Source organism: Winogradskyella litorisediminis (assembly GCF_042675765.1).
Taxonomy (GTDB): Bacteria; Bacteroidota; Bacteroidia; order Flavobacteriales; family Flavobacteriaceae; genus Winogradskyella; species Winogradskyella litorisediminis.
Genome location: NZ_JBHTJL010000011.1, coordinates 115343 through 211388, shown reverse-complemented (window position 1 = coordinate 211388; position 96046 = coordinate 115343). Strand labels below are relative to the sequence as shown.

The 96046-nt window shown below is 33.2% G+C and carries 92 protein-coding genes and 4 tRNA genes (1 of these 96 only partly in view); 49 read left to right on the top strand and 47 right to left on the bottom strand.

The window, feature by feature from the left end:
- The first annotated feature begins 602 nt into the window (after positions 1 to 602).
- From thrS to rplT, 4 genes are all read left to right on the top strand, one after another.
- Complete coding sequence (gene thrS, locus ACFQ1Q_RS10070) at positions 603 to 2543, top strand: threonine--tRNA ligase (protein WP_386130744.1); 1941 nt, start codon at positions 603 to 605, stop codon at positions 2541 to 2543.
- A gap of 44 nt (positions 2544 to 2587) precedes the next feature.
- Positions 2588 to 3142 carry a translation initiation factor IF-3 gene (gene infC, locus ACFQ1Q_RS10065; protein ID WP_386130754.1) on the top strand — a complete coding sequence of 185 codons (555 nt, stop codon included), beginning with the start codon at positions 2588 to 2590 and terminating at the stop codon, positions 3140 to 3142.
- A gap of 56 nt (positions 3143 to 3198) precedes the next feature.
- Positions 3199 to 3396 (top strand): 50S ribosomal protein L35, encoded by a 198-nt coding sequence (gene rpmI / locus ACFQ1Q_RS10060; protein WP_019388182.1) that lies wholly within the window; start codon positions 3199 to 3201, stop codon positions 3394 to 3396.
- Positions 3397 to 3498: 102 nt separating this feature from the next.
- Positions 3499 to 3843, top strand: coding sequence for a 50S ribosomal protein L20 (gene rplT / locus ACFQ1Q_RS10055; RefSeq protein ID WP_386130742.1), 345 nt, complete (start codon positions 3499 to 3501; stop codon positions 3841 to 3843).
- A gap of 68 nt (positions 3844 to 3911) precedes the next feature.
- On the opposite strand, the gene ACFQ1Q_RS10050 is transcribed toward rplT, so the two are convergent.
- The 8 genes from ACFQ1Q_RS10050 to tgt all read right to left on the bottom strand — a co-directional run bounded on the left by ACFQ1Q_RS10050 (position 3912) and on the right by tgt (position 13418).
- Positions 3912 to 4976 (bottom strand): adenylate/guanylate cyclase domain-containing protein, encoded by a 1065-nt coding sequence (locus tag ACFQ1Q_RS10050; RefSeq protein WP_386130740.1) that lies wholly within the window; start codon positions 4974 to 4976, stop codon positions 3912 to 3914.
- A gap of 9 nt (positions 4977 to 4985) precedes the next feature.
- Entirely contained in the window at positions 4986 to 6170 is a 1185-nt protein-coding gene (locus tag ACFQ1Q_RS10045; protein ID WP_386130752.1) for an asparagine synthetase B, read from the bottom strand.
- A 154-nt stretch (positions 6171 to 6324) separates the two neighbouring features.
- Positions 6325 to 7365 carry an AI-2E family transporter gene (locus ACFQ1Q_RS10040; protein WP_386130738.1) on the bottom strand — a complete coding sequence of 347 codons (1041 nt, stop codon included), beginning with the start codon at positions 7363 to 7365 and terminating at the stop codon, positions 6325 to 6327.
- Between the two features lie 67 nt (positions 7366 to 7432).
- Positions 7433 to 8965: a replicative DNA helicase gene (gene dnaB, locus ACFQ1Q_RS10035; protein ID WP_386130735.1), complete on the bottom strand. Its 1533-nt coding sequence runs from the start codon at positions 8963 to 8965 to the stop codon at positions 7433 to 7435.
- A 255-nt stretch (positions 8966 to 9220) separates the two neighbouring features.
- Positions 9221 to 10174, bottom strand: coding sequence for an acetyl-CoA carboxylase carboxyltransferase subunit alpha (locus tag ACFQ1Q_RS10030; RefSeq protein WP_386130732.1), 954 nt, complete (start codon positions 10172 to 10174; stop codon positions 9221 to 9223).
- A gap of 141 nt (positions 10175 to 10315) precedes the next feature.
- Positions 10316 to 11218 carry a DMT family transporter gene (locus ACFQ1Q_RS10025; RefSeq protein WP_386130730.1) on the bottom strand — a complete coding sequence of 301 codons (903 nt, stop codon included), beginning with the start codon at positions 11216 to 11218 and terminating at the stop codon, positions 10316 to 10318.
- Complete coding sequence (locus ACFQ1Q_RS10020; protein ID WP_386130728.1) at positions 11205 to 12284, bottom strand: LptF/LptG family permease; 1080 nt, start codon at positions 12282 to 12284, stop codon at positions 11205 to 11207. The genes ACFQ1Q_RS10025 and ACFQ1Q_RS10020 overlap by 14 nt, the downstream gene beginning before the upstream one ends.
- 3 nt (positions 12285 to 12287) lie before the next feature.
- Positions 12288 to 13418, bottom strand: coding sequence for a tRNA guanosine(34) transglycosylase Tgt (gene tgt / locus ACFQ1Q_RS10015; protein ID WP_386130726.1), 1131 nt, complete (start codon positions 13416 to 13418; stop codon positions 12288 to 12290).
- Between the two features lie 169 nt (positions 13419 to 13587).
- On the opposite strand from tgt, the gene ACFQ1Q_RS10010 reads away from it, so the two are divergent.
- From ACFQ1Q_RS10010 to ACFQ1Q_RS10000, 3 genes are read left to right on the top strand one after another with little or no spacing between them, the layout of a single operon-like run.
- Positions 13588 to 14433 (top strand): transketolase, encoded by an 846-nt coding sequence (locus ACFQ1Q_RS10010; protein WP_386130724.1) that lies wholly within the window; start codon positions 13588 to 13590, stop codon positions 14431 to 14433.
- A 35-nt stretch (positions 14434 to 14468) separates the two neighbouring features.
- The gene (locus tag ACFQ1Q_RS10005; protein ID WP_386130721.1) at positions 14469 to 15422 is read left to right on the top strand and encodes a transketolase family protein; all 954 of its coding nucleotides are present in this window, start codon (positions 14469 to 14471) and stop codon (positions 15420 to 15422) included.
- A gap of 53 nt (positions 15423 to 15475) precedes the next feature.
- Entirely contained in the window at positions 15476 to 16114 is a 639-nt protein-coding gene (locus tag ACFQ1Q_RS10000; protein ID WP_386130718.1) for a porin family protein, read from the top strand.
- A 60-nt stretch (positions 16115 to 16174) separates the two neighbouring features.
- Here ACFQ1Q_RS10000 and ACFQ1Q_RS09995 read toward each other — a convergent pair whose 3' ends face one another.
- Positions 16175 to 17206 (bottom strand): FKBP-type peptidyl-prolyl cis-trans isomerase, encoded by a 1032-nt coding sequence (locus ACFQ1Q_RS09995; protein ID WP_386130716.1) that lies wholly within the window; start codon positions 17204 to 17206, stop codon positions 16175 to 16177.
- 126 nt (positions 17207 to 17332) lie between these two features.
- Here ACFQ1Q_RS09995 and ACFQ1Q_RS09990 point away from each other — a divergent pair, with 126 nt between their 5' ends.
- Positions 17333 to 17704: an RNA-binding S4 domain-containing protein gene (locus ACFQ1Q_RS09990; RefSeq protein ID WP_386130713.1), complete on the top strand. Its 372-nt coding sequence runs from the start codon at positions 17333 to 17335 to the stop codon at positions 17702 to 17704.
- Between the two features lie 39 nt (positions 17705 to 17743).
- Entirely contained in the window at positions 17744 to 18247 is a 504-nt protein-coding gene (locus tag ACFQ1Q_RS09985; RefSeq protein ID WP_386130711.1) for a phosphoribosyltransferase family protein, read from the top strand.
- On the opposite strand, the gene ACFQ1Q_RS09980 is transcribed toward ACFQ1Q_RS09985, so the two are convergent.
- On the bottom strand, positions 18239 to 18760 hold the full coding sequence (locus tag ACFQ1Q_RS09980; RefSeq protein WP_386130708.1) for a shikimate kinase: 522 nt from the start codon (positions 18758 to 18760) through the stop codon (positions 18239 to 18241). The genes ACFQ1Q_RS09985 and ACFQ1Q_RS09980 overlap by 9 nt on opposite strands.
- Before the next feature lie 130 nt (positions 18761 to 18890).
- Here ACFQ1Q_RS09980 and ACFQ1Q_RS09975 point away from each other — a divergent pair.
- The 6 genes from ACFQ1Q_RS09975 (at position 18891) to ACFQ1Q_RS09950 (ending at position 22890) form a co-directional block, all read left to right on the top strand.
- A tRNA-Lys gene (locus tag ACFQ1Q_RS09975) sits at positions 18891 to 18963 on the top strand.
- A gap of 59 nt (positions 18964 to 19022) precedes the next feature.
- A tRNA-Leu gene (locus tag ACFQ1Q_RS09970) sits at positions 19023 to 19106 on the top strand.
- A gap of 104 nt (positions 19107 to 19210) precedes the next feature.
- The gene (locus tag ACFQ1Q_RS09965) at positions 19211 to 20110 is read left to right on the top strand and encodes a MerR family transcriptional regulator (RefSeq protein WP_386130706.1); all 900 of its coding nucleotides are present in this window, start codon (positions 19211 to 19213) and stop codon (positions 20108 to 20110) included.
- 1 nt (position 20111) lies between these two features.
- Positions 20112 to 21566, top strand: coding sequence for a phytoene desaturase family protein (locus tag ACFQ1Q_RS09960; RefSeq protein WP_386130704.1), 1455 nt, complete (start codon positions 20112 to 20114; stop codon positions 21564 to 21566).
- 24 nt (positions 21567 to 21590) lie between these two features.
- A complete protein-coding gene (locus tag ACFQ1Q_RS09955) occupies positions 21591 to 22430 on the top strand; it encodes a phytoene/squalene synthase family protein (protein ID WP_386130703.1) in 840 nt (279 codons plus the stop codon).
- 13 nt (positions 22431 to 22443) lie between these two features.
- Positions 22444 to 22890, top strand: coding sequence for a sterol desaturase family protein (locus ACFQ1Q_RS09950; RefSeq protein WP_386130701.1), 447 nt, complete (start codon positions 22444 to 22446; stop codon positions 22888 to 22890).
- Positions 22891 to 22894: 4 nt separating this feature from the next.
- Here ACFQ1Q_RS09950 and ACFQ1Q_RS09945 read toward each other — a convergent pair whose 3' ends face one another.
- The 5 genes from ACFQ1Q_RS09945 to ACFQ1Q_RS09925 form a co-directional block, all read right to left on the bottom strand.
- On the bottom strand, positions 22895 to 23452 hold the full coding sequence (locus tag ACFQ1Q_RS09945) for a TlpA family protein disulfide reductase (RefSeq protein ID WP_386130699.1): 558 nt from the start codon (positions 23450 to 23452) through the stop codon (positions 22895 to 22897).
- A gap of 72 nt (positions 23453 to 23524) precedes the next feature.
- Positions 23525 to 24259, bottom strand: a complete 735-nt coding sequence (locus ACFQ1Q_RS09940; RefSeq protein WP_386130696.1) for a hypothetical protein — start codon at positions 24257 to 24259, stop codon at positions 23525 to 23527.
- Positions 24260 to 24339: 80 nt separating this feature from the next.
- Positions 24340 to 25011: a Crp/Fnr family transcriptional regulator gene (locus ACFQ1Q_RS09935; protein WP_386130694.1), complete on the bottom strand. Its 672-nt coding sequence runs from the start codon at positions 25009 to 25011 to the stop codon at positions 24340 to 24342.
- 106 nt (positions 25012 to 25117) lie between these two features.
- Positions 25118 to 26635 carry an OmpP1/FadL family transporter gene (locus ACFQ1Q_RS09930; protein WP_386130691.1) on the bottom strand — a complete coding sequence of 506 codons (1518 nt, stop codon included), beginning with the start codon at positions 26633 to 26635 and terminating at the stop codon, positions 25118 to 25120.
- A gap of 30 nt (positions 26636 to 26665) precedes the next feature.
- Entirely contained in the window at positions 26666 to 27733 is a 1068-nt protein-coding gene (locus ACFQ1Q_RS09925) for a hypothetical protein (RefSeq protein WP_386130688.1), read from the bottom strand.
- Positions 27734 to 27834: 101 nt separating this feature from the next.
- Between ACFQ1Q_RS09925 and proS the strand changes: the two genes are divergently transcribed.
- The 3 genes from proS to rpsT all read left to right on the top strand — a co-directional run bounded on the left by proS (position 27835) and on the right by rpsT (position 29804).
- A complete protein-coding gene (proS, locus tag ACFQ1Q_RS09920; RefSeq protein ID WP_386130685.1) occupies positions 27835 to 29313 on the top strand; it encodes a proline--tRNA ligase in 1479 nt (492 codons plus the stop codon).
- Between the two features lie 142 nt (positions 29314 to 29455).
- A tRNA-Glu gene (locus ACFQ1Q_RS09915) sits at positions 29456 to 29527 on the top strand.
- Between the two features lie 25 nt (positions 29528 to 29552).
- Positions 29553 to 29804 carry a 30S ribosomal protein S20 gene (gene rpsT / locus ACFQ1Q_RS09910; protein ID WP_386130682.1) on the top strand — a complete coding sequence of 84 codons (252 nt, stop codon included), beginning with the start codon at positions 29553 to 29555 and terminating at the stop codon, positions 29802 to 29804.
- A 142-nt stretch (positions 29805 to 29946) separates the two neighbouring features.
- On the opposite strand, the gene ACFQ1Q_RS09905 is transcribed toward rpsT, so the two are convergent.
- From ACFQ1Q_RS09905 to ACFQ1Q_RS09880, 6 genes are all read right to left on the bottom strand, one after another.
- Positions 29947 to 32214: an aconitate hydratase gene (locus tag ACFQ1Q_RS09905; RefSeq protein WP_386130680.1), complete on the bottom strand. Its 2268-nt coding sequence runs from the start codon at positions 32212 to 32214 to the stop codon at positions 29947 to 29949.
- A 215-nt stretch (positions 32215 to 32429) separates the two neighbouring features.
- Positions 32430 to 33524, bottom strand: coding sequence for an acyltransferase family protein (locus ACFQ1Q_RS09900; RefSeq protein WP_386130678.1), 1095 nt, complete (start codon positions 33522 to 33524; stop codon positions 32430 to 32432).
- Positions 33525 to 33554: 30 nt separating this feature from the next.
- A complete protein-coding gene (locus ACFQ1Q_RS09895; protein ID WP_386130675.1) occupies positions 33555 to 34508 on the bottom strand; it encodes an AAA family ATPase in 954 nt (317 codons plus the stop codon).
- A 3-nt stretch (positions 34509 to 34511) separates the two neighbouring features.
- The gene (locus ACFQ1Q_RS09890; protein WP_386130672.1) at positions 34512 to 35936 is read right to left on the bottom strand and encodes a peptidylprolyl isomerase; all 1425 of its coding nucleotides are present in this window, start codon (positions 35934 to 35936) and stop codon (positions 34512 to 34514) included.
- A complete protein-coding gene (locus ACFQ1Q_RS09885) occupies positions 35920 to 36774 on the bottom strand; it encodes a peptidyl-prolyl cis-trans isomerase (RefSeq protein ID WP_386130670.1) in 855 nt (284 codons plus the stop codon). The genes ACFQ1Q_RS09890 and ACFQ1Q_RS09885 overlap by 17 nt, the downstream gene beginning before the upstream one ends.
- Before the next feature lie 6 nt (positions 36775 to 36780).
- Positions 36781 to 38718 carry a peptidylprolyl isomerase gene (locus ACFQ1Q_RS09880; protein WP_386130667.1) on the bottom strand — a complete coding sequence of 646 codons (1938 nt, stop codon included), beginning with the start codon at positions 38716 to 38718 and terminating at the stop codon, positions 36781 to 36783.
- 170 nt (positions 38719 to 38888) lie between these two features.
- On the opposite strand from ACFQ1Q_RS09880, the gene ACFQ1Q_RS09875 reads away from it, so the two are divergent.
- Positions 38889 to 39125, top strand: coding sequence for a hypothetical protein (locus ACFQ1Q_RS09875; protein WP_386130664.1), 237 nt, complete (start codon positions 38889 to 38891; stop codon positions 39123 to 39125).
- Positions 39126 to 39146: 21 nt separating this feature from the next.
- Here the strand turns inward: ACFQ1Q_RS09875 and ACFQ1Q_RS09870 are convergent, their stop codons facing one another.
- From ACFQ1Q_RS09870 to crtD, 3 genes are read right to left on the bottom strand one after another with little or no spacing between them, the layout of a single operon-like run.
- Positions 39147 to 40283 carry a lycopene cyclase family protein gene (locus ACFQ1Q_RS09870; RefSeq protein WP_386130661.1) on the bottom strand — a complete coding sequence of 379 codons (1137 nt, stop codon included), beginning with the start codon at positions 40281 to 40283 and terminating at the stop codon, positions 39147 to 39149.
- A gap of 1 nt (position 40284) precedes the next feature.
- Positions 40285 to 40920, bottom strand: a complete 636-nt coding sequence (locus ACFQ1Q_RS09865; protein WP_386130659.1) for a carotenoid biosynthesis protein — start codon at positions 40918 to 40920, stop codon at positions 40285 to 40287.
- A complete protein-coding gene (gene crtD / locus ACFQ1Q_RS09860; protein WP_386130657.1) occupies positions 40920 to 42395 on the bottom strand; it encodes a 1-hydroxycarotenoid 3,4-desaturase CrtD in 1476 nt (491 codons plus the stop codon). The genes ACFQ1Q_RS09865 and crtD overlap by 1 nt, the downstream gene beginning before the upstream one ends.
- A gap of 220 nt (positions 42396 to 42615) precedes the next feature.
- Here crtD and ACFQ1Q_RS09855 point away from each other — a divergent pair, with 220 nt between their 5' ends.
- Positions 42616 to 43023: a DUF4288 domain-containing protein gene (locus ACFQ1Q_RS09855; RefSeq protein ID WP_386130655.1), complete on the top strand. Its 408-nt coding sequence runs from the start codon at positions 42616 to 42618 to the stop codon at positions 43021 to 43023.
- 197 nt (positions 43024 to 43220) lie between these two features.
- On the opposite strand, the gene guaB is transcribed toward ACFQ1Q_RS09855, so the two are convergent.
- Both guaB and ACFQ1Q_RS09845 read right to left on the bottom strand, forming a co-directional pair.
- Complete coding sequence (guaB, locus tag ACFQ1Q_RS09850; RefSeq protein WP_386130652.1) at positions 43221 to 44690, bottom strand: IMP dehydrogenase; 1470 nt, start codon at positions 44688 to 44690, stop codon at positions 43221 to 43223.
- A gap of 49 nt (positions 44691 to 44739) precedes the next feature.
- Positions 44740 to 45135, bottom strand: coding sequence for a 2-dehydro-3-deoxyphosphooctonate aldolase (locus ACFQ1Q_RS09845; protein ID WP_386130649.1), 396 nt, complete (start codon positions 45133 to 45135; stop codon positions 44740 to 44742).
- A 228-nt stretch (positions 45136 to 45363) separates the two neighbouring features.
- On the opposite strand from ACFQ1Q_RS09845, the gene ACFQ1Q_RS09840 reads away from it, so the two are divergent.
- Entirely contained in the window at positions 45364 to 47595 is a 2232-nt protein-coding gene (locus tag ACFQ1Q_RS09840) for a TonB-dependent receptor family protein (protein WP_386130646.1), read from the top strand.
- A 52-nt stretch (positions 47596 to 47647) separates the two neighbouring features.
- Here the strand turns inward: ACFQ1Q_RS09840 and ACFQ1Q_RS09835 are convergent, their stop codons facing one another.
- The 3 genes from ACFQ1Q_RS09835 to ACFQ1Q_RS09825 all read right to left on the bottom strand — a co-directional run bounded on the left by ACFQ1Q_RS09835 (position 47648) and on the right by ACFQ1Q_RS09825 (position 50236).
- A complete protein-coding gene (locus ACFQ1Q_RS09835) occupies positions 47648 to 48511 on the bottom strand; it encodes a hydroxymethylglutaryl-CoA lyase (protein ID WP_386130643.1) in 864 nt (287 codons plus the stop codon).
- Between the two features lie 68 nt (positions 48512 to 48579).
- Positions 48580 to 49197: a LysE family translocator gene (locus tag ACFQ1Q_RS09830; protein ID WP_386130640.1), complete on the bottom strand. Its 618-nt coding sequence runs from the start codon at positions 49195 to 49197 to the stop codon at positions 48580 to 48582.
- A gap of 4 nt (positions 49198 to 49201) precedes the next feature.
- The gene (locus ACFQ1Q_RS09825; protein ID WP_386130638.1) at positions 49202 to 50236 is read right to left on the bottom strand and encodes a quinone-dependent dihydroorotate dehydrogenase; all 1035 of its coding nucleotides are present in this window, start codon (positions 50234 to 50236) and stop codon (positions 49202 to 49204) included.
- 111 nt (positions 50237 to 50347) lie between these two features.
- Between ACFQ1Q_RS09825 and pepT the strand changes: the two genes are divergently transcribed.
- The 3 genes from pepT (at position 50348) to ACFQ1Q_RS09810 (ending at position 53993) form a co-directional block, all read left to right on the top strand.
- Positions 50348 to 51592, top strand: coding sequence for a peptidase T (pepT, locus tag ACFQ1Q_RS09820; protein WP_386130636.1), 1245 nt, complete (start codon positions 50348 to 50350; stop codon positions 51590 to 51592).
- A 111-nt stretch (positions 51593 to 51703) separates the two neighbouring features.
- Positions 51704 to 53263: an ORC-CDC6 family AAA ATPase gene (locus ACFQ1Q_RS09815; RefSeq protein ID WP_386130634.1), complete on the top strand. Its 1560-nt coding sequence runs from the start codon at positions 51704 to 51706 to the stop codon at positions 53261 to 53263.
- Between the two features lie 130 nt (positions 53264 to 53393).
- Positions 53394 to 53993, top strand: a complete 600-nt coding sequence (locus ACFQ1Q_RS09810; protein WP_386130631.1) for a YdeI/OmpD-associated family protein — start codon at positions 53394 to 53396, stop codon at positions 53991 to 53993.
- 2 nt (positions 53994 to 53995) lie between these two features.
- Here the strand turns inward: ACFQ1Q_RS09810 and ACFQ1Q_RS09805 are convergent, their stop codons facing one another.
- The 5 genes from ACFQ1Q_RS09805 to ACFQ1Q_RS09785 form a co-directional block, all read right to left on the bottom strand.
- On the bottom strand, positions 53996 to 55003 hold the full coding sequence (locus ACFQ1Q_RS09805) for a mechanosensitive ion channel family protein (RefSeq protein WP_386130628.1): 1008 nt from the start codon (positions 55001 to 55003) through the stop codon (positions 53996 to 53998).
- 80 nt (positions 55004 to 55083) lie between these two features.
- Positions 55084 to 55377, bottom strand: coding sequence for a preprotein translocase subunit YajC (gene yajC, locus ACFQ1Q_RS09800; RefSeq protein ID WP_386130625.1), 294 nt, complete (start codon positions 55375 to 55377; stop codon positions 55084 to 55086).
- Between the two features lie 9 nt (positions 55378 to 55386).
- Complete coding sequence (locus ACFQ1Q_RS09795; protein ID WP_386130622.1) at positions 55387 to 55944, bottom strand: DUF1573 domain-containing protein; 558 nt, start codon at positions 55942 to 55944, stop codon at positions 55387 to 55389.
- 127 nt (positions 55945 to 56071) lie between these two features.
- Positions 56072 to 56983, bottom strand: a complete 912-nt coding sequence (nusB, locus tag ACFQ1Q_RS09790; RefSeq protein ID WP_386130619.1) for a transcription antitermination factor NusB — start codon at positions 56981 to 56983, stop codon at positions 56072 to 56074.
- Positions 56984 to 57104: 121 nt separating this feature from the next.
- Positions 57105 to 58208, bottom strand: a complete 1104-nt coding sequence (locus ACFQ1Q_RS09785) for a Glu/Leu/Phe/Val family dehydrogenase (RefSeq protein ID WP_386130616.1) — start codon at positions 58206 to 58208, stop codon at positions 57105 to 57107.
- 133 nt (positions 58209 to 58341) lie between these two features.
- On the opposite strand from ACFQ1Q_RS09785, the gene ACFQ1Q_RS09780 reads away from it, so the two are divergent.
- From ACFQ1Q_RS09780 to ACFQ1Q_RS09770, 3 genes are all read left to right on the top strand, one after another.
- Positions 58342 to 60096 carry an ABC transporter ATP-binding protein gene (locus ACFQ1Q_RS09780; RefSeq protein ID WP_386130614.1) on the top strand — a complete coding sequence of 585 codons (1755 nt, stop codon included), beginning with the start codon at positions 58342 to 58344 and terminating at the stop codon, positions 60094 to 60096.
- A 68-nt stretch (positions 60097 to 60164) separates the two neighbouring features.
- Positions 60165 to 60554, top strand: a complete 390-nt coding sequence (locus ACFQ1Q_RS09775; protein WP_386130611.1) for a PUR family DNA/RNA-binding protein — start codon at positions 60165 to 60167, stop codon at positions 60552 to 60554.
- Positions 60555 to 60646: 92 nt separating this feature from the next.
- On the top strand, positions 60647 to 63151 hold the full coding sequence (locus ACFQ1Q_RS09770; RefSeq protein ID WP_386130608.1) for a M14 family zinc carboxypeptidase: 2505 nt from the start codon (positions 60647 to 60649) through the stop codon (positions 63149 to 63151).
- 67 nt (positions 63152 to 63218) lie between these two features.
- Here ACFQ1Q_RS09770 and ACFQ1Q_RS09765 read toward each other — a convergent pair whose 3' ends face one another.
- Positions 63219 to 63554: a tRNA-binding protein gene (locus ACFQ1Q_RS09765; protein ID WP_386130605.1), complete on the bottom strand. Its 336-nt coding sequence runs from the start codon at positions 63552 to 63554 to the stop codon at positions 63219 to 63221.
- Positions 63555 to 63621: 67 nt separating this feature from the next.
- Here ACFQ1Q_RS09765 and ACFQ1Q_RS09760 point away from each other — a divergent pair, with 67 nt between their 5' ends.
- Positions 63622 to 64179: a thioredoxin family protein gene (locus ACFQ1Q_RS09760; protein WP_386130749.1), complete on the top strand. Its 558-nt coding sequence runs from the start codon at positions 63622 to 63624 to the stop codon at positions 64177 to 64179.
- A gap of 54 nt (positions 64180 to 64233) precedes the next feature.
- On the opposite strand, the gene ACFQ1Q_RS09755 is transcribed toward ACFQ1Q_RS09760, so the two are convergent.
- The gene (locus ACFQ1Q_RS09755) at positions 64234 to 66384 is read right to left on the bottom strand and encodes a TonB-dependent receptor (RefSeq protein WP_386130602.1); all 2151 of its coding nucleotides are present in this window, start codon (positions 66382 to 66384) and stop codon (positions 64234 to 64236) included.
- Positions 66385 to 66741: 357 nt separating this feature from the next.
- On the opposite strand from ACFQ1Q_RS09755, the gene ACFQ1Q_RS09750 reads away from it, so the two are divergent.
- Positions 66742 to 67236, top strand: coding sequence for an RNA polymerase sigma factor (locus ACFQ1Q_RS09750; protein WP_386130599.1), 495 nt, complete (start codon positions 66742 to 66744; stop codon positions 67234 to 67236).
- Between the two features lie 4 nt (positions 67237 to 67240).
- Positions 67241 to 67873, top strand: a complete 633-nt coding sequence (locus tag ACFQ1Q_RS09745; protein ID WP_386130596.1) for a hypothetical protein — start codon at positions 67241 to 67243, stop codon at positions 67871 to 67873.
- A gap of 94 nt (positions 67874 to 67967) precedes the next feature.
- Here the strand turns inward: ACFQ1Q_RS09745 and ACFQ1Q_RS09740 are convergent, their stop codons facing one another.
- Positions 67968 to 68768, bottom strand: coding sequence for a lysophospholipid acyltransferase family protein (locus tag ACFQ1Q_RS09740; RefSeq protein ID WP_386130593.1), 801 nt, complete (start codon positions 68766 to 68768; stop codon positions 67968 to 67970).
- Positions 68769 to 68814: 46 nt separating this feature from the next.
- Positions 68815 to 69456 (bottom strand): NUDIX hydrolase, encoded by a 642-nt coding sequence (locus ACFQ1Q_RS09735; RefSeq protein ID WP_386130590.1) that lies wholly within the window; start codon positions 69454 to 69456, stop codon positions 68815 to 68817.
- A gap of 2 nt (positions 69457 to 69458) precedes the next feature.
- Here ACFQ1Q_RS09735 and ACFQ1Q_RS09730 point away from each other — a divergent pair, with 2 nt between their 5' ends.
- The 3 genes from ACFQ1Q_RS09730 to ACFQ1Q_RS09720 all read left to right on the top strand — a co-directional run bounded on the left by ACFQ1Q_RS09730 (position 69459) and on the right by ACFQ1Q_RS09720 (position 72981).
- On the top strand, positions 69459 to 70154 hold the full coding sequence (locus ACFQ1Q_RS09730) for a peptidylprolyl isomerase (RefSeq protein WP_386130587.1): 696 nt from the start codon (positions 69459 to 69461) through the stop codon (positions 70152 to 70154).
- Positions 70155 to 70212: 58 nt separating this feature from the next.
- Positions 70213 to 72354 carry a M3 family metallopeptidase gene (locus ACFQ1Q_RS09725; RefSeq protein ID WP_386130584.1) on the top strand — a complete coding sequence of 714 codons (2142 nt, stop codon included), beginning with the start codon at positions 70213 to 70215 and terminating at the stop codon, positions 72352 to 72354.
- Between the two features lie 75 nt (positions 72355 to 72429).
- A complete protein-coding gene (locus ACFQ1Q_RS09720; protein WP_386130581.1) occupies positions 72430 to 72981 on the top strand; it encodes an ASCH domain-containing protein in 552 nt (183 codons plus the stop codon).
- On the opposite strand, the gene ACFQ1Q_RS09715 is transcribed toward ACFQ1Q_RS09720, so the two are convergent.
- The 3 genes from ACFQ1Q_RS09715 to ACFQ1Q_RS09705 all read right to left on the bottom strand — a co-directional run bounded on the left by ACFQ1Q_RS09715 (position 72978) and on the right by ACFQ1Q_RS09705 (position 75834).
- Positions 72978 to 74378 (bottom strand): ArnT family glycosyltransferase, encoded by a 1401-nt coding sequence (locus ACFQ1Q_RS09715; RefSeq protein ID WP_386130578.1) that lies wholly within the window; start codon positions 74376 to 74378, stop codon positions 72978 to 72980. The two genes, ACFQ1Q_RS09720 and ACFQ1Q_RS09715, sit on opposite strands and share 4 nt — an antisense overlap.
- A complete protein-coding gene (locus ACFQ1Q_RS09710; RefSeq protein WP_386130576.1) occupies positions 74375 to 74995 on the bottom strand; it encodes a trimeric intracellular cation channel family protein in 621 nt (206 codons plus the stop codon). The genes ACFQ1Q_RS09715 and ACFQ1Q_RS09710 overlap by 4 nt, the downstream gene beginning before the upstream one ends.
- Before the next feature lie 122 nt (positions 74996 to 75117).
- A complete protein-coding gene (locus tag ACFQ1Q_RS09705; RefSeq protein WP_386130573.1) occupies positions 75118 to 75834 on the bottom strand; it encodes an RDD family protein in 717 nt (238 codons plus the stop codon).
- A gap of 35 nt (positions 75835 to 75869) precedes the next feature.
- Here ACFQ1Q_RS09705 and ACFQ1Q_RS09700 point away from each other — a divergent pair, with 35 nt between their 5' ends.
- From ACFQ1Q_RS09700 to ACFQ1Q_RS09670, 7 genes are all read left to right on the top strand, one after another.
- Positions 75870 to 76874, top strand: coding sequence for a stage II sporulation protein M (locus ACFQ1Q_RS09700; RefSeq protein WP_386130570.1), 1005 nt, complete (start codon positions 75870 to 75872; stop codon positions 76872 to 76874).
- Between the two features lie 3 nt (positions 76875 to 76877).
- On the top strand, positions 76878 to 77747 hold the full coding sequence (locus ACFQ1Q_RS09695) for a hypothetical protein (protein WP_386130568.1): 870 nt from the start codon (positions 76878 to 76880) through the stop codon (positions 77745 to 77747).
- The gene (locus tag ACFQ1Q_RS09690; RefSeq protein WP_386130565.1) at positions 77748 to 78479 is read left to right on the top strand and encodes a DUF4129 domain-containing protein; all 732 of its coding nucleotides are present in this window, start codon (positions 77748 to 77750) and stop codon (positions 78477 to 78479) included.
- A complete protein-coding gene (locus ACFQ1Q_RS09685; RefSeq protein ID WP_386130563.1) occupies positions 78472 to 79692 on the top strand; it encodes a DUF4350 domain-containing protein in 1221 nt (406 codons plus the stop codon). The genes ACFQ1Q_RS09690 and ACFQ1Q_RS09685 overlap by 8 nt, the downstream gene beginning before the upstream one ends.
- A complete protein-coding gene (locus ACFQ1Q_RS09680; protein WP_386130560.1) occupies positions 79674 to 80693 on the top strand; it encodes an AAA family ATPase in 1020 nt (339 codons plus the stop codon). Before ACFQ1Q_RS09685 ends, ACFQ1Q_RS09680 begins: the two co-directional genes overlap by 19 nt.
- A 135-nt stretch (positions 80694 to 80828) precedes the next feature.
- Positions 80829 to 82160, top strand: coding sequence for a DUF58 domain-containing protein (locus tag ACFQ1Q_RS09675; protein WP_386130557.1), 1332 nt, complete (start codon positions 80829 to 80831; stop codon positions 82158 to 82160).
- A gap of 188 nt (positions 82161 to 82348) precedes the next feature.
- Positions 82349 to 82762, top strand: a complete 414-nt coding sequence (locus ACFQ1Q_RS09670) for a DUF2141 domain-containing protein (RefSeq protein ID WP_386130555.1) — start codon at positions 82349 to 82351, stop codon at positions 82760 to 82762.
- 66 nt (positions 82763 to 82828) lie between these two features.
- On the opposite strand, the gene ACFQ1Q_RS09665 is transcribed toward ACFQ1Q_RS09670, so the two are convergent.
- Positions 82829 to 83308 (bottom strand): Dps family protein, encoded by a 480-nt coding sequence (locus tag ACFQ1Q_RS09665; protein ID WP_386130552.1) that lies wholly within the window; start codon positions 83306 to 83308, stop codon positions 82829 to 82831.
- Positions 83309 to 83407: 99 nt separating this feature from the next.
- Between ACFQ1Q_RS09665 and ACFQ1Q_RS09660 the strand changes: the two genes are divergently transcribed.
- The gene (locus tag ACFQ1Q_RS09660) at positions 83408 to 84349 is read left to right on the top strand and encodes a LysR substrate-binding domain-containing protein (protein ID WP_386130550.1); all 942 of its coding nucleotides are present in this window, start codon (positions 83408 to 83410) and stop codon (positions 84347 to 84349) included.
- A 43-nt stretch (positions 84350 to 84392) separates the two neighbouring features.
- On the opposite strand, the gene ACFQ1Q_RS09655 is transcribed toward ACFQ1Q_RS09660, so the two are convergent.
- The 3 genes from ACFQ1Q_RS09655 to ACFQ1Q_RS09645 all read right to left on the bottom strand — a co-directional run bounded on the left by ACFQ1Q_RS09655 (position 84393) and on the right by ACFQ1Q_RS09645 (position 86162).
- The gene (locus tag ACFQ1Q_RS09655) at positions 84393 to 84590 is read right to left on the bottom strand and encodes a hypothetical protein (protein WP_386130548.1); all 198 of its coding nucleotides are present in this window, start codon (positions 84588 to 84590) and stop codon (positions 84393 to 84395) included.
- A 136-nt stretch (positions 84591 to 84726) separates the two neighbouring features.
- Complete coding sequence (locus ACFQ1Q_RS09650; RefSeq protein ID WP_386130545.1) at positions 84727 to 85527, bottom strand: TIGR00266 family protein; 801 nt, start codon at positions 85525 to 85527, stop codon at positions 84727 to 84729.
- A 173-nt stretch (positions 85528 to 85700) separates the two neighbouring features.
- Positions 85701 to 86162, bottom strand: coding sequence for a DUF4442 domain-containing protein (locus tag ACFQ1Q_RS09645; RefSeq protein WP_386130543.1), 462 nt, complete (start codon positions 86160 to 86162; stop codon positions 85701 to 85703).
- Positions 86163 to 86331: 169 nt separating this feature from the next.
- On the opposite strand from ACFQ1Q_RS09645, the gene ACFQ1Q_RS09640 reads away from it, so the two are divergent.
- From ACFQ1Q_RS09640 to ACFQ1Q_RS09620, 5 genes are all read left to right on the top strand, one after another.
- The gene (locus tag ACFQ1Q_RS09640; RefSeq protein ID WP_386130541.1) at positions 86332 to 86778 is read left to right on the top strand and encodes a DUF4870 domain-containing protein; all 447 of its coding nucleotides are present in this window, start codon (positions 86332 to 86334) and stop codon (positions 86776 to 86778) included.
- A 114-nt stretch (positions 86779 to 86892) separates the two neighbouring features.
- The gene (locus ACFQ1Q_RS09635; RefSeq protein ID WP_386130539.1) at positions 86893 to 87237 is read left to right on the top strand and encodes a PadR family transcriptional regulator; all 345 of its coding nucleotides are present in this window, start codon (positions 86893 to 86895) and stop codon (positions 87235 to 87237) included.
- On the top strand, positions 87230 to 89092 hold the full coding sequence (locus tag ACFQ1Q_RS09630; protein WP_386130536.1) for a PspC domain-containing protein: 1863 nt from the start codon (positions 87230 to 87232) through the stop codon (positions 89090 to 89092). The genes ACFQ1Q_RS09635 and ACFQ1Q_RS09630 overlap by 8 nt, the downstream gene beginning before the upstream one ends.
- Positions 89093 to 89232: 140 nt before the next feature.
- Positions 89233 to 89967 carry a head GIN domain-containing protein gene (locus tag ACFQ1Q_RS09625; RefSeq protein ID WP_386130533.1) on the top strand — a complete coding sequence of 245 codons (735 nt, stop codon included), beginning with the start codon at positions 89233 to 89235 and terminating at the stop codon, positions 89965 to 89967.
- A 170-nt stretch (positions 89968 to 90137) separates the two neighbouring features.
- Positions 90138 to 90980, top strand: coding sequence for a GIN domain-containing protein (locus ACFQ1Q_RS09620; RefSeq protein WP_386130530.1), 843 nt, complete (start codon positions 90138 to 90140; stop codon positions 90978 to 90980).
- A gap of 63 nt (positions 90981 to 91043) precedes the next feature.
- On the opposite strand, the gene trxB is transcribed toward ACFQ1Q_RS09620, so the two are convergent.
- Positions 91044 to 92027, bottom strand: a complete 984-nt coding sequence (trxB, locus tag ACFQ1Q_RS09615) for a thioredoxin-disulfide reductase (protein WP_386130528.1) — start codon at positions 92025 to 92027, stop codon at positions 91044 to 91046.
- A gap of 163 nt (positions 92028 to 92190) precedes the next feature.
- On the opposite strand from trxB, the gene ACFQ1Q_RS09610 reads away from it, so the two are divergent.
- Complete coding sequence (locus tag ACFQ1Q_RS09610; protein ID WP_386130526.1) at positions 92191 to 92670, top strand: hypothetical protein; 480 nt, start codon at positions 92191 to 92193, stop codon at positions 92668 to 92670.
- Between the two features lie 54 nt (positions 92671 to 92724).
- Here the strand turns inward: ACFQ1Q_RS09610 and ACFQ1Q_RS09605 are convergent.
- Positions 92725 to 92799, bottom strand: a tRNA-Pro gene (locus ACFQ1Q_RS09605).
- A gap of 240 nt (positions 92800 to 93039) precedes the next feature.
- On the opposite strand from ACFQ1Q_RS09605, the gene ACFQ1Q_RS09600 reads away from it, so the two are divergent.
- Entirely contained in the window at positions 93040 to 95349 is a 2310-nt protein-coding gene (locus ACFQ1Q_RS09600) for a TonB-dependent receptor domain-containing protein (protein WP_386130523.1), read from the top strand.
- 38 nt (positions 95350 to 95387) lie between these two features.
- Positions 95388 to 96046, top strand: the 5' portion of a protein-coding gene (locus ACFQ1Q_RS09595; RefSeq protein WP_386130521.1) for a PQQ-dependent sugar dehydrogenase. The gene runs 526 nt beyond the window's last position; 659 of the gene's 1185 nt are visible here — the first part of the coding sequence; it begins with the start codon at positions 95388 to 95390; its stop codon lies beyond the right edge, outside the window.

Genomic DNA, 96046 nt, shown 5'->3' with positions numbered 1-96046 from the left:
GAACGTATTTTTAAGTTCTCTTAAGGCGTTTATCTCTTAAGCGGGTGCAAATATAAAACCCTTTTTTATTTCTGCAAAATAAAATCAAATTTATTTTTTGATTTTATTTTAAACCACTATTTAAAGACCTTTTTAGAACACCTCGAAAATCGCATTTCATCGTTTCGAGGGTGCAAATATAAAACCCTTTTTTAATCCCACAACTACTTTCTTAAAATTATTTTGAAATTATTTAACAACACTTGTTACAACACTTATTAATAGCTATTTACATAATCAAAAAAAATAGAAATAATCACCCAAAATAACCCTATCCATACCTTAATGTATATGTTCCTGATTAAGTTTTTGCTATTAAACTCTACTCGCCTGAACTTTATTTTATCAAAAGTAAATAAAAACTAAACCCGCGTTATGGATTGAAGTGAATAGCTCACAAAAAGACTGCCAGCACTTTTGGCAGTGTTGAAAGGACTTAAAATGAAAAGCCCAATTCCTAGAAAGACGCTATTAAAGAATATTGAGCAGTTATTACTAACTACGCTTTGCCAGTTTCTGATATACCCATATATTTGTCAGTTATTAAAAACTTATAATATAAAATGATACAAATTACTTTACCAGACGGTTCGGTTCGTTCTTTTGATAAAGGCGTGACACCTCATGAAGTGGCTGTAAATATCAGCGAAGGTTTTGCCCGCAACGTTATTTCTGCAAAATTCAATGATGCAGTTGTTGAAACCACCACTCCACTGACCACTGATGGTAGTCTTATTTTATATACATGGAAAGACGATGATGGTAAAAAAGCGTTTTGGCATTCTTCAGCACACGTACTTGCTCAAGCTTTAGAAGAACTATACCCTAATGTAAAACTTTGGGTTGGCCCAGCAATTGAAAACGGATTTTACTACGATGTAGATTTAGGAGAAGGCACAATTTCTGAAAAAGATTTTAAAAATATAGAAAATAAGATGCTCGAAATTGCCCGTGGAAAGCATGATTTTAAGATGCGTTCAGTTTCGAAATCTGAGGCCTTAGAAATGTATAAGGATAAAAATGAGTATAAAGTTGATTTAATTGAAAATCTTGAAGATGGCACTATAAGCTTTTGCGACCATTCAACTTTTACAGATTTATGCCGAGGCGGACATATACCAAACACAGGTATCATTAAAGCTGTAAAAATACTTAGTGTAGCTGGTGCATATTATAAAGGAGACGAAAACGAAAAACAATTAACTCGAGTTTATGGTATTTCTTTTCCAAAACAAAAAGAACTTACTGAGTATCTTCAATTGTTAGAAGAAGCTAAAAAGCGTGATCATAGAAAATTAGGTAAAGAACTTGAGTTATTTACTTTTTCTAGAAAAGTTGGCCAAGGACTTCCATTATGGTTACCAAAAGGGGCTGCCCTTCGCGAGCGTCTTGAAAATTTCCTTAAAGCCGCACAAAAAAAAGCTGGCTATGAAATGGTTGTAACACCACATATTGGTCAAAAAGAACTATATGAAACTTCTGGCCATTATGCTAAATACGGAGAGGATAGTTTTCAACCGATTACAACTCCTAATGAAGGAGAAGAGTTTTTATTAAAACCCATGAATTGCCCTCACCATTGCGAAATATATAACACAAGACCTTTTTCATATAAAGAATTACCAAAGCGATATGCCGAATTTGGTACTGTCTACAGATATGAACAAAGTGGAGAACTTCATGGCTTAACTCGAGTAAGAGGTTTTACGCAGGATGATGCACATATTTTCTGCACTCCAGACCAATTAGATAGAGAGTTCAAAGAAGTTATAGATTTAGTACTCTATGTTTTTGGCTCTTTAGGTTTTGAAAACTTTACAGCTCAAGTTTCAATAAGAGACCCAAAGACTCCTGAAAAATACATTGGAAGTCTTGAAAATTGGGATAAAGCTGAAAATGCTATTCTTAATGCCGCAAAAGATAAAGGTCTTAATTATATTGTTGAAGAAGGTGAAGCTGCATTCTACGGCCCTAAGCTAGATTTTATGGTAAAGGATGCTTTAGGAAGAAAATGGCAACTTGGTACTATACAAGTAGACTATAATCTACCTGAACGTTTTGACCTAACATATAAAGGTAGTGATAACGAATCACACAGACCAGTTATGATTCATCGCGCTCCATTTGGAAGTATGGAACGATTTGTAGCAATATTATTAGAGCACACGGGTGGAAATTTCCCGCTTTGGCTCATGCCAGAACAAGCTATTATATTATCTGTCAGCGAGAAATATGAGAAATACGCTAAAAAAGTTTTAAATTTGCTAGAAAATGACGAAATTCGCGCCCTTGTTGACAACAGAAATGAAACCGTAGGTAAGAAAATTCGGGAAGCAGAAATGCAAAAATACCCGTTCATGATTATTTTAGGTGAGCAAGAAGAAAAAGATAATACAATAACCGTAAGGGCTCACGGAGGTGAAGACCTTGGCACAATAAGTGTAGAAGCATTTATAGAAATTATAAAAAAACAAGTAAATCAAAGTCTTAAGACTTTTAAATAATTAGAGTTTAACCACATCCCGAAAGGGTATAAAATTTTTTAGCCATAGCAATACGTAGAAGAAGAAATTACAGCAGACGTGTAGTCCAAGAGGACAAGCACAGAATTAACGGAAAAATTAGAACCGAAGAAGTAAGACTTGTTGGTGATAATGTAGAAATTGGTGTTTACCCAACAAAAAAAGCTTTAGCCATCGCAGATGAACAAGGTTTAGATTTAGTAGAAATATCACCTAATGCTAATCCGCCTGTCTGTAAAGTTATGGACTATAAGAAGTTTCTTTACGAACAAAAGAAACGTGAAAAAGCGCTAAAGTCTAAAGCCACTAAAGTCATAGTTAAAGAAATTAGGTTTGGACCTCAAACTGATGATCATGATTATGAGTTTAAGAAAAAACATGCTGAGAAATTTCTTAAAGATGGTGCAAAGTTAAAAGCTTTTGTATTTTTTAAAGGAAGATCTATTGTATTTAAAGAACAAGGGCAAATCTTGTTATTAAGATTAGCTCAAGATTTGGAAGAATACGGAAAAGTAGAGCAAATGCCTAAATTAGAAGGAAAACGAATGATTATGTTCATTTCCCCAAAAAAGACAAAATAACATCTATTTTATAGATATTTGAAAATAAGCGAAACGTAAATTAAAACTAGGAGAAAATGCCTAAAATGAAAACTAAATCGAGTGCTAAGAAACGTTTCAAACTAACTGGCACTGGTAAAATTAAAAGAAAGCATGCTTTTAAGAGTCATATATTGACAAAAAAATCTAAAAAGCGTAAGCTTGCGTTAACCCATGACACATTAGTGCACAAGGCTGACGAAGACAACATTAAGACAATGTTACGTTTAAAGTAATAAAGTTTTAATCGGTTAAAATTATATTATAAACCCTGGAGTTAGGCAAAATTATTTAGCAAGTACCTTTACGGTCGCCTACTACAAAAAACAATTAGAAAAATGCCAAGATCAGTAAATTCAGTTGCAAAAAGAGCTAGAAGAAAAAAAGTTCTTAAGCAAGCAAAAGGATACTGGGGAAGACGTAAAAACGTCTGGACAGTAGCAAAAAATGCGGTAGATAAAGCGATGCAATATTCGTATAGAGACCGCAGAAACAAAAAAAGAACATTTCGTGCGTTATGGATTATGCGTATTAATGCAGGTGCAAGACAACATGGAATGAGTTATTCAAAATTTATGGGAGGTTTAAAAGCTAATAATATTCAATTGAATCGTAAGGTTCTTGCGGATTTAGCTATGAATCATCCAGAAGCTTTTGAAGCTATAATTAACAAAGTTAAATAAGGCTTTTAGCCAAATTAATAACAACATTTCGCTTAGAAAAGTCCACTCATTTGAGTGGGCTTTTTGTTTTAAATAGCATAAATTTTTAATCGTTCTTCTTTACCTCTAAGCTCAATGTCTTCAGACATTAATTCATAGTGAGACTCCGAGATATTCAATTTATTTAAAACAGATTCTGAAACAAGCAAATTTCTATTAAACCCATTACATAAATTTTGTATTCGAGAAGCAGTGTTAATAACGTCTCCATGAAATGCCAATTCTTTTTTAGTATTGCCTACCTCTACAACGGTGAGTTTACCAAAATGAATTCCTGCCTTAAAAATTGGCTCAAAATCATATTTTTTTTGATAGTATTTTTTCTTTTTTGCTAATTTCTTTTCAAACGCATTAAATAATAAAATACAATTATTGTTTTTAAATCCATTTTTTATATTCCAAAATACTACAGCCTCATCACCGACATATTGATAAACCTTTGCATCATACTTATTTAATACTCTATCTAAATCGGTAAAACAATCTTGAATAAACTTACTATAATTAAGATGACCTAATTTTTCAGCAATGGCCGTAGAGTCTTTTAAATCTAAAAACATTAGCACATGTTCCTCTTCTTTAGGGCGCTTATATTTTCCTATAAGAATCGATAGAAAATTTCCCTGTCCAAATCTATCGATAGCTATTCTTATAAGCTGAAAAACTGTAGATGCAACTATAAAAAAGATGATTGCATTCCAGAAAAAACCATTTGTCTGCCACCAATTGCCTTCGTTTGGTAAATCAATGTCACCCTGTTGCTCAATCAATAAAAAAGATTTGCTTAACAGAAAAACCATCAAAATAAAATACAGACTAGATTTTAATAAAATCGTTAAACCAAGTGCTAAATGATTTGTGACTTTTTCGGCAACGATTTCTATGACTGCATACAAAACACCTGTTGTAATTCCTAAAACTATGGCAACTTCATAAAATGCATCTGTAGGGAAAATAAAGGTTTCATCAGAATAAAAAATCATTTCTTGCTCAAGTCCATTATATCGTATTGCCATAAATAGTAAAAAAGCAAGTACCCAATACAAAATAGCACCGAAGAAAAGCCTTAAAAATGAAATCATTACAGAACTCATATTTAGCAATTAGGTTTTTTGCTTTTTCTTTTTTGCAGCAGGAAAAAGTACGTTATTGAGTATCAAACGATAACCTGGAGATGTTGGGTGTAAATCTAATTCTGTTCGCGGGTCACCAACTTTGTGCGTATAATCTTCTGGGTCATGACCGCCATAAAATGTAAAAAAACCTTTTCCTTTTATACCATGAATATACTTAGCTTCGCCATTGGTTTTATTTTCGCCCATAACAAGTACATTAGATTTTATTTGTTCTCGTGTAAAAGAGGTGGTTTGCCCCATGAATCCTTTAACAAGTGCAGTATGATTCTGAGTTAGCATTGTTGGTATTGGATCCCATTTTGCAGAATATTCCATTAAAGAAAAATAGTCGGTTTCTTTTGGTATTCTTCTTTTGCGGGTCATATCAATAGATGAAAACTCATATGTATTTGGATTTCTTTCCAATATAAAATCTTTAAAGGCAAAAGTATTTTTGTAGTCTATCTTGTTTTGATAGCCAGCATCGCTTCCATCACCATCAAACATAGGCTCACAAATATCAACACCTTCTGCTGAAAGAGCTATATCAAAACTATCTGTTGCTGAACACATAGCAAACATAAATCCACCACCAGCAACATAATTTCTAATTTTAAGCGCCACATCTAATTTTGCCTCGGACACTTTATTATAGCCTAATTTTTTAGCTAATTCTTCAGCGTTTCGCTTTTCTTCAATGTACCAAGCTGCAGTTCTGTATGAACGGTAAAATTTACCGTATTGCCCTGTAAAATCTTCATGATGCAAATGCAACCAATCATATAAAAGAAGTTCATCTTTAAGTACTTCTTCGTCGTAGATAGTCTCATAAGGGATTTCAGCATATGTCAATACCATGGTTACAGCATCATCCCAAGGTTGTTTACCGTAAGGTGTATAAACAGCAATTTTAGGTGCTTTCTCAAGAACTACAGCTTCTTGATTAACTGAAGGACTAGCAATTTCGTTTAAAATTTGCTCGGCTTGACCGTCAGACAGAACTTCAAACGAAACGCCTCTTATTTGACATTCGCGCCGTAAAATTTCTGCATTTGGAACCAAAAAAGAACCTCCGCGGTAATTTAATAACCATTTTACTTTAAGATTTCGTTCTAAAGTCCAAAAGGTCACACCATAAGCTTTAAGATGATTTTCTTGAGTTTCTGCATCCATCGGTATTAAAATATAAGATGCATTGGCAAAAATGCCATAAAAAATCAAGGTAATTAATAGAATATATCTTTTCAATGTTATCAATTTTATTGAAAGATAACTAAAAATACATACATAAAATTGCCTTTATTATTCTTTTAAGAAATGGTTTTAATTACAAATCTGTAAGACTAGATTGTTTACCTGACAGTAAGCTTGCTATGACTTGTGTGCTATTAAATTGTTCGAAAATGATTTTTAAGAATACTGTAATAGGAATTGCCATAATTAATCCTGGAATACCCCACAAAAATCCCCAAAACATTAACATAACTAAAACCGAAATTACGTTTATTGAAAATGATTTCCCCATAAATATTGGCTCCAAAATACTACCGTAAAGTACTTGAGTACCTGTTATCGACAATACAAAAAATAGTAATGTACTAGAAGTATCTAATTCAACAAAAGCAAAAATAGAAAGTAATATTACAGTTACAAATGAACCTACCATTTGTACAAAATTTATTAAAAAGGCAAACAAACCCCAAAAAATAGGGAAACTTACATCAAAGAAATAACAAGCAAATCCTGTAAATACACCAGTTAAAAAACTGACTAAAAACTTTACCTTAATAAATTTAATAAGGTCCTTTTCTATTTTCATAAAAGCTTTAACAGAAGTAAACTTTAGTTTTAAAATAGTACTGTTAAGCAAAGTGTGTACGTTTATCGATTCTGCTAACCAAAGCACCACAAAGAAAACAATCATTAAAATAGTTGTCAAAAAACGTCTAATAAAATCAATTGTAGACCCTAAATTATCACCTTGAAAAAAGTTTGAAAGGATATTTTTATCGTCACTAAATTCCATTCCAAAATTTTCGGACATGTATATTTTAAGATTTTCGATTTTTGGTTCTGCTTTTTGGAGAAACTCTGCATTACTTGCTAAAATCTCTTTACTAGACAACTTTACAAGCTCTACTCCTACTTTTAAACCAATCCCCACAAGAAGTAAAACAATAATAATACTAACAAATTTTGGCACATTACGTCTGGATAACCATCTCATTAATGGTAAAAACAATAATGCAATAAACATAGAGGCTATAAGCGGAATAAATATAAACGACAAAATTTTAAGCAAATAAAATACTACAGGCACTGCAATAATGAGCAATAAAATGTTTGTAGTTCGTCTTTCGTTAAGCATAATTGGTTATAAATTTGGGATGTTTTAGGGTTTTAAAAAATTATATAAACTTTCAAAGCCTTTTGTTTTAAAAAGGCACACCATCATCATCTGGAGCATCAAAAGCATCACTTGCCGACGGAAAATGGTCTTGCTTAAATGTGTCATCATTGGCAGCCGCGTTCATTTTTGAATGAAATTCTCCGAATGGCGTATCAAAATCATCCAAATTATCAAACTTACCTAAATGACCAATAAACTTTAAACGAATATTTTCTAAACCACCATTTCTGTGTTTAGCCACAATAAATTCACCTTGGCCTTCGGTTGGTGATCGTTCTTCATCATCCCATTCGTCAATTTTATAGTATTCTGGTCTATAGATAAAAGACACAATGTCCGCATCTTGCTCAATTGCACCAGACTCACGTAAATCTGATAATAATGGGCGTTTGCTTCCTCCACGGGTTTCTACCGCACGGGACAACTGTGATAACGCAATTACAGGAACGCTTAATTCTTTAGCTAATGCTTTTAAATTTCGAGAAATCATCGAAATTTCTTGCTCTCGATTACCTCCTTTTTGGCTACCGCCAGCAGTCATTAATTGCAAGTAATCAATCATAATGACTTTGATACCATATTGTGAAGCTAAACGTCTAGCTTTTGCTCTTAAATCAAAAATTGACAAAGACGGTGTATCGTCAATAAATAAAGGTGCTTGCTCTAAAGTTTTAACCTTAACATTAAGCTGTTCCCATTCGTGTTTTTCTAATTTTCCTGTTCTAAGTTTTTCTGAAGATAAACCAGTTTCACTAGAAATTAATCTAGTAATTAATTGTACAGATGACATCTCTAAGGAGAAAAACGCTACAGGTTGATTAAAATCTACAGCGATATTTCGGGCCATAGTTAATGTTAAAGCCGTTTTTCCCATACCTGGACGTGCAGCAACGATAATTAAATCTGAAGGCTGCCAGCCAGATGTTAATTTATCTAATTTATCAAAACCCGTCGGAATACCACTTAAGCCTTCTTTATTAGAAATTTCTTCAATTTTCTTTTTAGCTTGAATTACCAAACTTTGGGCAGTTTCAGTAGATTTTTTAACATTACCCTGAGTAACTTCGTAAAGTTTTGCTTCAGCAGTATCTAATAAATCGAAAACATCGTTACCCTCATCATAAGCTTGCTCAATAATTTCGTTCGAAATTTTTATTAAACTTCTTTGTATATATTTTTGAAGAATAATTCGAGCATGAAACTCAATATGTGCGGAAGATGAAACCCGTTGGGTTAAAGAAATAAGATAAAAATCGCCACCTACTAAATCTAACTTTCCGTCTTTACGTAATTGTGCCGAAACTGTTAATAAGTCAACAGGCTCACTATTTTCAAAAAGTTTGAAAATAGATTCAAATATGTATCTATTTGCTTCTTTATAAAATGCATCAGGACTTAAAATATCTATAACCTCATCTACACCTTTTTTGTCAATCATCATTGCACCTAAAACCACTTCCTCTAAGTCTAATGCTTGTGGAGGTATTTTGCCTTTTTCCAAGCTAATTAGGGCGCTTTTGTCGACTTTGTAGCCTTGAACGGGATTAGGTTGTTTCATTTAAATTATTTGATTTTATGCAATTTTGTGTAATTTCTCTTGATGCTTTTTTTAAATTTTAAAGTAAAAATTACTTCAAATTTTACGGGCTTACGAAAGTAAATAAATCGATTAGAAAATAGCTTTTTAAAGATAGGCAATCTTCAACAGTTGATTAACAATTGAAATGTTAATAACTGAAGTTATTTGTTAATAGAGATAAAAAAACTGAAGTTCAAAACTTCAGTTTTTTCAAAATTCTATGTTTTAAAGGGGTTACGATTTATAAACTCCCATATTATCGTATTTATCCATACGCTGTTTTACTAATTCTTTTGGTGATAAGTTTTTAAGCTCATCATACGTTTTAACAATCGCATTTTTTACTGCCAAAAACGCCTTTGTTCTATCTTTATGTGCGCCACCAAGAGGTTCTTTAATGATTTGGTCCACGAGTTTCATTCGTTTCATATCCTTTGCCGTTAACTTTAAAGCTTCGGCGGCTTGTTCTTTATATTCCCAACTACGCCATAAAATGGAAGAACAAGATTCTGGAGAAATTACAGAATACCAAGTATTTTCTAACATCATCACTCTATCACCTACACCAATACCTAATGCACCACCAGAAGCGCCTTCTCCAATTATAATGGTAATAATTGGGACTTTTAATCGTGTCATTTCTAAAATGTTACGTGCAATTGCTTCACCTTGACCACGTTCTTCAGCTTCTAATCCAGGATATGCACCAGGTGTATCTACTAACGTTACAACAGGAATACCAAATTTTTCAGCCGATTTCATCAATCGAAGTGCTTTACGATAACCTTCAGGGTTAGACATCCCAAAGTTTCTATATTGTCTTGTTTTGGTGTTATAGCCTTTTTGCTGACCAATAAACATGTAAGTTTGGTCACCAATCTTGCCTAAACCGCCAATCATCGCTTTATCATCTTTTACATTTCTATCACCGTGTAATTCTAAAAAAGAATCACCACAAAGTGCATTGATATGGTCTAATGTATAAGGTCTATCTGGATGTCTAGACAACTGAACGCGTTGCCAAGCTGTTAGATTTTTGTAAATATCTTTTTTTGTATCTGCTAATTTTTTTTCGATTTGTTTGCAAGTTTCTGTAACATCAACGTCACTCTCATCACCAATAACCTTACACTTTAATAGCTGGTCTTCTAATTCTTTTATAGGCAATTCAAATTCTAAATATTCCATATAAGATAAAAATTAGTTTAAATTTAGTTAGTTGACAAACCTACATATTCTGACCCAAATTTTATAATAATTAAGGGATAAATTAAAATTTGTTAACTATGCAAAAATATAAATAACTCCGTTTTTTTTCACCATTATTACTTATAAAACTGTTTTTTGTAGTTTCTTTTTGCGTCTATGCTTAAGGATGGCGTCTAGTAAAACAGCACTTACAACGATTATGGCACCGTAATAAAATTGGGGTGACATCTCTTCTTTATCAGGAAAAAAATATAACGCTAATAAAATACCATAAACAGGTTCTAAATTATAGCTTAAAATGACTGTAAATGGCGAAATATATTTCATAACTTCAACCGCAGCTATAAAAGCGTATGCAGTACATACCGAAGCTAAAATTCCTATGTACAACCAATCTGAATTTGAGAGTTGAAAAAATTCAGCGTTAAAACCTTTATAGAATACGGCAATACATATACTTATACAGACAACACCGCTTATAAATTCATATAATGATATTACACTTGCCTTATGCTTTAAAATAAGTGTTCCGTTGATGACAGCAAAAAGTGTTGAAAATAATGCTGAAGCTAAACCCAATAAAATTCCATTAATGTATTTTAACTCACCTTGAGTTATAAGAAAAACACCAATAATGACTATAAATCCAAATAAAATTTCGAACCAAAGTATTTTTCGTTTAAAAAACAATGGCTCTATAAGAGACGCAAAAAAAGCACCCGATGAAAACATTGCTAGAGTTATTGATACATTTGATTGATTAATAGCCTCGAAAAACGTAATCCAATGTGCTGCAATAATAGCGCCTGCGATACTTAATTTTAAAGCAAGTGCTCTATTTATCTTAAGTGATTTATTAGTCGCTTTTATATAAATAAACATTAATATTGCAGCAATTAGCATTCTAAACCACACTAGTTTAAACGCGCCGACAGTGATTAATTCGCCTAAAATTGCAGTAAAACCCGCAATGAATACTAAAAAGTGTAAATGTAAATAATGCTTAAGATTAGCGTTTGGCATTTTGCAAAAGATATAAAGCTAAAATACCAAAAACCAAATTTGGGAACCAGACAGCAACCATTGGAGAAAAATCTGATTGTGCCGCTAAAACTCCAAATATTTTATCGAAAAACACGTAAATCATGGCTACTGTTATACCAATAGCTAAGTTTACGCCCATGCCGCCACGTCGTTTTTTTGAAGATACAGCAACCGCAATAATAGTTAATATAAAAACGGAAGCAGGTAAACTCCATTTTTTTAATTTAACTACCTCATATCTTCCTATATTCGGTGCACCACGACTTTTTTCTTTGTCAATAAAATCAACCAACTCACCATAAGATTTTGTTTCGGCTATGTAATTAACAGGTGTTAAGTCGTCAACATCAAATGTAAATTCTACATTCATACTTCGTTTTTCTTCTACTGTAACATTACCTAGACTATCATATACTCTTTTATAATAGCCATTCAATTTATAAATAGAATCTTCTTCTATATATTGAATACTATTTGCAAAAATTTTATACTCTAATTTATTGTCTTTTAAGTGTTCTAGAGTAAAATTTTGACCACGTTTGCTCTTTGGGTCAAAAGAACTTACGTATATATAATCATTGTCAGTAATACGCCGAAATACGTTTTTAGTATCTTGTAAATCTCTACTACTACTTAAATATTTATACCTAAATTCATTATAACCTGTACTAGCCCAAGGCGCAAGATACATTCCTAAAAAAAGAGCCATAATAGCAACAAGTGTTGCACCTATTATATAAGGTCTTAAAAATCGACCAAAAGAAACTCCCGAACTTAAAAAAGCAACGATTTCTGTATTATTTGCCAATTTTGAAGTGAAAAAAATTACCGATAGAAATAAAAATAGCGGAAATAGTAGATTAGCAAAATAGATGGTGAAGTTAAGCAAGTACAAAGCTACTTCATCAAAAGGAACATCGTTACTTATAATTTTACCAATTTTTTCTGCAAGGTGAACCATAATGGCAATTGGTATAAACAACAATAGCATCATCAAAAATGTAAACAAATAGCGTTTAAGTATGTACCAATCTAATATCTTCATAAATTACAAACGCTTGTCCATTTGTTTTACCATTTTATCTTTCCATGCTCTAAAATCTCCAGCAATAATATGTTTTCTTGCCTCTCTTACTAACCATAAATAGAATCCTAAATTATGTATTGTGGCTATTTGTTTTCCTAACAATTCATTTACTGAAAATAAATGTTTTAGGTAGGCTTTACTATATTCGGTATCTACAAAGGTGATTGCCATTTCGTCTATAGGAGAAAAATCCTCTGCCCATTTCGCATTTTTGATGTTAATTGTACCATGCGCTGTAAATAACATACCATTACGTGCATTACGAGTTGGCATTACGCAATCGAACATATCTACACCTAACGCAATATTTTCTAAAATATTGATTGGTGTACCAACGCCCATTAAATATCTTGGTTTGTCTTCTGGTAAAATTTCACAAACCACATCGGTCATGGCATACATTTCTTCAGCTGGCTCACCTACAGATAATCCGCCAATAGCGTTTCCGTCTGCACCGGCATTAGCAATATATTCGGCAGATTGTTTACGTAAATCTTTATAAGTACTTCCTTGAACTATTGGAAAAAAAGTCTGCGCATAATCGTAGGTAAATGGTGTTTTCTCTAAATGATTAATACACCTGTCTAACCAACGGTGCGTCATGTGCATTGAGCGTTTTGCATAATTGTAATCACAAGGATATGGTGTACATTCATCAAAAGCCATGATAATGTCTGCACCAATTGAACGTTGAATTTCCATCACATTCTCAGGCGTAAACATATGCATGCTTCCATCTATATGAGACTTAAATTTAACACCTTCTTCTTTTATTTTTCTATTTGCAGAAAGCGAATAAACTTGATAACCACCAGAATCTGTAAGAATATTTCTATCCCAATTCATAAATTTATGAAGTCCACCAGCTTGTTCTAAAATTTTAGTTTGAGGCCTTAAATACAAATGGTAAGTGTTACCTAATATAATATCTGGATTGATATCATTTTTTAATTCGCGCTGATGTACACCCTTTACACTAGCAACAGTACCAACAGGCATAAAAATTGGAGTTTCAATTTTTCCGTGGTCAGTTGTTATTTCTCCTGCTCTAGCTTTACTTCCAGCGTCTGTGGCAATCTTTTTAAAATCCATGAAATTATTGTGAAAGGGCAAATATAATTAACTCTTAAGCATATGCTCTTAATAAAATTTAAAATTGTTAGCAAATCCATCAAATCGTTAATAAATGAACCTATTCTTACTTTGTGACGGTTAATATAACTACTATTTTTGATGCACTAAATTCAAGCAAAAACACAACATGCCAAACATTAAAGAATTACAAGATTTAACCACACAAGTACGACGAGATATTCTTCGTATGGTACACAAAGTAAATTCGGGTCATCCAGGAGGTTCTCTTGGTTGTGCAGAATTTTTTGTGGCGCTTTATCAAGACATTTTAGAAAGAAAAGATACTTTTGAAATGGACGGAATTGGAGAAGACTTATTCTTCTTATCTAACGGACATATTTCTCCAGTTTATTATAGTGTTTTGGCACGTTCTGGATATTTTTCGGTGGACGAATTAAATACTTTTAGGTTGATAAACTCTAGATTGCAAGGTCACCCAACAACTCATGAAGGTTTAGAAGGCATTCGTATTGCATCTGGTTCGTTAGGTCAAGGAATGTCTGTTGCTATTGGCGCAGCTGAAGCAAAGAAATTAAATGGCGATTCACATTTAATTTATAGTCTTCATGGTGATGGCGAATTACAAGAAGGGCAAAACTGGGAAGCAATCATGTACGCATCAGCAAAAAAAGTAGATAATCTCATCTCTACAATAGATTTAAACGGAAAACAAATTGATGGTGAAACTGATGAAGTTTTGCCAATGGGAAGTTTAAAAGTAAAATTTGAAGCTTTCGGATGGATTGTCATTACGATAAAAGAAGGAAATAATATTGATGCTATTTTAAAAGGAATGGCTGAAGCAAGATCTCAAACAGGAAAAGGGCAACCTGTTTGTGTGCTTTTAGAGACCGAAATGGGTAATGGTGTAGATTTTATGATGCATACGCATGCTTGGCATGGCAAAGCACCAAATGACGAACAACTCGAAGTTGCTTTAGCTCAAAACCCTGAAACTTTAGGAGATTATTAATTTTTTGAAAACTTTCCACTTAAGTGGACATTATTATGAAAACATACGAAAATACAGGAAATAAAGATACACGTTCAGGATTTGGTGACGGTTTAACCGAGCTTGGTAAGACTAATGAGAATGTTGTCGCATTATGCGCAGACCTTATCGGTTCATTAAAAATGGATGAATTTAAAGCCAACCATCCAGAGCGCTTCTTTCAAGTTGGTATTGCTGAGGCGAATATGATTGGTATTGCGGCTGGCTTAACTATCGGAGGAAAAATTCCTTTTACTGGAACATTCGCAAACTTTTCTACAGGTCGTGTTTATGACCAAATACGTCAAAGTGTTGCTTATTCTGGTAAGAATGTTAAAATTTGTGCATCTCATGCTGGTATCACACTTGGTGAAGATGGCGCAACGCATCAAATTCTAGAAGACATAGGTCTCATGAAAATGTTGCCTGGTATGACGGTTATTAATACTTGCGATTATAACCAAACCAAAGCTGCTACTTTAGCTATTGCAGATTATGAAGGTCCAGTATACTTACGTTTTGGAAGACCAAAAGTGGCAAATTTCACTCCAGAAAATCAAACTTTTGAAATTGGTAAAGCCTTACAACTTACAGAAGGTTCTGACGTTACTATTGTAGCAACGGGGCATTTGGTTTGGGAAGCTTTAGAAGCTGCAAAAACATTACATGCTGAAGGAATTTCTGCAGAAGTGATAAATATTCATACTATTAAACCTTTAGACGATGACGCTATATTGAAATCAGTATCCAAAACCGGCTGTGTTGTTACGGCTGAAGAGCACAACTATCTTGGAGGTTTAGGTGAAAGTGTTTCAAGAGTTTTAGCAAAAAACAATCCTACACCTCAAGAGTTTGTAGCGACTGATGATACATTCGGCGAATCTGGAACTCCAGCACAGTTAATGGACAAATATGGTTTGAATGCAAAAGCCATAGTTGAAGCCTCAAAAAAAGTCATCAAAAGAAAATAAGTTGAGTTTGGCAGCGTTTTTGTTACTGTAAGTAAAATCAAAAACGAATAATTATGAAAATTTTAAAAAAATTTCACGAACACATTAATGTTCGTAAAAATGCCGTGAGTAAAAATTTATTTTTTACTGCATTATTAATTGCAGGATTTTCTACTATAGCTTTTGCTCAAACAGGCAGTGGCTTTGGAATTAAAGGTGGACTAAACTACGGTGGTAGTGGTGACTATTTTGAATCTATTGGAAACAATTTTGAAAATCCAGACCAAAATCTTGGTTATCATTTGGGTGTTTTCGGTAAAATTGGTGACAAAATTTTTCTGCGTCCAGAATTGGTTTATACTAAATTAAAAAGTGAATATGATTCTGGAAATTTTGAATTAACAAAACTTGATGCTCCTATATTAATTGGTATAAAAGTTCTAGGACCAGTTAACGTATTTGCAGGTCCGTCATTTCAGTATATTTTAGATACAGAATTTGATAACTTAACAATAGACCAAGTCGAAGACGACTTTAGCGTTGGATTAAATTTTGGTATTGGTCTAAGCTTAAATGACTTAGGGATTGAATTACGTTATGAGCGTGGTTTTAGTGATAATGAAGCTACATTCATAAATAATAACATTACTACTGGCGACCGTTTAGATACTAGACCAGAACAGCTAATATTAAGTTTGTCCTATAAGTTATAGTTAAAATCATATCAATAAAAAAACCGCTAAATTTCTTTAGCGGTTTTTTTACTATTTTTTCTAGCTTTGAGTTGAATAATCTATGGAAATATTTTCATCCAAATAATCCATGATACCATTTGCATCTGAGTCTACAATAGTACCTGTAATTATTGTAATGACTCCATCTTGTGTAGTTCTGTTTAATTCAAATTCATTGGCAGCCAGCACTGGTTCTGTTTCTCCTAAGTTTGTATCTACAGTATATTCAGTTCTTTCAAGTTCATTAATTGTAGCTACTCCATCGCCATCATCATCGGGGTCTACGTAATTTACAATGAGATCCTCATCCGTATCTTCATCAAAGGTATTAAGATTGTTGTTTAAATCTTCTAAAAAAGAAGGGATGCCGTCACTATCGTGATCATTTATTTGAGTTTGCAAAAGAGAAAACTTGAAAATTAAATTTGAATAAGATGGGATTCCGTTTAATTGTCTAGAAAAATACGCTAGACCAGATGGAATAAACATCACGCCTAATCCAAAATTATTGTACTCCACATTTGCACCAGTAGAAAACGAAGCCGCAGCATTAAATTCTGGATAAATAATTTGCCAAGCCCTTATTACGCCTGTATTAACTCCAAACCCTACTAGGTCAAAATCTGCAGGAGTTACAGCACTGTCAAATAAAGAATTATCAGTTACCAATCTACCCTCATATTCAACTCTTACTTTATCTGTAAACTTTGGAGATTCTTCACCTCCGCCTTGATTAAGTTTTAGTATAAAATAAGTATAATCGGTATTCTCAAAATTTGTAGTTCTAGTTATTAAATTTTCATCTCCAAATAACAAGGCATAACCTTCTTCTGGTGTACCATCAAAAGTTTTTAAAATAATATCGCTTGGATTTGGATTTGCCAACATTGCTAATTGAGACTTATTGTAGTAATGAGTCTGTAAATATTCAATCAGAATATCATTGTCAGAAACTTGCTGTTCTGTTCTGTCCCTATCTGGTACAGGAATAAAATCAGGATCATCGGGCGAGCATGCCATTATAACAATTGAAAAAAGTAGAATTGTTGCGAGAAATGTTCTTATTTTCATAAAAATTTTTAATACGTATTTGTTCATCTAACAAATAGGGTTCAATATTGCTTTATTTTTTGCTGCAAGATACAATAATATAATACTTTTGCACAAATGGATTAACGCTGTTTTTAGTTAAATTATATGCGAATAGATAAGTTTTTATGGTGTGTGCGATATCACAAAACTAGAAATCAAGCTTCTGTTGCTTGCAAAAAAGGACAGGTTAAGGTTAATGATGCATCTGTAAAACCGAGTCGCGAAGTTTATATTGGTGATACAATAGTCATTAGGAAAAATCAAATTAATTACAAAATTAAAGTTAACGATATCCCTCCAAATCGTGTTGGTGCAAAATTAGTTGATATCTATAGAACAGATTTAACGCCAAAATCTGAATTTGAAGCTCAGGAATTGCTCAAATATAGTAAGGATTATTATAGAAAAAAAGGAACTGGAAGACCAACAAAAAAAGACAGACGCTCTATTGAAAATTTTAAAGACGAAGAAGAATAAATATTGACTTATATTTATTACAAATTTAACTTTCAGAATATGGATTCAGAAAAAAATATAATACTTAATCACCAAGAAATTCAACATAAAATAAAGCGAATTGCGTATCAAGTATATGAAAGCAATATTGATGAAACAGAATTAATAATTGCTGGTATTGATAAAAACGGATATTTGTTAGCAAGAAAGCTTAAAGCAAATTTGGATAGTATTTCAGATATAGAAAGTAAACTTTGCAAAGTTTTTATAGACAAAAAAGACCCTTTAAAGGGGATTTCAACTTCTATGTCATCATCTGAATACAAAAACAAATCTATCGTTTTGGTCGACGACGTATTAAATTCTGGAAGTACTTTAATCTACGGTGTAAAGCATTTTCTTAATGTGCCACTTAAAAAATTTAAAACCGCAGTGTTGGTTAATCGAAATCATAAGAAATTTCCAGTAAAGGCTGATTTTAAAGGCATATCCCTTTCTACATCATTAAAAGAACATATTAATGTTAACTTAAGTAAACAACCTTACGAAGCTTATTTAGACTAGCTTTAGAACAATTTTTTCTACAATCTCTGAAACAGATTTTTGGTCCGTTGAAATTGTATAGTTAGCTTTTGAATAAAAAGGTGAACGCTCAAATAGATGTTTTCCAAGATATTCTGCAAACTCTTCTTTAGAATTTAAGTGACTTATAAGTGGTCGCTTATCTTTTTCATTTTTTAAATTTGAAATTAATTGTGGTATGGAAGCCTTTAAATAAAAAGACTTACTGATTTTAGAATTTAAAATCAAATCAATATTATTTCCGTAACACGGTGTACCACCACCAAGAGCTAAGACTTTATTGCCCTTTGATTCTAGTATTTCTTTTAAGTAAGTCGCTTCTTTTTTTCTAAAATATATTTCACCTTTATTATTAAATATTTCTTTTACACTGTATTGCTCCTTTGATTCTATGTAATCATCTAAATCTAGAAAATCAAATCTTAAAATTTTTGATAATTGACGACCAATTGTCGATTTTCCACACCCCATGTAACCCATTAAAACTATAATCATAAAAGCTTATAAATTGATTGTTAAACACCTAGATAATGAGTAAACAAAAAAACAAAAAAATATATAAAAAAAGCATTGTTTTATTAATTAAACATTTTATATTTGCACCCTCGTTAGAGAAAAACATTATGACTTGGTAGCTCAGTTGGTAGAGCATCTCCCTTTTAAGGAGAGGGTCCTGGGTTCGAGCCCCAGCCAAGTCACTAGAAAAAGTTAAGCATTTGCTTAACTTTTCTTATTTTTAAGTACTTCATTATAAAACGCGCACGTGGCGGAATTGGTAGACGCGCCAGCTTGAGGGGTTGGTGGACATTAGTCCGTGGAAGTTCGAGTCTTCTCGTGCGCACTTTCTTTTAATTTTTTTTATATTTTTCAAAGTGTTATTTTTTGTTAAATAGCTATGATTATAACCATAAAAAGCTATTTTTGTTTAACAATTTTTATCATAAGATGAACAATTTAAAAAATAAGTTTAGTATCAAAGACCTTGAAAACCTTACAGGCATTAAGGCACATACCATTAGAATATGGGAAAAACGATACAACCTTCTTTCTCCCAAAAGAACAGAAACTAATATTAGGTATTATGATTTGGCGAGTTTTCAAAAGCTGCTTAACGTTAGTTACCTAAACAATAATGGTTACAAAATTTCTAAAATAGCAAAATTAGCACCAAAAGAAATACCTGTTTTAGTTAGAGATATTGCATTACAATCAAACATAGAAAGTCACGCTGTTAATTCATTTAAATTAGCGATGCTCAATTTTGATCAAGCGCTTTTTTATAACACTTATGAAACTCTGCTTAAAGATATTTCGTTTGAAGATATTTTTTACGATATTTTTATACCACTTCTAACAGAAATCGGACTCCTCTGGCAAACACATACCATTACGCCTGCTCATGAGCATTTTTTAACGACACTTATAAGACAAAAAATACTTATAAATACTGAATTTGCTCAAGCAGAAAACACTGCAAATTCTAAAAAAACTTTTGTATTGTATTTGCCAGATAATGAAATACACGAATTAGGTTTAATGTTTTTAAATTACCAAATCGTATCTCATAATTACCACTGTATTTTCTTAGGTCAAAGTGTACCACAAGAAAGTTTAGCAGATATATTACACTATTATGAAGATTTAATTTTTGTATCGTATTTTACAATTAAACCTCTTAAAGAGGATATAGAAAAATATTTTAAAGATTTTGATAAGAATATTCTTCAAAAATCAAATGCTGAGTTTTGGGTCTTAGGTAAAATGCTTGAGTATGTCGACTTAGAAAATCTTCCGAAAAAAATAAAATCTTTTACATCAATTAAAGCAGTAGTAGATACGTTATAATATGAAAAAAGTATCGATTATAGGTTCTGGCTTTTCGTCATTATCTGCAGCATGTTATTTAGCAAAATACGGATTTGATGTTTCGGTTTTTGAAAAAAATGATACTATAGGTGGTCGTGCAAGGCAATTAAAAAAAGACGGTTTCACTTTTGATATCGGTCCAAGCTGGTATTGGATGCCAGATATTTTTGAGAAATTCTTTAGTGATTTTAACAAATCAACAAAAGATTTTTACGAATTAGATAAGTTAAGCCCTGCTTACAAAATTTTCTTTTCTGACGATGTAATCACCATTGGTGATTCTATGAATAAAATCTGTGAAGAATTTGAACGAATAGAACCTGGCAGTTCTAAACCCTTACGTAAGTTTATAGCAAAAGCGCAAGAAAATTATGATATCGCCATTAATAAAATTGTTTTAAAACCTGGCCTTTCACCGCTTGAATTAGTTACAAAAGATACAATTACGCGTGTAGATCAATTTTTTAAGACCATAAGTAGTGAGGTTAGAAAAAAATTTAAAAATCCAAAACTTATATCTACTTTAGAGTTCCCTGTTTTATTTCTTGGTGCAAAACCCAACAATACACCTTCATTTTATAGTTTCATGAATTTTGCCGATTTTGGATTAGGAACTTGGCATCCAAAAGGCGGTATGTATGAGGTAATTAAAGCTATGGAAAGTTTAGCAACAAGCCTTGGTGTTAAAATTCATAAAAACTTCGCTGTTGACAAAATTAACGTAGAAAACGGAAAAGTCGTAAGTATCTCTTCAGAAGAGAAAACTATTAATTCCGATTTTGTTTTAAGTGGAGCTGATTATGCGCATTCTGAGACTTTATTAGATAAAAACTACAGGCAATACAGCGAAAAATATTGGGACAGCAAAACATTTGCTCCATCTTCACTTTTATTTTATGTAGGTTTTGACAAAAAACTAGAAAATGTAGAGCATCACAACCTCTTTTTTGATACTGATTTTGAGGCGCACGCTGAAGATATTTACGACCAACCTAAATGGCCACAAAACCCTTTATTTTATGTAAATTTTCCTTCAAAAACGGATAAAACAATGGCACCCGCTAATTGTGAAACTGGTTTCTTTTTAATTCCTATTGCTCCAGACTTAGAGGACAATGAAAAAGTTAGAGCGCGCTATTTTGATATAATTATTAATCGATTTGAGAAAATAACCTCGCAACAAGTAACAAATAATATTATCTTTAAAGAGTCTTTTTGTGTTAAGGATTTTAAAGAAGCTTATAATTCTTACAAAGGAAATGCTTACGGTATGGCTAATACCTTGTCACAGACTGCGTTTTTAAGACCTAATCTTAAAAGTAAAAAAGTGAAGAATCTTTACTTTACAGGTCAATTGACAGTACCAGGTCCAGGAGTACCACCAGCATTAATTTCAGGGAAATTAGTAGCTGACCTAATTAACAAACACAAATAGACCTAATAATTAAAAAAAATAAACATGAAATCAATATTTGATAGCGTATCAAAAGAATGTAGTAAGTTGGTAACTACCTCTTACAGCACTTCTTTTTCACTGGCTACCAAAATGCTTGCAGAAAGCATAAGACAAGACATATACAATATATATGGTTTTGTAAGATTCGCTGATGAAATTGTTGATACATTTCATGATTACGATAAACCTGCACTGTTCGAAAAATTTTCTCAAGATTTGGATGACGCTTTAACCATGAAAATTAGCTTAAATCCTATTTTAAATTCTTTTCAAGAAACTTACCATAAATGTAATATAGAAAAACATATGGTTGATGCTTTTATGAAAAGCATGAAGCAGGATTTACACAAGCAAGACTATCTTACAAACAAAGAATACAAAGATTACATTTACGGTTCAGCAGATGTTGTAGGTTTAATGTGCCTTAAGGTTTTTGTTAAAGGTGATAATAAAAAATACGAAGAGCTTAAAGATTCTGCTATGAGCTTAGGTTCTGCTTTTCAAAAAGTAAACTTCTTAAGAGATTTAAAAGCCGATTTTGAAGATTTAAGCAGAACGTATTTCCCTAATACGGACCTCAACCATTTAGACGAAAAGTCAAAACAAATTATCATCTCTGATATCGAAGAGGATTTTAAGAAAGGTTTAGTTGGAATTAAAAAATTACCTTTAGAAGCAAGATTTGGAGTTTTTATGGCGTACCGTTATTACAGTAAGCTCTTAGATAAACTCAAAAAAACACCAGCTTTAGAAATTAAATCAACCAGAATACGCGTTAACGACTACAAAAAAGTTGAACTTTTAACTAGAAGTTACGTCAAATATCAATTAAATTTACTTTAAAATATTAGGTAGAATGCAAGTATTTCTTTGGATTGTTATTTTTTTAGCGACTTTTCTTATAATGGAATTTAATGCATGGTTTACCCATAAGTATATTATGCATGGTTTTTTATGGAGTTTACATAAAGATCACCATCATAAAGACCACGATAGCTGGTTTGAGCGTAATGATGTGTTTTTTATTTTTTATGCTGTAGTAAGTATGTCTTGTTTTTATTTGTGGAGTGTAGAAGGCTTGTGGTTTACGTTGCCGATAGGCTTCGGGATTATGGCTTACGGACTAGCTTATTTTGTAGTCCACGATATATTTATTCACCAAAGATTTAAATGGTTACGTAACATTGACAATAAGTATGCAAGAGGCGTAAGACGAGCTCACAAAATACACCATAAACATTTAGGAAAGGATAAAGGCGAAAATTTCGGGATGCTTTTTGTCCCAAAAAAATATTTTAAATAAAAAATTATTTTAAAAGTTCATCTATCTGTTTTTGAACATCTTCTGAAAACCAATCCGCAGCACCAGATTTGTCAATAATAATCTCTCCGTTTTTATCAATTAAAACTGTTCTAGGTATTGATGTTGTCATCAATTCACTTGGGGGTTTTGACATTATTTGATATACAGGAAAGGTGTATTTTTTATTCTCTTTAAAGTTTGAAATCTTCTCGTCTAAAGCGTCTGCAGTAACAAAAATAAAATCTACCCTTTTTTCATATTTGTTATACAATTTTTGAAGACTTGCCATTTCAGCTATACAGGGTGGACACCATGTTGCCCAAAAATTTATCAGTATAACTTTGCCTTTAAATTGATTAAAATTTGTGATTTCTTCTGTTTCGGTTTTAAGCTTCCAAGAATAATCATTAAGTATAATTCTATCCTTTTTATCTATTACATTAACCGGGTTAACCAAAGCAATTCCCTTATGTAATAAAACTTGAATTGACTTTCGTGTTTGTGGAATAATTAATAGTACAACGACAATTATAAATAGAACATTTCTTTTATTCAATTTCATTTTAGCAAAAAATTAAAGCGTAATTTCTTTAACGAAACTACGCTTAATTAATAATTAATTGCAAAAAAGTAATTAATTTCTGTTTACAGTAATAGAATTAGATAAATGAAACGTTCCTGTAAGGTCATTGGCATTGGTTACCGTTGCTATATTTGTATCATTTTCATATCTCAAATACCAAATTAAACAAACACCGCCTCCAGCACCATCAAAATTTACTCCTTCAACAGCACTCAGAGTTGGAGGTGTTCCTAAAATAAAACCTGTATCGTCGGTAATTACCCAAGTAAAATTTGTTCCTATTCTATTATCTGGATTTTCAAAAGAAATGCCACTTACCATATCTGGTGTTCCATCAACATTAAAATTAAAAGGGCCACCAATAATTGTGTCTGCATTTGGACCACGCTCTACCCGAATTGAATTGGATAAATCAAACGTACCTGTTAAATCTGCTGCATTTGTTGCCGAGTCAATGTTAGTATCGTTTTCGTAACGTAAATACCAAATTAAGCATACGCCACGACCAGCACCTTCAAAATTCACACCTTCTAAAGCATCTAAAGTAGGTGGTGTGCCCAATATGTTTAAATCTAAATCTGTGATAACAAAAGTTCTGTTTGTACCAACTGCTGATGGGTCTGTTGATATACCAGAGACTGTATCTGCTTGTCCGTCTACAGTAAAGGAAAATGGGCCACCTGTTAAAATACCTGCGTTTGGTACAATAGCAACTGCATCATCATCGCTACAAGAAGTTACCATTAATACTATGGCTAACATTCCTAAAATCATTTTTTTAATCATTGTCTTATTTTTTTAGTTCATATAATTTGATAAATCAAAATTATATGAACCGCATAAGACAAAATGTTAGCTAGCTAACACTAAGCAGATTTTTTTAAAAAACGTATTTCTTTTCTATTAAAATTTATGATTTTTTGCTCTTTTAAATCATTCATTAAGGTATTTAAAGTAGGTCTAGAGATACCAATTAAAGATGCAATATCCTTTTGGGTATATGGATGAATTACAACATGGTCTCCTGTTTTTTCACAATCGTAACCATAGTCTTGGCATAGTTCTTCTAAAAACTCTAAAAGACGAGATTTTGAATCTTTAAACAATAACAATTGAAGTCGACGCTCAAGCTTTTTATATTTAATGCCTATGAATTTGTAAATTTTAAAACTGAAAGATTGATTATCTCTCATTAAGTCATGCATTGTATTAATACCTACAGGACAAATGGACGTATTATTATCTATAGATTGAGCAAATTCATCACGTGTGTTTTCTCCAAAAATAGCCTTTTCTCCAAAAATCTCTCCTCGCCTTAATATGGCTTTTATAATCTCAGAACCATCTTCATTATAGTATCCAATCTTTACTTTTCCTTTTTCGATTAGGTATATTTTATTTGCGGCGTCCTTTTCAAAATAGATATAATCACTCTTTTTATAGGCGTCAAAACTATGCTTGTTTTTATAAGTTTTTAATTTATGTGGACATAACAAACCAAAAAGATTAACGTCCTCAAAAAGCCAAATAGAATTCATAACAGTAGGTATTTAATATAACTCCCTAGTCGAACTATTTGACATTAACTTACAAAAAACCTCTAGCATTTTACTAGAGGTTTTTATTTAATATTTATTAAGAGAATTAAATTCCAAATGTAAACGTCACTACAAAATCAGTAAATTTTGAATCTACTTGAGCGCTTGTAAACGAAGGAGCTTCTGAGTATAATAAATTAGACTGCTCTCTTTGGCTCTGAGAAAAAGCAGCGTCCACAGAAAAACTACCTACTTTATATCCTAAACCTAATGAATATCCTGTCAAGTCTCCCATAATATTTTCATTTTTATAAGGACTTTCTTGAAATCTATATCCGACTCTAAAGCTTAATTTGTTGTATCTGTATTCGCCTCCTATTCTATATGTATTTGAAACACCTAATAAATTCGAAATTTCATTATTTTGAAAAGCAAAAAACGGATCTCCACTAGGTTTAAAAGTTGTTTGAGAAAAATCTTTTCTAGAATAATCAAAACTGAACAAGCCCTTATCCGAAAATACATAAGCTAAACTACCCGTAATTTTACCTGGTGTCCGCAATCTATATTCAGGGAAAATATTAATAACATTAGGGTTAATTATAATTGGTTCATTAAAACCATCTACAGTAGTCTGTAAATATTGAGTAGTCTCATCTGTAATTCTGTACCAAGTTGGCGTGTCGTAAGTAAAACCAACTCTAAATTCATTTGTTAATTTATAAATACCTCCAAACTGAAACGAAACACCTGCTCCAGTAGTTCGTAGAGTGTTGTCAAAACCAACAGCTGTCACTGTAGAACCAGCATTTGAATTACTTTCATCAAAAACGGTAATACGTTCGTAATTTAAAAAGTGTGCATTGATATTAAAACCAACATTTAATCGATTATCATATTCTCCCGAAAAATTAAAAGCCATTTTTCCATTGTAGCCAGTCGATTGTAACGTGTAAGTTTGATTATAATTACCACCAATAATATTACTTTCGTATTGTGTATTATCATCAGTATCATTTAAAGGTTCAATTATAAATGACTCATATCCCAAAAAAGCTTGTTGATTAGCATAACCAAAAACAGAACCAATATCAGAATAGGCTTCGTTAAGACTTTCTCCAGGTAAAGCAGAAATTTCATCTAATCTAAGACCTTGAGCAAAATCTAAAAAATATTCTGCAATTGATGTGTTTGGGCTTATACCTCTGGCTGTGAAATTCTCATCGAAATTTCCTGTCCTATCGTAAGCAACTCCTAGAGCAAATTTATTCCATTTAGAATTAGGAGAATTAGATTCGTAAACAAAAACGCCACCACCTTGAGAAAAGTTAACTTGATTTTCATCAGAGTCTAAAGCGTTTCCAAAATATGATGTGGTATTAGAATTACCAGAAAACCCTGCAGTAAATGAAGCCTTACTACTATTAAAAACTGATGAGCTTGCCGGATTTATATTTACCGCAGACAAATCGCCTCCTAGAGCGCCAAACGCTTCGCCCATTGCTTTAAATCTAGCTGTACCACTGATTTCGTCGTTGGCAATTCTTACAGCATCTGTAACATTTTGAGCATATAAATTTACCATAGCAAAAATTGCCATGAATGTTATTAAAATCTTTTTCATAACTTTTTTAACTAAAAAAATAAAATTGAATTACCCTCGTCTTCCTCCACCTCTACTTGATGAGCTAGAACGCCCTGATGAACGTGAGCTTGAGCTTGACGACCTTACACCACCTGAAGATCTTGAAGAACCTCTACTTGTACCAACATTTCCTCTAGAGCTACCTCTCGAAGGTCGTGTTGTTGTACCTCTTGATGGACGTGTTGTATTACCTCTAGATGGACGAGTGGTCGTTCCTCTAGATGGGCGTGTTGTTGTACCTCTAGACGGACGAGTGGTCGTTCCTCTAGATGGACGTGTTGTTGTACCTCTGGACGGACGTGTTGTTGTACCAGAGAAGGAGCGTCTTCTTGACGTACCGTCATTATTTCTAATAATACCTGATGGTCTTCTAGAAAATGATGATGAATTCCTTCGGGATAAAGATGTTCTATTTGCTGACGCTAAAGACCTACTATTAATTCCTCTTCTACCGCGGTAAAAAGCATAATCATTATGGCCATAATAGCGACCTCCATATCTACCCCAAAAAAGAGCATTTCCGCCCCAACCGAAGCCGTTATAGTACCAACCAGGATAAGCAGCACCCCAACCAAAACCAAATCCTCCGCCCCATGTATTCCATCGGTTCCAACCCCAATTATTCCATCCCCAGTTGTTCCAACCATAGCCAAAGCCACCATTCCATAACCATGGGTCAGCAAATCCCCAACCCCAATTATTCCAACCAGTGTTGTAATAATTTATAACAACTCTGTCATTTACTTGTCCCCAGCCACCATAATCTTCGATAATTTCTACTTCTTGTTCGTTTGAATTTCCACTTGTATAAGAATCGATATCTGTAAAAACTTCTCCAGACTCTTCTAATGCAAGACGAGCGTCTTCCGCTTGCTCTGCAAAATAGTTCGCATAGTAGTTATCGCTAGTTCTATTGGTAGCCGCTTGTTCAACATCAACTACAACTTCATCAGAGCTGTAAATTCCGTCATTGTCATATCCAACGTATTGATAAGCGCCACAAGACGAAAGGAGTAAAAATGAACCAAACGCCATAATTGGAGCCTTAATTTTTTTGAGTGTAGAAGTAAATCGCATATCTATTATGATTTAATTGTTGAACAATACAAAAATAGTTAGTTTTGTCCAACTATTTTTTCTTTTAACAAAGACACAACATTTGTGCCAAATAACAGATAATGAGCAAAAATCTTACAAAAAGGTCCGAAGATTACTCCAAATGGTATAACGAATTGGTTGTAAAAGCTGATTTAGCTGAAAATTCAGCCGTTAGAGGTTGTATGGTTATTAAACCATACGGATATGCAATTTGGGAAAAAATGCAAGCAGAATTAGACAGGATGTTTAAGGCTACAGGTCATCAAAACGCTTATTTTCCTCTTTTTGTACCCAAAAGCTTATTTGAAGCTGAAGAAAAAAATGCTGAAGGTTTCGCTAAAGAATGTGCCGTTGTAACGCATTACAGATTGCAGAATGATCCAGATAACGAAGGAAAACTAAGAGTAGACCCTGAAGCAAAATTAGAAGAAGAGCTTGTCGTAAGACCCACTAGTGAAGCTATTATATGGAATACCTATAAAGGATGGATTCAAAGTTATAGGGATTTACCAATACTAATTAACCAGTGGGCGAATGTTGTACGATGGGAAATGCGTACACGTCTATTTTTAAGAACTGCAGAATTTTTATGGCAAGAAGGTCATACAGCTCATGCCACCGAAGCCGAAGCAATTGCAGAAACAGAACAGATGAATAGAGTTTATGCAGAATTTGCTGAAAACTTTATGGCTATTCCTGTGATTAAAGGTGTAAAAACTGAGAGCGAAAGATTTGCAGGCGCTATAGATACACATTGTATTGAAGCTTTAATGCAAGATGGAAAAGCTTTACAAGCAGGAACGTCTCATTTTTTAGGACAAAATTTCGCAAAAGCTTTTGATGTTAAATTTACAAACAAAGAAGGAAAACAAGATTTTGTTTGGGCGACATCTTGGGGTGTTTCCACCAGATTAATGGGTGCATTAATAATGACACACAGTGATGACAAAGGTCTTGTATTACCTCCAAACTTGGCGCCATTTCAAGTGGTTATCGTTCCTATTTTTAAAAACGATGAACAATTTGAAGCTATAAACCAGGTGGTTGATAATCTAAGAACATCCTTAGAAGCTAAAAACATTAGCGTCAAATTTGACAACAGAGATACCTTTAGACCTGGAGCTAAATTTGCTCAGCATGAATTACAAGGTGTACCATTAAGAATTGCCATTGGTCCAAAAGATTTAGAAAACGGAACTGTGGAATTAGCTAGAAGAGATACTCTAACCAAAGAAGTGGTATCAATTGAAGGTATTGAAGACAAGATTTCTGAATTATTAAAAACCATTCAGAAAGATTTATTTCAAAAAGCACTTTCATTCAGAGAAGACCATATTACTGAAGTTGACACTTTTGAAGATTTTAAAACTATTCTCGAAACTAAAACAGGATTTATTTCTGCACATTGGGATGGCTCAGCAGAAACAGAAAATAAAATAAAAGAGCTAACAAAAGCAACCATTAGATGTATACCTTATAATAGTAAAAAAGAGGAAGGACAGTGTGTTTATACTGGTAAACCATCTAAGCAACGTGTACTTTTTGCAAAGGCATATTAATTTTTTTTAAAAAAAATTAATTAAGTGTTGCAACATTTAAAAATAGTTGTATTTTTGCATCCGCAATGGAAACATTGTTGTTCATTTAAATTTTAAATTAATTATAAACTAGAAAAATCTAGTATGTAATTTAAGTATAAATGGCCCGTTCGTCTATCGGCTAGGACGCCAGGTTTTCATCCTGGTAAGAGGGGTTCGATTCCCCTACGGGCTACAATTTTTTAATATAACTAAGAAACATGGCAAATCATAAGTCAGCCTTAAAAAGAATTAGAAGCAACGAGAAGAGAAGAGTACTTAACAAGTATCAACACAAAACGACTCGTAACGCTATCAAAAGATTACGCGAATTAACAGATGCTAAAGAAGCTCAAGCTTTATTACCATCAGTTAATAGTATGATTGATAAGCTAGCTAAGAAAAATGTTATTCACTCTAATAAAGCTGGTAACCTAAAATCTAATTTAGCTAAGCACGTTGCAACATTATAATTAGTTAGTACTTTACAACATTTAAAAGCCTTTCAAATTTGAAAGGCTTTTTTATTTGAATTCTAAAAGGTTGACTATATAATTTTTATAAAAAAAAGGCTTTGATATAATCAAAGCCTTTTTTTAAATAATGTAGTTAGCTTTAAGCGTTTTGCTTTTTAATTAAATTAAGGGCGGAACCTTCATTGTACCATTCAATCTGTGCTTGATTATATGTGTGGTTTAAAGAAATAATATCTTTACTACCATCAGAGTGCACAACTTCAACATTAAGCTGTTTATCTGGAGCAAACTCATTTAAATCTAAAAAGTTAAAAGTATCATCTTCCTGAATTAAATCATAATCTGCTTCATTTACAAACGTTAATCCTAGCATACCTTGTTTTTTAAGATTTGTTTCGTGGATACGTGCAAATGATTTTACTATAACTGCAGCTACACCTAAATGACGAGGTTGCATTGCCGCGTGTTCTCTTGATGAACCTTCACCATAATTGTGATCTCCAACAACTACTGACAAAATACCCGCTTTTTTGTATTCACGTTGTGTATCTGGGACACCTGCATAATCTCCAGTCAATTGATTTTTAACAAAGTTTGTTTTCTTGTTAAATGCGTTCACAGCACCAATAAGCGTATTGTTTGCAATGTTATCTAAATGGCCTCTAAAACGTAACCAAGGACCAGCCATAGAAATATGATCTGTTGTACATTTACCATATGCTTTAATTAGTAGTTTTGCACCTTTAATAGAATTTCCAATCGGAGTAAAGGGCTCAAGTAATTCTAAACGTTCTGAATCTGGATTAACGTTAATTATAACACCGCTTCCATCTTCAACTGGTTCTAAGTAACCATTATCTTTAACTTCAAAACCTTTTGGAGGTAATTCCCATCCTGTTGGTTCATCGAACATGACTTCTTCTCCATTTTCATTAATTAACTTATCTGTTAATGGATTAAAATCTAAACGACCTGCAACAGCAATAGCTGCTGTTAATTCTGGAGATGCTACAAAAGCATGCGTATTTGGATTACCATCTGCACGCTTCGCAAAGTTTCTATTGAAAGAATGTACTATACTATTTTTTGGTGCATTTTTAGGATCACTATATCTAGCCCACTGACCAATACATGGTCCACATGCGTTAGTAAATATCTTAGCATCTAAGTTTTCGAAGATTCCTAAGATACCGTCACGCTCAGCTGTGTAACGTACTTGTTCAGAACCAGGATTGATACCTAGTTCCGCTTTCATTTTTAGTCCTTTATCAATAGCTTGCTGCGCAATTGATGATGCTCTTGATAAATCTTCATAAGATGAGTTTGTACAAGAGCCTATTAATCCCCATTCGACTTGAAGCGGCCATTCGTTAGAAGTTGCTTTTTCAGTCATTTCTTTTCCTACTGGCGTAGATAAATCTGGTGTAAAAGGACCGTTTAATAAAGGTCCTAATTCAGATAAATTAATTTCAATAACTTGATCAAAATATTGCTCTGGATTAGCGTAAACTTCTGCATCTGCAGTTAAATAATCTTTGATTTTATTTGCAGCGTCAGCAACATCTTCTCTGTCAGTTGCACGCAAATAGCGCTCCATAGATTCGTCATAACCAAAAGTAGAAGTGGTTGCTCCAATTTCAGCACCCATGTTGCAAATAGTACCTTTTCCTGTACAAGACATTGCCGTTGCACCAGGACCAAAATATTCAACTATTGCTCCTGTTCCACCTTTTACAGTAAGAATTTCGGCTACTTTTAAAATTACATCTTTTGGAGCTGTCCAACCCGAAAGCTTTCCCGTTAACTTCACACCTATCAACTTAGGAAATTTAAGCTCCCAAGCCATACCAGCCATAACATCAACAGCATCTGCTCCACCAACACCAATAGCAACCATACCTAGTCCACCTGCATTTACAGTATGTGAATCCGTACCAATCATCATTCCGCCTGGAAACGCATAGTTTTCTAAAACAACTTGATGAATGATACCTGCTCCAGGTTTCCAAAAACCAATACCATACTTATTAGATACTGATTCTAAGAAATTAAAAACCTCACTACTCGTGCTATTTGCATTTTTTAAATCTGCAGCTGCACCATCTTTTGCTTGGATTAAGTGGTCACAGTGTACTGTTGTTGGTACTGCAACTTTAGGCTTACCTGCTTGCATGAATTGGAGCAATGCCATTTGGGCTGTTGCATCTTGACAAGCTACGCGGTCTGGCGCAAAATCAACATAATCTTTTCCACGTGTGAATGCAGTAGTAGGTTTTCCATCCCACAAATGCGAGTATAGTATTTTTTCTGAAAGGGTTAATGGTTTACCAACAATATCTCTTGCAGCATCAACGCGCTCCGTCATATTGGCATAAACCTTTTTAATCATATCAATGTCAAAAGCCATATAGTATATTTAAAGGTTGATAATTTATTTTTAGCAGCACAAAATTACGAATTTTACTGCGTTTTTAAAAGTATGTAATAGAATTGAATAATCCTTAAATATAATTCATAAAAACTTTCTAATTACATACCAAAATTGAATAAAAACTAAAATTAAAGCTAATAATTTAATGAGTTAACAATTATTGACTTCTATTATTTCAAACGATTTCGTAATTACCTCGGAACTAATAGACTTCGAAGTCTTAAAAATGGAATTTCAACATAACGGTACAATACTTCTGAAAAAATAACTGATAAAAGTAAGTATAGTATTAATGCTAAAATTGAGGGCTCAAAAAAATGCTCAATAGTTAATAAAACCAAAGAATAATTTACTAAATAAATTGAGTACGAACGTGTGCTTATATAAGTCACTAGTTTTATTACTCTTCTCCTAGCTTTCAATTCTAAAAAAAACGGAAAGACTAAAGCTATACTTAAACTAATAATTGGTAAATAAGAGGCGGAATAAAACAATTTATATTCTTGTGGCATTACACCAAACAAAACAATAATTAAATGTAAAATAACAAATAAAAACAGCCCAAATAGAAATAAGAATTTTCGATTTGACTTAAAAAATGAATGGTTTGAAACTAGATAGACCATTATAAATCCATAATAAATAGCATCTAATCTATAAACAACTACTTTTCTGAATTGAGAACTCCATTCTTTATATGTGTCTATTTCAGCATAAAGAAAGAATTGAATTTTAAAAAAGAATAAAGCAATAATTATAGAAAGAGTTCCATAAAAAAATACTTTAGTCGCTTTAACTCTCTTAAAAAAAAACAATAAACTATAAATGACAAAAGGTAAAATGAGATAGGCATACTCCTCAATTGACAAACTCCAAGCTTCTGTAAAAAAATCGGGATGTGGATTGAAGAAATTTTGAAGAAATGGAATATAAAGCCAAATTTCATGTAATAGCCTTTTACCCAAAAATAGTATTAATAATGCATTCAAACTTAGGACTACAAAATAGTTAGGTAATGTGCGTAACCATCGGCGTTTCCAGAAATGGAATAAATATTTAAATGCTGTCTTATTACAATCTAACTTATTAAGCAAAATACCTCCAATGAGATAACCACTAAGAACAAAAAAAATATCTACACCGGTAGCACCCAATAAACGAATGCCATCTGTAATTGTAGAATTAAATTGTGGGAGAATAAATGTGCAATGGGATAGCACGACCAATATTATAGCTGAGGCTCTAATGCAATCTAAACCAAAATTTCTATTTGGATGCTTAAACATAGTACAAATGTAATACTATGCTACGACAAACTAGAATAAGCTTTGTATTACCTTTTCATCAGTGATACCCTCAGCTTCGGCCTTGTAATTTCTAATAATTCGATGCCTTAATATTGAAGTTGCCACAGCCTGAACATCTTCTGCATCTGGAGAAAATTTTCCGCGAGATGCTGCGTATGTTTTTGCTGCAAGTATCAAATTTTGAGACGCCCTTGGACCTGCGCCCCAATCAATAAATTCCTTTACTAAATCTGCTGCTGCTTGACTATTTGGTCTTGTTTTACCGACCATTGTTACAGCGTATTCTATTACATTATCTGCAACAGGTATACGTCTTATAACGTTTTGAAAATCAATAATTTCTTGTGAAGTAAATAAAGAATTAACAGATACTCTATGATCTGCAGTCGTTGCTTTTACAACATTAACCTCTTCTTCAAAAGTAGGATACTCTAAATTGATAGCAAACATAAAGCGGTCTAGCTGTGCTTCTGGTAAAGGATAAGTTCCTTCTTGCTCAATAGGGTTTTGTGTTGCTAATACAAAATAAGGTAATTGTAATTTATACTGATGCCCAGCTACGGTAACAGCACGCTCTTGCATAGCTTCTAGTAGAGCAGCTTGAGTTTTAGGTGGCGTTCTATTAATTTCATCTGCCAATATAATGTTGCCAAATATTGGACCTTTAATAAATTTAAATTTTCGGTTTTCGTCTAATATCTCACTACCTAAGATATCACTTGGCATTAAGTCCGGTGTAAATTGTATGCGCTTAAAGTCTAAACCTAAGGCTTGTGCAATGGTATTTACCATTAAAGTTTTAGCCAAACCAGGAACACCAATTAAAAGCGAATGTCCTCCAGAAAAAATTGATATTAAAATTTGGTCTATAACTTCATCTTGTCCGACAATAACTTTTGCAATTTCTTCTTTAAGCGCTTTATATTTTTTTACAAAATTTTCGATAGCTGCTACGTCTGACATGAATTATCTGTTTTTTAACCAATTACCACTAAACTCACAGTTTTTGTATTCACCATTAATTTTAATATAAGTAGATTCAATGGTTTCTTTTTGCCACTTACCTAGGGCATCAAAATGTTTGTTTTGTAATGCAAGTCTTTTAATTTTTAAGTAATCTCTCGCAAAATCAGCTTCATGCTCATTAATACGGTCTGTTACTTTCATAATTTTAAACTTAATTGGATTTTCGCGGTCTGCATCTTGAATGACTTCGCTGATTTCCCCATCTTTTAGATTTTGAACCTGTACATAAATGTCTGGATCCATTTTTGTCAATTCGAAATTAAAATCTTGGGTAACAGGATTTATCAATCTTCCACCTTCTTCTCTTGACTCTTTTTCATCTGAAAATTCTTTTGCAGCTTCTTCAAACGTGATTAATCCTTCTACTAATTTAGCTCGCACATCGTCAATTTTATTTTTGGCTTCTTCTATTGCATCTGGCGTAATTTCTGGTCGAATTAAAATATGTCTTACGTCATACTCTTGCCCTCTAATTTTTTCTAATAAAATAATATGGTAACCAAAAGGTGATTCAAAAGGTTCAGAAATTTGGCCTTCTTCTAATGAAAATGCCACGTCTCTAAACTCCTTAACCATTCGAGGACGTTTTCTGTTTAAAGTATATAAACCTCCTGTTGATTTTGATGCTGTGTCATCTGTAAAGAATAATACTTTAGTTGTAAAACTTGCGCCATTTTCTTCAACATCTTTTTTGTACTCTTTTAATCTGTTAATGGCTACTTGTTTTGAAGCTTCTGTCACCTGAGGAATTACTACAATATTTGAGATTTGTAATTCTGTACCAAAGGTTGGTAAACCTTCTTTTTTTAATTGGTTATAAAATTGACGGACTTCTTCTGGAGTAATTTCCACCTCATCAATAACCTTTTCTCTCATCTGAGTTGCCAAGGATTGATTTTTGTTTATTTCATAAATTTCCTCTCTTAGTGCGTCTTCAGAATCTTTTTTGTAAAATTCTAAAAGTTTATCCATTGAACCATCAAACTCAGCTAAAATACCTTGAAGCTGTTGATCTATTTGAGAACGAATCTGTAGTTCATTAACCACAATACTATCTTGTATGGCTTGATGTGCATATAATTTTTCTTCAAGAATACTTCCAAATAATTCACATCGTGTAATATCTCCTAAATCTCCTCCAGCAGCTTTAATTTGAGCTGTTCTTCTATCTACGTCAGAGTCTAAAACTATAAAATCACCCACAACAGCAGCAACTCCATCAGCTTTTACGCGTCCGTTTATAATTTTTTTCTCCTTAAGAACTTCCTCCTTTTTTTCTTCATCTTGAATTATTTCTTGAGAAAAACCTAAAGTTGAATTTGCGATAAGTATCGCCACTAAAACTAGCTTATTTATAGATTTCAAATTGTTTGTTTTTAATAGCATCTTTTGTGATTTCATTTTCTAACTGCTTTATCAGCTGAAGTTTGCGCTTATTAGCAATTATTTGCTTTACCGTTGGCTCTACATAATCTAACGGCGCATAATCGCCGCGCAAAAGTACATCATTTATTTGGATCAAATATAGGTTTAATGAGTCTTTGAGCTGTACAAAATTAGATTTTTTTAACAGTTGATTTTTATTGATTTGAGTCACCGGAGCAATCTTTTCAATAACTTGTGATGCGCGAACCCAAATAGAGTCATTTAAGGAATAAGACTTAAACTGAACTGAAATAGAATCCAAATATATTTTGTCTGCTTTTTCAAAGGCACGAAATTTTGATTTAATTTCAGATAAATTCACCGCATTTTGGGGTAATGTAATGTATCTAAATTGTAATAGCTCATCATTAAGTTTAAACGATTCTTTATTGGCTTCGTAGATGGCTTGAGCTTCATCTTCAGAAAAAATAGTATCTGCATTGCGTTTTACCAAAGCTTCGAGATAGGCTTTGGTATATAAATCAGTTTCATATTGCTTTACTAAATTGTCAAAGCTTTCTTGCTGTTTTTCAGGTAAATTAATTTTTGCCTTATCCAGTAGTAATAAATTTCTTGCCCAATCATTTATAAACCGGTTAACGATTAACGTACTGTCTGCTTTTGTAGCACCGTCAGGAACTATATTTTTAATATCGTCAACATATAAATAATTATCATTGACTCGAGCAATAGCGTTTTCAGTTATATCTTTTTTAAAAAAGTTACAACTTATAAATACCAAACTAAAAAGGACAATATGTAGAAATCTTAACTTCAACTTTATTTAATTCATTTTATCTTTAATTGCATTTAAAACTTTGTCATTAACCTTTACTTTAAAACGATTTCTTAATTCCGAAAGCCATTGACTTTCAATTTCATTTTGGTAATCGTTTACAACACTACCTCGTGCTTCTTTTAAGGTTTTTGGTGCTGCAGGTAAAATAGCTTTAATGACATAAACTTGATAACTACCATTATGATTATATATTTTAGAAACACCTGACTTAAATTCTAAGTCTGAAGGTAGTTTTGAATCTGTTTTTTCAAAAATTCCAGTTGAAAAAATATAACCAACTTTTCCTGAAGATTTTAATTGTTCTTTTACTTGTTGGATAGAATCATTAGATTGAAGTAATAGTTGCAATTGCTCTGCATCTTCCTTTGATGGTGAAGACACAATAGTGGCTTCTACTCTATCTTGCCATTGGTATTTAGAAAGGTTTGCTTCATAATAATTTTTTAGTCCTATGGTATCTTTTGATGCTTTGTTCCAAATTTCTTTTTCCATTAAAGCAAAGAGTAATAAACCATCTCTATATTCTTTTAAAATATCGGCAAATTCTTCGTTTTCGTTAGCAAGATTGTCTTTTCTGTATTCTAAAATCGAATTTTCATAAAACAAATCTAACTCTTTATCTACTACTTTATTAATTTTTGTTTTTTCACGCATGTATTGACGTTGTCTTGCTTTTAATTGTTGAAGAAATTCGGCATTTGTGAAAATAGAATCGTTAACTGTTATTACTGCTTCATTACTTTTAAAATCAGCAGGTAAATTAAATTTGCCAGCCAAATAAGCATTTTCCAAAATAGGAAGAAAATAAGCTCGTGTTTTAGGATTTTTAACTATAGCATAACGCTGAGACAACTCTTTAACCATAGCGCTATTAATTAATTTTGACCTAGCATCTCTTTTTACGCGTGCCTCAAGCGAAGCTTTCATATCTTCAAAAGATTGAATCGGTTCTTTTTTTATTAGTTGAATAATATGCCAACCATATTCTGTTTTTACTGGTTCGGAAATATCTCCTGGGTTTTTTAAACCAAACGCTGCATCTTCAAAAATAGCAGACGAAAGCTCACCGCTTTTAAAAGCACGTAATTTCCCTCCATTTCGAGCTGAGCTTTTGTCGTCAGAAAATTGCTTTGCTAAGGCGTCAAAAGCTTCGCCGTTTTGCAAACGATTAAAGATATCATTTATACGCTCTTTAGGATTTATTGTACTGTCTTTTTGTTTCAATGCAATCATTATATGAGCCGCTTCCATAGTTCCGCGAGATGGACGCTTCTCATCTACTTTTACGACATGGTAACCAAAATCTGTTTTAAAAGGCATAGACACTTCGCCTGGCTTAGTATTATATGCCGCTGTTTCAAAATCGTAAACCATTCTAAATGCCGAAAAATAACCTAAGTCTTCAACCAAAACTTTTTTATCTATATGGTGTTTAGATTTTGCAGCATCATAACCTTCTGACTTTAAGATCTTTCTGTAACCTAGCAATGCATTATAGGCTACTAAAGTATCTTCAACTTCAGGATTATCTAAAATTACAATATGAGAGGCTTTGATATCATAAAGCAAACGCTCATAGGCTTCTTTTACTAGGGCGTCAGTAACCTTATTGTCTGAAATGTAATTTTTGGTAAGCTGTTTTTTATAATTTTCAAACTCACGTTTATAATTAGCATCTTCATCTAACCCTAAACGTTTGGCTTCTTTTAATTTTAATTTATAGTCTATAAAAAGCTGAAGATAGTTGTCAATGTCTTTTTGAGAATCGTCTTTAACTAAGTCTAAATTTTTGTTATAAAGCTTAAGAAATTCCGAAGTAGAAACCGCTTCATCATCAATGGTTAACAAGGTTTTATACTGCTGAGAAAAAGTAATATTAACAAAGAAAAGTAGACATAAAACTTTATAAAAACGAATGTCCATAGAGCTAGCTTAGATTTTAAGATTTTGGGTAAATATAAACTTTTTAAAAACCGAACAAAAATAACATAAAAGTCGCAGTTGTCAAGCGTAAAACTATAACCAACCATAATAACATTTATTGCAATACATTTCACTTTTTAAGGTATTTTTGGCTTTTTAAAACCTATACGATGCGTCAATTAAAACTAATTTGGGATTTTCGTGGGCCAGCAGGAAAAAAAACTGCCGAACATCACCTCATTCACCTTAAAGAGTATATTGAAATTGAAAACCTAGACATTACTATTACGGGAACAGAAGACCTAAGTGAAATGCATAGCATTGCTTATTTAGTTGTCAATGAAGATAAAATGAAGCCTATACGAGACGCTTTAAGACCGCATCGTGGGCAAATTTACCAACCGTAAAAATTTCTGAATTGCTCTAAACTATGAGAACAATCGTTTTATAAGTGAGTGTGTAAAACGTTTTGGCGGTACAGACATAATTATTTTTAAATCTTCCCACAGTGTAGATTCCTCATCTAAAAACCTAAAAATGGTTTGCGTATTTGCTTTCTTAAACATAGAGGTAAATAAAGCCGAACCTTCATTATTATGATTTGCCAAAACATCTAAAAACAGCAAATCGTAATACCAAAATTTTGAAGGCGAAGCCAATTTCGAAACGTCTTTATTAGTCTTTAACAAATCAATTAGCTGTTGCGTTTTTTTTGTAGTTGCTTTAAAAGTGTAGCCTGTACTCGCCTTCGTCCATCCACCTGCTGTACCAATATTTAAAATTCGGCTGGTGTTTTCTTTACTAAATTTATAGGACGTCATAGGTATACAACCCTTTTCTTTTTCGACAATCTCGTAATCTGTAATATTTTTACCAAACAAATAATTCTTTATAGCACTTTCGTACTCCTCAGTTTTTAAAACATCTTTCGAAAATAAAGTGTACTCAAAAAGTGCCTCATTTTTAGATAATGGCAGTACATACATAAAACGTGTATTACCATTTTGCGGTACCGAAAAATCCATAAACGTTGCTGCAGAATCGTCAAATACGTTCGTTTTTGTTTTTATAAACCAACCCAAAAAATGCTGTTGTAAAACAGGATATTTTTTTTGTTTTAAATAAGAAGTATTAGGAATACTATTAAACAATTGTTTACAAGTAAAAACACCATCAGACGTATCCACAGTTACGACTTCGTTTTCTTTAAAATGGTTTACAGAGGCCTTTAGAAACTTAATATTTTTCGCTTTGTTTATGTTTTGCCAAAGTCGATGGTAAAATTTTTCAGACCGAATCATTTTATAATAATAAGGTGAAATATCTATAGTCTTATTGAAATTTTTACTTCCAAAAAAAACTGAACTCCACCGTTTTTCTAAAATGGAATCCCATTCACCTTGACCCTTTTCCCAATAACACCAAGTACGGTCGTTTCCTTTGTTTGACGCCTTATCTATGATTAAAATTGATTTATTATTGAAAAACTCATCATTTGCCATGCGATATGCTAACATTAAACCAGATGCGCCGGCGCCAAGAATGATATAGTCGTAACTTTTCAAATTAAAAAAATAAAAACACAGCAAAAAATACTGCTATTGAGATTAATATGTGCCAAGAAATTAACTTATTTGTTTTCGGTTTTAATAATTGATAACCCAAGTGAGCAACAAATGCCGTAACCAACCAACCTACATAATTCTGAAGTGGCACTACGCCACCGTCGAATTCCCAAAAATCAAAACGTGGAGCAGATACCTCTAACAGCATATCTAAACCAGTCATTAAAGCCGCTCCAATTAAGGCAGATAAAAACCGGTTTTTACTTATGTATTTTGCAACATCTGCTGTTGCTGCTGTAAGTAACGCCCAATTAACACAAATCATTAAAGGTACACCAAAAACTTTAAGACCCAAGTTTTCACCGTAAGCATAGGTACCGAAAATTAGTCCAAAATTAACACCTAAAGCCTCTGTAATAAAACCGGTAAAAAAAGGAATAGCCAACGCAATAGCTACATTAGGTTTTAATTCCTCTATATTAATAATTAAGATGATAAAGGTTAATAGCAAATTAAGCGGTGTCATGCTTAAAAACCAATCTGAATATTCATCTGATAGGATTCCAAAAATTCCAGAAATGGTGAATAACCAAATCAGGAATATAGAAAAATGAAGCTTAAAGGTTTTATCGAACATTAGTTGGTTTTTGCAATTAAATCTGAAACAATTTTACCAGACAATAAACATAGTGGAATGCCACCACCAGGATGCACGCTACCACCACAAAAATAAAGATTCTTAATACTAGACTTAAAATTTGGATGCCTTAAAAAAGCGGCATATTTATTATTACTTGAAGCACCGTAAAGCGCACCTTGGTAACTTTGCGTTTTGGATTCTATGGTTCTTGGGTCTAAAATAGCTTCAAACTCTATAAGTTTAGAGATATCTTCTTTTAGCAATCGGCTTACCTTTTTTATAATATTCTCTCGAGCTTGTTTGATGATTTTATCCCAATCTTGACCAGTATTGCTTGGAACGTTTATCATCGTAAACCAGTTTTCGCAGCTTTCTGGCGCATCACCCTTTTCTTCTTTACTTGTAATGTTGATGTAAACTGTTGGGTCGTTGTGGACTTCCTTTCTATTAAAAATATAGTTGAATTCTGTTTTGTAATCTTCCGAAAAGAAAATATTGTGTAAATCTAACTGCCGAAATTCCTTTTTAATTCCCCAATAAAAAATTAAGGCCGAGCTACTTCGAGGTTGATTCAATATTTTTTCTGGAGCCTTTTCCTCTTTTAATAATTTGCGATACGTTGGGACGATATCTGAGTTTGAAACCACAATATCGCTAAAGACTTTTTCTCCGCTAATTTGAATGCCAATAGCTTTATTTTTATCTGTGATTATACGCTCCACTTTTGTATTAAAATAAAAGTCAACACCAATATCTTTAGCCAATTGAAACAAGCTCATAGAAATAGAATGCATTCCTCCTTTCGGAAAATATGTTCCAAAATATTGCTCCAAATGCGGAATCATAGACATAATTCCAGGCGTTTGGTAAGGTGATGAGCCATTATACGTCGCAAAACGATTAAAAAATTGCACCAATCGTTCATCTTTTAACATCTTACTATTGTAAGCATCTAAAGTGGTATCAATGTCTAAACTGCCTACATTAAATATAGCCTTAAGCGTATCTTTTGAAAAATAGGTGCTGAATTTATGAAGCGATTTTTCCAGAAAAAGAGACGCTGTTAAATCATACTTACGCTTACTTTGTTTGAAATACGTTTCTAAATCTTCGGCTTTAACATTGAAAGTATTTTCAGCATTTTTTGCAAATTCCTTTTCATCTGCAACAGCTGAGAATGTTGTACCATCTTCGTAGAAATAATTACAAACCACCTCTTTTTTCTTATACTGAAAATAGTTAGATATATCCACATTGGCGACTTTAAATAAATCCTCTACAAACTGCGGCATCGTAAATAAAGAAGGTCCCATATCAAAGCGGTAGCCATTTTCTGAGAATGCTGCCAATTTTCCGCCAGGATAAGAATTAGCCTCATAAACCGAAACTTTGAAGCCTTTAGCTTTCAACCGGATTGCAGATGCTAAACCTGCAATACCTGCGCCTATAATTACAACTGATTGGTTTTTCATTGGTGATGTAAAGATACGGTGAATGACCAATCTAATTGAAATATTAAAATGCTAAAATCTGTTAATAATTGAAGAGGTTAAAATTAAAAATACAACTCATAAAAAAACACAGATTAAAGTATGTCATTGACTTTGTGATTTATTTGAACTAACTTCGTTTTACGTCTGAAATGAATTATTAAAACGAATTCATATTATTAAAGTTGGCTACAATTTGAAAATGAAAACCCAAGAAAAAATATCGAACAAAAAAGGAAATTGGTATATCGTCGAAATTATTGAAAAATGTGAACCAGTCCACCGAAATGAAAAACAAGATTTACGGAGAGTAACTACTTGGGGAAATCACCATCTAATTAAAGCTAATTCACCTGAAAAAGCATTTGACAAAGCAGTAAAAATCGGAAAAGAAAAAAATTATAATTTTATAAACTCTGACAAAATCGAAATGGAATCAATATTTGTCGGAATTGGAGAATTATTACCGATTTATGAAGACATTGAAGACGGTGCTGAATTGATGTGGACAGATTATGGTTTCATAAGTAATCGCAGAACAATGAAAATGCCTTATGAAAAAAAAGAACTTATGGAACTAATTAAAACGAAACCGATTAAAAAACTGTAGCCAACAATGTATAACCGCAATTACGGCGGATTCGACTACGTCCGAATCCACTCGGAATTGCTCGCGCCTCTGCTTTAACGTTTTTTATAAACTTTAAATCCGTAACTGACGGTTATACAATACCGTTAAACGACAAAAAAAACAGCACAAAAAGTGCTGTTCGTTTTTTAAGATTTCTATCGTCGTAGAAATTATTTTTACCTCGAATAATTAGGTGCTTCCTTAGTAATCGTTACATCGTGCGGATGGCTTTCGTTAATGCCGCTCGCTGTGATTTTTACAAATCGACCAGTTTCTTTTAATGTGTTTATATCCTTAGCACCACAATAACCCATTCCGGCACGTAAACCGCCGATAAATTGGTGGATACTTTCAAATAATTCTCCTTTGTAAGGAACACGACCAACAATGCCTTCTGGTACTAATTTTTTAATATCGTCTTCTACATCTTGGAAATAACGGTCTTTACTTCCTTGTTTCATGGCTTCAACAGAACCCATTCCGCGATACGATTTAAACTTTCGCCCTTCGTAAATAATAGTTTCACCTGGACTTTCTTTGGTTCCTGCTAAAAGTGAACCTAGCATAACCGTATCGGCTCCAGCAGCAATGGCTTTTGGGATATCGCCAGTGTATCTAATTCCGCCATCTGCAATCACAGGAACGCCAGAACCTTTTATTACAGCAGCAACTTCTAAAACTGCAGAAAATTGTGGAAAACCAACTCCAGCAACAACTCGCGTTGTACAAATAGAACCTGGACCAATACCAACTTTTACAGCATCTGCACCAGCTTCAACTAAATATTTAGCTGCTTCGGCAGTGGCAATATTACCAACAACCACGTCTAAATCTGGGAAATTTTTCTTTACTTCTTTTAATACTGCAACTACGCCTTTTGTATGTCCGTGTGCCGTATCAATAATTACCGCATCAACGCCTGCGTTGACCAATGCTTCTGCTCTTTCTACAGCGTCACCAGTGACTCCAATAGCAGCAGCAACACGTAAACGACCGTAAGTATCTTTATTGGCAATTGGTTTTTGGGTCACTTTAGTAATATCTCTAAAGGTGATTAATCCCACCAATTTATCGCCATCTACAATCAATAGTTTTTCAATTTTATTTTCCTGAAGAATAAGCTCTGCATCTTTTAAGGATGTACCTTCTGGCGCAGTGACCAAGTTATCTTTGGTCATTACCTCAACAATTGGTCGCTCGTTTCTATGTTCAAAACGTAAATCTCTGTTGGTGACGATACCTTTTAATTTTCCGTTGTCATCTACAATTGGAATTCCGCCAATACTGTGCTCTCGCATGGCATTTTTAGCATCGATGACTTTGGCATCCATCGGCAAAGTTACAGGGTCGATAATCATACCACTTTCGGCACGTTTTACTTTCCGCACTTTAGTAGCCTGCTCCTCAATTGTCATGTTTTTATGCAACACACCAATACCACCTTCACGCGCCATAGCAATTGCCATACGACTTTCGGTTACTGTATCCATCGCTGCAGAAACAATGGGTACATTGATAGTAATATTTCTAGTAAATTTTGATTGAATGTTGACTTCGCGAGGAAGAACTTCAGAATAAGCTGGAACTAAAAGAACGTCGTCATAGGTAAGACCTTCTCCAAGAATTTTGTTGTTGTGTGCTATCATGTTGCAATTAAAAGATAATTGCATGCAAATATAGCGCTTTTTTAGGATTTTAAATACGCTTTATAAAACCTTTAGGAATGTAAAGTTTATCAGTATCGTAAAATGAGATATACAATAGAATTGGCTTTTTTAATCCTTCGTAAGTAATTTTATATACATCAACTAGTGCTTTGCCCATAAAACCGTTTTCACTATCGTAAGCGCAGCAACTTCCGGTACGAATAAATTTTAGTTCTTCTCCATTAGGGCCAGCAAGAGATGATATATAGCGTATTTGATTATCAACACTTTTTTCACCTACTCTAACAGGATTGTCACCTTTGAGTCCGTAAGACTCATCTTCAGCATATTTTGTAACATCAAAAAATGGCGTGTAATTACTTGCCTTTTTCGATTGACTTGTTGAAGTACTTAAATTTTTAGGTTTAGAACTTCCACAAGACAATAAAAAATAGCTAATAAAACTAAGGTAATAAGACGACGGATAATGTAATTTTAAATAAAGAATAAAATTACAAAAGATAATTTAAATTCATACATATCTGATATATAACTGTTTAAAAATTTTAACATTCATTATTTTTATTTATTCTAAATAAATTTGGACAAAGTAAAATTAGGTTTTAAATTTGCACGCTGAAAACAAAATATTATTTTTAATCAGTCTAAATAAATGAAATTACAACTCACTTTTATAGCCGTTTTTATCTTCTCTTTATCCTTTTCTCAAACTACTGAAAAAGCAAAAAAAACAAAGAAAGACTCTATCCAAAAGTTAGATGAAGTTATTATCAATTCTAACACCATTTTTGGTTCTAAATATGTTGCGAAAAACCGAACAGGTTCTGCATATTATATTTCTCCTGAAGAACTTAAAAAACATAATTATACGGATATTAACCGTGTATTAAGAGCTGTTCCGGGTGTAACGTATTACGAAGAAGATGGTTTTGGTTTACGCCCAAACATCAGTTTACGTGGTACGTCGCCAGAGCGTAGTGCCAAAATTTCTCTGATGGAAGATGGTGTTCTCATCGCACCTGCTCCTTATAGTGCGCCTTCCGCATACTATTTTCCTTCTGTAGTAAGAATGGAAGCTGTAGAAATCCTTAAAGGTAGTAGTCAAGTACAATACGGACCATTTACAACCGGTGGCGCCATAAATATGGTTTCGGCACAAATTCCTGATGAGTTTAACGGACGAATCCGCGCAAGCTACGGTGCATTTAACACACGTCAAATTCATGCAAAAGCTGGCGGACAAAAAGGGCAATTTGGTTACGTAGCGGAAGTTTTAAATTACGGTTCTGGTGGTTTTAAAGATTTACCAGACGATAGTCATACGGGTTTTGACATCAATGAAGTGTTAGCAAAAGTAAGATTTAGTAGCAAAGCAGAAGCTAAAGTTAAACATGCGGTTGAAGCCAAGTTTCAATTTTCTGATGAAGTGTCTAACGAAACCTATTTAGGATTAACTGAAGATGATTTTGATACATCTCCATTTTCAAGATATGCATCATCGCAAGATGACCAAATGGTTGCTGAGCATCTTCAATTTGTACTAAGTCATGAAGTGTATTTTACTAAAGATTTTAGAATAACAACCAACGCGTACTATAATAAATTTGATAGAAATTGGTTTAAACTTGACGATGTCGTTTTTAATGGTGACAAACAAGGCATTGCTAATGTTATCAGTAATCCAACAGCATTTCCTAATCATTTAGATATTGTTCGTGGAGATGTAAATTCTGCTGCAGATGCACTTTTATTAAAGGCGAATAACAGAGCGTATTATTCAACTGGAATTCAAACTAAATTAGATTACCATTGGTATGGCGATAATACGTTTCACGATTTAGAAGTTGGAGCGCGTTACCACTACGACGAGGAAGACCGTTTTCAATGGGAAGATGGTTACAGCATTACCAACCAACAATTAACAAGAACATCCGAAGGTCCACGAGGTGCTGAAGGCAACAGAATCAGTAGTGCAAAAGCGTTTGCAGCTTACGCCATGTATAAACTTAAATGGAATGTTTTAACGCTGACTCCAGGTATACGATACGAAAATATTACATTACAACGCAAAGACTTTGGTAGTGCAGACCCAAACAGAACTGGTGCTAATTTAGCTACAAGAGAAAACAAGGTAGATATTTTTATTCCAGGAATTGGATTTAACTATGCTTTCGCCAGTGACTTATCGTTATTTGGTGGTGTACACAAAGGGTTTTCGCCTCCAGGAAGTTCAGTTGGTGAGCAAGCTGAAGAAAGTATAAACTATGAGTTGGGTTCTCGTTTTACACTAGGGCAGCTTAGAGGAGAAATTGTAGGATTTTATAACGACTACAGCAATTTATTAGGAAGCGATTTAGCCGCAACTGGTGGAACAGGCTCTTTAGATCAATTTAATGCAGGAGAAGTATCCGTTAAAGGTCTTGAAATTTTACTGAATTATGAATTATTACCAAACAATAGCAAGTTTAAATTACCAGTAAGTTTTGGTTATACGCTTACTGATACAGAATTTCAAAGTAGTTTTGGAAGCAGTAACGATATTTGGGGTAATGTTACCGAAGGCGATGAATTACCTTACATTGCAAAACATCAGTTTAACACCTCAATTTCTTTAGAGCATGCTAAATACGAATTAAATTTAGGTGGCCGTTTTAATGGGGAATTTAGAACACTTGCAGGTTCTGGCGACATACCAGATAACGAGCGTGTAGATTCTAACTTTATATTAGACTTTTCTGCAAAATACCATGTAAATAGTAAATTGAGTCTTACGACTAATGTCATTAACCTTTTAGACGAAACTTACGCTGTATCTCGCGTACCAGCTGGTTTGCGTCCAGGACATCCGTTTGGTGCTAACCTTGGATTAGAATTTAAGTTTTAAAGATTGATAATTTTTTAGCAACCTGAAGCGTCACTGAAAAGTGGCGCTTTTTTTAATGATACATTTTGAAGATTTTGCTCGCTTCATTGTAAGCGCTTTCAAAAGACATGGCGCTTAAGTCATGAGCTTTTTGCTGTGTAAAGTAAGACAACATTCGCTCAGTTGGCATATTACCCGTTAACTCGTCTTTTGCCATTGGGCAACCACCAAAACCTTGAATAGCGCCATCAAAACGTCGGCAACCTGCTTTGTAAGCAGCATCCACTTTTTCATGCCAAGTTGTTGGTGTGGTATGCAGATGCGCTCCAAATTCGATTTTTGGATATTTGGGAATTAAGTTTGAAAATAAATAGGAAATATTTTCTGGATTTGAGCTTCCAATCGTGTCACTTAAAGATAAAATTTTTACGCCCATATTAGCTAATTTTTCGGTCCACTCACCTACTACATCTACATTCCAAGGGTCACCATACGGATTTCCAAAGCCCATTGAAATATAAACAACAACTTCTTTTTGGCTTTTATCTGCAATCTCTAAAATTTCTGAAAGTGTCTCAACCGATTGGGCAATAGTTTTATGCGTGTTTCGCATCTGGAAGTTTTCAGATATCGAAAACGGAAAACCGAGATAATCAATTTCTTTGTGTTGAGATGCATCATTTGCACCACGAACATTAGCTATAATTGCTAAAAGTTTGCTTTTTGTTTTACTTAAATCTAATTGCGCTAAAACCTCAGCCGTATCTACCATTTGCGGAATGGCTTTTGGCGACACAAAACTGCCAAAATCAATAGTATCAAATCCCACACGTAATAGCGATTGGATGTATTGTACCTTCTTTTCAGTAGGTATCCAATCTTTTATGCCTTGCATAGCATCTCGCGGACATTCGATGATTTTAACATAGTCTTTCATGAAGTTCAAATATACGGAAAAGGATGGCGAAGTTGAAGATGAATTTGAAGTTGAAATTGATATAAAATCTACAGTAAAATAAAAATCGCAATCCCAACAAAAACAATAATCTGAAGCCACTTAAACACAAAGCCTGCATTTTTATTTGCTAATAAATATTGCCGAATGCTAGCTGCCAATAAAGCGATTGCTGAGAAAATCACAAAAGACACCAATATAAATAAACCTCCTAAAACATAAAATTGAATCACAGTGTTTAATGTTTCACTGAATAAAAAACTAGGAAAAAAAGCCAAAAAGAAAATCGTCACTTTAGGATTTAATACATTCATAAAAAAACCTTGAATAAACAGCTGTTTTGTAGTTTTAGATTCTGAATTTTCTGTATCTACTGAAATATTTCCATCTGAATTATAAACCTTGTATGCTAAAAATAATAAGTATAACGCACCTAGAATTTTAATGCCAAAAAACAGTGTTTCATTTGCTTTTATAATAGCTGAAACACCAAAAGCCAATAACGAAGTATGAATGATGCAGCCCGTCATTAATCCCAAAACAACAGACAAGGCTTTTCTTCTGCCATTGACTAAACTTTGTACTAAAACATAGATATTATCTGGTCCGGGCGAGATGGCTAATGCAGCAGTTGCAGAGCAGAACAGTAAAAGTGTTTCCCAATTCAAAATCTTAGGATTGTTTTAAAATGGCTTTATTAATCTTTTTAATTAGGCTCGGACCTTCGTAAATAAATCCTGTATAAATCTGAACTAAATCTGCGCCAGCTTCAATTTTTTCTAAAGCATCTTCTGCAGAATGAATACCACCAACACCAATAATTGGAAACGCTTTTTCGCTTTTATCCGCTAAATACTTTACGACGCGTGTAGATTTGGCTTTAATGGGTTGTCCGCTTAAACCACCATTTCCTATTTTTTCTAAACTCTCTGGTAATTCTTTTAGCTTTTCTCTGTCGGTGGATGTATTACTCGCAATAACGCCATCGAGTTGAGTTTCATTGACTAATTCTATAATTTCATCAAGTTGACCGTCGTTTAAATCTGGAGCGATTTTTAGTAAGATTGGTTTTTGCTTACCAAACGTTTTATTCGCTTTTTGTACTGCACCAATCAATTCTAACAAATAATCTTTATCATTAAGCTTGGCATGACTTCCCACGTTTGGACAACTCACATTTAGCACAAAATAATCTACATACGGATGCAAAGCATTAAAACATTCTAAGTAATCTTTGGTATAATCTTCGGGTTTGGTTTGGGTGTTTTTACCAATATTTCCACCAATGATGATTTGCCCTTTATTTTTCTTTAATTGGGTAATTGCGGCTTCGAGACCTTCATTATTAAAGCCCATTCGGTTGATAATACCTTTATCTGCTTTTAATCGAAAGAGTCGCTGTTTCGGATTTCCAACTTGCCCTTTTGGTGTTACCGTTCCTATTTCAATAAAACCGAAACCAAAATTCGCTAATTCGTTATACAACACCGCATTTTTATCAAAACCTGCAGCCAAACCCACAGGGTTTTTAAATTTAAGTCCGAATAACTCGCGCTCCAATCGTTTATCTTCAACTAAATACAAACTTCTGAATATTGATTTTACACCTGGAATTTTCGATAAATTCTTAATCAACGAAAAGGTAAAATAATGCACTTTTTCTGGGTCGAAACTAAAAAGAATTGGACGGATTACCGATTTGTACATGTGTTGTGATTTGCTGTGCAAAAATACAGTTATTTAAAACAAATAGAAAGTTTGTATTTCGCAACTTGTGACTTCTGTTAAGGTTCTCTATTTTTGATAAAAACCTAAAAAATGATAGACAAACAACAACTCATAAAGCGTTTTATAAGCTACGTAACTATAGATACTGAATCTGACCCAAACTCGGACACCACACCAAGTTCTGCCAAACAATGGGATTTGGCAAACAAATTGGCCAAAGAGCTTAAAGATATGGGCATGAGCGATGTCTCTATTGATGAGAACGCCTATATCATGGCAACTTTACCAAGCAATGTGGAGCATGATGTGCCAGTGATTGGGTTTATTTCGCATTTTGATACGACTCCAGATTTTACGGGCGCCAATGTTAAACCACAAATAGTTGAAAATTATCAAGGTGAAGATTTGGTTTTAAATGCTGAAGAAAACATCATTTTATCACCAGATTATTTTGAAGATTTATTGCTCTACAAAGGACAAACTTTAATCACTACCGATGGCACAACGCTTTTAGGAGCCGATGACAAAGCCGGAATTACCGAAATTATGGAAGCGATGAAATACCTCATCAACAATCCGCAAATAAAGCACGGTACCATTAAAGTTGGTTTTACGCCAGACGAAGAAATAGGTCGTGGCGCACACAAATTTAATGTTGAAAAATTCGGTGCCGATTGGGCATACACGATGGATGGCAGCCAAATTGGCGAATTGGAATACGAGAATTTCAACGCCGCAGGCGCAACCGTTAAAGTGAACGGAAAAATTGTACATCCAGGTTACGCCAAAGGCAAAATGATAAACAGCATGTATTTTGCAACTGAGTTTATCAACGCTTTACCACGATTAGAAACTCCAGAACATACTGAAGGTTACGAAGGTTTTTTCCATTTGTATAGTATTGATGGTTTGGTGGAAGAAACCACGCTTAAATATATTATCCGCGACCACGACAAAGATATTTTTGAAGCCAGAAAAGCACTCTTAGAAAAAGTGGTTTTTGACCTCAACACCAAGTTTGAAAATGAAGTGTTTGAAATAGACATCAAAGACCAATATTTTAATATGAAAGAAAAGGTAGAACCTGTAATGCATATCGTAGATATTGCCGAAGAAGCTATGAAAGCTTTAGATATTAAACCGCTTATTAAACCTATCCGTGGCGGAACAGACGGCTCACAACTAAGTTATATGGGTTTACCATGCCCCAACATTTTTGCTGGCGGACATAATTTTCACGGCCGTTACGAATATGTCCCTGTTGAAAGTATGATTAAAGCAACTGAGGTGATTTGTAAGATTGCGGAGATTACGGCTGAGAAGTATAAAGGGTAAGAAAATCAATGACTTGACTATCTGATTTTAAAAAACTAACTTCGTTAACGTTTGATTTAAAAAATTAAATCTTACTCATATCATCAAAGAAGTAGCACATCAAAGAATACTATGATTAAAGACATTAAAGTAATACAAGCAATTTCTAGTATTTCTCAAAGGGCAGAAAGACAAAGAGATATTGATAAGATTATTAGTTCATATGTAGAAGTTGGTATTTTACCACAATTGTTGAATAATAATAATCAAATTCTATTTGGAAGACGAGGAACAGGAAAAACACACATTCTAAAATATTTGCAAAATGCATATAAAGATGATATTAATAAAACTGTTTGTTTCATAGATTGTAGAATATTGGGTAGTTCACCTCAATTTTCAGATGCTAGCTTATCTCTTTCTCATCGATGTTCATCTCTATTTATTGATATTCTAAATGAAATATGCGATTCATTATTAAACCATATAGCTTATAAACCAAATTCAAATTCAGATTTAGCATTAAATTCATTAGATGATTTTTCTAATTCATCAATCGGAGAAATTCAAAAAGGTAAAAAAATTATTGAAAAAAGTTCTGAGAACCGAAATAATCAAAAGAATAGCAAGTTAGGTATAAGCACTAATGAATTAAATTACGGGGTTGAAACCACAAAAAGCAAAAATAGTAGTAATGAAAAGACATTAGCCTTTGACAAAGGAGAATATGAAAAGATAATGTTTCCTGATTTAAATCATCATCTTAAAAAGGTGTTGGAGTATTCGGATACTGAATTAATACTTATCATTGATGAATGGTCCGCTTTGCCGTTAGACCTTCAACCATATTTAGCTGAGTTTTTCAAAAAATCATTTGTTGCTTCACCAGAAATAACATTAAAAATTGGTGCATTAGAATACAGATCAAATTTCACTATACCAAGAGAGAAACACAATTACATTGGTTTTGAATTAGGTAGTGATATAAGTTCTAACTTAGATATAGATGAGTACTACGTATATGACAGAAATCCATTGGAAATTACCAAAGTGTTCACAGAAATACTCTATAAACATATAACTTCAGAACTTCCTGAAAATCATCTAGAAACTAAATACGATATAAAAACATCAAATCAATTTATACAAGGTGCTTTTTCAGGCAAACCCGCTTTTAATGAATTAGTTCGTGCTTCTGAAGGTGTAATTAGGGATTTTATAAATATTTTTAATATCGCATTTTTTGATGCCCAAAGAAAAGGCCAAAAAAATATTGATAAAAAGACAATCATTGAATCTGGTAGACAATGGTTTGAGAATGATAAATCGAAAAATTTAGATGAGCAACTACATAGTAAAATAAGGCGAATAATTGATGAAGTAATTGGAAACAAAAGAGCACGTTCTTTTATGGTGTCAAGAGAATTAGAAAGACATCCAATAATTCAAAAATTATTTGACGCAAGGGTTATTCACCTTGTAAAAAAAGGTTATTCAGATAAGGATAACCCTGGAATAAGATATAGTATTTATTCACTCGATTATGGAACTTATGTTGATTTAATTAATACTTCAAAACAGCCTCAGATAGATTTTATAAAAAATCCAGAGTTAGATTCTTCAACTATTGTTCCTTTCGATGACAACAGAAGTATAAGAAGAATTATATTAACACGAGATATATTAGATTAATGTGTTTTAACAAATAAAAGAGGTAATAAACAAGTATAATTTAAATTATCTATTGTTAAATTAATTATAACCAACGCAACGAAACAATAAACGAACACATTAACAAAAATTCCTATTTCTTAATAAAAAAATGAAAAAAGTCCACTCCACAGAAGAATACATAGAGACCAACAGCCATTTTAAAAAAGAGTTGGAGTTATTACGTGAGATTGTTTTAAAAACAGAACTCAACGAAGCTGTAAAATGGTCTGCGCCTGTTTATGATTTTAACGGTAAAAATGTTTTGGGTTTAGGTGCTTTTAAAAACCACTTTTGCATTTGGTTTTTTAATGGTGTGTTTTTAAAAGATGAGCATAATTTATTGGTGAATGCGCAAGAAGGTAAAACCAAAGCCTTACGCCAAATGCGTTTTGAATCTATTGGAGACGTAAATAAAGATTTGGTCTTGGCTTATATTAAAGAAGCCATAGAAAATCAAAAAGTAGGAAAAGAACTAAAAATAGAACGCAAACCAAAAGCTGTTGTGATTCCAATAGAATTAAAATCCGCTTTAAATAACGACCAGGATTTGCAATTGGCTTTTGAGAGTTTAACACCAAGTAAACAACACGAATATTGCGAGCACATTGCTTCTGCAAAACGAGATACAACAAAGCTATCCCGATTAGAGAAAATTATACCAATGATTATTAATGGCAAAGGTTTACACGATAAATACAAAAACTGCTAAAACTACTCGTCTTTAGATGTATCTTCTTCGGATTTATTGCTAAGTCTCTCAGTTGAAATTTTGGGAATATCGCCTTTAAATTCAATCGTTCGCATTGGGAATGGAATTGTAATACCATTTTGGTTCAGGACGTCTTTAATTTCGATAATGGCATCGTTAATTAAAATTAATTCGGCTTTTTTGTTTAATGCATTTCCCCAAAAACGTACCATAAAATTGATAGAGCTACTTCCAAATTCTTGGTAGAAAAATTCAATTTCTTCACCTTCATTTTGAGAAAACTTCTCAGCTAAACGCTCAATAATTACCTTTCTGGCCAATTTTAAATCGGTATCGTAGGCAACACCACAATTCACTTTTACCAATACTCGAGAGGTTAAACTGTAATTTACAAACGGATTTTCTAATATCTGTGAGTTTGGTATCATCACGTAGTTGTTGTCTGGTCGTCTTATTTGTACACTTCGTAATGATATTTCGGAAATAGTACCTTCTGTGCCTTCGGTTTCAACCCAATCGCCAATTTTTAGATTTGGTAAAAAACTAAGAATAACACCACTAAAGGTATTGTGTAATACACCTTGTACGGCTAAACCAACAGCTAAACTTGCAACACCTGCTAATCCTAAGATTGAGGTTAAAACTACGCCTAAATCTAAAATAATTAAAAATACCAAAAAGCCAATGAGCCAAACAACACCTCTAAAAAGCTTTAAGACAATTTGACGTATTGATTCTTGCTTAACCGATTTTTTCATCATCCTGTAAAGCAAACGGCCTGCATACTTTGCGATTAGCACAAACATGAAAAAAACAAGAATACCGATTAAGAAATTTGGCAGCTTGAGTAGCATAGAATCCCACCAACGTATAAACTTAAGCTCTAAAAGGTCATAGACGTGCTCCCAAGTAAAGGTTTCGTCCATTGTGGCGCGTTTAATCTTTTCGCCAATGGTTAAGTCTTCTGGGTTTTTATTAAGTAGTTCTTTGTCTTTATCCTGAAAAAACATATGTCTTTGTGTTTATGTGTATCGACCAAAAAAGCCACTTTTTAAAAAGTGGCTTTTTGTATTTATATTACTTTCTGTAATTACTTATTAACTACAGGCGCATTTAGTTTGCTACTCATTTCCATAGAAATTGCAGAACGGTCAAACTTAATTTTTCCAGCTAATGTTTCAATAACACAACTGTTATCTTTATCGTTTAAGTCTGCAACTTTTCCGTGCATACCGCTTTTTGTAACCACTTTGTCACCGCGTTTTAGAGCTGATGCAAAAGCTTTTTCTTTCTTAGCGCGTTTCATTTGTGGTGCAATCATAAAGAAATACACAACAGCGAACATGGCTATAAACGGTAAAAATGAAGCTAATCCTTCTCCCATAATTATTTATTAATCGTGGTTATGTCCTTCGTGACCTGGCTGAGTGCTAGATTTTTTTGGCTGTGCTTGTAAAATAGACTGCTGAGAACTTGCTTGTACTGCTGCTGGAGTTTTAGCGTTAGGGTCTTTTTCAACAAAAGCAGTGATTTTTACTTGCTCGTTTCCTTTAGCTGTATTAGTTGTCATTGTAACCGCTTTAGTTACTTTGTTACCATTACCTTTTCCATTAAACTTTACAGTAAATTCTCCTGTTTCACCTGGAGCAACTTGCTTTGTATAGTTAGATGGTACAGTACAACCACAAGTACTTTTTACATTACTTACAACTAACATTGAATTACCTGTATTTGTGTACTTAAATGTAGTTTCAACTGGTGTTCCGTTTTCAATTGTTCCGAAATCGTGAACTTCCTTATCAAATTTAATTACTGGTAAGTCACCTGCATTAGCATCGCGCTCTGCTGCTTGCGCAACATTATCTGAATTTACTTTGCTAGAAGCATCGTCTTTACAAGAAGTAAACGCAATCATGCATAATGCACCAAAACCTAAAATTAATTTTTTCATTGCTGTATTTTTTAAAATTTATAAATTAATATTTCTTTTTACGCTGTCAAATGTAACAATTATTTTAACATATAAAAACTTTTAAGGCAGCGTTAACACTTGGTTATAGCGTACAAAAAACGGTTTATTACATTAGCCCGCGACCTATTTTGTTATGTATATTTTGAGCTTTGTATTCTTTTACAACCTTATCTAAAATACCATTAATAAAAGTACTACTCTTTGGAGTCGAATATTCCTTTGCTATTTCGAGATACTCATTGATGGTCACTTTTACAGGAATTGATGGAAATTTTTGAAACTCACAAAGCGCCATTTTTAATAAAATACCATCTAAACTTGCTAAACGTTCAGCATCCCAATTGGTAGTTTTTTTAGCAATCTCTTCGGAAAGTTTTGAGCTATTCAATAACGTCTTATATAACAAATCTTTAGCAAAAACCTTATCATCGCTATCTTTAAAAAGCTCTGGTATTAAAAAAGTTTCAGGCTTTGTAAGTTTTAATTTATTAAACTTTCTAATGATTGCCGTATTCACAACTGGCAAATCATCAACCCATGTAATTTGTTTGTCTTCAAAATAATCGTAAAGCTTATCGTTTGGTGCAATGATTTCGGAAAAAACATCTACCATAAAATCTTTATCTTCCTTTAAACTAGATGCACCTTGTGCCATGTATTCTTTATATAAATCGCTCTCTAAAATAGATTTGAATATTATATCAACATACTCAAAGTCCAAATCCCAAAAATTGAGTTTTCGCTTTTCGATAATTTCTTTAAGCATGGTGTTGCTGCTAATAAATTCTAAAACAGCATTATCAGCAAATTTTCGATTTGGATTGATATCTTCTTCAGTAGCCAGAATTTTCTTTTGAGAAAGTTCTAATTTAGAGTTGGCTTTTTTCTGTAACTCAATGAGCAATGCCATGATAGACAAGTATAAATCAGACATTTTATCGATACTATTAAAAAGAAAATTTTCATCTTTTTTAAAATCATCACTTTCGGTGCCTTTAAAGGCAAATAATGATTGCATTACTTTGATACGAATGTGTCGTCTATTGAGCATTGTAAAGAACTTGTTAAAGCATTAAAAAAGGTGAAATTCTGTATAAATTTCACCCTGCAAAAATAGTATTAAAAACTATTTTAAAAAATTATTTAGTGTTTTCTCTTCGTCTAGTTTCTATACGTTCTTTGGCTATATTTAATGCCGCATTATGCGTTGTTAAATTATTAGCTTTAGCTCGGTCTAAAATTTCTAGAGTTGTATTGTAAATGTTTTCTGTTTTACGCATTATCTCTGCTCTATCATAGTTCTCTAATTCTGCGTAAACATTTATAATTCCGCCTGCATTAATTAGAAAATCTGGCGCATAAACAATACCACGTTCTTGTAAAATTCTTCCATGATTAACCTCATCGGCTAACTGATTATTTGCAGCACCGGCAATAATATCTGCATTTATTTTATAAATTGTTTCATCATTAATAGTAGCACCTAAAGCACATGGCGCATAAATGTCCATACGCTCAGAGTAAATATCGTTACCACCATAAATTGTAGCACCGTATTTGTTTTTAACTTCTTCTAAACGCTCTTGGCTAATATCTGCGATAGTTACGTTAGCGCCTTCATTAACTAAATGCTCAACTAAAGCTTCACCAACGTTTCCAATCCCTTGTACAAAAACATTTTTATCTTCTAAAATATCAGAACCATATTTAAATTGTGCAGCAGCTTTCATTCCCATAAATACACCGTAAGCTGTAATTGGAGAAGGATTTCCTGCACCACCTTTACTTTCAGAAATACCTGTTACATATGGTGTAACTTCCCTAACCGTATCCATATCTTCAGTTGCCATACCTACATCTTCAGCAGTAATATATTTTCCGCTTAATGAGTGCACAAACTGACCAAAACGTTTCATCAGTTCTGGTGTTTTTTGGGTTTTGGCATCACCGATAATAACGGCCTTTCCACCACCAAGATTTAATCCCGTTATGGCAGATTTAAACGTCATACCACGAGATAAACGCAACACGTCATTTAGCGCGTCCCATTCGCTTTCATAATTCCACATTCTAGTACCACCAAGAGCTGGCCCTAAAACTGTGTTATGTATTCCGATTATTGCTTTTAAACCAGTATCTTTGTCGTTGCAAAATACGATTTGCTCATGCTCGTCAAATGATAATTGACCAAATACAGGAGCCATTTTTTTGAAGTCTTTAGCGTCTATAACGTTTGTTGTCATTTCTTATAAAGTTTTATGCCGTTGAAAATTATTCAAAAACAGCGTGCAAAAATAAATGTTTATTAAAGCATTAGCAAAATATTAACTGTAAAATAAGATTATAATAATAGTTTTGTTTCCTTTTAAATCTTAAATGAAAGCCTTAAAGCATCTCAATAAATATTTTTACAAATACAGATACCGACTTATTTTAGGTATCATTATTACGGTTGTCGCTAAGATTTTTGCGCTGTTTACGCCAAGACTTATTGGTAAATCCATAAACATTATTGAAGCTTATTTAGAAGGCACTAAATCTTCAAATGTTGCAAAAAGTGAATTATTAACTACCGTACTTCTCATCCTTGGCGCCGCCTTAGTTGCAGGTATATTTACTTTTTTAATGCGTCAAACCATAATTAATGTGTCTCGTTTTATAGAATTTGATTTAAAAAACGAAGTGTACAAACATTATCAAGTACTGTCATTAAGTTTTTATAAATCGAATCGTACAGGAGATTTGATGAATCGTATAAGCGAAGATGTCGGTAAAGTACGTATGTATGCTGGACCTGCCATTATGTACACTATAAATACCATTACACTATTTACCGTCGCATTGACGCAAATGATTAGTACAGCACCAAAATTAACAGCATATGTGATGCTACCGCTGCCTATTTTATCTTTTGTAATTTACAAATTAAGCCGAATGATAAATCTGCGCAGTAAAATTGTGCAAGAATCTCTATCGGGTTTATCATCTTTTACACAAGAACAATTTAGCGGAATTTCCGTCATCAAATCTTATACAATAGAAAACAATGTCAATGTTGAATTTGAAGACCTCTCAGCATCTAACCGCCAAAAACAAATAGACTTAGCGAAGGTGCAAGCGTTCTTTTTTCCGCTTATGATTTTACTAATCGGGATTAGTAATCTCCTAGTAATTTTTATAGGCGGAAAGCAATATATTGATGGCGAAATTACCAATATTGGAACCATTGCAGAATTTATTATTTATGTAAATATGTTGACTTGGCCAGTGGCAACAATTGGTTGGGTAACATCAATAATTCAGCAAGCTGAAGCGTCTCAAAAGCGAATAAATGAGTTTTTAGAAACCGAACCTGAAATAAAAAACACAGTCGAAAATGAAACGCCTATTGAAGGTAAAATCGAGTTCAATAATGTCACTTTTATTTATCCTGATACAAATATCGTTGCGCTTAAAGACGTTACTTTTAGTTTGGATGTTGGCGAAAAGCTCGCCATTTTGGGCATGACGGGTTCTGGAAAATCTACCATTCTCGATTTAATTGGACGATTATACGATGTACAAGAGGGAACTATAAAAGTTGATGATAAAAATATTGCCGAGCTTAATTTATTAAGTTTAAGAGAGAGTATTGGTTATGTTCCACAGGATGCATTTTTATTTTCGGACTCAATTAAAAATAATATCAAATTTGGTAAAGAAGATGCCACGGATGATGAAGTTATTGAAGCAGCAAAAAACGCTAAAGTGCACAAAAACATAATCGGATTTAAAAATGGATACGATACTGTTTTAGGCGAGCGTGGTATTACGCTTTCTGGCGGTCAAAAACAACGTGTTTCTATAGCAAGAGCAATAATTAAATCTCCTGAAATTCTTCTTTTTGACGATTGTCTTTCTGCGGTTGACACAGAAACTGAAGAAAAAATTCTTAATAATTTAGAACGTGTTTCTAAAAACAAAACTACAATAATTGTAAGCCATCGTATCTCTTCTGCAAAAAATGCAGACAAAATTATTGTCCTCGATGATGGAAAAATTATTCAATCCGGAACACACAAATCTTTAAAGAAAATTGAAGGTTACTACAAGGATTTATACGACAAACAACGGTCTGAAAAAGATTTGTAAACTTTTGTTGGTTACTTTACTTTTTTTTTAGATTTTTGGATGGAATTAAAAAAGAGATTCTCAAAATTATGAGCAATTACGAAATGATGGACAAAGAAGAAATTTATTCAAAAGTATTACGTGCTGGGCGCAGAACCTATTTCTTTGATGTACGTGCAACAAAGGCAGGTGATTATTACTTAACTGTAACAGAAAGTAAAAAATTTACAAATGATGATGGTTCATTCCACTATAAAAAACATAAAATCTATTTGTACAAAGAAGACTTTACCGAATTTAAAGAAATCTTAAACGAAATGACAGATTATATTGTTAACGAAAAAGGCTCTGAAGTGATTAGTGAGCGTCATCAAAAAGACTACAAAAGAGAAGATAATGAGTTTGTGGCTAATGAAGCAAAGACTCCAGAAGACACAAGTCCTGAAGCTTTTACAGATATTAGCTTTGATGACATTTAATAAACATCTTGTTAAATAATATTAAAAACCGTTACAGCCGTAGCGGTTTTTTTATTTTTATGCTTTTAAGAAAACTCAACAACTTACATTTTATGCGCCGTATTTTATTACTCGTTTTAACTGTTTTAACAACAGCATCTTTTTCTCAAGAAAGCTTAGACTTATCTTATTATTTACCAAACGATGTCACTTACAATCCCAACATTCCAACACCAAAAAATGTTATAGGACACGAAGTTGGCGAGTGGCATATTACACACGACAAGCTAGTACAATACATGTATGAGTTGGCAGAATCTTCAGACCGTATCACCATCGAAAACAGAGGAAAAACTTTTGAAGACCGACCTTTATTATTATTGACAATTACTTCTCCAGAGAATCATCAAAATATTGCTACTGTAAAGGAAAATCATCTTAATGCGACGAAAACTGACAATGCCAATACAGATAGGCCAATTGTTGTTTATCAAGGATTTTCAATACACGGAAACGAACCTAGCGGCTCTAATGCTGCATTAGCGGTAGCCTACTATTTGGCAGCTGCACAAGGCCCAAAAATTAATGAGTTATTAAAAAATACAGTAATACTTTTTGACCCTTCATTTAATCCAGACGGTTTGCAACGCTTTGCTTATTGGGCAAATACAAATAGAAGTCAAAATTTAAATCCAGACCCAAACGACAGAGAATATAGCGAAGTTTGGCCAGGCGGACGCACCAACCACTATTGGTTTGATATGAATAGAGATTGGCTACCAGTGCAATTGCCAGAATCTAGAGCACGCATTAAAACTTTCCACGATTGGATGCCAAACATCTTAACAGACCATCATGAAATGGGTACAAATTCTAGTTTCTTTTTTCAGCCTGGAATTCCGTCAAGAACACATCCGTTAACACCTCAAATGAATCAAGATTTAACAAAGCAAATTGCAACATATCATGCCAAAGCTTTTGATAAAATTGGCTCATTGTACTATTCTGAAGAAAGCTTTGACGATTTTTATTATGGTAAAGGCTCAACATTTCCAGACATTAACGGCGGTATTGGTATTTTGTTTGAGCAAGCGAGTTCTCGAGGACATATTCAAGAAAGTGATAATGGACTTCTCACCTTTCCGTTTACCATACGTAATCAATTTACAGCAGCATTATCTACATTAGAGGCCGCCAATGCCATGCGAGAAGATATTTTAAGTTATCAAGCTAATTTCTTTAAAAATGCACGAAATGAAGCTAAAAAAGAAGGCAATAAAGCGATTGTTTTTGGTGACGAAAAAGATGCTGCAAGAACCTATCATATGGCTGAAATTTTGAATCGTCATAAAATTAAATTCCACGAAATTGAAAATGATTTCGAAGTTGATGGCAAGCGTTTTAAAAAAGGGTACAGTTTTATTGTTCCGAAAAATCAAAACAACACACGTTTAATTAATGCGATGTTTGAAAAACGAACTACCTTTCAAGATAGTTTGTTTTATGATATTTCGGCTTGGTCATTTCCGTTAGCATTCAATTTAGATTATACTGAAACAACCACTGCAAAAGCAGGTAAAGTCGTTTCAGATTTACAATTTAAAACTGGCGGCGTATCATCTAAAAGTGATTATGGCTATTTGGTAGAATGGCACGAATACTACACGCCTAAATTTTTATATGCACTATTAGATAAAGGCATCCGTGCTCGAGTGAGTCAAAAACAATTTAAAGCTAACGGAAAGTCGTATGACTACGGAACCATTATGATTCCTGCTCAAAATCAAGATAAATCTGCTTCGGAAGTTTATACTATTTTAAATGACTTAGCAAAAGAAAGTCATTTAACTGTTGATGCTGTTTCAACTGGACTTAATGACGGTATTGACCTTGGAAGTAACAATTTTAGACCATTAGAGTTACCAAAAATTGCTTTATTGGTTGGTGATGGAATGACCTCATACGATGCTGGTGAAATTTGGCATTTATTAGATACACGTTTCGATATTCCAGTAACAAAGTTAGATACCAAAAACTTTTCTAGAGCAGATATAAGTCGTTACAACACGATAATTATGGTCAACGGTTCTGGTTTAGATGAAGGAAACACTAAAAAACTTCAATCTTGGATTCAAAATGGCGGAACACTAATTGGTTACAGACGCGCGCTTAATTATCTTAACAGCAAAAAGCTTTTAAAGCTCGAATTTAAAAAACCTAAAATCGTAGCTAAGAATATTTCAAGAGAAGAAGCGAGCGATTTTAGAGGCGCTCAAGTTATTGGTGGTGCTATTTTCGAAGCAAAACTGGACCGTTCGCATCCAATAAATTTTGGTTATAAAAATGATAGGTTACCAATGTTTAGAAACACAACACTGTTTGTAAAACCAGATAAAAACAGTTACAACAATCCAATACAGTATACCGAAAATCCATTACTAAGCGGATATATTTCTAAGCAGAATTTAGATAGCATTTCTAAAACTGTTCCTCTAAAATTAGGAAATTATGGTCGTGGAAATATTGTGGCTTTTACCGACAACACCAACTTTAGAGCCTTTTGGTACGGCACAAACCGTTTGTTGATGAATGCTATTTTCTTTCGGGAAGATTTGTAGAAAAGTTAAGAGTTTAGAGTGAAAAGTGTAAAGTTGAAAATACTTTACACTTTTTTTATTTTAAATATTAATTCACGACACTTCCATTTTTAACACTAGTTTCAGGAGATAATAAATAAACGTCATTCTGCTTTACTGCACCCATAACAAGGCATTCACTCATAAACATGGCGATTTGTTTTTTGGGAAAATTGACCACGGCAACGATTTGTTTTTTAATCAAATCTTCTTTTTTGTAAAGCGTTGTAATTTGTGCTGAAGACTTTTTAATGCCTAAATCCCCAAAATCGATGGTGAGTTGATATGCTGGTTTTTTAGCGTTAGGAAAATCATTTATTTCAATAATTGTACCAACGCGTAAATCAATTTTTGTGAAGTCTTCGAATGTTATTATCTTTTCCATTTAATTAAATTTAAGATACTTCAATCATCGGTCGGTGAGCGAAGTCGAACCGAAAACTACAAAAATTATGGCATTAACGCCTTCAAATATGTTGCCTTTAGGTACAAAAGCGCCAGATTTTAGTTTGGTTGATACTATTGATGACACCATAAAATCGCTTAACGAATTAAAAGGAACAACAGGAACGCTCGTAATGTTTATCTGTAACCACTGCCCTTTTGTAATTCACGTTAATAAGCAATTGATACAATTGGCAAAGGATTATCAATCTAAAGGCATCAATCTTATTGCGATTTCTAGTAATGACGTCGAAAACTATCCGCAAGATGGACCACAATTTATGAAACAACACGGCATTGACAACGGTTATATTTTTCCCTACTTATACGACCAAACTCAATATGTTGCCAAAGCTTATGATGCAGCTTGCACACCAGATTTCTTTTTATTTGATGAAAATTTAGAACTGGTTTACACAGGCCAACTTGACGATTCTCGACCAGGAAACGGAATACCTGTTACAGGAAAAGATTTACGCCATGCGATGGATGCTTTAGTTAATGGCGAGGCTATTAGTGAAAACCAGAAACCAAGTATGGGCTGTAATATTAAGTGGAAAAGCTAAAAGAAACTAGACAATTTTCACTTTTCACTTTTCACTTTTCTTTTTTCACTAAACCTACAAATCATTCAACTGATTATCTGTTTTATCCTTACTAATCGTCCAAAAGAAACCAACAAAAAAGAACTGGTCTGCTGCTGGTGTTAATGCACGTCGGTTAAATGTACCGTTTGTATTTGGCGTATTCGCATACTGGTAACCATTGACATTTCTAAAACCAAAGACATTATTTACAGAGAAATACAAAATTTTCTGCTGACTGATTAAATATGCCCAATTAAAACTAACACTGTTAAAACTTTTGGTTCGCGCACCTAAAAACTGATTAGTGTTTTGGTCAGTAAATGGTCTACCCGAAGAGTGTGCGTAATCTAAACCTATCTGACTTTTTAAACCGTCAACCCATAATTTACCAACGATATTAAAGTTGTGCTTGCTTGTAAAGTTTGGCTGCGCTGCTGTTGGAAAATTTCGATGATTACGTTGCGTATCTAATAACGAATAACTTACCCAATAATCTAAATTCTTCACGCTGGTATTGTCTCGCCAAAAGACATCTAAACCTTGGGCATAACCATCGCCATTATTATTATAATCATTACTAAAATCTGGAAACTGAGAATCAAATTTCACTAAATTATCATAGTCTTTACGGTACAATTCTGCTCTGAAGATGCGACCGTTATTAACGTATTGATAGTTAAAAATATAATGCGATGTTTTTTGAGGTTCTAAATCTTCTGTGAATTTTAAAACTTCTGCACTTGGGTTTTGAAAGAAATTGCCATAGGCAAAAGAAACTTGCGAATGTTCTGCCACCTTATAAGCCAAAGCTGCTCTTGGCGCCACATTGAAGCTTGACAACATAGAGCTATAATCGCCACGCAATCCTACTTTTAAAGCCAAGTCTTTTGAGAAAACAATATCTGCTTCGGTAAATGCTGCGGTGATGTTATTGTTGAATCCATATGTTTCATCAATTGATGTGTTTACAAAATTCTCTTCAAATTCTGTGAGAAATTGCTCTATACCAAAGTTGAGTTTAAAACGGCTATTGAATCGTTTCTTCAATTTGAGTTTAGCATGAAACGAGTTTTCGGTATTATTGATATTATTTTCTTCTATCCCAAATTTATTTTTAGCGAAAGTATAACTTAAACCTGTGGCAATACTCCAATTGTTATTTAGAATACCTTTATAAGAAGTATTTGTATAAAAATTATTGTTATTAAGTTTAAATTGCAAACCGTCGGCTTCATTAATATCTTCTTGCGTCAATTCTAAATTTGTAGCATCAAAAGCAGCATAGAATTTTAAGTTTCCGTTGTTTAGTTTCTGTCTAAAAACAGTTTCGCCTTGAAAGTTTTCAAATGGTTTTTCCCAATCGTTTCGGTCTTCATAAACCTGTAAATATGGACCGAGATTAATGTAATTTACTTTTGCGCTTAATGAAGACCTTTCCCATTTTTGAGTGTTACCTAAAGAAGCACCAACAGACATTAACCCTATTTCGGTTTTATTTTGGTCTGGCTCATCTATGGTATTAAGCAATAAAACGCTCGATAAGGCTTGTCCATATTCGGCGGAATAACCACCTGTTGAAAAGGTGATGCCATCGAACAAAAAGGGTGAATAACGTCCACGTGTTGGTAAATTATTGGTGGTTGGCGTGTATGGCGTAAACACACGAATACCATCTATAAAAATCTGAGTTTCGTCAGCACTTCCACCACGAACAAAAAGTCGACCATCTTCGGCATTTGTAGATGTTCCAGGCAAAGTTTGTAAAGCACCAACAAAATCACCTAATGCGCTTGCTGTTGTAACAACATCCAAAGGTTTTAGAACGGAAACTTTACTATTGTCGCTAGCTTCGAAAGTTCCTGCAGATAACACTACGGCGTCTAGTGCGTTGACATCTTCACGCAATTTAATATTAAGATTATTTAATAGCGAAACATCCAAAATCATGGATTTTGTTTCGTAAGATAAAAATGAAATCATCAAAGTTTGTGTACCAACTTCATCGGTAGTAAATGAGAATTTTCCATCTTCCATAGTCGTAGCGCCATCATAAGTTCCATCTAAATAGACATTGGCACCTGCAATGATTTGGCCTTTGGCATCTGTGACTTTTCCTGAAATTGTAGTTTGTGCTTGGCTGATGAGACCAAGACACAAAATAAAGATGAGATTGATGATTTTCATGATTGATGATTTACAGTTCGTAATGATTGATGGGACAAATATGATTTGCTTCTATTATTTATGAAACTATAAATTACTGAACTGTATTTTTTTTGTGATGAATTGCTTCGAAAAGCTCAGAAACCATCCATTAGAATAGGAAATTTCATAATTCTCGAATATAACACGCAATGATTTGCCCGCGTTAGGGATAGTAGTGAAAATCCCACAGCGGAGCGAGGAATTGTAACGGATAGCCCGACGAAGACAATGCCTTTTGGCATGTCTTGGTAACGCCCAAAAAATAATGACAAGAATCTGTAACTTCTTTTTATATCTTGCTACTTATAGTATAACTAAATCAACCATTGAAAAGTATTGGACAAACAACTTGAATATAGCTTTGTAGAGCAGCTTCAGAAACATCAGAATATTGTGCATAAAGTGTGTCGGCTTTATACCAATAATCAGGATGCGCATAATGATTTGTTTCAGGAAATTACGATTCAGCTTTGGCGCGCATACCCTAAGTTTAGAGGCGATAGCAAGTTTAGCACGTGGATGTATCGTGTTGGCTTAAATACGGCTATTACGCTTTACAGGAAGTCTAAACGTAGGATACAAACATCAGATTTTGACGCGTATCAGTTTAAAATTAAAGCGGAAGAATACGATAGTACAGAAGAGGAACAATTGAAATTGTTGTACCAAGCGGTGCACCAATTAAACGATATTGAAAAGGCACTAGTACTCTTATATCTTGAAGATAAAGATTATAGAGAAATCAGTGCCACACTTGGTATTAGCGAAGTGAATGCACGTGTAAAAATGAACCGTGTGAAGAAAAAATTAAAAACAATATTAAATCCGTAACACTATGGATGAATTAGAATTATTAAAGAAGGATTGGCAAAGTAAATCTTCGGATTTTGAATCTTTCAGCGATGGTGACATCTATAAAATGAGTCATAATAAATCGTCTAACATTGTAAAAACGCTATTTTATATTAGTATTGCCGAGCTTGCGTTTTGGATAATTGTGAATGCCATGCCATTTGTAATGTCTGAAGAGTTAAAATCGCAATTGGGCGAATTAAGTCAAAGTTGGGTTTACATTGGTCTCAATATCATTAATTGGGGTATCATTTTACTTTTTGTGTATTTACTCTGGAAATCTCACAGAGCCATATCTGTTACCGACAGCGTAAAACAACTTATGGAAAACATCCTAAAAACTCGAAAGATTATAAAATATTATGTGCTTTTTAATTTGGTAGTAGCGCTGATTAGCGTACCAATTAGTATTTATTTTTCAATAAAACAACATCCTGAATTATCCGAAGTTTTTAGTACAGCAAGTACTGGGAAACTGGCTCTTATATTCTTTATCTGTTTAGTGTTTACAGGAATTTTACTCGGTGTAATTTGGTTAATTTACAAACTCATTTATGGGATTTTAATAAAAAGATTGAATCAGAATTATAGAGAATTGAAGAAGTTAGAGGTTTAGTTAGAAACTTGAAGTTGGAGAAGTCGGAATAACTAATTTGACTAAAGACTACAACTGAAAATTGTCTTCTGAGGACTGCTTACTTCTAACTGAATTACCAATCTCTCAACTCACGATTCATACGTTCCTTTTCCTCTAATTCCTCTTGCGGAATTACTTTCAAAAACGACGGATGTTGCTCGATGGCGTATTCAATTTTTTCAACGATTTCTGCGATAGATTCGTTTTCGTAATCGATTTGTAATGGTTCTTTAACCTCAAAAGATTGATAAACATTTTTCTTTTTAATACGCAGCCCCTTTTTATCAAAACTACGTCTAAAACCATCAATAACTATAGGTACAACAATTGGTTTGTATTGTTTAATAATGTGAGCTGTTCCTTTTCTAATTGGCTTAAAAGGTGTTGTTGTTCCTTGCGGAAACGTAACGACCCAACCGTCATCCAAAGCTGTTTTAATAGCACTAATATCACTCATCTTCACTTGACGATTTACATCTTGCCCTTTGCTTCGCCATGTACGTTCAATGCTTATAGAACCAGTATACGCGAATATCTTTGGAATTAATCCAGATTTCATCGTTTCCTTTGCGGCAACATAATACATGTTTAATTTAGGATTCCATAGGTAACCAACATTTTTAATATTATCTAAACGTCCGCTTAAACTCGCATTAAACACATGAAACATGGCAATAACATCTGCAAAATATGTTTGATGATTAGAGATAAAAAGCACATTGGTATCTGGCAAATTTTTGATGATTTCAGAACCTTCAATCTGTAAATCGTTAAAGCCTCTAAAACGACGGTGCGTTAACAAACCGAGAATACGGATTAGCCATTTTTTTACCCAAAGTATATGTCCAAAAGGATTGGTTTTAAATAAACCCATAGATTTTTAATAATTGTCGGATAACAAATGTAAGAAAAACTAATACTTACAAAACCTCTTTTAATAATACTTTAATTTCGCTGAGCATCATCGCGGTTGCGCCCCAAATAACCAAATCATTTAAATTAAAAGCAGGCACTTCAACCTCAACATTATAACTTGTTGGTACTTTTGTATTTATAACATTTGCGTCGTTTAGAAAGTCAGACAACTGAACTTCTATAATGTCTTCAACTTCCGATTCTTGCTTTTTAAATTTTAGGCGTTCTTTAGAAATTCCAAAAAAAGGATGCACCATAAAATTACTTGGCGGAATGTAAAGCGGCGATAGAGTTTTAATTACTTCTACTTTATCTTGCGGTACACCAATTTCCTCTTCTGTTTCTCTCAAAGCGGTTTCCATTAAATTAGTATCGTAATCTTCTTCTTTACCACCAGGAAATCCTACTTGTGCAGAGTGAACACCTTTGTATGTTTTACGCAAAATAAAAACCAACATGGTCTCGTTTGTTTTATTAGGGTAAAATAAGGCCATCACACCTGCTTTTGGAGCTTTTTTTTTCTTTTCGGCATTTTTTTCAGCAAGTTTTAAACGGTATGGTGGCGAGAGTAAAGCGTGAGCAGTTTCGCCAATAAGCGGCAAATCTTTTATATTTACAACAGAATCTAAAAACGTATTAAAATTCATTTATGAGAGTATTCCTTTTAGTATTGCTTTGCTTCGTTATGAGCTGTGAAGATAAGCAATCTTCTAAACAAAAAAATATTGATAAAATTGATTCAACTTCAGTAAAAAAAGAAGAAAAAAAACAAAAGAAACCTAAACGAAAATATCCAAGATTAACCGATAATAATGCCATGACGTTTTTGGGTAAATATGCGGATGAGCACCCAGAAAATAAAGTGCGTATTGTTACAGATTTTGGAGATATTGATATTTTACTTTACGACAAAACCAAATACCATCGTGCTAATTTTATCTTTTTAGCCGAGCAAGATTACTTTGATTACACACAGTTTTATCGCGTGGTTCCCAACTTTGTAATTCAAGGCGGAAGTAGCGACGGCATTGACATAGCCAACAGAAGAAGAAAAATAGGTCGCTATTTATTACCACCAGACACAAAACGTGGTTACACACACAAACGCGGTGCAATTTCAATGCCTAGTAGTGAGATTGAAGATGCTTATAAACTCGCTTCGCCATATCAATTTTTTATTGTGAACAGAAAAGGTGGTGCACCTTTTTTAGATGGTGATTACACGGTTTTTGGTGAAGTTATTAAAGGCATGGATGTGGTTGATAAAATCAATGCTGTAGAAACCGATAAAGGTGAATGGCCGCTGAAAAATGTATTCATTAAAAGTGTAGAGATTATAGAATAATTAAGACTCTAAAATTTCAATTTTTATAACTTTCCTAAATTAATTTAATGACATACCTATGATTTCAAAATCTATAAAAACAGTAGCGCTTTGTAGCATCGTATTATTTTCGAGCTGTAAAGAAGACACCAAAGAAACCGAACAACCAATGGCAGAAAATGTATTGCTAGAAGAATGGAAAGGCCCTTATCAAGGTGTTCCTGCATTTGATAAAATGACTGTTGCAGATATTAAACCAGCAATGGAAACAGCGATGACAAAAAATCTTGAAGAAATTGATGCAATTGCCAATAACACGGAAGCACCAACTTTTGAAAACACCATTGTGGCGATGGAAAGTGCAGGTAAAGATTTAAATAGAGTTTTTGCCTATTACGGCATCCTATCTTCAAACATGTCGTCTCCAGAATTTAGAGACGTACAAGCCGAATTAGCTCCAAAATTATCCGAATTCAACTCCAAAATTTCTCAAAACGAAAAACTTTTTCAACGTGTAAAAGCCGTATACGAAGCCTCTCAAGAAACCCCATTAGAACCCCAAGCGCAACGTGTTGTAGAATTGACTTACAAGGGTTTTGAAATGAATGGCGCAAATCTAGATGCCGAGAAAAAGAAACGTTATGCAGAAATTAATAAAGAATTATCTAGCCTCTACAACAAATTTGCCAATAACGTTTTACATGACGAGGAAAATTATGTCACTTATCTTACAAAAGACCAACTCGGCGGATTGGCCGATGGTTTTATAAAATCGGCTGCAAAGATTGCTACAGATAAAGGTGAAGACGGAAAATACGCCATTGTAAATACAAGGTCTTCAATGGACCCGTTTTTGAAATATTCCACCGAGCGCAAATTACGTAAACAAGTTTGGGAAAACTATTATTCTCGTGGCGATAATGGTGATGAATATGATAATAATCAATTGATTGCGGAAATTTTAAAACTACGTAAAGAGCGCGTAGGCTTAATGGGTTACGACAACTATGCAGAATGGCGTTTACAAGACCGTATGGCAAAAACACCTGAAAACGCTATGAATCTTATGCTCGAAGTTTGGCCTGCTGCTATTGCACGTGTAAAAGAAGAAGTAGCGGATATGCAAGCTGTTGCTGATGAACTTGGCGACGACATTACTATTGAACCTTGGGATTACCGATATTATGCTGAAAAGGTACGCAAAAAGAAATACGATTTAGACAGTGATGAAGTCAAACAATATTTACAATTAGATAAACTTACGGAAGCCATGTTTTTTGTAGCTGGCGAATTATTTAATTATAATTTTACACCAATTACTGACGGTTCGGTTCCTGTATTTCATGAAGATGTAAAAGTTTGGCAAGTCACCGATAAAGATTCTGGTAAAAATATTGGACTTTGGTATTTAGACCCTTTTGCTCGCGAAGGTAAACGTTCTGGAGCTTGGGCAACGACCTATCGTAGTTCTACGTCGTTTGAAGGTGAGACCAATGTTTTAGCATCTAACAATAGTAACTTTGTAAAACCTGCGCCAGGCGAAGCTGTGTTAGTGTCTTGGGACGATGCTAATACTTTTTTCCACGAATTTGGTCATGCACTCCACTTTTTTGCTGCAGATGTAAAGTACCCAACATTACAAGGTGGCGTTAGAGATTACACAGAGTTTCAATCGCAATTGTTAGAGCGTTGGTTATCTACGGATGAAGTCATCAACAAATATTTGGTACATTATAAAACAGGGGAATCAATTCCTGCTGAATTAGTGGCAAAAATCAAAAAAGCATCAACTTTTAATCAAGGTTTCGGTACCACTGAATATTTAGCATCGGCATTAATAGATATGAAATTACACTTAGCTGACCCAACTAATATAGATATTGATAATTTTGAGCGCGAAACTCTGGACGAATTAGGTATGCCAAAAGAGTTGCCGATGCGTCATAGGACACCACATTTTGGACACGTATTTTCTGGTGAAGGTTACGCAACAGCATATTACGGTTACATGTGGGCAGATGTTTTAACTAGCGATGCCTCAGAAGCGTTTAAAGAGGCCGAAGGTGGATTTTACGATAAAGAGGTTGCTAATAAATTAGTGAAATATTTATTTGCACCAAGAAATGCTATGGATCCTGCTGAAGCTTACAGAAATTTTAGAGGTCGTGATGCGAAGATTGAAGCGTTGATGCGCGATAGAGGATTTCCTGTGACAAAATAATTAAAATTAAAACTTTTAAAACACCTTTTCTATTTTTAGAGAAGGTGTTTTTATTTGAAATTTATAATTGAAAAAATGAAAAAAATATCTCTAATTCTATTAGCACTAATCTTCAGCTGCAAAGACAACACAGCAACAAATGAAAAGGCGTTGATATCAGTTGTAAACATGTGGAGAGCATACGTTGAAGCTAATCCAAAATTAGAAAAAAAAGATTTACCGGATTCTTGGTATTTTCATGATAATAAATCGGATGCCAATCGCTTAGGAAAATTAGTTGCTAGCGGTAAGAAAAAGGCAGCATCTGGATTATACAAATGGTATAAAGATGCCAATGCCGATTTACCTAAAGTTGGTACAAAACATATTATTACCGATTTTGACGGCGAAGCATTGGCTATCATCGAAATTAGAAAGGTAGACACCATGCCGTTTTATAAAATATCTAAAGAATATGCGGCGTTAGATATGGGAACTTCAGAAAATGCACTTGAAAAATGGAAAAAAGTCCATTGGGATTTTTTCGAAGCCACTCTTAAAGAATCTAATGACGAACCTTCTAAAGAAATGCTTGTGGTTTGCGAATGGTTTGAAACTGTTTGGCCAGTGGATGCTGTAGAATATTAATTTTTATTGAAATGAAAAAGTAACTTTTTGCGGTTACTATTTAATTCTTCAAAATTCTTATCTGAAAAAATTTGAGGATAAGCTTCTCTATCATATTTGGTAATGATTAAATAAAATTCTTTACCCGATTTTGATTTGTTAATTAATACATCGATATCATCAGCGACTATTTTTTTTAGCTTTCCCTTAGTATAAAATTGGCCTGAAAAGGTTTTTAAATAAAAATGATAAATTGGAATGTTTTGATGATTTATATGTTCAACCAAATATTTCTCTGTACGAAACGTATCCTTTAATTCCGGCTTAAAAGTAAAAACCAAAATGCCAATGACTGCAGTAATCGGTAGAATTAGTGAAACTTTAAAATAGGTTTTAATGATTTTTAAATCTGGTAGCAACTTCACCAATAAAACCGCAAAAGGCACCACAACAGGCAACGTATATGTATGAATAAGGCTCGTAGAAAACGTAAAGAAAAATAACGGCCAAATTATCATTGTAAGTAGAAATAATGTTTCTTTATTTTCGAATATAGTTCTGAATTGTTTTACCAACTTCAAAATAAACAATATCGAGTACGGTAAAAAAAATGCAACAAAAAACACCCAAATAATAGCAAATGGCTGTACGTGTGGTTCGCCATACTTATCGCCTACCCAATCGGGATTGAAGAAGCGCTGAAAATGTTCGCCAATAATAAAATAATCTATAAATCCAGGAGATTGTTTTTCGGCAATAATATACCATGGAAGTGCTATTAATATAGTTAAAATGCTTCCTAAAACGAGAGGAAATTTCTTGATTTCTATAAATTTAGTCTTAGAAAAAAACCACCAAACTACAATTGCTGGCATCGTTAAAATAAAAATGATTGGCCCTTTAGCCAACATACCCAAACCTAAACCAACAAAAAATAGATAACCCCAAATTTTATGTGATTCATAAAACATGATGTTATAAAAGGAAACTATAACCAAAGTGACTGCTAAAAGCAATGACATATCGGTAGAAACGACGCCGAGATGTAAATAAAATTCTGGAATGGTTAATATCAGCGCAATTAAAATCCAACGTTGTTTTTTTGAAAACTGAAATCCCTTAAAACAAATTAGTAATATTAATATTCCTAAAATAAAAGAAGATAATCTTACAGCAAATTCAGTTTCGCCAAAAATCTCAACACCAATTGCAGATAACCAAGTTGATAATGGTGGCTTTGCCCAAAAATCTACGCCATAATCAATTTGAGGAACAGCATAATTATTTGTCTCTGCCATAAGCCTTGCTACCTCACCATAACGTGATTCTGTATGGTCTAGCAATGGTATAAATTGAAGTAAAAAGAATCGGAGAACTAAAAGTAATCCACAAATAATTTGGATGTATTTTACCTTCATTTGAGTTCTGCTTCAGATTTGTATAAACTTGGCAGCGTCAACTTAAAAATTACTGCCAAAAGCCTAACTGCAATGACAACTAAACCAGCTATAATAAAAAGATAGTTTCTATCTTCAAGAAATTCTAACATCAAAAAATAAGTTAGACCACCTAAAATACAAGCTGTAGCATATACTTCTTTTCTAAAAATCACTGGTATTTCATTACACAAAATATCACGAATTACACCACCAAAACAGGCAGACATAGTTCCTAAAATGATGCAAAATATTGGATGTAAATCAACAGCCATTCCTTTTTCTATTCCTATAACTGTATATAATCCTATACCAATAGTATCAAAAAGAAAAAGCGAACGTCTTAGATGTTTTATATAATTTCTAAAAATAACTGCAAATAATGCAGCGGCAGATATCACAATTATAAACGTCATATCTGTCATCCAAAACACGGGTGTTGCACCAATTAATAAATCTCGTAAAGTTCCACCACCAACAGCTGTCACAAAGGCAATAATAAATACCCCAAAAGCATCCATTTTTTTATTCATGGCTACTAAAACACCAGAGATTGAAAAAGCAATTGTTCCTAAAATATCTATAGTTTGTATGAACATTTGTTATTTTATTTATAATAGACCTTTAATCAATTTTATAAAAGAATTATTTTTAATAAATCCCGAAACGATTTCGGGATAAGCGATTTACCCAATTTCTTCTTAGTAAAAAAAGGTTCTGCTTACATGCTTTGCGTATAGTAATTATAATCTTTAATTACGGTAGCTATAAAATTAATTGGAGTTTCGTTGGTTTCTATTTGCATAATTTTTTGCAATCTTATACTTAAGTTTAAAATCACATTATGGTTGCCGTTATAAACTGCATCTTTATACAAAGTATTTATGGTTTGTACATCGGTGTCGGTAAGTAATGTAACTTGGCTGTAAGTTGGTGTGTAATTTAGAGGTAAATCTTTCATTACCGTATCCTCGATGGTAAGCTTTTCTTTTTCGCTAATAACTGTTGTTCCGGCAGCTATATCTCCCACGCGTTGGCCATTTCCTTTTATTAATATGGTCAATGTTGCTAATCCGCCAAAGGTCATTACCACATCTACGATTCTTAAAATCCAGCGAACAAAATAATTGGCAAAACTTGGTTTAGAACCATCGAGCTTAACAACACGAGTTTTTGTAACATACTTACCAACGGTTTTTCCATTCCAAAAAGTTTCTAGCAAAACATAGTACAAAAAGGCTGGTAAAGAGACCAAAAGGTAAATGGCCCAAGTGGTTCCGAAATCTAAATTTAAAGTCCCTAAAAGTAAAAATACACAAATGGTATAGGCAAAGATAATGACGCTGTCTAAAAGATAAGCGAGCATTCGGTCACCAATATGTGCCACGTTTTGGTTAATGCCTACATTTTGGGCAGTTTCTATTTGAAATTCATTCATATTTTCTTTTCTTTGATAGCCTAAAGAAAGACTGCATGCGCGAAGCCGCTTTTGTGAAGCAAAATAAAGATAAATGGTTAGAATTTGAAAGCGTTCTTTCAAATAAAACACATATAGATCCAGATTTACTTTCGGATATTTATATAGAACTTACAGACCATCTGAGTTATGCCAAAACATTTTATACGAGTAGTAATACCGAACGCTATCTTAATCAGTTGGCTACCAAAGCACATCAACGAATTTATAAGACAAAAAAAGAATCCAAAAATAGACTGATTTCTTTTTTTAAAACGGAGTTTCCTCTAATGTTTCGCCAGCACCATCGGGAGTTGCTCATTGCATTTTTAACCTTTGCCTTTTTTGTATTTGTCGGTGCGTATTCTACCGCTAGTGATGACGACTTTGTGCGCACATTTGGTTTAAGCGACGGTTATGTAAACATGACTTTAGAAAATATTGAAAAAGGAGACCCAATGGCGGTTTACAAAGAACAAGGCGAATTTCATATGTTTTTGGGCATAACATTAAATAATATTAAAGTGGCGCTTATGGCATTTGGCTATGGCATTCTCTTTGGCGTTGGCAGTTTATACATTATGCTACGAAATGGTATTATGCTAGGCAGTTTTCAATATTTCTTTTACGAGCAAGGCTTACTTTGGGAATCTGCAAGAACTATTTGGATTCATGGAACTATCGAAATTTCTGTAATTGTTATTGCAGGTTGTGCAGGTTTGGTAATGGGCAATGGTATGCTATTTACAGGAACTTATACACGATTAGAATCTTTTAAACGCGGCGTTAAAAATGGGCTTAAAATTCTTATAAGTACCATTCCGTTTTTTATCATCGCTGGATTTTTAGAAGGTTTTGTTACCAGACATACCGAAATGCCAGATTGGCTTGCCATACTTATAATTGGCAGCTCATTAGCGCTCATTCTATTTTATTACGTTATTTACCCAATACAATTACATAAAAGATTTTCTGAAGAATCAACCAATAAAAACAAAATTTCACTTCAACCAACAGAATAAAAAATGAACAAGCCATATATAGAATTTAAAAAACAACGCGATTTTGGCGCTTTATTATCAGATACTTTCAATTTTATCCGTAATGAGTTTAAACCATTTATGAAGACTATTTTTACCATATCTGGTCCTGCGCTTACAGTTTTTCTATTAACAACTGCACTATATACTTACAGTGCAGGAGAAACTATGAATATGGATATTTTCGAGGTTTTAAGTTATCAATTTACTAATCCTATATTTTATCTGTATTATTTAATGTTATTTGTTGCAATCATGTTTATTAGTACATCATCTCTTCATTACATTAAATCTTATATAGCAAACTCTGGAAATGTTAATAGTGAGGAAATTAAACGTAATGTTTACAAAACACTTACTGGATTTTTAGGATTAGGATTTCTTAAATGGGCAACATTGACAATAACTCTAAGTTTATGCATTTTACCTGCTTTATATTTTATGGTGCCAATGTATATTGTATTAAGTATTTATGTTTTTAATGAAAACAGTAATGTATCTGATTCGTACTCAAAATCATACTCTTTAGTGAATGCTGATTTTTGGGTTTCTCTAGGCATAATCATTGTAGTGGCAATACTTGTATATATACTAAATTTTATAGTTGCTTTACCAGCCGCGATTTATACATTAATTGGTACAGGAATTTTCTCGGGAGAAATTGACCCAGGTGCTTCGGTATTACAACCAGACCCGATTTTTATTTTTCTGAATATTCTTTCAAATATATTTTCTGTTGTACTTAATGTAGTTCCTATTATTTGTGGCGTGTTTTTATACTTTCATTTGAATGAAAAGGTAAACTTTACAGGCACGTATGAGCGCATAAGCAACATTGGTAATACGGAAGACTAAATGCGCATTATCTTTTTCATTATTTGCTTAAGTCTTGGGGCATTTGCAGTGTCTCAACAAGACACTGCACCCAATTTTTATGACGATAGCACTATTGAAAAACAAGAAATTTCCGAGTCTGATTTAGAGGATTATAAAAACAATGACGACTTTAACTACACTGAAGTTGAAGAAGAAACTACCATAATTGACAAAATTAAACGCTGGTTAAAAAACTTTCTAAGAAAGTTTTGGGAAGCTATTTTTGGTGTAGGCTCGGCTGAAGGTTTCCTGTTTATTATATTTAGAATTTTACCCTATTTATTATTAGGCGTACTCTTTTATTTTTTAATTCGATTTTTCTTAAAAGTAAACTCCAAAAATTTAACAACCAAGGCTAAAGAAAAAGGGAGCATCTCCTATACCGAAGAAGAACAAATCATAAAAAACGAAGACATTAATGCCTTAATTCAGCAAGCTATAGAACAAAAAAACTACAGATTGGCTATTAGATATTATTATCTTCTGTCTTTGAAAAAACTATCAGAAAACGAAACAATTGAATGGGAAGCACAGAAAACAAATGAAGATTACATTCAAGAACTTAGACATTCACCTTTAAAGCCGGATTTTATAAATATTACCCGAATTTACGATTACGTTTGGTATGGCGAATTTGCGGTTGATGCCCTAAAGTTTGAGAATCTTAAACTGCCTTTTGAATATTTAAACAACAGCATAAAACATGGGTAAAAGAGGAAAAATATATATTACTCTTGCCATATTAGGAATTTTGGCGCTCGTGGTTTTTGAAATGACAAAACCTAAAGACATCAATTGGTTTCCATCTTATGCCACGCATCATAAAATACCGTTTGGCAGTTTGGTGTTTACCGAGCAATTGCAACGCATATCAGATTCCGTGATTCCTATAGATAGACCACCTTTTGAATATCTTAGGAAAAACAACATTAAAGGCACATACCTGTTTTTTAATAATAATGTAAATTTTGGTAAAGCCGAGTTAGAGCGTCTTTTAAAGTGGACTTCAGAAGGCAATACTCTTGTGGTTTCATCTTTAACATTTGAAGAAAAATTACTAGACACGCTAAATTTAGCTATGGAATCGGTAAATATCTTCGATAATTTTGAAAATAAATTTGAAGTAAAATTAGTTAATCCCGTTTTTGAAACTAAGAAATATAAATTCGATAAAGCATCTACTCTATTTCATTTTAATAAGATTGATAGTTCAAAAACCAGAGTCATTGGTGTTGTCGATAAAATCCGCAAGGAAACCGACACTATAAAAAATGAACGCGTTAACATTATTAAACAAACTTGGGGAAATGGAGAAATTATCCTGAATAGTTTTCCACAGGCTTATACCAATTACTTCATTTTAAATGCTCCAAACCAAGAGTATACAGCTGGTTTATTGTCTTATTTAGATATTTCGAAACCTATTTATTTAGACCAACATTACAAGTCTGGCAAAAAGTTTTATACATCACCCATGTATTTGTTTTTAAATAATCCAAACTTAAAATGGGCCTATTATTTGGTTTTAATTGGCGTTATTTTCTACATTATTTTTGAAGGAAAACGAAAGCAGCGCGCCATCCCGATAGTGAAGCCACTAAATAATCAAACGGTAGATTTTACAAGAACTATTGCTAATATGTATTACGAAAGCAGTAAACATAGCGAAATTGCACATCATAAAATTCAGCATTTTTTAGAGTATATTAGAAAGCAAATGTATCTCGATACGTCAACGGTTGATGCCAATTTTTTGAAGAATTTAGCCGCCAGAAGTAACAATTCCATTGAAGATACAGAGAAGCTTTTCGGTTACATTAAACGTATTCAAGAACAACACACAATAAATAACATACAACTCGAAAGACTAAATAGTCTTATAGAAAATTTTAAATCCCATAACCAATGGAAAACGAAGAATTAAACGACGCAAAAAACTCAGCAGATATTTCTGATATAAATTTTGATAATAGAATTCAGCTTGAAGCACTTAAATCGTCCGTAGACGCCATAAAAGCCGAACTAAGAAAAGTCATCGTAGGGCAAGATAATTTTGTGGAATTACTCATTGTTGCACTTTTAGCAGACGGCCATGTACTTATTGAAGGTGTTCCTGGTATTGCAAAAACTGTGACTGCAAAATTATTTGCTAAGGTTTTAAAAACAGATTTTAGCCGAATTCAATTTACTCCAGATTTAATGCCAAGTGATGTTTTAGGAACTTCGGTTTTAAATATGAAAACTTCGGAATTTGAATTTAAACAAGGTCCTATTTTTTCTAATATTGTTTTGATTGACGAGATTAACCGTGCACCTGCAAAAACGCAAGCCGCATTGTTTGAAACCATGGAAGAGCGCCAAGCGACAATAGATGGAAACACCTATAAATTTAAAGACCCTTTTATGGTTTTGGCAACCCAAAACCCAATTGAGCAAGAAGGAACTTATGCCTTACCAGAAGCGCAATTAGACCGTTTTATTTTTAAAATCAAGGTCGATTATCCGTCTTTAGAAGACGAGGTAAAAATTATTGCATCACATCATGAGCGTAAAGGTGAAGCACCACAAGCACAAATAAATCCTGTTTTAGATGTGGTATCTTTAGCCGATTATAAATCAAAAACGCAATCGGTTATTGTGGAACAAAAAATCATTCAATACATCGCAGAGATAGTTTCAAAAACCAGAAATCATCCACATTTATATTTAGGAGGTTCGCCAAGAGCATCAATTTCCATTTTAAACACTGCAAAAGCATTTGCCGCAATTAATGGTCGTGATTTTGTAACACCAGAAGATGTAAAGAAGTCACTAAATCCAGTATTAAATCACAGAATTATACTTACACCAGAGCGCGAAATGGAAGGCATGCAAACCGAAAATGTTATAGAAATGATTGTGCAATCTGTTGAAGTACCGCGTTGATTAGTTGGCAGTATTAAGTATTCAGTCGCAGTCGCAGTATTCAAAAAAAAGTAGATACAAATATTAATACAATTTAGAATCAAAAAAAAATTTCCGTTTTAGCGCCTTTGCGCGAAAATACCCTTTACAAGAAATATGAAATTCATAAAATCCTTATACATACACAAACAATTCTACATTTACATTGCGCTAGCTGCGTTGTGCTTTGTAGTAAGTTTTTGGTTGCCCGTATTTTTCTCTGTGGCTTGGATTATTACCATTGGGATTGGCGTAGTGGTTTTGGTGGATATTCTAATGTTGTATCAAACAAAAAAAGGCATTGAGGCTCGACGCATTTTACCTGACAAATTCTCAAATAGTGATAACAACCCTGTGCCAATTACCATTAAAAACAAATATGGCTTTAAAGCGATTATTGATGTTATTGATGAGCTGCCTATTCAGTTTCAAAAGCGCGATTTTTCATATAAAGTGAATATTAATCCGAAACAATCTCACGATTTTGAATATTTAGTAAGACCTGTTGATAGAGGTGAATATTATTTTGGACATCTTAATGTTTACGTTTCAACTTTGTTGAAGATAGTAAAACGAAAATATCAATTTCAGAACGAGCAAATGGTAATGGTTTATCCGTCGATTATGCAAATGCAGAAATACGATTTTCTCGCCATTAGTAATGCATTAACTGAATTGGGTTTAAAGAAAATAAGACGTATCGGGAACACATCAGAATTTGAACAAATTAAAGAATACGTCCGCGGAGACGATTTTAGAACGGTAAATTGGAAAGCCACAGCCAAGCATGCGCAATTGATGGTAAATCAATTTCAAGATGAAAAATCACAACCTATTTACTCTATTATTGATGCTGGCCGCGTTATGAAAATGCCTTTTAATGGATTAAAATTATTGGACTACGCTATAAACTCGACTTTAGCATTTAGTAATGTAGCTTTAAAAAAACATGATAAAGTAGGAATGATTTCATTTTCAAAAAAAATAGAAACTTTTTTGCCAGCAGTAAACAAACTCACTTATCTCAACCGAATTTTAGAATCACTCTATAACATAAATACGCTTTTTTCAGATAGCGATTACAGTTTACTTTATGCCCAATTAAAACGAAAAGTGACGCATCGTAGTCTTTTATTATTGTACACAAACTTTGAGCATTTAAGTGCACTAAAACGTCAAATGCCATATTTGCAAGCCATTTCTAAAAAGCATATGCTTGTGGTTATTTTATTTGAAAACACTGAGCTTGATACTATAATCAAAGAAAATGCCGAAGACCTTCAATCTATTTACCATAAGACCATTGCTGAAAAATTTGCTTATGAAAAACGCTTAATGGTGAAAGAACTTCAAAAACATGGTATTCAAAGTATTTTAACGCCGCCAGAACAACTGACCATAAATACAATTAATAAATATTTAGAAATAAAAGCGCGAGGATTATTATAGTTTTTTTGACTTTTCCCCTATTTCTTACGAAGCTTAAAGTATGGTATTAAGGTTTTAGAAGATGGAATTTTTTAGTTTTTACAATTCATCATCAATTAATTACAGTTCGGTAAATTGAATTATTTAAATCTGATTTTATACCAGATATTTGAATCATCAATTAGAAACGAACCATAAAATCAAATAACATGAAGAATTTATTTTTATCTATCGCACTAGTAATAACCTCTTTATTCTCCTTTGCCCAAGATGGCAAAACCATTACGGTAACTATTGACAACGTAAGCAATAATGATGGTGTTGTAATGTTAGCTTTGCACAATAAGGACACATTTATGAAGACTGAGCCAATACAAGCGACAGCTTCAAAAATTGAAGACAATAAAGTTGTTGTAACTTTTGAGAACGTAAAACCTGGAGAATATGCTGTATTAGCAAATCATGACGCTAACAATAATGGAAAAATGGACTTTAGAGCAAACGGAATGCCATTAGAGGATTACGGCGCATCAAATAACGTTATGTCTTATGGACCACCACAATTCAGTGATGCTAAGTTTATTTTAGCTGATAAAGATTTAGAACTTAATATAAGATTCTAAAAAATAAAACATCAATCAATCAACCAAAAAAAGACCGTAAATACGGTCTTTTTTTAAATATAAAATTTAGACAGTTTCGCCTAACCAAGCTTTCATCATCCAAACTGTTTTTTCTTGCTCAGTAATAAAATCACTCATCATTGCATTGGTACCTTCGTCATTTGCCTCATCAGATTTATCAAGAATTTGACGTTCAATTTTTAAGAGTTCTGTTAGTGAATCTACAATTAACTGTACTGCTACATTGTCTTTACTAACGTTTTTACCAACAGGTACTTTTGCAGCTTTTGTATAATCATCAAAAGTATGCAATGGTGTTGCTCCTAAGGTTAAAATACGCTCAGCGACTTCATCAACTTTAAGATTGGCATCTGTATACAATTCTTCAAACTTGACGTGTAAATCGAAAAATGCGCGTCCTCGTATATTCCAATGAATACCTCTTAAATTTTGGTAGTACAATTGAAAATTGGCCAGCAACTGATTTAAATCTTGTGCTAATTCTTTTGTTTTCTCGGTATCTAAACCTATGCTATTTAATGTCATAATTATTTCTTTTAGAATTATAAAGTTAGATAAGAAATTTTTAAAATTGCTATAGATTTTATCAATAGTTGTTATACTTTTATAGTCTAAATTGATATCATGACCATCACACAACTTAAATACGCCTTAGCTATTGCAGAACATCAAAACTTTACAAAAGCTGCAGAAAGCTGTTTTGTTACCCAACCTACATTAAGTACGCAAATTCAGAAGCTTGAGGATGAACTCGATGTTATAATATTTGACAGAGGTAAAAAACCCATTGAGTTGACTGAGGTTGGACGTAAAATTGTGTTTCAGGCACGAAATATTGTAAATGAGGCAGACCGAATTCAAGATATTGTAGATCAACAAAAGGGTTTTATTGGTGGCGAATTTAGACTGGGAATCATCCCGACAGTTATGCCAACATTACTTCCAATGTTTTTAAAAAATTTCATAAAAAAATATCCTAAAGTTAAACTCAAAATTGAAGAGTTGACAACTGAAGAAATTTTAATTCGAATTAATGAAGGCCATTTAGATGCTGCTATTGCTGCAACGCCTTTGGAAAATGATAATATCAAAGAGCGCGTTCTATATTACGAACCTTTTGTTGGTTACATTCCTGAAAATCATAGATTAAAAGACAAAAAAACAATTGACGTTTCAGATTTAGATATTGAAGATATGTTGCTACTCGAAGACGGACATTGTCTTAGAGATGGCGTAATTAATCTTTGTAAAACTTTAGGCGATAATAAAGAAGATAATTTCCAGCTTGAAAGCGGAAGTATTGAAACTTTAATAAAACTTTCTAACGAAGGTCTTGGAATGACGCTTTTACCCTATTTGCATACATTAGACTTTAGAGAAAAATTAGCTGGAAATTTAAGACACTTTAATGAACCTTCGCCAGCAAGGGAAGTGAGTATTATTTATCACAAAAGCGAATTAAAAATGCAAATCATCGATGCCATGCATAATGTTATCTCTGGTATCATAAGAGGTGCTATTGCATTTAGTAATGTTGAGATTATAAGCCCGTTAAACAAAAAATAGCTGGGTAAATATCATAAAAAAGCGACCTTTATGTCGCTTTTTATTATGCTTTTAAGTAAACCATACACTGGTTTAGCTCTGGATTTTGGTGGATTAAACTTTGAATAAAAATTCGCAGTTCTTCTAATTCGTAAGGTAAAAGACGCTTAACTGCTTTTTGTACTTCTCTACAGAAAAGTGTTTTATCAAAGCTCACTTTATTGAGCACGATTTTAGTGTACTCGAACATTGCTCTCGCCATATTTTTAGGGGTTTTTAAGTTAAACGAAAGTAATTTTATCTATAAGCATTTATTTACTTTATAAATTTAGTAAAAAAAAGTTTTGTTTAATCTTTAGTATAAAAAATTAACAAGACATTTTGTTAATTAACAATTTCTAAAACCGATTATCACCATCTAATAAATCGCCCAAACCTCCTAGAATACTGCCTTCTCCCTTCTTATTACCGCCACTTTTTGCAGCACTAGACAGAACACGACTAGCCAAACGGCTAAATGGTAAAGATTGAATGTAAACTTTTCCTGGTCCTTCTAGTCTTGCAAAGAATAAACCTTCACCTCCAAAAATAGAATTTTTAATACCTCCAACAAATTCGATATCATAGTCGATACTTTGGGTGAAACCTACAATGCAACCTGTGTCAACTTTCATTACTTGTCCTGCCTCAAGTGTACGTTCTGCCATGGTGCCGCCAGCATGGACAAAAGCCATACCGTCGCCTTCTAATTTTTGCATGATAAAGCCTTCGCCGCCAAACAATCCGCGACCGAGTTTTTTAGAAAATTCGATACCAACGCTTACACCTTTAGCTGCACATAGAAATGCATCTTTTTGGCAAATAAATTTTCCACCAAATTCCATTAGGTCAATCGGAATAATTTTGCCTGGATATGGCGAAGCAAACGATACGTTTCGCTTACCTACAAAATCGTTGTAAAACGCTGTCATGAATAAACTTTCTCCAGTAAGAATACGCTTTCCAGCACCCCAAATTTTCCCAAAAATACCTTTGTCTTTTTCTGAACCGTCGCCAAATATGGTATCCATCTTTATACCTTCATCCATCATCATAAAACTTCCAGATTCTGCCACAACACCTTCTTGTGGGTCAAGTTCAATCTCTACATATTGCATTTCTTCACCGTAAATACGATAGTCTATTTCGTGTGCGTTCATTGTTTTATTTTTTTTGTGAAAAGTTGTTTGTTTTGAAGTTATTCTCTAAGACTTCAAATTAATTTTAATTTATTTGTAGCGGTTATAAAACGTTTGTTACATATAAAAGCTGTAATTCTAAATTTCTATAAAAATTAAGAAACACATCTAAATGATTCCACACCTTTCAATCTTCACTTTATACTCTTCACTTTCAGCGTCCATTCAAAATTAAAATTAGATACCTCAACGCCGTCTTCATTAACTCCTTTGGCATTTAGCCAAACGGTTTGACCTTCTTTGGTCGCGATGGCTTTGCTTATGGCTTCGTCTAATTTTTTGCCTTCAATACATTCAAATGTAATTTTGCCTGTCGCTTTTTTACTAAATGAGGCGTTATTATTAGCAACCAACATCGATATTTTTTTACCTGAATTTTGGATTTTCTGCATCACCAAAGCACCGGTTGTTAATTCTGCGGCCATTCCTTGTACTGCCCAAAACATAGAATTAAACGGATTTTGATTTATCCATCGGTGTTTTACTCTTACCGTACATTTTGTATCATCGATATAAGTGGCTCTGACACCTGAGAAGTATGCTGCTGGTAGCTTAAACATACAGTATTTATTGAGTTTTGAGGCTGTTATCTTCATAATAATTTATCTAAAATACAATGCAGAATCTAATTATTTCCGACTAAAATAAGTCAAATATTCATTCTTAACTAATGTTAATAAAATGTTAATTTTAAGTACTATGCGTAACATAATACCTTTTTAAAGACATATATTTGTATAAGAAACTATTATATACTTTTTAATCATGACTAATAATCATCATAAAAACATTGCAACTTTTATTCATTTGTCCACATTTTCGAGATTCATAATTCCGTTTGGTAATTTTATTGGACCTATTGTTCTATGGATTGTTAACAAAGATAAATCGGAGTTTGTAGACAGACATGGTAAGCAAGCGATTAATTTTCAGATTAGTGTATTGTTATATGCCTTGATTATTGGTACGGTGAGTATTCCGTTTTTTATTTTCAAAATATTCAACGGTATTGATTTTATAAATTTTAATGGGTTTTACGATTTTCATATTAATATCGGTAAACCTTCGCCTCTACTTTATATCACTGGCGGACTTGGAGTTTTAGCTTTTCTTGGCTTCTTAATTGAGCTGGCACTAATTGTAAAGGCTAGCCTTTCTGCAAGAGACGGCAAAGAATATCAGTATCCTTTGACTATAAATTTTTTAAAATAAATCATCAATTCATCAATCAATCAATCAATCAATCAATCAATCAATCAATCAATCAATCAATCAATCAATCAATCAATCAAAAACGAACAGTTTAATAACATCTAATCACATCTTATGAAGATAGAAAATACAAAAGCACAAATGCGCAAAGGTGTTTTAGAATACTGCATTTTAAGCATCTTAAAAGATGAAGATGCTTATGTAGCAGAAATCCTAAGCACTTTAAAAGACGCAAAAATGCTTGTAGTAGAAGGCACAATTTATCCGCTACTCACAAGATTAAAAAATGCAGGTCTGCTCAATTACCGTTGGGAAGAATCTACATCTGGACCACCAAGAAAATATTACGGTCTTACAGAAACAGGAAAGCTATTTCTTAATGAATTAAACACTACTTGGAGTGATTTACAAAACGCAGTCAACTTAGTAACCAGAAAAAAATCAACTAAAAATGAATAAAACAGTCAATATAAATTTAGCAGGGATATTCTTCCATATAGACGAAGACGCATATCTTAAGTTATCGCGCTATCTTGAGGCTATAAAACGTTCATTTACAGACTCTCAAGGTCGTTCTGAAATCATTGCCGATATCGAAGCTCGTATAGCTGAATTGTTTACAGAACGCATACAAAACGACAAACAAGTTGTTGGTATTAAGTTAGTTGACGATGTTATTACTATTATGGGGCAACCGGAAGATTACCTAGTAGATGACGAAATTTTTGAAGACGAACCTGTGTATGCAAAACAATCAAAAAGCAAATCTGGAAGTTCTAAAAAATTATTTAGAGATACCGAGAACTCTTACATCGGTGGAGTTGCAGCAGGTTTAAGTCATTATTTAGGAATAGAAATGATTTGGGTACGTTTACTTTGGGTGGTTTTAACACTTTTCTCTGGTGGTACTTTTCTCATTACCTACTTAATTTTTTGGGCATTAGTGCCAGAGGCTAGCACTACAGCAGAAAAACTAACAATGACAGGTGAACCTGTGAATATTAGCAACATTGAAAAAAAAATCAAAGATGGATTTGATATTGTTTCAGAAAAGGTAAAAAATGTCGATTTTAAAAAACATAGCGACAATATTAAAGAAGGTTTCGAGAATGTTGCAGATAATATTACTGATACCGTAAAAAGTGTAGATTTCGATAAACAAGGCGAAAGTCTTAAAAGAAAATCTCGTAGTTTTTTTGGTACTATCGGTGATATCATCATGTTCTTTTTAACGATTTTTGCCAAGTTTTTTGGAGTTGTATTAATTATTATTGGCATTAGTATGCTAGTTGCATTGCTTATTGCATTTTTTACAGTTGGTATAACGGATGCTGTACATTTTCCGCCAATGAACTTTTTAGACGCGGCTAATGCAGCCAATATTCCAATTTGGTTAATGTCATTTTTATTGTTTTTTGCAATTGGTATTCCTTTTTTCTTCGTGTTTTATTTGGGATTAAAAATCCTCATAAATAATCTAAAATCTATCGGGAATATTGCAAAATTTACACTTCTTGGTCTTTGGTTATGCTCAATTATTGGAATTACTGTAATTGGAGTAAAACAAGCTACTGAGCATGCTTACGATGCAAATGTAGTGGTTTCAGAAAAACAATTAAACATAAAAACAAATGACACTATACGTATTAAAATGATGAGCCATGATAAATACAATCGTAACAGCACTCGCAATCACCATGGTTATAAAATTTTTAAAGACGAAAATGGAAAACAACAAATTTCGAGCTCTGATGTAAGATTGGTAATTAATTCAACTAAAGATTCAGTAGCGAGCATAAAGCTTAAGACCTTTGCACGCGGTAGAAATTATGATGTGGCAAGTCAGCGCGCAGAAAACATAAATTATAATTATAATTTGGTTAATGGCGAATTGCAGCTTGACTCCTATTTTACAACTGAGTTTAAAAATAAATTGAGTGACCAGCATGTTACCATTTACTTAAACTTACCTGAAGGCTCTTCGTTTATCACAGATAGAAAAACTTACAACTTTCAGTATTGGATACGTAATAATAAAGAAATTCTAAGAAGAGGTTTGAGCGAAAAATATCTTACCGTAGATGAAGATAAAGTTATTTGTAATAGCTGTACTGTTGAGGAAACAACAACTGATAGTTTTAAAAAAGATAAGGCTCCAAATGGGATTAAGATAGACGAAAATGGTATCGAAATAAAAACAGATGCCAATCGCATCGAAGTCAATGAAAATGGTGTATCAACTAATAACTCAGAAGTTAAAGTAAAAATAAACGAAGACGGTGTACAAATCACCACAGAAGATAAAGATAATTAACAGTTCAGACCAATCAATCAACAGTTCAGATATTTAAAATTTAATTAACCAACCTATTTTTAAATATTTGAACTGTTTTAAATCATCAATCAACGCTTCACAGCTTAAGCTTTGAAGCACAACATTAAAAACTAACTATTATGAGCACTTTAGTAAAATTTATCACAGCAACTATTTTAGCACTATTATTAACGTCTTGCAATCTTGATTTTAGTCTCGGACCTAGCATTTCTGGTGACGGAAATGTCGTAACAGAAACTCGAGATGTACAATCGGATTTTGTAAATCTTAAAGTAAGTCGTGGCATTGACGTTGTGTTAACCCAGTCAGACGAAACATCATTAACGGTCGTTGCAGACCAAAACTTGCATGATGTCATTACAACAGAATTTGATGAAGACAACAATACATTGCGAATTTCCACTAATGAAAATATTCGTACTGCAGCATCAAAAAAGGTAATTTTAAATGTAAAAGACCTTTATTCAATTAGTACGACGAGTGGCTCGACGATTCGTGTAGAAAACACATTTGAGACAGATCAACTAGTAGTTTCCTCAACAAGTGGAAGCCAAATTGATATTGCAGTTGAAACAAATACTTTAAAATTAAACTCAACAAGTGGTGCAGGTATTACCGCTAGCGGAAATACAAACAAGCTTTCTGTGGCTTCTACAAGCGGAAGTTATGTTGCTGCAGAAAATCTTAAGGCTGAATCTACAAGCGCAGCAGCAACAAGTGGTGCTAACATTAAGGTAAATACCTCAAAAGCATTAACAGCTAGCGCAACAAGTGGCGGAAGTGTTAGATACTCTGGTAATCCTGAAAACGTTAGTAAAAGTGACGGAGTTTCTGGAAGTATAAGAGCAAATTAAATAAACCAACCATATCCCGAAATTGTTTCGGGGCAATCAACTAAGACCATCTTAAACTATTAAATGTTTGGGATGGTTTTTGTATATATTTGTTTCTATTTTTAAATAAACATCCGCGTCTTAAAAATTTACGTAAATTAAGCAAGCGTTTATAAGGAAACTACTAGAATATGAAATTAAACAAATACACATACTCCTTAATATTTTTATTGGGAATTATAGCCTTTGCCAATGCACAGTCTAAAGAAAAAATAAAAGGCGACCGGAATGTTACTATTAAACAAACTTACTTAGATAGCTTTCACACGCTTGATATTAAAGACGATTTTGAAGTACAATTGGTTTATAACAGCAAGCCATCTGTTGAGATTGAAGCTGACGATAATTTGCATGAAATTATTGACCTCGATATGGTATCGGGAGTGTTAACCATTAGCACGCAAAGACGTATAGCTTCAAAAAAGAAACTAGTCATTACAGTAAACTACAGTGATGAACTATCCAATATTTCACTTTACGATTCTGCAGAAATTCGTTCTTTAACTTCTTTAGAATTAGGCGATGTTTCATTAACTGTTAAAGATAATTCTAGAGCATATTTAAATTTAAAGTCTTCAACATTCAAATTTTCAGCTACAGAAAAAACAAAAAGTAGATTAAATATCACAGCTGACAGTTCTAGCTTTTCGTTAAGTGATAATAGTAAACTAGATGCTTTAGTAAAAGGAATATCTTCTAAGTTTGATTTATACCAAAGTTCTGATGCTACTATTGAGGGCGATACAGAAGATGTTGCTTTACGATTAGATAACTCATCAAACTTTGTAGGTAAAAATTACAGTGTAAAAAATGCTGATGTATTAATTGAATCTACAAGTGATATTTCCTTAAATGTGGAAATGTTTCTTGTATTAAAAGCTTCTGGAAACACAGAAACATACATTTATGGTGAGCCCAAAATAGAACTCGAGATTTTTACTGATACTGCAAAACTTCAAAAAAAGAAAAAATAACTTACAACAAATAAAAAAGCCAAAGAATAAATCTTTGGCTTTTTTTATCTGTACAACCTAAATTTAATTATAGGTTGGCGTAGTAACTTCAAAATTAGCATCTTTAGCTGCTAAATAACGCTCAGCGTCTAAAGCTGCCATACAACCTGTACCTGCTGCAGTGATAGCTTGTCTATATACATGGTCTGCGGCATCACCACTTACAAATACACCATCTACATTGGTTTTACTTGTACCTGGTTTTGCGTTAATTATGTACCCTGTTTCATCTAAATCTAAATAATTTTTAAAAATATCGGTATTAGGTTTATGACCAATTGCTACAAAAAATCCGGTAGCAGGAATATCATGCACATCTCCAGTTATATTATTTTTTACTCTGACACCTGTAACAACCTGACCATCGCCTAAAACTTCCTTAGTTTCTGTATTGTAAAGTATTTCTATATTTTCAGTATTTTTAACGCGTTCTGCCATGATTTTAGAAGCTCTAAACTCATCTCTACGCACTAACATAGTTACCTTTTTACAAAGTTTAGATAAATAATGTGCTTCTTCACAAGCAGAATCTCCTGCACCAACAATTACTGTTTCCTGATTTCGATAAAAGAATCCATCGCAAACTGCACATGCAGAAACACCACCACCAAGTTGTAAGTATTTTTGTTCTGAAGGTAATCCCAAATATTTTGCAGATGCACCAGTTGAAATAATAATAGTATCTGCATGAATTTCCTTTTCTTCATTTACCCAAACCTTATGTATTGGTCCTGAAAAATCTACTTTAGTCACCCAACCATGACGTATATCTGAGCCAAAACGTTCAGCTTGTTTTTGCAATTGAATCATCATTTCTGGTCCAGTAATTCCATCTGGATATCCTGGAAAATTTTCAACATCATTGGTGGTAGTTAATTGTCCGCCAGGTTGTTCGCCTTGGTATAAAACTGGAGCCATATTTGCCCTAGCAGCATAAATAGCAGCCGTATAACCAGCAGGACCTGAACCTATAATTAGACATTTTACCTTTTCAATTGTGTCTGACATAATTTGTTTCATTTGTTATAAAACAAAAGTAGGTTTTTTGTCTAAAACCTTACATAGAAGTTATTAACAGCAACAATGGTTTTAAACAGTTGTAACTTAATTAAAAATGGTATCATTATTTTTTGTATCTTCTTATCAATAAACTACTTCAAATCAATTAATTATGAAACGTTTTTTTTTAACTCTCCTACTTATTGCAATTCTTTGGTCTTGCAAAAATGACACATCAAACAAAGATGCAATTGTTGACAATCTAAAAACAGATTTAAAATCAAAGGTGTCTGTATTAGAAGGCAATTGGGAAATGGTTGGCTATTATAATTACAGAGACAATAAAATTGTAGATTCATTTTCAACTGATAAAAGCCATAGACAAGTAAAAATGTTTAATAAAAATAAAGTGATGTGGAGTAAGCTAATGCCAGAAAATGAAATAGAATGGTTTGGTTATGGCAGTTACACAGCAACAGATTCTACACTAACAGAACTTATGCAATATGGCTCTAATGTGATGAATAAAATTATAGCTGACCAACAAGAGTTTAGCTATAAGCTATTAATTACAGATAGTACATTTAGCCAAATAAGAGTAGATGATGATGGGGAAATGGTGTATTCTGAAAACTATAAACGGATTGATTAAAATTAATCCCTAAGCTAAAAAATAAAAAAGCCCAGTAAATACTGAGCTTTTTTGTCGGGGTGGCAGGATTCGAACCTGCGGCCTCCACGTCCCAAACGTGGCGCGATAACCGGGCTACGCTACACCCCGGACAGAGCGTAAAGAAAATGTATTGAAGACATTTTTAGCGAAAGGGCCAGCTTGCGCATGGGCTTTCTCTCTTTAGCAATATCCAAAATTTTAAATCCTAATTTTACTTAAAACCTCAAATTTTCGGATTGCAAATATATACAAAATGTAAAGTTTACCAAACAACTTTCAACAAGTATTTAACCTTAACATATATTTTAGACCAAATAGCAAATTATATCTGTTTATTTGTGTTGAAATTTGCTAACCAAAACCTACAAAATCATTATACTAAAAAAGTATTTATCGCTTTTAATTTTTCTTTTTTCTGCATCTATTTTTGCTCAAATTAAAGGAAAAGTTATTGATGTTGTCACCGGAGCTACACTATCGAACGTAGAAATATTTTCAGACAATAATCTAATTACCTTTACAAATGACTTAGGTGTTTTTAATCTTGAAACCATTGGCACATTCACATTCAAACGACTAGGCTATAATACGTTAAGATTTAAAGTTAAATCTAAAGATTTTCAAATTATACAACTCCACAGTAAAGCATCAGAATTAAATGAAGTTGTTATTGATGCCAATCATATTCCGAAGGAATTAAAAGAATCCGTTTCTACAGTATCAATTATTTCTCAAAAAGATATCGAACGCGGTAATTCAATTAACATTTCGGAAGCAGTTAATCGTTCTCCAGGAGTGTTTATGCAAAGTGGCGCACTAAACACAAATAGACTTACTATCAGAGGTATTGGATCTAGAAACCTTTTTGATACTTCAAAAATTAGAGCTTATTTTAAAGATATTCCTTTAACTAACGGCAGCGGAGAAACTAATATTGAAGATTTTGAACTAAATGCTATTTCGCAAATAAAAATTACAAAAGGCGCTACGTCTAGTGCATTTGGTGCAGGTTTAGGCGGTACTATTTTATTGAATCCAACAAATGCATATCTAAACACAACTTCAATAAATACTGAATTTACGATTGGATCTTTCGATTTGTATAAGTCTACCCTTAACTTTAATCACGGTGATTCTAAAAATAGTTTTAGAGGTATTTATAGTAATACAACAGCAGATGGATTTAGAGATAATAACAATTATAATAGACAGACCGTTACACTAACTACAAATCATTTTATAAACTCTAAAAACGAACTTACATTTTTGGGAAGTTTTGTAGATTTTAAAGCATTTATTCCAAGCTCGATAAATCAAGACGATTTTGAAAATAATCCAGAAATTGCGGCTTTTACATGGAGACAGTCACAGGGTTTTGAAGATTCTCAACGTGGCATTTTTGGTGTAACTTGGGATCACGTCTTTAATTCAAAATTAAAATATATTACAAGCGTTTTCACCTCATTTAGAAATGGTTTTGAACCACGACCTTTTAACATTTTAGACGAAAAAACACTTGCTTACGGCTTTAGAAGTCGCCTCTTAGGAGAAACAAAATTTCTTAAAAAGTCAGTTCAATATACAGTTGGTGGCGAGTATTTTAAAGACAATTATCAGTCGCAAACATTCCAAAACTTGTATCAAGATTTCCCGGCAGGAACTGGAAGCGTCCAAGGTAATCAGCTTTCCGATTTTGAAGAAAATCGACAATATTTTAATCTCTTTTTCGAAATAAATTTTGATGTATCCGACAAAACCTTATTAGTAGCTGGTTTAAACTACAACCAAACGCAATACAATTTGGATGACAACTTCCCTGTTTCTACAAACAATCTTAATCAATCAGGTAGTTTTAAATTCGATGGCATTTGGTCTCCTAAAATTGGGGTTTCGCATCAGTTGTCAGACCAGTTAAGTATTTATGGAAATATAAGTCAAGGCTTTTCTCCTATTAGCTTACAAGAAACCCTATTACCGAGCGGACAAATAAATAATGACTTAGAGCCTGAGACAGGCTGGAATTATGAAATAGGTAGTCGCGGAAGTATCTTTAAAAACAAATTGCAATATAATTTAGCCGTGTACAGACTAGATGTTCGAAATCTATTGGTTGCTCGCAGAACTGCTCAAGACCAATTTGTTGGTGTAAATGCTGGCCAAACGTTGCATGATGGAATTGAACTTTCGCTAAATGCTTCATTAATAAATGAGACAAATTTTAGCGTTAATAGTTTTTTCAATTTAAGTATAAATGATTATAAATTTGAAGAGTTTATCGATGGTGACAATAATTTTTCAGGAAATGACTTAACTGGTGTACCTTCAGAAGTACTAAATGCAGGACTAGATTTTTCTTCAAAAATTGGTTTTTTTGGTAACATCAATTTTCAGCATGTTGGTGAGCAACCAATCACAGACAGTAACAATCTTTATAGCGAAAATTACAACTTAACTAATTTTAAAATTGGTTACCAAAAAACATTTTCAGATAAAATACAGCTTTCAATATTTTATGGTTTGAATAATGTTTTTGATGAAAAGTACGCCTCTCAAATATTAATAAACACTCAAGGTTTTGGGGGTAGCCAACCGCGCTATTTTTATCCTGGTAATCCCGTAAATTATTATGCAGGACTTAATTTTAACTATTCATTTTAAATAAAATATAAGTAACTTTATAAAGTAAAACATAAACCATGAAAAAGATTAAAATTTTACTTCTTGCAATTGGCGTAATTTTCGCTTCTTGCAAAGACAAAGAAAACAAAGAAGTAGCTTCAAATGATACTGAGCAATCTAAACAACAAATACCTGTTGGTACAGAATCTCCTGTTGAAGCTGAGCCTGCGACTAATGTTAATTACAAAGCCGAAATTGTTGTACCAGACTTAAGTATTCCTTGGGGATTTGTGTTTTTGCCAGATGACTCTATTTTGATAACAGAAAAAACGGGCGAACTTATTCATTTTAAAGATGGAAAAAAGACACAAATTGAAGGTTTACCAGAAATTTACGTTCGTGGTCAAGGCGGTTTATTAGACATTGAGTTACATCCTAATTATAAAGAAAATGGGTGGATTTATATAACTCACGCTTCTAAAGATGGCGATGGCGAAGGCGGAAACACAGCATTAATAAGAGCTAAACTAAATGGCAACAAATTAACCGAAGTTACACGTTTGTATAAAGCTGAACCAAACTCGAAACGTGGACAACATTTTGGCTCTCGTATAGAGTTTGATAATGAAGGTTTCCTTTATTTTTCGGTTGGTGATCGTGGAAATCGTGATGAAAACCCTCAAGATATCACAAGAGACTGCGGAAAAATCTATAGATTAAACGACGACGGAAGTGT

Bases quoted from the DNA above. Each gene is read 5' to 3' on its own strand.
- ACFQ1Q_RS09680 (WP_386130560.1), top strand. From the start codon at position 79,674: ATGGAAAACGAAGAATTAAACGACGCAAAAAACTCAGCAGATATTTCT.
- ACFQ1Q_RS09925 (WP_386130688.1), bottom strand. From the start codon at position 27,733: ATGCGATTTACTTCTACACTCAAAAAAATTAAGGCTCCAATTATGGCG.
- ACFQ1Q_RS09905 (WP_386130680.1), bottom strand. From the start codon at position 32,214: ATGGCTTTTGACATTGATATGATTAAAAAGGTTTATGCCAATATGACG.
- ACFQ1Q_RS09900 (WP_386130678.1), bottom strand. From the start codon at position 33,524: ATGTTTAAGCATCCAAATAGAAATTTTGGTTTAGATTGCATTAGAGCC.
- ACFQ1Q_RS09880 (WP_386130667.1), bottom strand. From the start codon at position 38,718: ATGGACATTCGTTTTTATAAAGTTTTATGTCTACTTTTCTTTGTTAAT.
- ACFQ1Q_RS09955 (WP_386130703.1), top strand. From the start codon at position 21,591: ATGAAATCAATATTTGATAGCGTATCAAAAGAATGTAGTAAGTTGGTA.
- ACFQ1Q_RS10000 (WP_386130718.1), top strand. From the start codon at position 15,476: ATGAAAATTTTAAAAAAATTTCACGAACACATTAATGTTCGTAAAAAT.
- ACFQ1Q_RS09635 (WP_386130539.1), top strand. From the start codon at position 86,893: ATGAAGATAGAAAATACAAAAGCACAAATGCGCAAAGGTGTTTTAGAA.
- trxB (WP_386130528.1), bottom strand. From the start codon at position 92,027: ATGTCAGACACAATTGAAAAGGTAAAATGTCTAATTATAGGTTCAGGT.
- ACFQ1Q_RS09940 (WP_386130696.1), bottom strand. From the start codon at position 24,259: ATGATTAAAAAAATGATTTTAGGAATGTTAGCCATAGTATTAATGGTA.
- ACFQ1Q_RS09990 (WP_386130713.1), top strand. From the start codon at position 17,333: ATGCGAATAGATAAGTTTTTATGGTGTGTGCGATATCACAAAACTAGA.
- ACFQ1Q_RS09995 (WP_386130716.1), bottom strand. From the start codon at position 17,206: ATGAAAATAAGAACATTTCTCGCAACAATTCTACTTTTTTCAATTGTT.
- ACFQ1Q_RS09700 (WP_386130570.1), top strand. From the start codon at position 75,870: ATGCGCGAAGCCGCTTTTGTGAAGCAAAATAAAGATAAATGGTTAGAA.
- ACFQ1Q_RS10005 (WP_386130721.1), top strand. From the start codon at position 14,469: ATGAAAACATACGAAAATACAGGAAATAAAGATACACGTTCAGGATTT.
- ACFQ1Q_RS09895 (WP_386130675.1), bottom strand. From the start codon at position 34,508: ATGTCAGACGTAGCAGCTATCGAAAATTTTGTAAAAAAATATAAAGCG.
- ACFQ1Q_RS10020 (WP_386130728.1), bottom strand. From the start codon at position 12,284: ATGAAGATATTAGATTGGTACATACTTAAACGCTATTTGTTTACATTT.
- thrS (WP_386130744.1), top strand. From the start codon at position 603: ATGATACAAATTACTTTACCAGACGGTTCGGTTCGTTCTTTTGATAAA.
- ACFQ1Q_RS09720 (WP_386130581.1), top strand. From the start codon at position 72,430: ATGAAAAAAATATCTCTAATTCTATTAGCACTAATCTTCAGCTGCAAA.
- ACFQ1Q_RS09645 (WP_386130543.1), bottom strand. From the start codon at position 86,162: ATGAAGATAACAGCCTCAAAACTCAATAAATACTGTATGTTTAAGCTA.
- ACFQ1Q_RS10010 (WP_386130724.1), top strand. From the start codon at position 13,588: ATGCCAAACATTAAAGAATTACAAGATTTAACCACACAAGTACGACGA.
- ACFQ1Q_RS09785 (WP_386130616.1), bottom strand. From the start codon at position 58,208: ATGACAACAAACGTTATAGACGCTAAAGACTTCAAAAAAATGGCTCCT.
- ACFQ1Q_RS09765 (WP_386130605.1), bottom strand. From the start codon at position 63,554: ATGGAAAAGATAATAACATTCGAAGACTTCACAAAAATTGATTTACGC.
- crtD (WP_386130657.1), bottom strand. From the start codon at position 42,395: ATGAAAAACCAATCAGTTGTAATTATAGGCGCAGGTATTGCAGGTTTA.
- ACFQ1Q_RS09740 (WP_386130593.1), bottom strand. From the start codon at position 68,768: ATGGGTTTATTTAAAACCAATCCTTTTGGACATATACTTTGGGTAAAA.
- ACFQ1Q_RS09945 (WP_386130699.1), bottom strand. From the start codon at position 23,452: ATGAAATTGAATAAAAGAAATGTTCTATTTATAATTGTCGTTGTACTA.
- ACFQ1Q_RS10040 (WP_386130738.1), bottom strand. From the start codon at position 7,365: ATGCTTAACGAAAGACGAACTACAAACATTTTATTGCTCATTATTGCA.
- ACFQ1Q_RS09685 (WP_386130563.1), top strand. From the start codon at position 78,472: ATGGGTAAAAGAGGAAAAATATATATTACTCTTGCCATATTAGGAATT.
- ACFQ1Q_RS09815 (WP_386130634.1), top strand. From the start codon at position 51,704: ATGATTAAAGACATTAAAGTAATACAAGCAATTTCTAGTATTTCTCAA.
- ACFQ1Q_RS09695 (WP_386130568.1), top strand. From the start codon at position 76,878: ATGAACAAGCCATATATAGAATTTAAAAAACAACGCGATTTTGGCGCT.
- ACFQ1Q_RS09775 (WP_386130611.1), top strand. From the start codon at position 60,165: ATGAGCAATTACGAAATGATGGACAAAGAAGAAATTTATTCAAAAGTA.
- ACFQ1Q_RS09965 (WP_386130706.1), top strand. From the start codon at position 19,211: ATGAACAATTTAAAAAATAAGTTTAGTATCAAAGACCTTGAAAACCTT.
- yajC (WP_386130625.1), bottom strand. From the start codon at position 55,377: ATGGGAGAAGGATTAGCTTCATTTTTACCGTTTATAGCCATGTTCGCT.
- ACFQ1Q_RS09640 (WP_386130541.1), top strand. From the start codon at position 86,332: ATGACTAATAATCATCATAAAAACATTGCAACTTTTATTCATTTGTCC.
- ACFQ1Q_RS09810 (WP_386130631.1), top strand. From the start codon at position 53,394: ATGAAAAAAGTCCACTCCACAGAAGAATACATAGAGACCAACAGCCAT.
- ACFQ1Q_RS09690 (WP_386130565.1), top strand. From the start codon at position 77,748: ATGCGCATTATCTTTTTCATTATTTGCTTAAGTCTTGGGGCATTTGCA.
- ACFQ1Q_RS09840 (WP_386130646.1), top strand. From the start codon at position 45,364: ATGAAATTACAACTCACTTTTATAGCCGTTTTTATCTTCTCTTTATCC.
- nusB (WP_386130619.1), bottom strand. From the start codon at position 56,983: ATGCAATCATTATTTGCCTTTAAAGGCACCGAAAGTGATGATTTTAAA.
- ACFQ1Q_RS09950 (WP_386130701.1), top strand. From the start codon at position 22,444: ATGCAAGTATTTCTTTGGATTGTTATTTTTTTAGCGACTTTTCTTATA.
- ACFQ1Q_RS09730 (WP_386130587.1), top strand. From the start codon at position 69,459: ATGAGAGTATTCCTTTTAGTATTGCTTTGCTTCGTTATGAGCTGTGAA.
- ACFQ1Q_RS09745 (WP_386130596.1), top strand. From the start codon at position 67,241: ATGGATGAATTAGAATTATTAAAGAAGGATTGGCAAAGTAAATCTTCG.
- ACFQ1Q_RS09660 (WP_386130550.1), top strand. From the start codon at position 83,408: ATGACCATCACACAACTTAAATACGCCTTAGCTATTGCAGAACATCAA.
- ACFQ1Q_RS10045 (WP_386130752.1), bottom strand. From the start codon at position 6,170: ATGGATGCAGAAACTCAAGAAAATCATCTTAAAGCTTATGGTGTGACC.
- ACFQ1Q_RS09935 (WP_386130694.1), bottom strand. From the start codon at position 25,011: ATGAATTCTATTTGGCTTTTTGAGGACGTTAATCTTTTTGGTTTGTTA.
- tgt (WP_386130726.1), bottom strand. From the start codon at position 13,418: ATGGATTTTAAAAAGATTGCCACAGACGCTGGAAGTAAAGCTAGAGCA.
- ACFQ1Q_RS09710 (WP_386130576.1), bottom strand. From the start codon at position 74,995: ATGTTCATACAAACTATAGATATTTTAGGAACAATTGCTTTTTCAATC.
- ACFQ1Q_RS09670 (WP_386130555.1), top strand. From the start codon at position 82,349: ATGAAGAATTTATTTTTATCTATCGCACTAGTAATAACCTCTTTATTC.
- ACFQ1Q_RS09755 (WP_386130602.1), bottom strand. From the start codon at position 66,384: ATGAAAATCATCAATCTCATCTTTATTTTGTGTCTTGGTCTCATCAGC.
- dnaB (WP_386130735.1), bottom strand. From the start codon at position 8,965: ATGAAACAACCTAATCCCGTTCAAGGCTACAAAGTCGACAAAAGCGCC.
- rpmI (WP_019388182.1), top strand. From the start codon at position 3,199: ATGCCTAAAATGAAAACTAAATCGAGTGCTAAGAAACGTTTCAAACTA.
- ACFQ1Q_RS10050 (WP_386130740.1), bottom strand. From the start codon at position 4,976: ATGAGTTCTGTAATGATTTCATTTTTAAGGCTTTTCTTCGGTGCTATT.
- ACFQ1Q_RS09675 (WP_386130557.1), top strand. From the start codon at position 80,829: ATGAAATTCATAAAATCCTTATACATACACAAACAATTCTACATTTAC.
- ACFQ1Q_RS09625 (WP_386130533.1), top strand. From the start codon at position 89,233: ATGAGCACTTTAGTAAAATTTATCACAGCAACTATTTTAGCACTATTA.
- ACFQ1Q_RS09770 (WP_386130608.1), top strand. From the start codon at position 60,647: ATGCGCCGTATTTTATTACTCGTTTTAACTGTTTTAACAACAGCATCT.
- ACFQ1Q_RS10025 (WP_386130730.1), bottom strand. From the start codon at position 11,218: ATGCCAAACGCTAATCTTAAGCATTATTTACATTTACACTTTTTAGTA.
- ACFQ1Q_RS09610 (WP_386130526.1), top strand. From the start codon at position 92,191: ATGAAACGTTTTTTTTTAACTCTCCTACTTATTGCAATTCTTTGGTCT.
- ACFQ1Q_RS09865 (WP_386130659.1), bottom strand. From the start codon at position 40,920: ATGTTCGATAAAACCTTTAAGCTTCATTTTTCTATATTCCTGATTTGG.
- ACFQ1Q_RS09620 (WP_386130530.1), top strand. From the start codon at position 90,138: ATGAAATTAAACAAATACACATACTCCTTAATATTTTTATTGGGAATT.
- ACFQ1Q_RS09805 (WP_386130628.1), bottom strand. From the start codon at position 55,003: ATGTTTTTTCAGGATAAAGACAAAGAACTACTTAATAAAAACCCAGAA.
- ACFQ1Q_RS09825 (WP_386130638.1), bottom strand. From the start codon at position 50,236: ATGTACAAATCGGTAATCCGTCCAATTCTTTTTAGTTTCGACCCAGAA.
- ACFQ1Q_RS09960 (WP_386130704.1), top strand. From the start codon at position 20,112: ATGAAAAAAGTATCGATTATAGGTTCTGGCTTTTCGTCATTATCTGCA.
- ACFQ1Q_RS09760 (WP_386130749.1), top strand. From the start codon at position 63,622: ATGGCATTAACGCCTTCAAATATGTTGCCTTTAGGTACAAAAGCGCCA.
- ACFQ1Q_RS09835 (WP_386130643.1), bottom strand. From the start codon at position 48,511: ATGAAAGACTATGTTAAAATCATCGAATGTCCGCGAGATGCTATGCAA.
- proS (WP_386130685.1), top strand. From the start codon at position 27,835: ATGAGCAAAAATCTTACAAAAAGGTCCGAAGATTACTCCAAATGGTAT.
- ACFQ1Q_RS09630 (WP_386130536.1), top strand. From the start codon at position 87,230: ATGAATAAAACAGTCAATATAAATTTAGCAGGGATATTCTTCCATATA.
- ACFQ1Q_RS09705 (WP_386130573.1), bottom strand. From the start codon at position 75,834: ATGAATGAATTTCAAATAGAAACTGCCCAAAATGTAGGCATTAACCAA.
- ACFQ1Q_RS09855 (WP_386130655.1), top strand. From the start codon at position 42,616: ATGAAAACCCAAGAAAAAATATCGAACAAAAAAGGAAATTGGTATATC.
- rpsT (WP_386130682.1), top strand. From the start codon at position 29,553: ATGGCAAATCATAAGTCAGCCTTAAAAAGAATTAGAAGCAACGAGAAG.
- ACFQ1Q_RS09795 (WP_386130622.1), bottom strand. From the start codon at position 55,944: ATGAAAAAATTAATTTTAGGTTTTGGTGCATTATGCATGATTGCGTTT.
- ACFQ1Q_RS09980 (WP_386130708.1), bottom strand. From the start codon at position 18,760: ATGATTATAGTTTTAATGGGTTACATGGGGTGTGGAAAATCGACAATT.
- ACFQ1Q_RS09985 (WP_386130711.1), top strand. From the start codon at position 17,744: ATGGATTCAGAAAAAAATATAATACTTAATCACCAAGAAATTCAACAT.
- ACFQ1Q_RS09735 (WP_386130590.1), bottom strand. From the start codon at position 69,456: ATGAATTTTAATACGTTTTTAGATTCTGTTGTAAATATAAAAGATTTG.
- ACFQ1Q_RS09875 (WP_386130664.1), top strand. From the start codon at position 38,889: ATGCGTCAATTAAAACTAATTTGGGATTTTCGTGGGCCAGCAGGAAAA.
- ACFQ1Q_RS09655 (WP_386130548.1), bottom strand. From the start codon at position 84,590: ATGGCGAGAGCAATGTTCGAGTACACTAAAATCGTGCTCAATAAAGTG.
- rplT (WP_386130742.1), top strand. From the start codon at position 3,499: ATGCCAAGATCAGTAAATTCAGTTGCAAAAAGAGCTAGAAGAAAAAAA.
- ACFQ1Q_RS09665 (WP_386130552.1), bottom strand. From the start codon at position 83,308: ATGACATTAAATAGCATAGGTTTAGATACCGAGAAAACAAAAGAATTA.
- guaB (WP_386130652.1), bottom strand. From the start codon at position 44,690: ATGATAGCACACAACAACAAAATTCTTGGAGAAGGTCTTACCTATGAC.
- pepT (WP_386130636.1), top strand. From the start codon at position 50,348: ATGATAGACAAACAACAACTCATAAAGCGTTTTATAAGCTACGTAACT.
- ACFQ1Q_RS09650 (WP_386130545.1), bottom strand. From the start codon at position 85,527: ATGAACGCACACGAAATAGACTATCGTATTTACGGTGAAGAAATGCAA.
- ACFQ1Q_RS09930 (WP_386130691.1), bottom strand. From the start codon at position 26,635: ATGAAAAAGATTTTAATAACATTCATGGCAATTTTTGCTATGGTAAAT.
- ACFQ1Q_RS10030 (WP_386130732.1), bottom strand. From the start codon at position 10,174: ATGGAATATTTAGAATTTGAATTGCCTATAAAAGAATTAGAAGACCAG.
- ACFQ1Q_RS09725 (WP_386130584.1), top strand. From the start codon at position 70,213: ATGATTTCAAAATCTATAAAAACAGTAGCGCTTTGTAGCATCGTATTA.
- ACFQ1Q_RS09715 (WP_386130578.1), bottom strand. From the start codon at position 74,378: ATGAAGGTAAAATACATCCAAATTATTTGTGGATTACTTTTAGTTCTC.
- ACFQ1Q_RS09780 (WP_386130614.1), top strand. From the start codon at position 58,342: ATGAAAGCCTTAAAGCATCTCAATAAATATTTTTACAAATACAGATAC.